At 66.2% G+C, this 89,250-nt stretch carries 83 protein-coding genes and 1 pseudogene (1 of these 84 only partly in view); 56 read left to right on the top strand and 28 right to left on the bottom strand.

Features of this window, described 5'->3' with window-relative positions:
• A pseudogene (locus A3K89_RS03075) lies at positions 1–212 on the bottom strand (methylmalonyl-CoA carboxyltransferase); the annotation flags it as partial.
• A gap of 125 nt (positions 213–337) precedes the next feature.
• Between A3K89_RS03075 and A3K89_RS03070 the strand changes: the two are divergent.
• Complete coding sequence (locus A3K89_RS03070) at positions 338–1,168, top strand: biotin--[acetyl-CoA-carboxylase] ligase (protein ID WP_068421575.1); 831 nt, start codon at positions 338–340, stop codon at positions 1,166–1,168.
• A 14-nt stretch (positions 1,169–1,182) separates the two neighbouring features.
• Here A3K89_RS03070 and A3K89_RS03065 read toward each other — a convergent pair whose 3' ends face one another.
• Entirely contained in the window at positions 1,183–1,614 is a 432-nt protein-coding gene (locus tag A3K89_RS03065) for a DUF7144 family membrane protein (protein ID WP_068421572.1), read from the bottom strand.
• A 171-nt stretch (positions 1,615–1,785) separates the two neighbouring features.
• Here A3K89_RS03065 and A3K89_RS03060 point away from each other — a divergent pair, with 171 nt between their 5' ends.
• From A3K89_RS03060 to A3K89_RS03045, 4 genes are all read left to right on the top strand, one after another.
• A complete protein-coding gene (locus A3K89_RS03060) occupies positions 1,786–2,937 on the top strand; it encodes an AI-2E family transporter (protein WP_068421567.1) in 1,152 nt (383 codons plus the stop codon).
• Between the two features lie 5 nt (positions 2,938–2,942).
• Positions 2,943–3,533, top strand: a complete 591-nt coding sequence (locus A3K89_RS03055) for a PH domain-containing protein (RefSeq protein WP_068421564.1) — start codon at positions 2,943–2,945, stop codon at positions 3,531–3,533.
• 62 nt (positions 3,534–3,595) lie between these two features.
• Positions 3,596–4,276, top strand: a complete 681-nt coding sequence (locus A3K89_RS03050; protein ID WP_068421561.1) for a response regulator transcription factor — start codon at positions 3,596–3,598, stop codon at positions 4,274–4,276.
• A gap of 9 nt (positions 4,277–4,285) precedes the next feature.
• A complete protein-coding gene (locus A3K89_RS03045) occupies positions 4,286–5,614 on the top strand; it encodes an ATP-binding protein (RefSeq protein ID WP_068421559.1) in 1,329 nt (442 codons plus the stop codon).
• 7 nt (positions 5,615–5,621) lie between these two features.
• On the opposite strand, the gene A3K89_RS03040 is transcribed toward A3K89_RS03045, so the two are convergent.
• Complete coding sequence (locus A3K89_RS03040) at positions 5,622–6,185, bottom strand: GtrA family protein (protein WP_068421556.1); 564 nt, start codon at positions 6,183–6,185, stop codon at positions 5,622–5,624.
• A gap of 126 nt (positions 6,186–6,311) precedes the next feature.
• Here A3K89_RS03040 and A3K89_RS03035 point away from each other — a divergent pair, with 126 nt between their 5' ends.
• Genes A3K89_RS03035 through A3K89_RS03025 form a run of 3 tightly spaced genes read left to right on the top strand, consistent with a single transcriptional unit; the run spans position 6,312 to position 8,499 of the window.
• Positions 6,312–7,568, top strand: a complete 1,257-nt coding sequence (locus A3K89_RS03035) for a 5-(carboxyamino)imidazole ribonucleotide synthase (RefSeq protein WP_068421554.1) — start codon at positions 6,312–6,314, stop codon at positions 7,566–7,568.
• Positions 7,561–8,073, top strand: coding sequence for a 5-(carboxyamino)imidazole ribonucleotide mutase (gene purE, locus A3K89_RS03030; protein ID WP_068421551.1), 513 nt, complete (start codon positions 7,561–7,563; stop codon positions 8,071–8,073). Before A3K89_RS03035 ends, purE begins: the two co-directional genes overlap by 8 nt.
• A gap of 45 nt (positions 8,074–8,118) precedes the next feature.
• Positions 8,119–8,499, top strand: a complete 381-nt coding sequence (locus tag A3K89_RS03025; RefSeq protein ID WP_068421548.1) for a hypothetical protein — start codon at positions 8,119–8,121, stop codon at positions 8,497–8,499.
• Here A3K89_RS03025 and A3K89_RS03020 read toward each other — a convergent pair.
• A complete protein-coding gene (locus A3K89_RS03020; protein WP_068421655.1) occupies positions 8,496–9,203 on the bottom strand; it encodes a TIGR03089 family protein in 708 nt (235 codons plus the stop codon). The genes A3K89_RS03025 and A3K89_RS03020 overlap by 4 nt on opposite strands.
• 33 nt (positions 9,204–9,236) lie before the next feature.
• Positions 9,237–10,832: an LCP family protein gene (locus tag A3K89_RS03015; protein WP_084423544.1), complete on the bottom strand. Its 1,596-nt coding sequence runs from the start codon at positions 10,830–10,832 to the stop codon at positions 9,237–9,239.
• A 211-nt stretch (positions 10,833–11,043) separates the two neighbouring features.
• Between A3K89_RS03015 and rfbD the strand changes: the two genes are divergently transcribed.
• From rfbD to A3K89_RS03000, 3 genes are read left to right on the top strand one after another with little or no spacing between them, the layout of a single operon-like run.
• Positions 11,044–11,907, top strand: a complete 864-nt coding sequence (rfbD, locus tag A3K89_RS03010; RefSeq protein ID WP_068421542.1) for a dTDP-4-dehydrorhamnose reductase — start codon at positions 11,044–11,046, stop codon at positions 11,905–11,907.
• A 26-nt stretch (positions 11,908–11,933) separates the two neighbouring features.
• Positions 11,934–12,830, top strand: a complete 897-nt coding sequence (locus A3K89_RS03005) for a glycosyltransferase family 2 protein (RefSeq protein WP_068421539.1) — start codon at positions 11,934–11,936, stop codon at positions 12,828–12,830.
• Positions 12,820–13,905 carry a sugar phosphate nucleotidyltransferase gene (locus A3K89_RS03000; protein WP_068421652.1) on the top strand — a complete coding sequence of 362 codons (1,086 nt, stop codon included), beginning with the start codon at positions 12,820–12,822 and terminating at the stop codon, positions 13,903–13,905. The genes A3K89_RS03005 and A3K89_RS03000 overlap by 11 nt, the downstream gene beginning before the upstream one ends.
• On the opposite strand, the gene A3K89_RS02995 is transcribed toward A3K89_RS03000, so the two are convergent.
• The 3 genes from A3K89_RS02995 to cofD all read right to left on the bottom strand — a co-directional run bounded on the left by A3K89_RS02995 (position 13,902) and on the right by cofD (position 16,784).
• Entirely contained in the window at positions 13,902–14,360 is a 459-nt protein-coding gene (locus A3K89_RS02995) for an NUDIX hydrolase (protein ID WP_084423551.1), read from the bottom strand. The two genes, A3K89_RS03000 and A3K89_RS02995, sit on opposite strands and share 4 nt — an antisense overlap.
• Before the next feature lie 103 nt (positions 14,361–14,463).
• The gene (locus tag A3K89_RS02990) at positions 14,464–15,819 is read right to left on the bottom strand and encodes a coenzyme F420-0:L-glutamate ligase (protein ID WP_068421533.1); all 1,356 of its coding nucleotides are present in this window, start codon (positions 15,817–15,819) and stop codon (positions 14,464–14,466) included.
• Positions 15,816–16,784, bottom strand: a complete 969-nt coding sequence (cofD, locus tag A3K89_RS02985; RefSeq protein WP_068421530.1) for a 2-phospho-L-lactate transferase — start codon at positions 16,782–16,784, stop codon at positions 15,816–15,818. Before cofD ends, A3K89_RS02990 begins: the two co-directional genes overlap by 4 nt.
• An 803-nt stretch (positions 16,785–17,587) precedes the next feature.
• On the opposite strand from cofD, the gene A3K89_RS02980 reads away from it, so the two are divergent.
• Positions 17,588–17,821 carry a WhiB family transcriptional regulator gene (locus tag A3K89_RS02980; protein ID WP_027498876.1) on the top strand — a complete coding sequence of 78 codons (234 nt, stop codon included), beginning with the start codon at positions 17,588–17,590 and terminating at the stop codon, positions 17,819–17,821.
• Positions 17,822–17,845: 24 nt separating this feature from the next.
• Here A3K89_RS02980 and A3K89_RS02975 read toward each other — a convergent pair whose 3' ends face one another.
• Positions 17,846–18,328, bottom strand: coding sequence for a metallopeptidase family protein (locus A3K89_RS02975; RefSeq protein WP_068421527.1), 483 nt, complete (start codon positions 18,326–18,328; stop codon positions 17,846–17,848).
• A 73-nt stretch (positions 18,329–18,401) separates the two neighbouring features.
• Here A3K89_RS02975 and A3K89_RS02970 point away from each other — a divergent pair, with 73 nt between their 5' ends.
• From A3K89_RS02970 to secA, 14 genes are all read left to right on the top strand, one after another.
• Entirely contained in the window at positions 18,402–18,818 is a 417-nt protein-coding gene (locus tag A3K89_RS02970; RefSeq protein ID WP_174551350.1) for a DUF3499 domain-containing protein, read from the top strand.
• Positions 18,819–19,021: 203 nt separating this feature from the next.
• A complete protein-coding gene (locus A3K89_RS02965; protein ID WP_068421524.1) occupies positions 19,022–20,389 on the top strand; it encodes a phosphomannomutase/phosphoglucomutase in 1,368 nt (455 codons plus the stop codon).
• Positions 20,390–20,467: 78 nt separating this feature from the next.
• The gene (locus A3K89_RS02960; RefSeq protein WP_068421521.1) at positions 20,468–21,622 is read left to right on the top strand and encodes a tobH protein; all 1,155 of its coding nucleotides are present in this window, start codon (positions 20,468–20,470) and stop codon (positions 21,620–21,622) included.
• A complete protein-coding gene (gene manA, locus A3K89_RS02955) occupies positions 21,622–22,845 on the top strand; it encodes a mannose-6-phosphate isomerase, class I (RefSeq protein WP_084423543.1) in 1,224 nt (407 codons plus the stop codon). The genes A3K89_RS02960 and manA overlap by 1 nt, the downstream gene beginning before the upstream one ends.
• 59 nt (positions 22,846–22,904) lie before the next feature.
• A complete protein-coding gene (locus tag A3K89_RS02950; RefSeq protein ID WP_068421642.1) occupies positions 22,905–24,428 on the top strand; it encodes an amino acid permease in 1,524 nt (507 codons plus the stop codon).
• Positions 24,429–24,652: 224 nt separating this feature from the next.
• Complete coding sequence (locus A3K89_RS02945; RefSeq protein ID WP_084423550.1) at positions 24,653–25,768, top strand: alkane 1-monooxygenase; 1,116 nt, start codon at positions 24,653–24,655, stop codon at positions 25,766–25,768.
• 83 nt (positions 25,769–25,851) lie between these two features.
• Complete coding sequence (gene ahcY / locus A3K89_RS02940; RefSeq protein WP_068421640.1) at positions 25,852–27,351, top strand: adenosylhomocysteinase; 1,500 nt, start codon at positions 25,852–25,854, stop codon at positions 27,349–27,351.
• A gap of 13 nt (positions 27,352–27,364) precedes the next feature.
• Positions 27,365–28,030, top strand: coding sequence for a dTMP kinase (locus tag A3K89_RS02935; RefSeq protein WP_068421515.1), 666 nt, complete (start codon positions 27,365–27,367; stop codon positions 28,028–28,030).
• A 4-nt stretch (positions 28,031–28,034) separates the two neighbouring features.
• Positions 28,035–28,712 carry an MtrAB system response regulator MtrA gene (gene mtrA / locus A3K89_RS02930; protein ID WP_068421513.1) on the top strand — a complete coding sequence of 226 codons (678 nt, stop codon included), beginning with the start codon at positions 28,035–28,037 and terminating at the stop codon, positions 28,710–28,712.
• On the top strand, positions 28,709–30,472 hold the full coding sequence (gene mtrB / locus A3K89_RS02925; RefSeq protein ID WP_068421510.1) for an MtrAB system histidine kinase MtrB: 1,764 nt from the start codon (positions 28,709–28,711) through the stop codon (positions 30,470–30,472). Before mtrA ends, mtrB begins: the two co-directional genes overlap by 4 nt.
• Before the next feature lie 23 nt (positions 30,473–30,495).
• On the top strand, positions 30,496–32,244 hold the full coding sequence (gene lpqB / locus A3K89_RS02920; protein ID WP_068421638.1) for an MtrAB system accessory lipoprotein LpqB: 1,749 nt from the start codon (positions 30,496–30,498) through the stop codon (positions 32,242–32,244).
• 38 nt (positions 32,245–32,282) lie between these two features.
• Complete coding sequence (locus A3K89_RS02915; RefSeq protein WP_068421507.1) at positions 32,283–32,963, top strand: ComF family protein; 681 nt, start codon at positions 32,283–32,285, stop codon at positions 32,961–32,963.
• Positions 32,964–33,190: 227 nt separating this feature from the next.
• Entirely contained in the window at positions 33,191–33,859 is a 669-nt protein-coding gene (gene hpf, locus A3K89_RS02910; RefSeq protein WP_068421504.1) for a ribosome hibernation-promoting factor, HPF/YfiA family, read from the top strand.
• A 270-nt stretch (positions 33,860–34,129) separates the two neighbouring features.
• A complete protein-coding gene (secA, locus tag A3K89_RS02905; RefSeq protein ID WP_206030617.1) occupies positions 34,130–37,024 on the top strand; it encodes a preprotein translocase subunit SecA in 2,895 nt (964 codons plus the stop codon).
• A gap of 3 nt (positions 37,025–37,027) precedes the next feature.
• Here the strand turns inward: secA and A3K89_RS02900 are convergent, their stop codons facing one another.
• The gene (locus tag A3K89_RS02900) at positions 37,028–37,594 is read right to left on the bottom strand and encodes an Rv3235 family protein (RefSeq protein ID WP_068421498.1); all 567 of its coding nucleotides are present in this window, start codon (positions 37,592–37,594) and stop codon (positions 37,028–37,030) included.
• 200 nt (positions 37,595–37,794) lie between these two features.
• Between A3K89_RS02900 and A3K89_RS02895 the strand changes: the two genes are divergently transcribed.
• From A3K89_RS02895 to A3K89_RS02875, 5 genes are all read left to right on the top strand, one after another.
• Entirely contained in the window at positions 37,795–39,267 is a 1,473-nt protein-coding gene (locus A3K89_RS02895) for a WS/DGAT/MGAT family O-acyltransferase (RefSeq protein ID WP_068421495.1), read from the top strand.
• A gap of 11 nt (positions 39,268–39,278) precedes the next feature.
• Positions 39,279–39,803 carry a DUF6912 family protein gene (locus A3K89_RS02890; RefSeq protein WP_068421637.1) on the top strand — a complete coding sequence of 175 codons (525 nt, stop codon included), beginning with the start codon at positions 39,279–39,281 and terminating at the stop codon, positions 39,801–39,803.
• A 121-nt stretch (positions 39,804–39,924) separates the two neighbouring features.
• Entirely contained in the window at positions 39,925–41,040 is a 1,116-nt protein-coding gene (locus A3K89_RS02885; RefSeq protein WP_068421492.1) for a ferredoxin reductase, read from the top strand.
• Between the two features lie 107 nt (positions 41,041–41,147).
• Positions 41,148–42,476: a fatty acid desaturase family protein gene (locus tag A3K89_RS02880; protein WP_068421489.1), complete on the top strand. Its 1,329-nt coding sequence runs from the start codon at positions 41,148–41,150 to the stop codon at positions 42,474–42,476.
• Between the two features lie 85 nt (positions 42,477–42,561).
• Positions 42,562–43,815: a fatty acid desaturase family protein gene (locus A3K89_RS02875; RefSeq protein ID WP_068421486.1), complete on the top strand. Its 1,254-nt coding sequence runs from the start codon at positions 42,562–42,564 to the stop codon at positions 43,813–43,815.
• Positions 43,816–43,876: 61 nt separating this feature from the next.
• On the opposite strand, the gene rsgA is transcribed toward A3K89_RS02875, so the two are convergent.
• The 3 genes from rsgA to ybaK are packed head-to-tail and all read right to left on the bottom strand — an operon-like array spanning position 43,877 to position 46,683.
• Positions 43,877–44,914 carry a ribosome small subunit-dependent GTPase A gene (gene rsgA / locus A3K89_RS02870; RefSeq protein WP_371828782.1) on the bottom strand — a complete coding sequence of 346 codons (1,038 nt, stop codon included), beginning with the start codon at positions 44,912–44,914 and terminating at the stop codon, positions 43,877–43,879.
• Positions 44,863–46,182: a 3-phosphoshikimate 1-carboxyvinyltransferase gene (gene aroA / locus A3K89_RS02865; RefSeq protein ID WP_068421483.1), complete on the bottom strand. Its 1,320-nt coding sequence runs from the start codon at positions 46,180–46,182 to the stop codon at positions 44,863–44,865. The genes rsgA and aroA overlap by 52 nt, the downstream gene beginning before the upstream one ends.
• 6 nt (positions 46,183–46,188) lie before the next feature.
• A complete protein-coding gene (gene ybaK / locus A3K89_RS02860; protein WP_068421480.1) occupies positions 46,189–46,683 on the bottom strand; it encodes a Cys-tRNA(Pro) deacylase in 495 nt (164 codons plus the stop codon).
• Between the two features lie 204 nt (positions 46,684–46,887).
• Here ybaK and A3K89_RS02855 point away from each other — a divergent pair, with 204 nt between their 5' ends.
• Entirely contained in the window at positions 46,888–47,547 is a 660-nt protein-coding gene (locus A3K89_RS02855) for a sigma-70 family RNA polymerase sigma factor (protein WP_068421633.1), read from the top strand.
• Positions 47,544–47,855 (top strand): mycothiol system anti-sigma-R factor, encoded by a 312-nt coding sequence (rsrA, locus tag A3K89_RS02850; RefSeq protein WP_068421478.1) that lies wholly within the window; start codon positions 47,544–47,546, stop codon positions 47,853–47,855. Before A3K89_RS02855 ends, rsrA begins: the two co-directional genes overlap by 4 nt.
• Before the next feature lie 69 nt (positions 47,856–47,924).
• On the opposite strand, the gene A3K89_RS26770 is transcribed toward rsrA, so the two are convergent.
• Positions 47,925–47,999 (bottom strand): 50S ribosomal protein bL37, encoded by a 75-nt coding sequence (locus A3K89_RS26770; RefSeq protein WP_110293457.1) that lies wholly within the window; start codon positions 47,997–47,999, stop codon positions 47,925–47,927.
• 95 nt (positions 48,000–48,094) lie between these two features.
• Between A3K89_RS26770 and A3K89_RS02845 the strand changes: the two genes are divergently transcribed.
• Positions 48,095–48,310 carry a biotin/lipoyl-binding carrier protein gene (locus A3K89_RS02845; protein WP_068421475.1) on the top strand — a complete coding sequence of 72 codons (216 nt, stop codon included), beginning with the start codon at positions 48,095–48,097 and terminating at the stop codon, positions 48,308–48,310.
• 19 nt (positions 48,311–48,329) lie between these two features.
• Positions 48,330–49,808: a sensor histidine kinase gene (locus tag A3K89_RS02840; RefSeq protein ID WP_068421630.1), complete on the top strand. Its 1,479-nt coding sequence runs from the start codon at positions 48,330–48,332 to the stop codon at positions 49,806–49,808.
• Positions 49,809–49,937: 129 nt separating this feature from the next.
• Here A3K89_RS02840 and A3K89_RS02835 read toward each other — a convergent pair whose 3' ends face one another.
• On the bottom strand, positions 49,938–50,192 hold the full coding sequence (locus A3K89_RS02835; RefSeq protein WP_026347946.1) for a WhiB family transcriptional regulator: 255 nt from the start codon (positions 50,190–50,192) through the stop codon (positions 49,938–49,940).
• Positions 50,193–50,479: 287 nt separating this feature from the next.
• A complete protein-coding gene (locus A3K89_RS02830; protein WP_068421472.1) occupies positions 50,480–51,436 on the bottom strand; it encodes a diacylglycerol/lipid kinase family protein in 957 nt (318 codons plus the stop codon).
• 183 nt (positions 51,437–51,619) lie between these two features.
• Here A3K89_RS02830 and A3K89_RS02825 point away from each other — a divergent pair, with 183 nt between their 5' ends.
• Positions 51,620–52,042, top strand: coding sequence for a hypothetical protein (locus A3K89_RS02825; RefSeq protein WP_068421469.1), 423 nt, complete (start codon positions 51,620–51,622; stop codon positions 52,040–52,042).
• On the opposite strand, the gene A3K89_RS02820 is transcribed toward A3K89_RS02825, so the two are convergent.
• The gene (locus A3K89_RS02820; RefSeq protein ID WP_068421629.1) at positions 52,039–52,665 is read right to left on the bottom strand and encodes an acid phosphatase; all 627 of its coding nucleotides are present in this window, start codon (positions 52,663–52,665) and stop codon (positions 52,039–52,041) included. The genes A3K89_RS02825 and A3K89_RS02820 overlap by 4 nt on opposite strands.
• A 328-nt stretch (positions 52,666–52,993) precedes the next feature.
• On the opposite strand from A3K89_RS02820, the gene A3K89_RS02815 reads away from it, so the two are divergent.
• Together A3K89_RS02815 and A3K89_RS02810 are read left to right on the top strand one after the other, a co-directional pair.
• The gene (locus tag A3K89_RS02815) at positions 52,994–54,475 is read left to right on the top strand and encodes a DHA2 family efflux MFS transporter permease subunit (protein WP_068421628.1); all 1,482 of its coding nucleotides are present in this window, start codon (positions 52,994–52,996) and stop codon (positions 54,473–54,475) included.
• 115 nt (positions 54,476–54,590) lie between these two features.
• Complete coding sequence (locus tag A3K89_RS02810) at positions 54,591–55,388, top strand: ParA family protein (RefSeq protein ID WP_068421465.1); 798 nt, start codon at positions 54,591–54,593, stop codon at positions 55,386–55,388.
• Here the strand turns inward: A3K89_RS02810 and A3K89_RS02805 are convergent.
• Together A3K89_RS02805 and A3K89_RS02800 are read right to left on the bottom strand one after the other, a co-directional pair.
• Positions 55,364–56,632 (bottom strand): Rv3212 family protein, encoded by a 1,269-nt coding sequence (locus tag A3K89_RS02805; protein WP_068421462.1) that lies wholly within the window; start codon positions 56,630–56,632, stop codon positions 55,364–55,366. The genes A3K89_RS02810 and A3K89_RS02805 overlap by 25 nt on opposite strands.
• Positions 56,633–56,643: 11 nt before the next feature.
• The gene (locus A3K89_RS02800) at positions 56,644–58,275 is read right to left on the bottom strand and encodes a DEAD/DEAH box helicase (protein WP_174551349.1); all 1,632 of its coding nucleotides are present in this window, start codon (positions 58,273–58,275) and stop codon (positions 56,644–56,646) included.
• A gap of 345 nt (positions 58,276–58,620) precedes the next feature.
• Here A3K89_RS02800 and A3K89_RS02795 point away from each other — a divergent pair, with 345 nt between their 5' ends.
• Positions 58,621–59,340, top strand: coding sequence for a ferritin-like fold-containing protein (locus A3K89_RS02795; RefSeq protein ID WP_068421460.1), 720 nt, complete (start codon positions 58,621–58,623; stop codon positions 59,338–59,340).
• Positions 59,341–59,466: 126 nt separating this feature from the next.
• The gene (locus tag A3K89_RS02790) at positions 59,467–59,691 is read left to right on the top strand and encodes a DUF3107 domain-containing protein (protein WP_068421457.1); all 225 of its coding nucleotides are present in this window, start codon (positions 59,467–59,469) and stop codon (positions 59,689–59,691) included.
• 79 nt (positions 59,692–59,770) lie between these two features.
• On the opposite strand, the gene A3K89_RS02785 is transcribed toward A3K89_RS02790, so the two are convergent.
• Positions 59,771–60,424 carry a TetR/AcrR family transcriptional regulator gene (locus tag A3K89_RS02785; RefSeq protein ID WP_068421454.1) on the bottom strand — a complete coding sequence of 218 codons (654 nt, stop codon included), beginning with the start codon at positions 60,422–60,424 and terminating at the stop codon, positions 59,771–59,773.
• 277 nt (positions 60,425–60,701) lie between these two features.
• Here A3K89_RS02785 and A3K89_RS02775 point away from each other — a divergent pair, with 277 nt between their 5' ends.
• The 3 genes from A3K89_RS02775 (at position 60,702) to A3K89_RS02765 (ending at position 64,021) form a co-directional block, all read left to right on the top strand.
• Positions 60,702–61,874, top strand: a complete 1,173-nt coding sequence (locus tag A3K89_RS02775) for a DUF3152 domain-containing protein (RefSeq protein ID WP_068421626.1) — start codon at positions 60,702–60,704, stop codon at positions 61,872–61,874.
• A 38-nt stretch (positions 61,875–61,912) separates the two neighbouring features.
• Positions 61,913–63,088, top strand: coding sequence for an adenylyltransferase/sulfurtransferase MoeZ (gene moeZ / locus A3K89_RS02770; protein ID WP_068421448.1), 1,176 nt, complete (start codon positions 61,913–61,915; stop codon positions 63,086–63,088).
• A 78-nt stretch (positions 63,089–63,166) separates the two neighbouring features.
• Complete coding sequence (locus tag A3K89_RS02765) at positions 63,167–64,021, top strand: TIGR02569 family protein (protein ID WP_068421623.1); 855 nt, start codon at positions 63,167–63,169, stop codon at positions 64,019–64,021.
• Positions 64,022–64,037: 16 nt separating this feature from the next.
• Here A3K89_RS02765 and A3K89_RS02760 read toward each other — a convergent pair whose 3' ends face one another.
• Positions 64,038–64,700 carry a FadR/GntR family transcriptional regulator gene (locus A3K89_RS02760; RefSeq protein WP_068421445.1) on the bottom strand — a complete coding sequence of 221 codons (663 nt, stop codon included), beginning with the start codon at positions 64,698–64,700 and terminating at the stop codon, positions 64,038–64,040.
• Positions 64,701–64,787: 87 nt separating this feature from the next.
• Here A3K89_RS02760 and A3K89_RS02755 point away from each other — a divergent pair, with 87 nt between their 5' ends.
• The 6 genes from A3K89_RS02755 to A3K89_RS02730 all read left to right on the top strand — a co-directional run bounded on the left by A3K89_RS02755 (position 64,788) and on the right by A3K89_RS02730 (position 72,621).
• Positions 64,788–66,050, top strand: a complete 1,263-nt coding sequence (locus A3K89_RS02755) for an MFS transporter (RefSeq protein ID WP_174551348.1) — start codon at positions 64,788–64,790, stop codon at positions 66,048–66,050.
• Positions 66,051–66,247: 197 nt separating this feature from the next.
• Positions 66,248–67,672 (top strand): nitrate/nitrite transporter, encoded by a 1,425-nt coding sequence (locus A3K89_RS02750; RefSeq protein ID WP_068421442.1) that lies wholly within the window; start codon positions 66,248–66,250, stop codon positions 67,670–67,672.
• Positions 67,673–67,704: 32 nt separating this feature from the next.
• Positions 67,705–70,200, top strand: coding sequence for a nitrite reductase large subunit NirB (gene nirB / locus A3K89_RS02745; protein WP_371828781.1), 2,496 nt, complete (start codon positions 67,705–67,707; stop codon positions 70,198–70,200).
• Positions 70,201–70,279: 79 nt separating this feature from the next.
• Positions 70,280–70,675 carry a nitrite reductase small subunit NirD gene (nirD, locus tag A3K89_RS02740; RefSeq protein WP_068421438.1) on the top strand — a complete coding sequence of 132 codons (396 nt, stop codon included), beginning with the start codon at positions 70,280–70,282 and terminating at the stop codon, positions 70,673–70,675.
• Positions 70,672–71,880, top strand: a complete 1,209-nt coding sequence (locus A3K89_RS02735; RefSeq protein WP_068421437.1) for a uroporphyrinogen-III synthase — start codon at positions 70,672–70,674, stop codon at positions 71,878–71,880. Before nirD ends, A3K89_RS02735 begins: the two co-directional genes overlap by 4 nt.
• Positions 71,881–72,621: a sirohydrochlorin chelatase gene (locus tag A3K89_RS02730; protein WP_084423541.1), complete on the top strand. Its 741-nt coding sequence runs from the start codon at positions 71,881–71,883 to the stop codon at positions 72,619–72,621.
• Here A3K89_RS02730 and A3K89_RS02725 read toward each other — a convergent pair.
• The 4 genes from A3K89_RS02725 to A3K89_RS02710 are packed head-to-tail and all read right to left on the bottom strand — an operon-like array spanning position 72,578 to position 75,899.
• Positions 72,578–74,317 carry an NTP transferase domain-containing protein gene (locus A3K89_RS02725; RefSeq protein WP_302050726.1) on the bottom strand — a complete coding sequence of 580 codons (1,740 nt, stop codon included), beginning with the start codon at positions 74,315–74,317 and terminating at the stop codon, positions 72,578–72,580. The two genes, A3K89_RS02730 and A3K89_RS02725, sit on opposite strands and share 44 nt — an antisense overlap.
• 56 nt (positions 74,318–74,373) lie before the next feature.
• Positions 74,374–74,808, bottom strand: a complete 435-nt coding sequence (locus A3K89_RS02720; protein ID WP_068421436.1) for a PaaI family thioesterase — start codon at positions 74,806–74,808, stop codon at positions 74,374–74,376.
• A gap of 11 nt (positions 74,809–74,819) precedes the next feature.
• Positions 74,820–75,122 carry an MGMT family protein gene (locus A3K89_RS02715; RefSeq protein ID WP_068421435.1) on the bottom strand — a complete coding sequence of 101 codons (303 nt, stop codon included), beginning with the start codon at positions 75,120–75,122 and terminating at the stop codon, positions 74,820–74,822.
• Positions 75,123–75,899: an alpha/beta fold hydrolase gene (locus tag A3K89_RS02710; RefSeq protein WP_068421432.1), complete on the bottom strand. Its 777-nt coding sequence runs from the start codon at positions 75,897–75,899 to the stop codon at positions 75,123–75,125.
• Positions 75,900–75,994: 95 nt separating this feature from the next.
• On the opposite strand from A3K89_RS02710, the gene A3K89_RS02705 reads away from it, so the two are divergent.
• Positions 75,995–79,369: an ATP-dependent helicase gene (locus A3K89_RS02705; RefSeq protein WP_068421429.1), complete on the top strand. Its 3,375-nt coding sequence runs from the start codon at positions 75,995–75,997 to the stop codon at positions 79,367–79,369.
• Positions 79,366–82,809 (top strand): ATP-dependent helicase, encoded by a 3,444-nt coding sequence (locus A3K89_RS02700; RefSeq protein ID WP_068421613.1) that lies wholly within the window; start codon positions 79,366–79,368, stop codon positions 82,807–82,809. The genes A3K89_RS02705 and A3K89_RS02700 overlap by 4 nt, the downstream gene beginning before the upstream one ends.
• Positions 82,810–82,813: 4 nt before the next feature.
• On the opposite strand, the gene A3K89_RS02695 is transcribed toward A3K89_RS02700, so the two are convergent.
• Positions 82,814–83,200 carry a DoxX family protein gene (locus A3K89_RS02695; RefSeq protein WP_068421426.1) on the bottom strand — a complete coding sequence of 129 codons (387 nt, stop codon included), beginning with the start codon at positions 83,198–83,200 and terminating at the stop codon, positions 82,814–82,816.
• Positions 83,201–83,328: 128 nt separating this feature from the next.
• On the opposite strand from A3K89_RS02695, the gene A3K89_RS02690 reads away from it, so the two are divergent.
• Together A3K89_RS02690 and nudC are read left to right on the top strand one after the other, a co-directional pair.
• Complete coding sequence (locus tag A3K89_RS02690; protein ID WP_068421423.1) at positions 83,329–84,396, top strand: potassium channel family protein; 1,068 nt, start codon at positions 83,329–83,331, stop codon at positions 84,394–84,396.
• 47 nt (positions 84,397–84,443) lie between these two features.
• The gene (nudC, locus tag A3K89_RS02685) at positions 84,444–85,346 is read left to right on the top strand and encodes an NAD(+) diphosphatase (protein WP_068421612.1); all 903 of its coding nucleotides are present in this window, start codon (positions 84,444–84,446) and stop codon (positions 85,344–85,346) included.
• A gap of 28 nt (positions 85,347–85,374) precedes the next feature.
• On the opposite strand, the gene A3K89_RS02680 is transcribed toward nudC, so the two are convergent.
• Positions 85,375–85,599, bottom strand: coding sequence for a mycoredoxin (locus A3K89_RS02680; RefSeq protein WP_068421610.1), 225 nt, complete (start codon positions 85,597–85,599; stop codon positions 85,375–85,377).
• A gap of 124 nt (positions 85,600–85,723) precedes the next feature.
• On the opposite strand from A3K89_RS02680, the gene A3K89_RS02675 reads away from it, so the two are divergent.
• The 3 genes from A3K89_RS02675 (at position 85,724) to A3K89_RS02665 (ending at position 88,770) form a co-directional block, all read left to right on the top strand.
• Positions 85,724–87,850 carry an ATP-dependent DNA helicase UvrD2 gene (locus A3K89_RS02675; RefSeq protein ID WP_068421420.1) on the top strand — a complete coding sequence of 709 codons (2,127 nt, stop codon included), beginning with the start codon at positions 85,724–85,726 and terminating at the stop codon, positions 87,848–87,850.
• A gap of 148 nt (positions 87,851–87,998) precedes the next feature.
• On the top strand, positions 87,999–88,247 hold the full coding sequence (locus tag A3K89_RS02670; RefSeq protein WP_068421417.1) for a hypothetical protein: 249 nt from the start codon (positions 87,999–88,001) through the stop codon (positions 88,245–88,247).
• Positions 88,248–88,488: 241 nt separating this feature from the next.
• Complete coding sequence (locus A3K89_RS02665) at positions 88,489–88,770, top strand: WhiB family transcriptional regulator (RefSeq protein WP_114331607.1); 282 nt, start codon at positions 88,489–88,491, stop codon at positions 88,768–88,770.
• Between the two features lie 47 nt (positions 88,771–88,817).
• Here A3K89_RS02665 and A3K89_RS02660 read toward each other — a convergent pair whose 3' ends face one another.
• A protein-coding gene (locus A3K89_RS02660) for an ABC1 kinase family protein (protein WP_068421411.1) crosses the window boundary here: on the bottom strand, positions 88,818–89,250 show its final stretch. The gene runs 884 nt beyond the window's last position; 433 of the gene's 1,317 nt are visible here — the last part of the coding sequence; its start codon lies off the right edge, out of view; it ends in the stop codon at positions 88,818–88,820.

Here is an 89,250-nt window from a genome sequence, read left to right as displayed (position 1 = left end):
ATTTCGACGAACGAGCCCTCGTCGAGCAGCGCGAGGATGCGCTCGCGGGCGGTCAGCTTGCCTTTGGCGTGCACCTTCTCGATCGCGGCTTCGCCGGACGGTGCCATCGCTGCTTCGCGGCGGCTACGCAGGTCGGCGAGCTTGCCCGCCGTCGTGTGAATGTCGGGCGTGGCGGCCGAACCCTGCGCAGTCGAATCCTGGACACTGGTCATGGGCAAACACTTTAACCACGGCTGTGATGTGCATCCCGACCGAGGGGCGCGTTCGTTGCACTTCCGGCAGGCTACCGGCGAGTACGAAAATCGACGGGTTCGACGGGGCAATATGCTCTTGAATCATGTGGACCAATCTCGATCGACCCCCACTCGACGTCTCGGCACTTCGGCGCGCTCTCGTCGACGGACCGCAAGCTTCCTGGTCGAGGCTCGATGTGGTGGATGAGACGGGGTCGACGAACGCCGATCTGATCGCGAATGCGGCCGGCCTCGCGGACCGGACGGCACTCGTCGCCGAGCATCAGGCGACCGGTCGCGGCAGGCACTCCAGGTCGTTCTCGGGTCCACCGCGTTCACAATTGTTGATGTCGGTTCTCGTGAAATTCCCAGGCATCGACCCGTCGATTCTCGGGTGGCTGCCGCTTCTGACCGGAGTTGCCGTCGTCGACGCGTTGCGTACTGTCGCGGCCGTCGACGCGGCGTTGAAATGGCCCAACGACGTTCTCGTAGGTGGCCGTAAGGTCGCGGGCATTCTGGCGGAGGTGGCCGTCCACGGGCAGACACCTGCCATCGTGGTCGGTATCGGTCTGAACGTTTCGATGACGCAGGAAGAGCTGCCGGTCCCGACCGCCACGTCCCTCGCCTTGGAGAACGCTGCCGTGACGGACCGCGACACCCTCCTGCGTGCGATTCTGCGGGGTATCGGCGCCGAGGTCGATTCGTGGAAGAACTCGGGCTGGAACACCGACCACCTCGCGAGCCGCTATCGCGAACGGTGCGACACCGTGGGCCGTCGCGTCCGCGTGGAACTTCCGGGTGACAAGCAGATACTCGGCGAGGCGGTCGACGTCGATCAGCAAGGGCGCATAGTCGTCCGCGACGACGAGACCGGCAAACCGGTACCCGTCGCCGCGGGCGACGTGACGCATCTCCGTGCCATCGAGTCCGACTGACGAAAGATCGACTCCTAGAGTGTCTGGGCTCGCGCCGGCTCCCAGGTGGCGACCGCCCAGATCACGACCAGGTCGATGGCGATGATGAGGATGGACCACAGCGGGTAGTACGGCAGCCACAGGAAGTTGGCGATGATCGACAGCGATGCGATCACGATCGCGGCGAACCGTGCCCACGTCGCACCGGACATCAATCCGATACCGGCCAGCAGAAGCAGGACGCCCACGACCAGGTGGATCCAGCCCCACGTCGAGATGTCGAACTCGTAGGTGTAGTTGTATCCGACGACCAGCAGGTCGTCCTTCGCGATGGCGGCTATGCCCTGGAAGATGGACAGAACTCCGACCGTCAGCAGAATGATGGCCGCCGCGATCGATCCCCCTGTTGCGGCAGCCTGGTGGTTGCCCCTGGGCCTGGCTCCTTCGGTCTTGATTTGTTCGCTCATGTGCTTCGCCCCTTTCGAAGTTGTCTCCCATTCTCGAGCAGCGGGCTAGAGCACACATCATCCGTACCGGATGATGTGTGCGGCGAGAGGGTGCGGCGACACTGAGTGCGGACCGGCCGCCTGGAGCAGCGTCTGTCGGTGCTGCGTTTCTCGAGTGCCCCGGGGGGAGTCATGGCACAGCCGCAATCGCCGACGTGGTCGATGCCGCGCGGAGTCATCGTGTTGCTCGGTATCGCGGCGCTCGTCGTCGCCGTCGCGGGAACTCGCGCGTTCGCGGGGGTCGTCGGGCCGACCTTCCTCGCCCTGATGCTCACCGTCGTCGTCCATCCGCTTCCCGAGTGGCTGCGTCGCACAGGGGTGCCGAACTGGATCGCGACCGTGCTGGCGATTCTCGTCGTGTACGCGATCCTCGGCATCCTCGTCCTGTCGTTGGTGTTCTCGACCGCGCGGCTCGCCACGTTGCTCCCGACCTACGCCGACGACTTCGACGGTCTGGTCGCGGACGTGCAGAAGTTGTTGTCGGACAACGGCATCGGTCAGGATCAGATTCACGACCTGCTGTCGAAGCTGGACGCGTCGACCATTTTCGGGTTGGTCGACGGCATTCTGACCGGGGCGTTGTCGATCTTCTCGAACCTGTTGTTCGTGCTCGTCCTTCTGCTGTTCATGGCGGTCGACGCCAGTTCGTACACTCCGCGGACAGCGATACTGCTGCGCACGCGTCCGGACATCGCCGACGCGTTCCGCAGGTTCTCGTCCGGAACCCGTACGTATCTCGTCGTGTCGACGGTCTTCGGACTCATCGTCGCCGTCATCGACACGGGCGCGCTGTGGGCGATGGGCATACCGCTCCCGGTTCTCTGGGGCCTGCTCGCGTTCATCACGAACTACATCCCGAACATCGGTTTCGTCATCGGACTCATCCCGCCCGCGCTGATCGGACTCCTGCAGGGCGGGCCGAAGCTGATGATCGCCGTCATCGTGGTCTACAGCGTCGTCAACGTCGTGATCCAGTCGATCATCCAACCGAAATTCGTCGGCGACGCCGTCGGGCTGTCGGTGACGTTGACGTTCTTGTCGTTGGTCTTCTGGTCGTGGGTGCTCGGACCCCTGGGCGCGATCCTCGCGATCCCGCTGACGCTGATGGCCAAAGCGTTGTTGGTCGACATCGACCCGGCCACCAGGTGGGTCGACGTCCTCGTCTCGAGCGGGCCGCCGCCCGAACCCGAGAAGTCGACCGCGTCGCCGCCTGCGCCGGAGACCGACGGGCCCGAACTCGTGGAAGGATCGCCTCACAAGGACGAGAAATCACCCGAGGAGTGAGAGCGATGGGCTACCCGCAGGATGCGCTGGCCGACGAGGAAGAATTGCTGCTGCATCACCACCCTCACTGGAAGATGCTGGTTCTGCCCGCTCTCACGTTCATCGCCGTCACCGCTGTTGCAGGGTTCGCGATCGGCGTCATCTCGGCACGTCTCGACGGAACCGCTGCGACCGTCGCATCGATCGTCACCGCGGTGATCTGGGTGATCGTCGTCGGCTGGAGATCCGTCGCTCCGCTGATCAGCTGGCAGTGCACGCACTTCATCGTCACCGATCGCCGAGTTCTGGTGCGGCAGGGCGTCATCACCCACTCGGGCATCGACATTCCGATGGGTCGCATCAGCAACGTGCAGTTCCGTCACGGGCTGGTCGACCGCATGCTCGGAACAGGCACCCTCATCATTGCCTCCGCGTCCGACGACCCACTGGAGTTCGACGACATCCCACAGGTGCAGCGTGTGCACTCCCTGCTCTACCAGCAGGTGTTCGACTCACTGGAGGTCCGGCGCGATGCCGTGTACGCCGACGAGCCGAACGACGGCGACGATGTCGACGGGGCTGTCAAGCGCGGGTGGCGTGCGGGGCGACGCCGATAGCCCCCTCGTCCCGTTCGCCGGAATACACCGTTCTCACAGAATCGAACCGTAGGCTTGCATTCGTGACCGATGTGCTCTTGGCAGAAGACGACGAAGCTATCGCGGCCCCGCTCTCGCGCGCCCTCACCCGTGAGGGCTACACGGTGACGGTCGAGCAGACCGGTCCTGCCGCGTTGCAACGAGCACTCGACGGCAACTACGACCTGTTGATCCTCGACCTCGGTCTGCCCGGCATGGACGGTCTGGAAGTGTGCCGTCAGGTGCGCGCGAACAAATCCGAACTCGCGGTGCTCATGCTCACCGCGCGTACGGACGAGGTCGACTTCGTCGTGGGGCTCGACGCGGGCGCCGACGATTACGTCGGAAAGCCTTTCCGGCTCGCGGAATTGATGGCCCGAGTCCGGGCACTGCTGCGCCGACGCGGCCCCGGCGAGGACTCGCCTGTCGAGGTCGGATCGATCAGGCTCGAGCCGGCTGCCCGACGCGTTCTCGTGGGCGGCACCGAAATCTCGCTCGCCAACAAGGAATACGAACTGCTGAAGGTTCTGCTCGACCATGCGGGTCAGGTCGTCTCCCGCGAGACCATCCTGCGCGAGGTGTGGGGCGACGCCGAACTGCGCGGCTCGAAGACTCTCGACATGCACATGTCGTGGCTACGCCGGAAGATCGGCGACGAAGGTCCCGTCGCCGAGCGTCGAATCGCCACGGTCCGTGGCGTCGGGTTCCGCATCAACAACGACTAGAAGAAGCACATGCGTCGCCGCATACTGCAGTCGATCCTGGCCGTCGTCATCATCACGGCCCTTCTGCTCGGTCTGCCCCTGATGTACACCGCGTGGCTGTGGGTCGAGGATTTCACTCGCGACGACCTGCAGCGCCGACTGGACAGGATGGCGTCGGAAATCCTGTCTCAGGAAGCAGACACCGGCATGGTCCAGGGTGAGCTCGACATCGGCTCGCTGCGTCTGGCCATCCCGCAGGGTGGCCGGCTCGTCGTCGTGTATCCGACGCCTCAGGACGCGGCGTCGCGCGTCGACATCGGTGAGTCGTTCGTTCCACGTCCGCTCGTCGAGTCGCTGTCGATGGGAACGTCCGGGTCATTGCGTCTCGAAGTGCCGTCGGACGACATGCGCACGCTGCAGAAGCAAGCCGTCGGCGCGGTCGGTCTTCTCGTGTTGGCCTCGATCCTGACCGGCACTGCCATCGCCGTGTTGACAGCGAAACGCTTGTCCGACCCGCTACGTGACGTCGCGGGCCGCGCGGCTCGCCTCGCCGAGGGCGACTTCCGTCCCGATTCGACGCGGCACGGCATCGCCGAACTCGATCGCGTGTCCGACGTGCTCGACGCGGCGACAGTCGAGATCGCGGGCAGGCTTCAGCGCGAGCATGCGCTCGTGGCCGACGTGTCCCATCAGCTGCGCAGTCGTCTGACGGCGGTGCGGCTGCGCCTCGACGAGCTGTCGACGCACCACGACCCCGACGTCGTCGGCGAGGCCGAGGAAGCGATGGCTCAGGTCGACCGGCTCACGTTGGCGATCGACGAACTGGTCCGTTCGTCCCGCAGCGACGGTGCGCCCGGCGCACAGGAGGTCCCCGTCATCGCGGAACTTTCCGGCGTGGTCGGGGAGTGGCAACCGAACTTCGACGACGTGGGTCGCACTCTGGTACTCAAGGGAGACGCAGATCTGACGGCGTCGGTGACCGGATCTCGTCTCCGCGAAGCGGTGTCGGTGCTCGTCGACAACGCGCTGTCCCACGGCGGCGGCACCTGCACGGTGGCGGTACGGCTCGTCCCGGCACTCGAGACTGCCGAACGCAGGCGCGAGCCGCTGGTGTGCGTCGAGGTGTCCGACGAAGGGGCAGGCGTCAGCGACGAACTCGCGCCGCACATCTTCGACCGTGGCTTCTCGGGTGCCGGTTCGACCGGCGTCGGATTGGCGTTGGCGCGTGCGCTCGTCGAAGCAGACGGAGGGCGACTCGAACTGCAGCGACGCAAGCCGGCGCTGTTCTCGGTGTTTCTCCCGGCGTTTCGCGAGTCGGTGATCCGCAGCGGACCGACTCAGGTGAGGGAGCCGCGGTAGCGGTGGTTCAGCTGTGGCCGAGTTGTTCCTCGGCTGCTTCCTCGGGCGTCGGGTCGTAGTCGGTGGACCCGGCGGCCGCGCCGCGAGCGTTCTCGTCCGGAAACGCGAACTTCCGCAGTGCCCAGAAGCGGAACGCCATCTGCAACAGGTTGCCGATGATGTAGTTCAGCACGAAGTCGAGAATGACCAGCATCGTCAGGCTGGTGTGACCTTCGCGAATGTCGAAGAGATTGTTGGCGATGAAGAGCGGTGCAGCGGCGAGGATCACACCGATACCGCTGATCGCGAAGAACAAAAGTGCCTCGTGATGGCGTTCGCGGCCGCCGCGATTCTTGAACGCCCACTCGCGGTTGAGGATGTAGCTGAGAATGGTCGCCATGACGCCGGAGATGACCTTGGCGACCACGGGTTTGGGCTCGAGGATCGTCAGACTGAGCGAGTAGAAGATCGCCAGGTCGAAGACCATGGTGGTACCGCCGACGATGGCGAACTTGATGAGTTCGCTGTGACGAATCGCGAGGTCCCGAACCGGTCCGGGCAGGCGATGAATCACATTGTCGATCAGAGGCACAACGAAGGAGTCTACGAAACGTAGTGCGATTCGAGCGAACCGGCGCGCAGATCATCAGCGATCTCTCAGAGAGTCGCGGGGGACTGGTGCCTGCCGGACACCGCTCGCATGACACGATAGGAAGCCGTGACTGGTCAATCTCCGCGCCCCACTCCTCCACGCTCGTCGACGACCGGTATGCCCGTCGTCACGATGATCGGCGGGGGACAGCTCGCGCGCATGACGCATCAGGCTGCGATCGAACTGGGCCAGACGCTGCGCGTTCTGTCGGCCGGTGCCGACGAGCCGGCGGCCCAGGTCAGCGCCGACGTCGTTCTCGGCCATCACGACGACTTGAACGCGTTGCGGTCGGCCGCGACCGGATCCAACGCGTTGACGTTCGACCACGAGCACGTTCCGACCGAGCACCTCGACGCGCTCGTCGCCGAGGGCGTCAACGTGCAGCCGCCGCCGACGGCGTTGATCTATGCGCAGGACAAGCTGAAGATGCGTCGCAAGCTCGGTGAGCTGACCGCCCCGATGCCCGCGTTCGCGGAGATCACGTGGGCCGGTGACGTGACTAAGTTCGGTGACGAACACGGCTGGCCCGTCGTCATCAAGTCGATCCGCGGCGGATACGACGGCCGCGGCGTCTGGATGCCGGCGGACTCGGACGAAGCCGAACAGATCGTGCAGCGGCAGCTCGACCTCGGCGTTCCGCTGATGGTCGAGGAGAAGGTCGATCTCGCCCGTGAGCTGTCGGCGATGGTCGGACGGTCGCCGTTCGGTCAAGGTGCCGCCTGGCCCGTCGTCGAGACGGTGCAGCGGGACGGGCAGTGCGCCGTCGTCATCGCGCCCGCGCCCGCGCTCGACGAGGACGTCGCACTCGACGCCGAACGGCTCGCGCTCGGGTTGGCCGCGGAACTCGGCGTCGTCGGCGCCATGGCGGTCGAGCTGTTCGAGACGAAGGACGGCAAGATCCTCGTCAACGAACTCGCGATGCGCCCCCACAACTCCGGGCACTGGAGCATGGACGGTTGCCGCACATCGCAGTTCGAGCAGCACCTGCGAGCCGTGCTCGACTACCCGCTCGGCGACACGACGCCGTTGGCCCCGGTCACCGTCATGGCCAACATTCTCGGCGCTCCCGAGGCGCCCGAGATGTCGATGGACGAACGCCTGCACCACCTGTTCGCACGCATGCCCGACGCCAAGGTGCACCTGTACGGCAAGGGCGAACGCAAGGACCGCAAGATCGGACACGTCAACGTGCTCGGAGCGGCGAAGGGCAGCCTGAGCGACGCCGAGTACGTTGCCGCAGTGCGCGAGAAAGCAGAGCGTGCGGCGCACTGGATGTCGCACGCCGTATGGACCGACGGATGGGATCCCCACAGCAATGACTGACGCAGGACAGGGCCCGCAGGTCGGCCTGATCATGGGCAGCGACTCCGACTGGCCGGTCATGGAGGCCGCCGCAGAAGCGTTGGCCGAGTTCGGTATTCGATTCGAGGTCGGCGTCGTGTCGGCGCACCGCACGCCCCAGCGCATGCACGACTACGCGACGAGCGCTGCCTCGCGTGGCCTGCAGGTCATCATCGCGGGCGCAGGCGGTGCTGCGCATCTTCCCGGCATGGTCGCGTCGGCGACGCCGTTGCCGGTCATCGGTGTTCCCGTTCCGTTGAAATACCTGGACGGGATGGATTCTCTGCTGTCGATCGTCCAGATGCCCGCGGGCATCCCGGTGGCGACGGTGTCGATCGGCGGTGCGCGCAACGCCGGACTGCTTGCCGCGCGCATCCTCGGCGCGAGCGATCCGGCGCTGCGCGCCCGCATCGAGCAGTTCCAGGCCGGTCTCGAACAGATGGTCCTGGAGAAGGACGAAGCGCTGCGCGCGAAGCTGCTGGGATAGCTGCGCTGCGCGCCTGTGCGTGAACAGTCGCAACGGAGGCCAACTATGAACGCACGGGTGCGGAGCGCATCACGCGGCAGCATCGGATCGCTCGTCGCGACCTACGTCGCGCTCGGTTACGCCCGCCTGTGGCGCGCGAAGATCGCGTTCGACAACGACCACCGCCTGTTCGTCGCGTCGGGCATGCGCGGTGGATTCGGCCGCGGCGGAACAACGATCGGCGGGGTCTATCTGACGCGCACCAACACCTCGCGCGTGGTGTTGCGTCACGAAAGTGTCCATGCCGACCAGTGGGCGCACTACGGGGTGCTGTTCGCAGTCCGATACCTCGTCGAAGAGGTCAGGCATTCCGGCGCGTCGAACAAGTACGAAATCGAAGCCGGGCTGGGTGACGGTGGGTACAAAGGCAGGCCCCCGAAGTTCTAGCCCAGAGTCTTCGTGACTTTCTCGGTGGCAGTGCGCCGTTCGAGCTTCGTCTCGTCCGGGTTCGAGACCTGCACCAGCGACGCCCCGACGACCAGCACCGACAGCAGACCGTCGATCAGCTCGTCGGGCGTGCCCCACGACAGCGACGACAGCACGCGGTCGCCTACCGCGAGCGAATGTGCCTCTGCCCGAGCACGAGCCGCGGCGAGGACCTCGTCGACCGGCCGGCCGTCCAGGGCCGGGCCGTCACCCGACGGACGGAACTGATCGCCGTGGACGCGTACCGACGTCGCATAGTCGGTGACGCCGACGGGCAGATCGGCGACCGGCTTGCCGAAAGCATCGAGGGACAGCGCGAGGATCTCCGGGATGTCGCCGGCGTCGTCGACCCGGTTGCCGTGTACGAGAGCAACTTCCGCGTCGGGATCGGCAGTGAGTACCACCTCGGCGCCTGCCCACCATGCACCGAGCAGCACGGCCGCAGTCTGCCAATGAGCAGGCAACAACACGCTGACCTTCGCACCCGGCTGCAGCCCGATCTCGTCACGAAGCAGATTGGCGGTCTTGGCCGCCCAGTTCGCCAGCGTGACCGCGGAGACCTCGATGCGCTCACCGGTCGCGTCGTCGTAGAACGTCACGCGCGGACCCGCGGGATCCGTGCGGAGAATCGGGTCGAGCAGTTTCTCGGTCAGAGTCGCAGCCACGAGTGCCACCCTATCGGAGACGTTGCGATCGGCTCAGTTCACGCAGGCGGGGCCGGTCGAGCCCGCATCGATCGGGGGAGCAGGCGATTCACCGCCCGACGCGGCGAGCTGGTCGGTAGTCGTGGTCGTCGTCGTGGATCCGCCCGCGCCGGGGCCCGAGTAGTCCGACGCGAGGACGACTCGGACGGTGTCGTCGGTCAGCGTGTCGTCGGAGGTGATGTCGATCCCGCCGAGCGCGGCCGACACCGCCTTCGCGGCGTCGCTGTCGGGGTCGGCGGCCTGAACCGTGCTGGTGGACACGGACGTTCCCTCGTAGTTGCCGACGGTTCCGTTGCCGTAGCCCAGCGATCCGAGCGAACTCGCGACGCCGTTGGCGAGTCCGTCTATGCCGCTGTCGTTGGCGACGTCGACGGTCACCGACGACGGATCGATCTGGGGCGCTTCGGGTTCCGTCGTCGACTCCGGCTCGTCCGCGGTGCCGTCGAGCAGTCCTTCGACGTACTTCTTCACGGCGGCGGGATCGACCTCGACGATGGACTCGCCGTACTCGGTCGAGCCGTTGATGTCGACGGCGGGGATGGTCTCGAACTTGACCTTGCCACCGGCGAGGTCCTGCAGCCGCGTCGCGAATTGCAGTATGTCCCAATCGGAGTCGAGGACGACCGACCGCTGCACCGCGGCGCTCAGCTGACCCAACTTGGACGGGTTGCTGAGCGTCTTCGCGCTCAGCACGCTGCGCACCAGCGAGGCCATGAACACCTGTTGCCGCACGATGCGATCGAGGTCGCCGCGGGGCAGACCGTGCCGCTGGCGGACGAAGCTCAGTGCATCGGAGCCGGACAGGGTCTGTTCTCCCGCAGGGAAATTCGCACCGGACATCGGTTCGTCGACGGGCGCGTTCAAACAGACGTCGACGCCGCCCACGGCATCGGTGAGAAGAACGAACCCGAGCAGACCGACCTCCGCGTAATGGTCGACGGTGATGCCGGTCAGGTCGGCCACCGACTCGATCAGTGCCTCGCGGCCGGCTTCGGTGGACTGGGTCTCCGCGTCGGAGTCGGACACGCCCTGATTCACCAGTTCCAGGCGCTTGTTCTCCTTCGTCGCACCGTACGCGGCGTTGATCTTCGACTTGCCGATACCGGGCACCTCGACGTAGGAGTCACGCGGTATCGAGATCGCCGTGGCCGACGAGCCGTCGTTGGGGACGCGGATCAGCACGATCGTGTCGGTGTTCGACGCCACCTCCTCGCCTGCACGCAAGGAGTCGAGCTCGCTCTGCGACAACGCGTTGCCGTGCGCGTCGGTGCGGCTGTCGGTGCCGACCATCAGAATGTCGACGGCGCCGTCCGCGCCGCCGCCGAGGCCGAGAGCGCCCGCGGACGCGATGTTCGATCGAAGGCTGTCGACGCTGCGCCACGCGAATCCGGTGACCACGAGGACCACGACCGACACGGCGGCGACGAGAACCTGTGGCGGTTTGAGCCTGCTCGCCCCTGTGGTCCCCGAGAGTGGGGCGGCGTCGCGCCGAGGCCTGCGTACCCGTTCGGCGCGTGAGTCGGGGCGTCCGGGCGCACCGGGCGCACCGGGCTCGCCTGCATCGCTGCGCCTGCGGGATTCACCGCGCACTCGAGATTCACCGCGTCCTCGAGATTCACCGCGTCCACGAGGCTCGCTGCGTCGCACACGGGAGCGTGGATCTCTCCCCGACGCATCTGACTCTCGTGACACCTGGTGACCTCTTTCGTTCGGCGTTTCCTCCGTCGTCCCGAGGAACCAGGCTACTTGTGAAATCTCACTGCTTCGCTCAGGCAGCGACGGCGTGCCACACTTTGCAACTGTGGTGAACATCCTTGTGACCGGTGCCGGGGGACAGTTGGGACGTCAGGTGGTGGCCCTCGCAGGCGATCGCAGTGATGTCGATCGCGTGATCGGGGTGACCAGCGGCGACCTGGACATCACCGACGCGACGTCAGTAGCCGACGCCGTCGAACCCGGGTTGGTGGTCGTCAACTGCGCGGCGTACACCGCCGTCGACGCCGCCGAGACGGACTTCGAGCGCGCACTCGCCGTCAACGCGCACGGGCCGAGAAATCTCGCGGAGGCCTGCGCGCGGGCATCGGCGACGCTGATTCACGTGTCCACCGATTACGTGTTCGACGGGAGCGCCGACGCCCCGTACGAGACCGACGCCGCCACCGGACCCCGCAGCGCCTACGGCCGAACGAAGCTCGCGGGGGAGCATGCCGTCCTGCGCGCGTTGCCGTCGGCGTCCGTCGTTCGTACCGCCTGGGTGTACACCGGCGACGGCGCGGACTTCGTGTCGACGATGCGACGTCTGGAACGCGAGCGCGAGACGGTGACCGTCGTAGACGATCAGACCGGATCACCCACCTACGCACGTGACCTGGCCGGCGGACTGCTCGAACTGGCGACGGCGCCGCGCCCGGCCGGGCCGATCCTCCATCTCACCAACTCGGGCACGGCGACGTGGTACGACCTGGCACGCGCGGTCTTCGCAGGCGTCGGAGCCGACCCCGACCGTGTGAGGCCGTGTTCGAGCGCCGAGTTCGTCCGTCCGGCTCCGCGGCCCAGCTACTCCGTGCTGTCCGGGGCGGAATGGGAGCGGGCAGGGCTGACACCGCTCCGCGACTGGCGTGACGCTCTGGACGACGCTCTCCGCGCGGTCGGCGCCCGGGCCTGACACGGAGCTACCGCTAGTCTTGCCGCGTGAGTTCCAAGCTGGCCGTCGTGACGGTGACCTATTCGCCCGGTAAATACCTGGACCAGTTCCTCGAGTCCCTGGACACGGCAACGGACGAGAAACCGCTGGTCATCATGGCCGACAACGGCTCGACCGACGGCAGTCCCGAAGCCGCTGCGGTCAAGTACCCGCACGCCAGGCTGTTCCGGACCGGCGCGAATCTGGGCTACGGCGGAGCGGTCAATCGTGCCGTCGCGGAGATCGACGACAGTGTCGAGTTCATCGCCGTCGTCAACCCGGACGTCAAGTGGCACCCCGGTGCGCTCGACGGTCTGCTCGAGGCCGCGGAGCGCTGGCCGCGGGCCGGTGCGCTCGGCCCGCTGATTCGCGAACCCGACGGCAGCCGCTACCCGTCCGCACGCGCGGTGCCGAACCTGACGTCGGGTGCGGGGCATGCGTTGCTCGGAAAGATCTGGGCCGGGAATCCGTGGACGCAGCAGTACCGACAGGACAACGAAGCTGTGACCGAGCGAACAGTGGGCTGGCTGTCCGGCTCGTGCCTTCTGCTCAGACGCGCCGCATTCGACTCCGTGAACGGGTTCGATTCCCGTTATTTCATGTATATGGAGGACGTCGACCTGGGCGACCGGCTCGGAACGGCCGGATGGCTGAATGTATATGTGCCGAGCGTGGAAGTCACCCATTCCAAAGGCCATGCAGCAGGCAGACATCCGGAGTTGATGCTCCCGGCGCACCACGCGAGCGCTTATCGATTTCAGGCAGATCGTCACCCGCATCTGTGGCAAGCTCCCCTACGATGGGCGCTACGCGCCGGATTGGCCGTGCGCTCGAAGGTGGTTGTGGCTGCGGCACTTCGACAGCGACAGATCGACGACAAGAGAGAGGCCGATGATGTCAGCTGAGGCGGGAAGTAACACTGACGCCGTTATCCTGGTAGGCGGCAAGGGGACTCGGCTTCGGCCGCTGACCCTGTCGGCTCCGAAGCCCATGCTTCCCACGGCAGGTCTGCCGTTCCTGCACCATCTGTTGGCTCGCATCAAAGATGCGGGTATCGACCACGTCGTGCTCGGCACGTCGTTCAAAGCCGAAGTCTTCGAAGAGCATTTCGGGGACGGCTCGTCGCTCGGCATGGAGATCGAGTACGTCACCGAAACGGAACCGATGGGAACCGGCGGTGGCATCAGGAACGTGCTGCCTCGCCTCCGTGCGGACAACGTCATGGTGTTCAACGGCGACGTCCTGGGCGGCACCGACCTCACCGCAGTGTTGGACACTCACCAGCGCACCGAAGCCGATGTGACGCTCCATCTCGTTCGCGTCGGTGATCCTCGTGCGTTCGGTTGCGTCCCGACGGACGAGGACGGCCGCGTCACGGCGTTCCTCGAGAAAACTCAGGATCCGCCGACCGATCAGATCAACGCCGGCTGCTACGTCTTCCGTCGCGAGATCATCGAGAAGATTCCGCACGACCGTCCCGTGTCGGTCGAGCGTGAGGTCTTCCCAGCACTGCTCGCCGAGGACAAGCGCGTCTACGGGCACGTCGACACCGCGTACTGGCGTGACATGGGAACGCCCGAGGACTTCGTCAAAGGCTCCTCGGATCTCGTGCGCGGCATCGCGCCGTCGCCCGCGCTCACCGGTACGCGCGGGGAATCGCTCGTGCACCCGAGCGCAGGCGTCGCACCCGGTGCGTTGCTGATCGGTGGCACGGTCGTCGGCCGCGGCGCGGAGGTCGGAGCGGGTGCCCGCCTGGACGGCGCGGTCGTCTTCGACGGCGCAGTGGTCGAAGCCGGTGCGGTCGTGGAGCGATCCATCATCGGTTTCGGTGCCCGCATCGGACCTCGCGCGCTCGTGCGAGACGGTGTCATCGGCGACGGTGCCGACATCGGCGCACGCTGCGAGCTACTGCGCGGCGCCAGGGTGTGGCCGGGCGTAAAGCTCCCCGACGGTGGAGTCAGGTTCTCCACCGACGTCTAACGTTTCTCCGCGAGTCCGACGAGATGGGCGATCGTGTCCGCCTCGGCGGACTCGGGGAGAGCGTCGACCGGCCACCACCGCAGATCGGTCGACTCCTCGCTGCGCACCGCCCGAGCACCTTCCGGCGCGCGCACCAGGAATCGCAGGTCGAGGTGACGCGTCGGCTTCCCCAGCGAGCACGTGATGGGATGTGTGTGCGCGGAGAGCAAGTGCGCGTCGATGTCCAGATCGCCGATACCGGACTCTTCGCGTGCCTCCCGTAGCGCCGCGTCGACGACGGAGCTGTCCGACTCCTCGCAGTGACCGCCGAGCTGGATCCACCGTCCGACTCGCGGATGCAGCGTCAGCAGAACGTTCTTTCCCGACGCGTCCAGCACCAACGACGAGGCGGTGATGTGTCCCGCCTCGTTGGCGCGCATGCACCCGTTCGGATTGCTGGCAAGGAACGCGAGCATCGTGTGACGGAGCGAATCCTCGTGCCACGCCTCGGTGTTCCATGCGTTCAGTACGTCGACTGCCGAATCGTGCAGTGCGAGAGCCTCATCGGTGACGGACACGTCAGATCTCCATCAGTTCGTTTCCGGGCGTGCGGGGGTCGCGCGGTGTCAGTTCCTCCTGTGGATGCCCGATCGCGATGGCGCCCATGGCTTTCCAGTCCGCCCGCAGACCCAGCTCGGTACGGACGAGGTCGGAGGCGAAGATGGTCGAGCCGACCCAGCAGCTTCCGAGGCCGCGGACCGCGAGCGAGACCAGAAGTCCCTGCACGGCCGCACCGACCGCGACCGTGAACATGGTGTCCTCGGCGCGGGTGCGGCGTTCGTCGGGATAGGAGTGCGCACCGTCCGGCACACAGAACGGAATGACCAATTCCGGAGCGTCGAACAGGATGTCTCCGCGGGAGGTGCGCGTCTCGATGCGCTCCTCGGACCACCCGTCGGCGCGTAGATCCTGCTTCCACTTCTCCTTCATCTCGCCGAGCAACCGGGCACGAAGCGCGGGCGTTCGCACCCACACGAAGCGAACGGGATGCGTGTGATGCGGTGCGGGTGCGGTCAACGCGTCGCCGACGGCATCTCTGATGTCGTCGGCGTTCACGGGCTCGTCGGTGAACGACCGGACCGAACGACGCAGCAGCAGTGCGTCGCGCCTGCCCTTGTCGATCGACTCGGCGGTACCGAGCCAGAACAGGTCCTCCTCGCCCGGTCTGACGAGGTCACGTGCGACGGAACCGTCGTCCATGGGTGCGAGACCGCGAACGACGGCGACCGGGACCGAACCGAGCTTGCCCTTGACGAGGTCTCCGGCTGCGGCGATCTCGTCGGCGACCGCCACTTCGGTGACGACGAGTTCGTTCCCTTGGCTGTCCTCGGCGCCCGCGTACGCGTGGACGACGGCGAGTCCGGCGGCTCCGATCGCGACGTCGGTCTGACCGATGCGCCACGCCCTACCCATCGTGTCGGTGACGACGACGGCGACGGTCACACCGAGCGAGCCGACGAGTGCGGATCTCAACGCTGCCGCACTCGCATCCGGATTCTCAGGCAGCAGAGCGAGTTCCGCGCGATCGACGTTCGATCCGTCGATTCCCGACGCCGCCTGCACGATCCCGAGTCGGTTCTCGGTGATGAGCGTGCGGCCCTTGCGTGCGACGACGCGTACTGCTTCCTGATCGACGAGGCGGCGTCGGGCGGCGTCCCTCTCGTCCGGATCGATCGGCGCGTCGACCAGTCGGCCCTCGACCTTGGAGAACACCTTGCTCGTCACGACGAGGACGTCGCCGTCGCGAAGCCAGGGGGCGCTACGGGCGATCGCGCCCGCGAGGTCGTCGCCCGGTCGGAACTCGGGAAGACCCGGTACCGGGACGACCTCGATGCGGCCGCCAGGTGAATGGTCCTGCGGCACAGAAGAATTCACAGGTCCACCCCCGCGCAATGCAATGCGGCTGCGGCCATCCGGGCGGTCGTCTCGGGATCGGTCATCAGCAGTGGAACACTGCGGACGTCGACGCCGGGAACCGTTGCCGTGTCGGTCGAGTGAATCAACCAGCCGTCGAGGATTCCCGTGTCCGACCGTGCACCGTAATACTTTCCGACGGCTTCCGCGGTGGTCTCGACGTCGATCACGGACAAGCATTCGTCGGCCATTCCGCGCAGCGGTTTGTCGTCGACGATGGGGGACAGGCCGACTACCTTCGCAGCCGTCGTGCGCAACGCGCTGCGGATGCCGGGCACCGCGAGTATTGCTCCGACGCTCACGACGGGATTCGACGGGGCGAGGATCACGGCATCCGCGTCGACGATCGCCTCGAGCACTCCCGGTGCGGGACTTGCCTGTTCGGCACCGATGTGCGCGAAACTGTGTGTCTCGATCTGTGCGCGATAACGAACCCACCACTCCTGGAAGTGAATTGCGCGCTGCGATTCACCGCTCGGATCCTCGGGATCGGTGACGACGACGTGCGTCTCGCTTCGGTCGTCGGTCACCGGCAGTAGACGCAACCCCGGCTTCCATCTGTTGCAGAGAGCTTCGGTGACGGCCGACAACGGGTATCCGGTGCGCAACATTCTGGATCTGATGAGATGCGTCGCGATGTCACGGTCGCCGAGGCCGAACCAATCCGGGTCGGCTCCATAGGCGGCGAGTTCGTCTCGTGCATGCCACGTTTCCGCGACGCGGCCCCATCCGCGCTCGGTGTCGATCCCGCCGCCGAGGGTGTACATGCACGTGTCCAGATCGGGGCAGATGCGCAACCCGTGCATCCACACGTCGTCACCGACATTGACGATCGCGGTGATCTCGTCGTCCTCCCCGAGAAGGGATTTCACACCCTGCAAGAACCGGGCTCCGCCCACGCCTCCGACCAAGACAGTAACTTTCACAAGGTCGAAGCCTAGGCCGTGCGCGTGAACCGTGGGTAGGCGAGTGCCTCGTGGATCGAGTCCGGCGCTCGCTCCACGCGCGAACACCTGCGACACGCTGACGACGCTCGCCGATTCGGGGAGGGTGCCGAATTCGAGCCGAAGATGGTATTGGAATATCGTCGATCAGCTTGACCGCAGCGGTGTCCGGCGTGTCTAATCACATGTATGTCATTCCACGATCGTTCGACGAATTTCGTTGGAGTGGCCCTGGATTCGAACACGCGTTCCCATGTGGCGGCATCGCGTCGGGACGTGTAGTAAAGGTCGAGGGTTCGATGGGTGGCAGCGAATACCGGCGCGGGGCAAGGTATTCGGAACCGACCGAATTTTCTGCGCTATTCGAAGGTGAGGAGGCGGAAGCGATGTACGACCAGCACGTGACACGTGAAACACGGGGCGAAACCGGTGCTCACCTCAGCGCAGTCAACCACGCGCCGCAGACCGATTCCGAAGCAGGCGCAGCATCACGCGGCTGCGACGACAACATGATCGACATCTCGATCGGCACGACCGCCGACGCAGGTGCGGACGCCACCTCGGTGTCCGTGGCTCCGTCGCCGGAGGTGACGCCGGTCGACGCGGGCGCCGCGTATCTCGCGGCCGCGGTGATCGACGAAAGCGATTCTGCGGCAATCGATTCGATCGACGATGACGGAGCCGAAGGCGGAGGCGACGATGACCTCGTCGACTTCGACGGTGACGAGATCTCGTCGCGCGCACCGGAGAAGCCGCTTCTGAGTCTGATCGCCGGCTTCGATCAGATGTTCGAGGAGATCGAGGATCAGTGGCAGGAGCGTGCACTGTGCGCTCAGACCGATCCCGAAGCGTTCTTCCCGGAGAAGGGTGGATCCACTCGCGAGGCGAAGCGCATCTGCCTCGGCTGTGAGGTCAAGGACGAGTGCCTCGAATACGCGCTGGCGAACGACGAGCGCTTCGGAATCTGGGGTGGACTGTCCGAGCGCGAGCGTAGACGGCTCAAGCGCGGCATCGTCTGAGCAGCCGCCGACCGTCGGCGGGGCCTACATGTCGTCGTCGAATTCCGGGTCGACGACCTCGGGTTCGACGCCGAGGTAGGTTGCGACCTGTTCGACCAACACCTCGTAGAGCAGATCCTCTAGATCCTCGGGGTGCTGGGCGCGACGTTCGAGTGGGCGTCGAAAAAGAACGATCCGGGCGCGTGTCGTCTCTCCGCGCCGGTCTATTCCTGCGGGCACCAGCCGCGACAGCGGAACCGGCCCCTCTGCCACCACCTCCGGTGGCCAATCGATCGAGTCCGGGTCGATCGCTCTGATCTTCGGGACCTCGTCGACCGCGATGTCGAGACGTTCGAGGCGTTCGTGCAGTCGGTGGTCGATGCGTGCGAACGCCTCGAGCACGGCACGATCGAAGCGGTCGGCGCGTGTGCGATGGCCCGGCAGATCGGGGGGGATAATCGGTCCGCGGATCCCGCGACCGCGTCGTTCGGCGGATCGTGATGTGTGTCCGGAACCCGTTCTGGCCATACCGTGAGGTTATCTTCGGTGATTCGCGGTGTGTCGAGGGGTCGGCCGGAGCGGGGGAGGTAGTCTCTCGCATGTGAGATCACTGCGTGGATGCTGCCGACCGGGGTGTAGTCGTTCGGCCGTTGCGACGCTCACGTATGTCTACTCCGATTCGACCGCGGTCGTCGGACCTCTCGCCACCGTGGACGAGCCGCATTCGTGGGACCTGTGTGAAGTGCATGCCTCGACCACGACGGCTCCGAAGGGCTGGGAGCTCGTCCGCTACGAGGGCGGTTACTCCTCCACCTCGCCCGACGAGGACGATCTGACCGCTCTCGCCGAGGCCGTCCGCGAGGCCGGCCGCGGCGATCGCCCGCGTACGGACGAGGTGAGCACACAGTCCGAGGGGCGCCATGCTCGTCGAGAGGACTCCGAGGATCGACCGACGCCGCCGCCCGCGCGCACGGGTCGCCGTGGACATCTGCGCGTACTGCCGGACCCGACGTCCTGACCTGACTTCGCTGCGTCTCTGCTCGCCGCCAGTTGTTCTGCGCGAGCGTGTTTCGCATACTTTCGATCACAACTCGGTGAGTTCGGCGCGCCCCGTTCGCCCGGTTGTGGAAGATTCGTGATCGAGTTCGATGTTTAGATCGAGTTCGATCGTCGCATCCAATTCTGGACCGTTCGCCCCACCCACATCACGAGGAGTCGTTCGTGGCACGAACTACCGAGTCCGTCAACGCGGTCATCAAGGCTTACGACGTGCGAGGGGTGGTGGGTGAGCAGATCGACGTCGAGTTCGTACGTGACGTCGGTGCAGCATTCGCCAGATTGGTGCGGGACGGCTCGACCGACCGCGTCGTCGTCGGCCACGACATGCGTCCTTCGTCTCCCGAATTGTCACGGGCGTTCGCCGAGGGCGTCACCGCGCAGGGGTTGGATGTCGTCCTGATCGGACTGGCGTCGACGGACCAGCTGTACTTCGCATCCGGTCTTCTCGAATGCCCCGGTGCGATGTTCACCGCCAGCCACAATCCCGCGCAGTACAACGGCATCAAGTTGTGCCGAGCCGGCGCGAAGCCCGTCGGTCAGGACAGCGGCCTGGACAAGATCAAAGCCGAACTGGTCGACGGCATCCCCGCCTACGAAGGTGAGCCGGGAACGATATCGGAGCGCGACGTTCTCGACGAGTACGCGGCGTTCGTGCGTGAACTGGTCGACCTGACGAAGGTGTCCGGCGTCAAGATCGCGGTCGACGCTGCCAACGGCATGGGCGGACACACGGTTCCAGCGGTTCTGGGGTCGCTGCCGGTCACCGTCGAACCGCTGTACTTCGAGCTCGACGGAACCTTCCCGAACCACGAAGCCAACCCGCTCGATCCCGAGAACTTGAAGGATCTGCAGAAGTTCGTCGTCGAGACGGGCGCCGACATCGGACTCGCGTTCGACGGTGACGCGGACCGGTGCTTCGTCGTCGACGAGAAGGGCGATCCGGTGTCTCCGTCCGCGGTGACGTCGCTCGTTGCCGAACGCGAGCTCGCCAAGGAGCCCGGCGCGACGGTCATCCACAACCTGATCACGTCGCGCGCTGTGCCGGAACTGGTCACCGAGCTCGGTGGCACGCCCGTACGCACCCGCGTCGGCCACTCGTTCATCAAGCAGCAGATGGCCGAAACCGGAGCGATCTTCGGTGGCGAGCACTCGGCGCACTACTATTTCCGCGACTTCTGGGGTGCGGATTCCGGCATGCTTGCCGCGCTGCACGTGCTGGCCGCGCTGGGCTCGCAGGACCGTCCGCTGTCGGAGCTGATGCAGTCCTACGAGACGTACGCGGCGTCGGGCGAGATCAACTCGACGGTCGCCGACGCAGCCGAACGAACCGCTGCTGTGCTCGACGCGTTCGCCGATCGCACCAGCGCAGTCGACCGCTTGGACGGCGTCACCGTCGACCTGAAAGACGGTGCCTGGTTCAATCTCCGTGCGTCCAACACCGAGCCACTGCTGCGGCTGAACGTCGAAGCCCGCACGAGCGAGGAGGTCGACGCATTGACCTCCGAGATACTCGGCGTGGTGCGAGCCTGACTGGAATAGTGAACGAGTAGATCGGACCGAAAGAGTGAACGAGCGAGTTCGACGAGGAGAGGACGGTGTCGACGGATCATGACTGCCGCGTCGCCCCTGTTCGATCTCGACGACTCCGACGCTCTGGTCGCCGCCGACGTCGACGGTGTTCTTCGTAGCGCAGCCCTGGCGGGAGCTCAGGCTCGGGCCACCTCGACCGCCGTCGTCGAATCGGTGTCCGATCGGCTGCGCGATCTGCGTCCCCGCAGCGTCGTGTTCGTCTGCGGCGACGGTAGAGCCGGACGGGCGGCATCCGTTCTCGTCGCCGCTCTCGGCTCGCGAATCGGAGTTCCGCTCGTGCACGCACCAGGGACACCGCCATGGGTGGGGCCCTTGGACGTCGTGCTCGTCAGCGGTGACGATGCGGGAGACCCGAGGCTCGCGGAGTCGACGGCGGCCGCGGTGCGACGCGGTGCCGAGACCGTGCTCGTGACGCCGGACGAAGGGCCGTTGCGGTCGGCGGCTGCAGGCCGAGCAGTGTTCGTTCCACCGAAAATCGCAGTGCGAGAACACAATACGATCATGCGTTATCTGGCTGCGGGTATCGCAGTCCTCGGCACTCTCGCCGACGGTGCCTACCGGCAGCTGCTGCCCGACCTCGACGTCGTGGCCGATCTCCTCGACGCAGAAGCGGCGCGGAATCACCCGACGCACGAGGTGTTCCACAACCCTGCGAAGTCCCTGGCGGCGCGAATTTCGGGGGCGCGGGTGGTACTGACCGGATCCAGTCCAGTGGCGGTCGAGATCGCCCGTCACGCCGGCGAGGTGTTGTTCCGAGCAGCGGGCGTCGTGAGCGCCACGGGAGAACTCGGCGACGTCGTGTTCGCCGCCGTCGCTGCCGGAAGGTCTGCCGCCACCGACAGTGGCGCGTCGTACGACCCGTTGTTCCACGACGAGCAACTGGACGGGCCGCGACCCCAGCCACCGGTACGGGTGGTGGTGTGCTCCCCGCCGGACGCGGTCGCGCTGACGGAACGGCGGACCGCAGCAGTCCCGGACGCGCTCGTGTTGTCCGCGGACACCACGATGTTCGATCCGCGGACGTCCGGGTACACCGAAGCCGGTCGGCGAGTGCCGGAGGACCGGACGCCCGACATCGAAGCCGTGAACCTGGGCGAACTGGGAGCTATGACGTTGTTGGCGACGCGGTTGGAAATGGCCGCCGCGTATCTACATGTGATGGGCGGTAGGTAGTGCATTTCCTGCACGGGGCAGTCAGGTCGTATGCGTGGGGGTCGCGGACGTCGCTCGCGGAGCTGCGCGGGCACACGGTGCCGTCGGAACATCCGGAAGCGGAGATCTGGCTCGGTGCCCATCCCGCCGATCCGGCACACGTCGGCGACGGTCCGTCGAAACAGTCGCTGCTGACGCGAATCGGCGAGGACCCGGTACGCGAGCTGGGCGCCGATACCGCGAAGACGTACGAGGGACGGCTGCCGTTCCTGCTCAAGCTGCTCGCGGCGGACGAGCCCCTGTCGCTGCAGGCCCACCCGAGCGCCGCGCAAGCGAAGGAAGGTTTCGCGCGCGAGGAAGAACTGCGCGTCCCGATCGATTCGCCGGTCCGCAACTATCGCGACGCCAGCCACAAGCCCGAGCTGATCGTGGCGTTGACCGAATTCCATGCGCTCGCAGGCTTCCGGTGCCCACGGCAGACCGTGGAGTTCATGGATGCGCTCGGTGTCGAGGCGCTGTCCGTCTACCGTTCGCTGCTCGCCGACCAGCCCGATCAAGCCGGACTGCGCACCGTGTTCACGTCGTGGATCACCCTGCCCGGCCCCGCGCTCGATGCGTTGCTGCCCCTCGTGGCCGACGGTCTGGTCCAGTACCTGTCGACGCGCGCGCAGGAGGATGGGGGCAAGTTCGTCGCCGAGGCCAGGACGTTGCTCGAGCTCGGTGAGTCCTATCCGGGCGACGCGGGTGTTCTCGCGGCGATGCTGTTGAACCGTGTCACCCTGAACCCGGGGCAGGGTCTTTTCCTCGCTGCGGGCAACCTGCACGCGTACCTGTCGGGTACCGGTGTGGAGATCATGGCCAACTCCGACAACGTACTTCGAGGCGGTCTGACGCCCAAACACGTCGACGTACCGGAATTGCTGCGCGTACTGGACTTCGAGCCGGCCGAGGTGACCGTGCTCGATCCGGCCTCCGACTCGGTCGAACTGCCCGTGCGCTACGACACTCCGGCCCCGGAGTTCGCCCTGTCCAGGTCGACTCTGGCCGACGGAAGCTCGGTGAAGCTGGACAGCGCAGGACCCCAGATAGTCTTGTGCACCGACGGTCGCGTCGCGCTCGACGACGGGAACACGGAGTTGATCCTCGAACGCGGCGCGTCGGTATGGGTACCGGCGGCGGATCCGGTGGTTGCGGTGCACGCCCGGTGGGGTGCGGCAGAAGTGTTCAGCGCCACAGTCGGCTAGCGTACGAGATGCACAACACATGAGTCTGCGCCAAGCAGAATTGTCGACAGGTGGAACACATGCATGAAGAGGGCGCCGGCAACTCGAAGCAGCCGGCACGCCGTTCCGGGATCTTCCGGACGAAGTCGGTCGAGCAGTCGATGCGCGACACCGACGAACCGGACACCAAGCTCCGGAAGGACCTCACGTCCTGGGACCTGACCGTGTTCGGTGTCGCGGTCGTCATCGGTGCGGGCATCTTCACCCTGACTGCGCGCACCGCGGGCAACGTCGCCGGTCCGTCGGTGTCTCTCGCATTCGTGCTGGCCGCTGTCGCGTGCGGTCTTGCTGCCTTGTGCTACGCCGAGTTCGCGTCGACGGTTCCCGTGGCGGGCAGCGCGTACACGTTCTCCTACGCCACATTCGGCGAGTTCATCGCGTGGATCATCGGATGGGACCTCATCCTCGAGTTCGCGCTGGCGTCCTCGGTCGTCGCGAAGGGCTGGTCGCTGTACCTCGGCGAGGTTCTCGGATCCGCGTCGCCGACGATCGAGATCGGGTCGCTGAACTTCGACTGGGGCGCACTGCTCATCGTGCTGATCATCACCGCGTTGCTGGCCACCGGTACCAAGCTCTCCTCGCGAGTGTCCTTCGTCATCACCGCCATCAAGGTCGCGGTCGTGCTTCTCGTGGTCGTCGTCGGTGCGTTCTACATCAAGACCGACAACTATTCGCCGTACATCCCGCCGTCCGAGCCCGGTTCGACGGGTGAGGGTATTCACCAGTCTCTGTTCTCGTTCGTCACCGGGGCCGGTGGAAGCACGTTCGGCTGGTACGGCTTGCTCGCCGCCGCCAGCCTCGTCTTCTTCGCGTTCATCGGTTTCGACGTCGTCGCCACCACCGCAGAGGAGACGAAGCAGCCGCAGAAGGCGCTCCCACGAGGCATCCTCGGATCGCTCGCGATCGTCACCGTTCTGTACGTCGCGGTCACCCTGGTCCTGACCGGCATGGTCAAGTACACCGAACTGGCGGGCGATTCCTCGACGCTGGCAACCGCATTCGAACTGAACGGCCTCACGTGGGCGAAGAACATCATCTCGTTCGGAGCGCTCGCCGGCCTGACGACCGTCGTCATGGTGCTCATGCTCGGACAGACGCGTGTGCTGTTCGCCATGTCGCGTGACGGTCTTGCTCCCCGTGGGCTCGCGCGGACCGGCCGACGCGGAACCCCCGTCCGTATCACCTTGCTGGTCGGGTTCGTCGTGGCCGTTCTCGCCGCGTTCTTCCCGATCGGCACGCTCGAAGAGATGGTCAACATCGGAACGCTCTTCGCATTCGTGCTCGTGTCCATCGGAGTGATCGTCCTGCGTCGAACCCGCCCGGATCTTCCGCGCGGATTCAAGGTTCCGTTGATGCCCGTCATTCCGATTCTCGCGGTCGTTGCATGCCTGTGGCTCATGATCAATCTGTCCGTCGAGACGTGGATCCGATTCCTCGTCTGGATGGCGATCGGCGTCGCGATCTACTTCCTGTACAGCAGGCGTAACGCCGAGAAGACGATTCGTGAGCGCGAGCAATCGATCGCTCAGGCGGCGCGCGAGTAGGTCGAGAACCGGATGACGGGACGGATCGTCGCGCTTCCAGCCGGTCGTACGGTTGTTATAAGCTTCCCGAACCAACCTTGAGTCGGATAACGAGGGGGTTCGCGTTGGGTGGGGTCGGCCAGGTGGGTGCATCCGTGGATGCACCCACCAGCAGCGTTTCAGTCGAACACGAGGTGCCGAGTGCATCGCTCCGTCGGCGCCGAGGCGTGAAACGGTATCTGTGGATGCTCGGCCTCCTCGCTCCCGCGTCGGCGCTTCTTCCGTCACAGCTCGTGATGTGGACGGGCATGCCGATCTTCTGGTGGAGCGGGGTGATGATCTTCTTCGTCGTCATTCCGATCATCGATGCCCTCGCAGGCGAGGACGGTCACAATCCGTCCGACGACGACATCGAGTCGATGGAACAGGACCGGTACTACCGCTGGTGCACCTACCTGTTCCTGCCGGTTCAGTTCGTCACGCTGCTCGTCGCCTGCTGGATGTGGGCGTTCGGCGGGCTGACCGTCGTCGACAAGGTCGGCCTGGCCGTCACCGTCGGTCTCGTCGCGGGCACCGGCATCAATGCAGCCCACGAGCTGGGCCACCGCATCGAGCAGCACGAGCGATGGCTGGCGAAGGTCGCGCTGACGCAGACGTTCTACGGACACTTCTTCGTCGAGCACAACCGGGGCCACCACGTGCGTGTCGCCACCCCCGAGGATCCGGCGACGGCGCGCTTCGGCGAGGACGTCTACACGTTTCTACCGCGCAGCGTGATCGGCGGCCTACGGTCGGGATGGTCGCTCGAGAAGCAACGGCTCGCCCGTCTCGGCCTGCGCACCTGGAGTATCCGCAACAATCTGGTTCATTCGTGGCTGATGTCCCTGGCCCTGTTCGCCGTCCTGGCGGTGGTATTCGGTCCGGGGATTCTGCCGTACCTGGCTCTGCAGGCCGTCGTCGGATTTCTGCTGCTGGAAGTCATCAACTACGTCGAGCACTACGGACTGCTGCGTGAGAAGAACGCCCGAGGACGCTACGTACGGACGTCCGCGCGCCACAGCTGGAACAGCGATCGACTGTGCACCAACATCTTTCTGTATCACCTGCAGCGACACAGCGACCACCACGCCAACCCCGCCAAGCGGTATCAGACGCTGCGTGCCTGTGACGAAGCGCCGCAGCTGCCTGCCGGGTATGCCACGATGGTGCTGCTCGCGCTCGTGCCGCCGCTGTGGCGTCGCGTGATGGACCCTCGGGTGCTGGCGCACTACGACGGCGACGTCACGCGCACGAACATCCTGCCTCGCCGACGCGAGAAGATCCTGGCGCAGCACGACATCGGGACGAATCGGGCAGCATAGACCGGCGGGCAGGTGGGACGACGCGCACCGAACCCGACCGGATAGCCTTGCCGATGGAACTTCACGCAACCAGGAGAGGCAAGATGACGACCTCAGTAACGCCGAACGAGGGTTCGGCAACAGGATCGGCACTCACCGCGGACGTCCTCGGTGGCATCGACTTCAAGGTCGCGGACCTGTCGCTCGCCGAATACGGCCGCAAGGAAATTCGCCTCGCCGAGCACGAGATGCCCGGTTTGATGGCGTTGCGTCGCGAATACGCCGACGTGCAGCCGTTGAAGGGCGCACGTATTTCGGGCTCGCTGCACATGACCATCCAGACTGCCGTGCTGATCGAGACGCTCGTCTCGCTCGGTGCCGAGGTGCGCTGGGCGTCGTGCAACATCTTCTCGACCCAGGATCACGCGGCCGCCGCCATCGTCGTCGGCCCGAACGGAACACCCGAATCTCCCTCCGGAGTCCCGGTTTTCGCCTGGAAGGGCGAGACGCTCGAAGAGTACTGGTGGGCAGCCGAGCAGATGCTGACCTGGCCCGACGCGCCTGCGAACATGATTCTCGACGACGGCGGCGACGCCACGATGCTGGTGCTGCGCGGTGCCCAGTTCGAGAAGGCAGGCGTCGTTCCTCCGATCGACGAGGACCACGACTCCGACGAGTACAAGGTCTTCCTCCGTCTGCTCGGCCGTTCGCTCGAGGCCTCGACGTCCAAGTGGACCGAGATCGCCGAGTCGGTCAAGGGCGTGACCGAGGAGACCACCACCGGTGTGCTCCGCCTGTACCAGTTCGCGGCGGCCCGTGAGCTCGCGTTCCCGGCGATCAACGTCAACGACTCGGTCACCAAGAGCAAGTTCGACAACAAGTACGGCACCCGCCACTCTCTCATCGACGGCATCAACCGCGGCACCGACGTGCTCATCGGTGGCAAGAAGGTTCTCATCGCGGGATACGGCGACGTCGGCAAGGGCTGCGCCGAGTCGCTTGCAGGCCAGGGAGCCCGCGTCCAGGTCACCGAAGTCGACCCGATCAACGCTCTCCAGGCGTTGATGGACGGCTTCGACGTCGTCACCGTCGAGCAGGGGATCGGCCAGGCGGACATCGTCATCACGTCCACCGGCAACAAGGACATCATCACCCTCGAGCACATGAAGGGGATGAAGGACCAGGCGATCCTGGGCAACATCGGCCACTTCGACAACGAGATCGACATGGCAGGCCTCGAACGCTCGGGTGCGACGCGCCTCAACATCAAGCCTCAGGTCGATCAATGGATCTTCGACAGCGGCAAGTCGATCATCGTGCTGTCCGAGGGCCGTCTGCTCAACCTCGGCAACGCGACCGGCCACCCCTCGTTCGTGATGAGCAACAGCTTCTCGAACCAGGTCATCGCGCAGATCGAGCTGTGGACCAAGCCCGACGAGTACGACAACGAGGTCTACCGGCTGCCCAAGCACCTCGACGAGAAGGTCGCGCGCATCCACGTCGAGGCTCTCGGTGGCACCCTCACCAAGCTGACCAAGGAGCAGGCGGAGTACATCGGCGTCGACGTCGAGGGTCCGTACAAGCCCGAGCACTACCGCTACTGACGTCGCTCGGCACATGGGAAAACTGATCGTCATCGAGGGAGTCGACGGCGCGGGCAAGAACACGCTCGCCCGTCGGCTCGTCTCGGCGTGGGCGCGCGACGACCTCGACGTGATCCGCATCGGGTTTCCGCGCTACGACTACTCCATCCACGCGGACCTGGCTGCGGAAGCGTTGCGGGGTCGGCACGGCGATACCGCACAGAGCGTGCATGCGATGGCCCTGCTGTTCGCTCTCGACCGGAAGTATGCAGCGAAGGATCTGCGAAAAGCGTTGTCACGCAACGATATCGTGCTGCTCGATCGGTACGTCGCGTCCAATGCCGCATACACGGCCGCGAGGTTGTCGGAGAGCGCCGACGGTGACGCGGTCGAGTGGATTCGTGCGCTCGAATTCGATCGCTTCGGCTTGCCGGTTCCCGACGTGCAGATTCTGCTCGACGTCCCCGTCGAGTTGGCGGCCGAACGTGCGGCGTCACGCGAGAGCGAGGACATCTCGCGCACGCGCGATGCCTACGAACGAGACGGATCTCTGCAGAGCCGGACGTCGGCGGTGTACGGCGGGCTCGCCGCATCGAACTGGGCGTCCCGGTGGGAGGTCGTCGGGCCCGACGTCGATCCGGATCGACTCGCCGCCGACGTGTTCAATGAGCCACCTGACAGCGGGAAAGTGACAACATAGGACCATGAAGCCTCGGATTCTTGTAGTCGACGACGATTCGGCTCTCGCCGAAATGCTGACCATCGTCCTTCGCGGCGAGGGTTTCGAACCGTTCGTGGTCGGTGACGGCACGCAAGCGCTGTCCGCAGTCCGGGAGAACCGGCCCGATCTGGTTCTGCTCGATCTGATGCTTCCCGGGATGAACGGGATCGACGTGTGCCGCGTGCTGCGCGCCGACTCGGGTGTACCGATCGTGATGCTGACGGCGAAGACCGACACCGTCGACGTCGTCCTCGGACTCGAATCGGGTGCCGACGACTACATCATGAAGCCGTTCAAGCCGAAGGAGCTCGTCGCTCGCGTTCGCGCACGCCTGCGTCGTACCGAGGACGAGCCTGCCGAGCTGCTGTCCATCGCGGACATCGTCATCGACGTCCCCGCGCACAAGGTGAGCCGTGGTGAAGAACTGGTGTCGCTGACACCGCTCGAGTTCGACCTCCTGGTGGCACTTGCGCGCAAGCCGCGCCAGGTGTTCACTCGCGAAGTGTTGCTCGAACAGGTGTGGGGTTACCGTCACGCAGCCGATACCCGGCTGGTCAACGTGCACGTTCAGCGTCTGCGCGCCAAGGTCGAGAAGGATCCGGAGAACCCCGAGGTTGTGCTGACCGTGAGAGGGGTCGGCTACAAGGCCGGACCGCCGTGATCTGGTTCTCTCACTCGCGGCGACGAATCAACGGAACGTTCTCGCCGCTCCTGCGTTGGTTTCGCTCGGTGAGCACCTCGCTCGGTCACGTCTGGCGCAGATCGCTGCAGCTACGTGTGGTCGTGTCGACACTGACGCTGTCCCTGGTCGTCATCACCATCCTCGGAATGGTGCTGACCAGCCAGATCACCGATCGTCTGCTGGAAGCCAAGATCACTGCGGCCACCGAGGAGCTCGATCGGAGCCGCATGACCGTCGAAGGATCGTTGGCGGGCGCCGACGACTCGACGGGTCTCGATCTGCGCCTCGAACGTGCGCGCGCTCAGCTGACGAGTAGAGACATCGATGCAGGTCAGGCGTCGGGATCGGCGGGAACGTTCGACCCGGTCCTCGTCGTCGAAGGCGACAGCGTGCGCGCCGACGCGTCCGTCGGACCCGCGGATCAGATTCCGCAGAGCCTGCGCAACTTCGTCACGAGCGGCCAGATCAGCTATCAGTTCGCGACGGTCACCGACCCCGAGCAGGGTGGATATTCCGGCCCGGCGCTCATCCTCGGGACTCCCACGGCGTCCGACATCTCCACACTGGAGCTCTACCTCGTGTTTCCACTCGGCAGCGAGGAACGCACGTTGTCGCTCGTGCGTGGCACGCTGCTGATCGGCGCCGTCGTTCTGTTGGTTCTGCTCGCCGCGATCGCGATGCTCGTCGCGCGGCAGGTGGTCATTCCCATTCGGTCGGCGTCGCGCATCGCAGTGCGCTTCGCGGACGGCAGGCTGAAGGAACGAATGCCGGTGCGCGGCGAGGACGACATGGCGCGGCTCGCGATGTCGTTCAACGAGATGGCGGAGAGTCTGTCCAAGCAGATCACCCAACTCGAAGAGTTCGGTAATCTGCAGCGCCGCTTCACATCCGACGTCAGTCACGAGCTGCGCACACCGCTGACGACGGTGCGCATGGCCGCCGACCTCATCCACGACGGCAGCGCCGACATGGATCCGGCGCTGAGGAGGTCGTCGGAACTTCTCGTCAACGAACTCGATCGGTTCGAGACACTGCTCGGCGACTTGCTCGAGATCAGCCGTCACGACGCCGGTGTCGCCGAGCTCGCCGCCGAACAACTCGACCTCAGGATGTGTGCGAGGGCCGCGGTGTCGACCGTTCGCCATCTGGCGAAGGAGAGCGGAACCGAGTTGATCGTCGACATGCCGGACGAGGCCGTCATCGCCGAGGTCGACCCGAGGCGTGTGGAGCGCATTTTGCGCAATCTGCTGGCGAACGCAGTGGACCACGGCGAGGGAAAGCCGGTTCTGTTGCGGCTGCGAGCCAATTCGGACGCTGCCGCATTCGTCGTTCGTGATCAGGGCATCGGGCTCAGGCCGGGCGAGGAGAAGCTGGTCTTCAACCGGTTCTGGCGTTCGGACCCGTCGCGCGTGCGTCGTTCGGGAGGCACCGGTCTCGGTCTCGCCATCAGTGTCGAGGACGCCCGGTTGCACGATGGCAAGCTGGAGGCATGGGGCGCGCTCGGCGAAGGAGCATGCTTCCGGCTGACCTTGCCGCTCGTCCGAGGACACAAGGTCATCGGGAGCCCGCTCCCGCTCAAACCGAGCACGAAGCCGTACAGCCAGGGACAGCCGCTGCCGCAGGAACAGATCACCCGCGCAGTGGCAGTCCCCAAGGTGGACAGTGCGACGAAAGCGTTGACCGTGCCCCGCGCGTCGGACTCCTCGCCCGATGCGCACGGCAACGAAGGAGATGCGTGAACCGTCGTGGAATAGCACCGGTCATGGTGCTGTGCAGCGTCCTTGCCCTCGTCGTCGGATGCGCGAGTCTTCCCGAATCGTCCACTCCGCAGGCGATCGGGTCGCTCAGCGCGGCCGGTGCCGAGACGACGACGCCACCGCCTCCTGCCGCAGGCCGGGAACCGGACCGTCTCGTACGTGACTTCATCGCTGCGAGTGCAAGTTCCGCGAACCGACATCAGGCGGCGCGCCAATTCCTGACCTCGAATGCGTCGAACGGTTGGGACGACGGCGCGAAAACCGTTGTCGCGGACAAGATCGACCTCCTCTACGGTCCTCGTACCGACGACGAAGCCGAGTACACGCTTCGGTCGAACACGGTCGGTCTGTTGGCTCCAGGCGGTGATTATCAAGCCGGCGCGGGGACGGTCGACTCGACGATCAAGATGGTCAAGGTCGACGGCGAGTGGCGCATCGACGAGCTGCCACCCGGTGTGCTCATCGACAGGTCCCAGTTCTTCAGTGCGTACCAACGGAAGTCGCTGTACTTCGTCGATCCGCTCGGCTCGGAGCTGGTTCCCGACGTGCGATGGCTGACCGGGTCGTCCGATCAGACGGCCAATCAGCTCGTGCAGCTGTTGATCGACGGGCCCAAGTCGACGCTGGAGCCTGCCGTGTCCAACGAGCTGGCCGACGAGGTCGGCGTGCGCGGCCCGATCACCAAGGCCGACGGTCGAACCGGCCAGGTCGGCGTCGGATCCGGCGGTGTGCGTATCGATTTCGGCGGTCTTCAGGCGATGGACGCGAAGAACCGCGAACTGCTTGCCGCACAGGTCATCTGGACTCTCGCCTCGGCCGAGATCTCCGGTCCGTACGTGCTGCTGGCGGACGGTCAGCCGCTCGACAATTCCAAGCCCGACGGGTGGACGACCCTCGACGTCGCCGATTTCGATCCGCTCGGTGCGCCCGAGGACGAGGTCGGACTGCACGCCGTCGTCGGTGGGCGACTGGTGTCGGTGGAAGACACCGGAACGACGCCCGTGCCAGGCTATTTCGGATCGGTGGTGAATCTGCGGACGGTCGCCTTGTCCACCGACGGGACGTTGGTCGCGGGTGTCGCCGACACCGGGCGCCCGGCGCCGGAGCCTTCGTCGGCCTTGATGATCGGTGGGTACGACAGTGGCGCGTTCCCCGTGGCGGAGGGGCAGTCGATCACACGACCGACGTGGGGTGCCGACAACAACGCCGTGTGGGCTGTCATCGACGGGACGAATGTCATTCGCGCAGCTCGTGATCCGGCCACCGGGCAGGTATCTGTCGTTCCGGTGGACGCGGGAGCGGTCACCGCGCTCGGCTCCCGCATCACGGATCTGAGACTGTCGCGTGACGGCGTCCGCGCCGCGATGATCGTCGACGGGTTGGTGTACGTCGCGACCGTCGTCCGGCAGGAGAACGGTCTGTACTCCCTGACGTCACCGCGCGCCGTGGCCAACGGTCTCGGCAGCGACGCACTCGCTCTCGACTGGAGCACCGGCGACGCGATCGTCATCGTGCGCATCGCGACGGACGTCCCCGTCGTGCAGGTGACGACCGACGGATCCAGACTCGACGCCCTGCCGAGCCGCAACCTCACGGCACCGGTGCTGTCGGTCGACGCGTCGCCGTCGAACGAGTTCGTCGCGGACTCTCGTGCGGTGTTCGAGCTGGACAACAACGACCCGGCGGGAGATCGGTACTGGCGTGAAGTCTCCGGTCTCGCCGGCGTGAAGGCGACGCCGATCCTTCCTGGCTGACCCGATCCTGTCGGACCCGGCGGTCATACTCCGCGGCCATGCGAACTCTTCTGGATCTGGTGTTGCCGAACGAGTGCGGAGGCTGTGACGTCGCTGGTGAGGCGTGGTGCGCTCGGTGTGAAGGCGCGGTGACGCGTCCGCCTGTCTCGGTACGGCCGCGTGTCGACGTCGGAGTGCCGTGCTGGGCGCTCGGCCCGTATGCGGGCCCGTTTCGCGGTGCCGTTCTGGCGTTGAAGGAACGCAATCGGCACGACCTCGCACAGCCACTGGGGCGGGCGACGGCACGCGCGGTGTCCCATCTGCGGATGCTAGGTGAGTTGGACCCGCCCGAGTTCGCGGCGCTTGCACTCGTGCCCGCCCCGTCGCGGTCGCGGGCCGCGCGAATGCGCGGCGGCGATCACGTCGAGCGGTTCGCACGAGTTGCCGCGACGATGCTGGAACCCGAGCCGGTGTCGGTTCCGCGTACGTTGCGGATGGGCAGGGGAGTGCGCGATTCGGTGGGGCTCGGTGCTGCCGAGAGGCAGGCCAACGTGGCGGGCCGAATCTTGATGGTGCCTCCAGCGTCGACGCGCCGGACGTTCGAGGCCGCGTCGCGTGACGTCACGGTCCTCGTCGTCGACGATGTCCTGACAACTGGTTCGACGGCCGCCGAATCGGTCTGTGTCCTACACGATTTCGGTGTCCGAGTCGACGGTGTGCTGGTGGTGGCCGCGGTGTGACACGGCGCGATAACGCGCGGTTTCGCGACACGCACCGCTACCCAAATTCGGTGAACAGTGGCACACGAGCGGATGACCGACTAGCGTCGTGGACACGCCCTTCGAAGGCGGATGCGACTTCTCTCGTGTGGAGGTGATGCGGCAGAAAATGGTGCCGGTTGGTTCCCCAGTCGGCATGAGCACTTGCCGCGTCGCACCGGCGGCGCGACCGATATCGGGAGGTACGCGTGACGACCCCTTCACAAGCTTCTGTGTTCTTCGACGAGGAGCCTTCGGACGAGTCCAGCACCAACAATGCCGACGTCGTGGTCAAAGGCCGCAACGTCGAGATCCCGGATCACTTCCGGGTCTACGTCTCCGAGAAACTCGCCCGGCTCGAACGCTTCGACCCCTCTATCTACCTGTTCGACGTCGAACTCCAGCACGAACGTAACCGCCGCCAACGTAAGGCCTGTCAGCGCGTGGAAATCACCGCGAAGGGCAAGGGGCCGGTAGTCCGTGCAGAAGCCTGTGCCGACAGTTTCTATGCCGCACTGGAATCGGTGACGTCCAAACTCGAAAGTCGCCTGCGCCGGACCAAGGACCGTCGCAAAGTTCACTACGGTGAGAAGACTCCGGTCTCGGTTGCCGAGGCCACCGCAGAACTCGCCGAGGACGACTCACTGGCGATCGATCCGAACATTCCCCTCGATTCGTTCGAGGACGAGCCGAGCGGTCCCGGTCAGATCGTCAGGACCAAGGTGCACTCCGCCGCCCCCATGTCCGTCGACGACGCTCTCTACGAAATGGAATTGGTGGGTCACGACTTCTTCCTGTTCCACGACAGTGCCACCGACCGACCGTCGGTCGTGTACCGCAGGCATGCGTTCGATTACGGATTGATCAGGCTGACCTGAGGTTCGTAACCACTGCTCACAACGGGTCCGACCTGGGAGAAATCCCAGGTCGGACCCGTTTCGTCCCGGTGGGTCTTCTACGCTCACCGCGGCAGCGCCTACCATGGACGCGTCGGGTCGCGGTCGACTCGCGCTGTCGGCGTGAGTACGGTCGTGCTCCCGACGCCTGTGACGCCCTGACAACCGATATCCGTTAACCGAGGATCGAGGACGAGAAAGCCCGTGCCTTCGCTGTCGTTTTCCAAGCTGCTCCGTGTTGGTGAAGGTCGCATGGTCAAGCGACTCAAGAACATCGCTGATCACGTGTCCACCCTGTCCCCGGACGTCGAGGGCTTGTCCGACGACGAACTGCGCGCCAAGACCGACGAGTTCAAGAAGCGGTACGCGGGCGGCGAGTCGCTCGACGAGCTGCTCCCCGAGGCCTTCGCCGTCGCGCGTGAGGCGTCGTGGCGCGTGCTGTCGCAGCGGCACTTCGACGTACAGGTCATGGGCGGTGCAGCGCTGCACTTCGGCAACGTCGCGGAAATGAAGACCGGTGAGGGAAAGACACTCACCTGTGTCCTGCCGGCCTACCTCAACGCACTCGCCGGTGACGGCGTACACGTCGTCACGGTCAACGACTACCTCGCCAAGCGTGACTCCGAGTGGATGGGACGCGTCCACCGGTTCCTCGGCCTGCAGACCGACGTGATTCTGTCCGGAATGACCCCGGCCGAGCGTCGCACCGCCTACGCCGCGGACATCACGTACGGAACGAACAACGAGTTCGGCTTCGACTACCTGCGCGACAACATGACGCACTCGCTCGACGACCTGGTGCAGCGCGGTCACAACTTCGCCATCGTCGACGAGGTCGACTCGATCCTCATCGACGAGGCGCGCACGCCGCTCATCATCTCGGGCCCGGCCGACGCGTCGTCGAAGTGGTACAGCGAGTTCGCGCGTATCGCGCCGCTGCTGAAGAAGGACGTCCACTACGAGGTGGACATCAAGAAGCGCACGGTCGGTGTGCACGAGTCGGGCGTGGAGCTCGTCGAGGACCAGCTCGGCATCGACAACCTCTACGAGGCCGCCAATTCTCCGCTCGTCAGCTACCTGAACAACGCCATCAAGGCGAAGGAGCTGTACACGAAGGACAAGGACTACATCGTCCGCGACGGCGAGGTCATCATCGTCGACGAGTTCACCGGTCGTATTCTCGTCGGTCGCCGCTACAACGAGGGCATGCACCAGGCCATCGAGGCCAAGGAGAAGGTGGAGATCAAGGCCGAGAACCAGACTCTCGCCACGATCACACTGCAGAACTACTTCCGTCTGTACGACAAGCTCTCGGGAATGACCGGTACGGCACAGACCGAAGCCGCCGAGCTGCACCAGACCTACGGACTGGGCGTCATCCCGATTCCGACCAACCGGCCCATGGTTCGTGTCGACAACGGTGACCTCATCTACAAGACCGAGGAAGCGAAGTTCGACGCGGTCGTGTCCGACGTCGTCGAGCGTCACGAGAAGGGCCAGCCGGTCCTGATCGGTACGACGAGCGTCGAGCGTTCGGAGTATCTGTCGAAGCAGTTCACCAAGCGCGGCGTCGTGCACAGCGTTCTGAACGCGAAGTTCCACGAGCAGGAAGCGACCATCGTCGCCGAGGCCGGTCGTCTCGGGGCAGTGACCGTGGCCACCAACATGGCAGGCCGCGGTACGGACGTCGTGCTCGGTGGAAACCCCGACATCATCACCGACATCCAACTGCGTAAGCAGGGCCTCGACCCGGTGGAGAACCCGGAGGAGTACCAGGCCGCGTGGGATGCCGCGCTGGAGAACGTGAAGACGCAGGTCAAGGAAGACGCCGAAACCGTTCGCGAGGCAGGCGGCCTCTACGTGCTCGGCACCGAGCGGCACGACTCGCGCCGCATCGACAATCAGCTCCGCGGTCGTTCCGGTCGTCAGGGAGACCCGGGCGAGTCCCGCTTCTACCTGTCGCTCGGCGACGAGTTGATGCGACGGTTCAACGGTGCTGCGCTCGAGTCGATCATGACGCGACTCAACCTGCCCGACGACGTCCCGATCGAGGCCAAGATGGTCTCCAAGGCCATCAAGAGCGCGCAGACCCAGGTCGAGCAGCAGAACTTCGAGATCCGCAAGAACGTCCTCAAGTACGACGAGGTCATGAACCAGCAGCGCACCGTCATCTACGACGAGCGCCGCCGCATCCTCGAAGGTGCGGACATGGAGGGCCAGGTCGAAGGCATGATCACCGACGTGATCACGGCCTACGTGAACGGCGCCACCGCCGAGGGGTACGTCGAGGACTGGGATCTCGAACAGCTGTGGACGGCGTTGAAGACGCTGTACCCGGTCGGCGTCGACCACAAGGAACTGACGCACGAGAACGAATTCGGCGAGAAGAGCGACCTGACTCGCGAGGAGCTGCTCGACGCGTTGCTCACCGACGCCCGCGCTGCGTACACCAAGCGTGAGGCCGAGATCGAGGAGATCGCGGGCGAGAACGGGATGCGCGAGCTCGAGCGCCGCGTCCTGCTGTCGGTCCTGGACCGTAAGTGGCGCGAGCACCTCTACGAGATGGATTACCTCAAGGAGGGCATCGGACTCCGCGCGATGGCTCAGCGCGATCCGCTCGTCGAGTACCAGCGCGAGGGCTACGACATGTTCCAGGGCATGTTGGAGGGACTGAAGGAGGAGTCGGTCGGCTTCCTGTTCAACCTGCAGGTGGAAGCCACTCCTGCCCCGGCGGGACCGCCCGCGAGCGCTGGGCTCGCAGTGGCGCCCGGCCTGGCGTCGCCGATCGGGTCCGGCGCGCAGCAACAGCCCACCGCCCAGCAGCCTGCCGTCACCACCCGTAAGGCGGAGGCGCCGAAGCCGTTGCCGACGCAGGAGCGGGCTGCGCAGCCTGCGGGCGCGCCCGCGCCGACCGCGCTACGTGCGAAGGGGCTGGAGGATCGGCCCTCGGGAGGGTTGACCTACACCGGTCCGGACGAGGGCGGCGGCACAGAGGTGCGTCGGTCGAGCGCGACGGACGGTAACGGGAGTGCTGCACGCGGCGGCAAGGCCGACGAGACGGCGCAAGGTACGCGTCGTGAGCGCCGTGAGGCTGCGCGCGCGCAGGCCAAGACGTCCAAGCCTGCTCGGTCGAAGAAGAAACGCTGACACCTAGCAGACCCGCAACGACGTCACCGTCGGTGTGTCTCCTCGCGGCCCGGATCGAACGTCGATCCGGGCCGCGAGCGCGAATACGCGAGGCCCACGCGCGTACGTCGCGAAGATCTCCACGGAGTTCTCGGACGCCGGACGGGAATGAACGGTCCGGAGCGATGCGATACCGAGACCGTGCCCGGGAGGCCCGTTCCTGACGATCGTTCTTATCGATTCGATGACGGCCGGCGCGAACAGACTGCGCAACTGGTCGGCGGTTCTGCGTCGATCGAGTACCTCCAACAGCAGTCGCAATGCATGATCGACACCTCGGCGGATGTCGTCGGGGACGTCGCGAGCGGGGTTGGGGGCTACCGTCGTGGGTGCGGCCGCGGGATGTGCTCCGAGGCTGCGGGGGAACGGGTGACGTCGCTTCACGGCCGAGCTCGACCGAATGGTGTTGCGCCGCAATTCGACTCGACACGGCGCGGCCGGCGTTGCCGTGCTGCGCTCGACGGCGGGCGGTTCGTACGGCTGCGCCGGGCGCACCAATCTGCTCTGTCGCCTGGCTTCGGTCGCCTCCATACGCCACGTCCTTCGCTCCTACGGTCTTGCCCGTCGAAGATGTATGACGAAACCGATACACGCTCGGTTCCCCACGCCTCACGCGTCGCGCGCATGAATGGCTGTAGCGTTCTGCTTCATCTAAGTTCGAGGGGACGGATCGCAGGCTCGGATCGAGTCGCGTGACGGAGCGAGCAGGAACGGGGAGACCGGGGTACGCGATGGCGACAAGGCTGACCACGCAGGATGCGTCGTTCTATTTTCTCGAAGCGAGCAGTACCCCGATGCATCTCGGATCGCTGGCGGTGTTCCGAACGCCGCGTTCGGGGTTCAGTTACGAGAGCTTGCTGTCGCTCGTCGAGCAGCGGTTGATTCTGGTGCCGCGCTACCGACAGAAGGTGCGCGAAGTGGCATTCGGACTCGCGCGCCCGGTGTGGGTGGACGATCCGGATTTCGACATCACCTATCACATCCGCCGCTCTGCACTGCCCAAACCGGGATCCGACGAACAGCTTCACGACCTGGTCGCACGGCTGACGTCGCGCCCGTTGGATCGGACACGGCCGCTGTGGGAGATGTATCTGGTCGAAGGGTTGTCGAAGAATCGGTTCGCCATCTTCACGAAGTCGCATTCGGCTCTCGTCGACGGCGAGAAGGCGCTCGAGATCGGGCAGGTCATTCTCGACGCGAGCAAGAGTCCGCCCCCGATGGCCGAGGAGCTGTGGATGCCCGCGAGCGAGCCGAAGGAATCGGCGCTCGTGTTGGACGCGATCACCGAGATGATCGTGCGGCCCAGCGAAGGCATCGAGATGATCAAGGGTGTCGCGCGTGGGTTCGCAGGCGTCGCGAGCGAGGCTGTCCAGGCGACGGGCAAGGTCCTGTCGGCCGTGCGTACCGCGGCGCAGGTCGCACCGTCGAGTCCACTGAACGCGCCCATCTCGCGCAACCGTCGCTTCGCCGTCGCCAAGACGGAACTGTCGGACTACCGCAAGATCCACACGAGGTTCGACTGCTCCATCAACGACGTGGTGCTCGCCGTCGTGACCGGCGCATTGCGTAACTGGCTGCTCTCGCGCGGGGAACCGGTCACCGCGTCGTCGACGGTGCGTGCCATGGTCCCGATGTCGGTGTACGTGTCGGCTGCGCGGGCAGCGTACGACGAGTACACCGACGGACCGACCGGTGAACACGAGTCGGACGCCGTGCTGTCCGCTGTGGAATCGCAGCGCAGCGAGGTGTCGTCGTTCCTGGTGGATCTGCCGGTGGGGGAGCCCAACGCCGTCGTCCGGCTGTCGCACATCGCGCATGCGACGGAAGCTCACGAGAAGCAGTCGCCCGGCGTCACGGCTCACACCCTGATGCGCATTTCCGGCTTCGCTCCGGCCAGTCTGCACGCGATGGGTGCACGCGCGGGCAGCAGGTTGTCGCAGCGCTTGTTCAACCTGATCATTACCAATGCGCCGGGACCGCAGTTCCCGCTGTACGTCGGCGGCGCGCGGATGCTCGAAATGTTCCCGGTGTCACCGCTGTTCGAGAATCAGGCGCTGAGCATCGGGCTGACGTCCTACGACGGCAACGTCTTCTACGGGCTGAACGCCGACCGCGGGGCGATGCCCGACGTCGACGTCGTGACGGCTCTGATTCTGGAGTCGCTCGAAGAGTTGATCGATGCAAGCAACGAGTCGAGAGTGTGAGGAAAGAACGCGTGAGGGTGTATGTACCGGCGACGGTCTCGATGTTGAGGACGCTCGTCGCCGACGAGGAGTTCCATCCGGTGAGCCGAACGGCGTTCGCGGTGACTCCGACACTGCGCGAGGCGTATTCGTCGGGTGACGACGAGGAACTGGCCGAGGTCGCCATGAACGAGGCGGCACGGGCGTCGCTGCGCTTGATCGCCGCGTCGCGCGACGACGAGGCCGAGGATGGCGTCGTCGACGGGGGTGTCGTGCACCGCCGAGCCGTCATCGCTGCCGACGTGGACGATCCCACGCTGCGCCCCGATCTGGACGACGCCGTCGTGCGCTTGAAAGAGCCGCTGCGGCTGAACCAGGTCGCGTCGGTGCACATGGATCTCGAGGCCGCAGAGCCCGCCGTCGAGAAGGCAGTCGGAGTGATCGATGCTGCCGACATGGGTGATCCCGACGCGGAGTTCGTGCTCGGAGACGCCGAGGACCACAGCCTGGCGTGGTACGCGACCCAGGAGTTGCCGTTCCTGCTCGAACTGCTGTGACCTCGAACAGCTGTGACACAGTCGTCTACCTCCAGGTAACCTACGGTAGCGTAACCTGTACGACGGCAGGGCGGCGTGCGCGATCTGCCGCATCGTCGCGATCGAGGAGATGAACCCCCGGATGAACCTCAAGAAGTGGCTGGAAGCTCCGGCTGCGGACGTGTCCGCACCGAAGCGGCCGAAGCTGAACATGCTGCGTGGCGCGTTCACCAGGATCACCACCCCGTTGCTTCCCGACGACTACCTGCATTTGGCGAACCCGCTGTGGTCGGCCCGCGAGTTGCGCGGACGCGTCGTCGAGGTCAAGCAGGAAACCGCGACCGCGGTGACGCTCGTGATCCAGCCCGGATGGGGCTTCAACTTCGACTACCAGCCGGGGCAGTACATCGGCATCGGCCTGCATCTCGACGGACGGTGGCACTGGCGTTCGTATTCGCTGACGTCGCCTCCCAACTGGGAAGAGAAGCTGATCTCGATCACGGTCAAGGCGATGCCCGAGGGCTTTCTGTCGAGCCATCTCGTCGGCGGGGTACCGCAGGGGACGATCGTTCGATTGGCCGCTCCCAAGGGCAATTTCGCGCTCCCGACGCCGCCGCCCGAGAAGATCCTGTTTCTCACCGCAGGTAGCGGAATCACCCCGATCATGTCGATGCTGCGGTCGATGGACCGGCACGGCGACATGCCGGACACCGTCCACATCCATTCCGCGCCCACCGAGGACGAGGTCATGTTCGCGAGCGAACTCGCGAGCATCGCCGACGGTCACCCACAGTTCGTCTCGCACGTGCAGTTGACCCGGTCGGACGGCAAGTTCGCCCTGGCGTCGCTCGACGAGTTGTACCCGGATTGGCGTTCGCGCGAGACGTGGGCGTGTGGCCCGTCGGCGCTGCTGGAGGAGATCGAGCGCGTCTGGAAGCAGGAGGGGATCGAGGACAAGCTGCACCTGGAGCGGTTCGAGATCGCCCGCGCCGACACCTCGGGCAAGGGTGGAACCGTCACGTTCTCCAAGTCCGATCGTTCGGCCGAGGTCGACGGTGCCACCACCCTGCTGGAGGCAGGCGAGAAGCTCGGCGTCCAGATGCCGTTCGGCTGCCGCATGGGCATCTGCCAGACCTGTGTGGTTCCGCTGGTCGAGGGACACGTCATCGATCTACGGTCCGGCAAGGAACACGGTGAAGGCGACCGGATCCAGACGTGCATCTCGGCTGCGGCGGGGGACTGCACGCTCGAGCTCTAGCGTGTGACTTCACACACCGACTTCTCAGCATCGTCGGTTAGGCTTGCGGTCGGCGCTTGTCGCGAATCTGTACTTCGGGCACCGCCCATGACTTTCGGAGGACCACGATGGCCATCACGGACATCAAGGAATTCGCCCACCTGACCGAGGAAGATCTCGAAGCCTTCGGTCGCGAACTCGACGCGGTACGCCGTGACATCGAGGACAGCCGGGGTGAGCGGGACGCGTCGTACATTCGGCGGACCATCAAACTGCAGCGCTGCCTCGAGCTCGGCGGGCGAATCGTGTTGTTGGGCAGCAAGTATCGGCCGGCGTGGCTCGTCGGCACGGCGATGCTCAGCGTCGCGAAGATCGTCGAGAACATGGAACTCGGCCACAACGTGATGCACGGGCAGTGGGACTGGATGAACGACCCGGAGATTCATTCGGTGTCGTGGGAGTGGGATCAGACCGGTCCGTCCGAACAGTGGAAGCGTGCGCACAACTACTCGCACCACACGTACACCAACATCGTCGGAATGGACGACGACATCGGCTTCGGCATCCTGCGCATGACGCGCGACGAGGCCTGGCGGCCGATCAACCTTCTGCAGCCGTTCGCCAACATCGTGCTGGCAGCCACCTTCGAGTGGGGCATCGCCATCCACGACTGCAGGCAGCAGAAGGAGATGGACGGCGAAATGGCGCTGCCGTACTGGCAGTCGCCGTCGAACCGAGCGTTCTGGGCGAAGATCATTCGTCAGGTCGGCAAGGATTTCGTGCTGTTTCCCGCTCTGTCGGGGCCCGCGTGGAAGAGCACGCTGACGGCCAACACCACCGCCAACCTCGTGCGCAACCTGTGGGCGTACGCGGTCATCTTCTGCGGTCACTTTCCCGACGGCGCCGAGAAGTTCACGATGGGTCAGTTCGAGTCCGAGACACGCGCCGAGTTCTATCTGCGTCAGATGCTCGGCAGCGCCAACTTCGACGCGGGCAAGATCATGGCGTTCATGAGTGGCAACCTCTGCTACCAGATCGAGCACCACATGTTCCCCGACCTGCCGAGCAATCGCTACGCAGAGATCGCCGAGAAGGTGCACGCGCTGTGCGAGAAGTACGACCTTCCGTACACGACGGGGTCGCTGGGCAAGCAGTACCTTCTCGCGTTGCGCACCATCCACAAGCTGTCGTTGCCGGACTCCTGGCTGCGGGCGACGTCGGACAATGCGCCCGAGACGAGCTCGGAACGGCGCTTCCGCACCGGTGATACTCCTGTCGTCCACGCGCTGACGATCGATCCGCTGACAGGGAAGCGGCGTGGCCTGCGGTCGGCGATCGCCGAGGCGCGTGTGCAGCTGCGGCACGCGAAGAAGGAAGCGAAGCGACAGGCACGCGCTTTGCGTCGTGCGTCCAAGGGTGGGCGGCCGGTGAGCTCACTCACACCTACGGACTCGTAACCTACGGAGCCGTAAGTTACGGTACGGTAGTCGAAAGAAACGTGCACGACGTGCACCCCGACGACTGCCAGGAGGGCCGTAACCCGTGGCGATTTCGGATATCAAGGAATACGCCCATCTGACCGATGCCGACGTCGAAGCTCTCGGCGTCGAGCTCGACGCTATCCGGCGTGACATCGAGGCATCGCGCGGCGAGAAGGATGCGCGGTACATCCGCAACACCATTCGTCTGCAGCGGACGCTCGAAATCGGCGGTCGCGCTGTGCTTTTCGCCAGCCGTAAGCGTCCCGCCTGGTTGCTGGGCACGGGCATGCTCGGGGTCGCGAAGATCATCGAGAACATGGAACTCGGCCACAACGTGATGCACGGGCAGTGGGACTGGATGAACGATCCGGAGATCCACTCGACCTCGTGGGAGTGGGACAACACCGGTCCGTCCGCGCACTGGAAGCAGACGCACAACTACATCCACCACAAGTACACGAACGTTCTCGGCATGGACGACGACGTGGGCTACGGTCTGCTGCGCGTCACCCGGGACCAGCGGTGGAAGCCGTTCAACCTGGGCAACCCGGTGTACAACCTGCTGCTGCAGCTGTTCTTCGAGTACGGCGTCGCCGCTCAGCACCTCGAACTCGGGAAGGTCGCCAAGGGGCGCGTTCCCCGCGAGGAGTTCGAGCGGAAGCGTAGCGAGGTGCTGGCGAAGATCGGTCGCCAGATCGCCAAGGATTACGTCATCTACCCGGCAGTGACAGGCCCGGCCTGGAAGAGCACGCTGACGGCCAACATCGTCGCGAACATGATTCGCAACGTGTGGACCAACACCGTCATCTTCTGCGGGCATTTCCCCGACGGTGCCGAGAAGTTCACCAAGAAGGACATGGAGAACGAAACGCAGGGGCAGTGGTACCTGCGTCAGATGCTCGGCAGCGCCAACTTCGAAGCAGGGCCCGTCATGGAGTTCATGAGCGGAAACCTCTGCTATCAGATCGAGCACCACCTGTTCCCCGACCTGCCGAGCAACCGGCTGCGCGAGATCAAGTTCCGTGTTCTCGAACTGGCCGAGAAGTACGACTTGCCGTACACCACAGGGTCTCTCGGTAAGCAGTACCTGCTGTCGTGGCGCACCATCGCGAAGCTCTCGCTGCCGAACAAGTACCTCAAGGCGACGGCCGACGACGCACCGGAAACCGCGTCGGAGAAGAAGTTCGCGGGCGCGACCGGCGGTCTGCTGACCGTCGATCCCGAGACCGGCAAGCGTCGCGGACTGCGTACCGCGATCCAGGAATCGAAGAAGAACAAGGGGATTCGCGGTCTGATCGCGAAACTCTCGAAGTAGGCGCCTTCGGCGCACGTGCGCGCGAATGTACAGCCCGCTGCACATTCGCGCGCACGTGCGTCTACCAGGCGTCGTTGGTCCGGACGGCTTCGAGCAGCGATCGGACGGCGCGGACGCGTCGGGCAGCGTCGCCGGTCAATGTGTCGAGCGCGCACTCGGGATCCGCGGGCGGGCCGAGATGAGTGCATCCGCGTGGGCAGTCGTCGATGGTCTCCGCGAGGTCGGAGAACGCCGCCACGACGTCCTCCGGCGCGATGTGAGCAAGGCCGAAGGACCGGATACCGGGCGTGTCGATGACCCAGCCGCCACCGGGTAGTGGCAATGCGACCGACTGCGTCGACGTGTGACGGCCCTTGCCGACGCCGGACACGACACCGGTGGCGCGATGCGCGTCGGGCACGAGCCTGTTGACCATCGTCGATTTGCCGACGCCGGAGTGCCCGATCAACGCCGTGACCGTGCCGGCGAGAACGCCGGTCAGTTCGCCGAGGTCTTCGCTCTGGCCGGCCAGTACCACCGGGACGTCGAGATCGGCGAACGCCGCCGCGAACTCGGTCGGATCGGCCAGATCGCTCTTGGTCAGGCAGAGGATCGGATTCAGTCCGCCGACGTAGGCGGCCACGAGCGCCCGTTCGACGAACCCCGTGCGCGGGGGCGGATCGGCCAGCGCCGAGACGATGAGCAGCTGTTCGGCGTTCGCGACGACCACGCGCTCGTACGGGTCGGTGTCGTCGGCGGTGCGGCGCAACACCGTTCGCCGTTCGGACACCCGCACGATGCGTGCCAAGGTGTCGACCTTGCCGGACAGATCTCCGACGATGTCGACGTCGTCGCCGACGACAATAGGAGTGCGGCCCAGTTCACGCGCCCGCATCGTCACGACGGGCCTGTCCGGATCGCCGCCGAGTACGCAGCCCCATCGGCCACGGTCGACCGAGACCACCATCGCCGATTCCGCGTCGGCGTGCTCGGGTCGCGTCTTCGTCCTGGGCCGTGAACTCTTGCCAGGACGAATCCGCACATCCGACTCGTCGTACCGACGGCGACTCAGGACGACGACCCAACGCGTCCGGGCGTGCCCGCGAGCATCTCGTCCCACAGGAGTGCGAAGCCGGGGAGCGTCTTCGACGTCGTATCGATGTCGTCCACCTCGACACCGTCGACCACGAGGCCGAGAATGGCTCCCGCCGTTGCCATTCGGTGATCGGCGTAGGCGCGCCACACTCCCTGGTGCAGCGGCGCGGGGGTGATCTCCAGGCCGTCGTCGGTCTCGACTGCAGTGCCGCCGAGACGATTGATCTCCGTCACCAGGGCGGCGAGACGATCGGTCTCGTGGCCGCGCAGGTGCGCGATTCCGCGCAGCGTGGAGCGGCCGTCCGCGAGTGCGGCCAGCGCGGCGACGGTCGGGGTCAATTCGCCGACGTCGTGCAGATCGACGTCGATCCCGCGCACCGTCTGTGGTCCACGAACCACCAGGGTGCCGTCGTCCAGTGTGACCTCGGCGCCCATCGACGTGAGAATGTCGCGGATCGCATCACCCGGCTGGGTCGTCGACGACGGCCAATGCGGCACGCGCACTTCGCCTCCCGTCACGGCGGCTGCGGCGAGGAACGGGGTGGCGTTCGACAGATCGGGTTCGACAACCCAGTCGACCGCTCGAATCGGTCCCGGATGCACTCGCCAGGTGTCGGCGTCGCCGCTGTCGGCGGGAGTGTCCACCCGGACACCCGCGCGCTGCAGCATCTCGACGGTCATATCGATGTGCGGCATCGACGGAACCGGCTTGCCGACGTGATTGATGGTGACGCCGTCGTCGAACGCGGCAGCGGACAGCATCAGGCCCGAGACGAACTGCGAGGAGCCCGACGCGTCGATCTCGACGGGACCGCCTGCGAGGCGTCCGTTGCCCGTCACGGTGAAGGGAAGCGCGTTGCCGTCCACCTGGGCGCCCAGTGTCTGCAATGCGCCCAGGATCGTGTCCAGGGGCCTGGAACGGGCCTGCTCGTCACCGTCGAACGCGACGGTGCCCGTGGCGAGCGCGGCGAGCGGCGGAACGAAGCGCATGACCGTACCTGCGAGGCCGCAGTCGATGGTCGCGGCGTGCAGGGGAGCGGGCGTGACCGTCAGCGATGTCGGGTCGTCGGCATCGATGTCGATGCCGACCCCGAGGTCGCGCAACGCGGCGATCATCAGGTCGGTGTCGCGGCTGCGCAGCGTGCCCGTCACCGACGAGGAACCCTCGGCCAGAGCCGAGATGATCAATGCGCGGTTGGTGATGGACTTGGATCCGGGCAGGGTGACGGTCGCGTGGACTGGGGTGGTCGCGGTCGGCGCTGTCCAATTGCTCACCTGCCCATCTTTGCGCATCGAGCTTCAGCTCGCCCCGATGGGCGCCGTCACGGCGTGGGTGAGTCGCACCAGGTCGTGCGGATCGAGCTCGATCTCGAGTCCACGACGCCCGCCGCTGCAGAGCACCCGGTCCCATCCGAGCGCGGACTCGTCGACGACGGTCGCCAGCGCTCGCTTCTGGCCGAGGGGCGAGATTCCACCGAACACGTAGCCGGTGGAACGCTCTGCTTCGGCGCGTTCGGCCATCGCGGCCTTGCGTGCGCCGAGAGCGGCGGCGGCGGCTTTCAGGGAAAGAGTCGTCGTGACGGGGAGGACGGCGACAGCCAGGGCTCCGTCGTGCTTTCTGATCACCAGGGTCTTGAAGATCTGGGACTTGTCGACGCCCAGCCGGGCGCCGAGGACGTCGGCGGCCTCGGTTCCGTACGACTCCGATCGAGGGTCGTGATCGTAGGTGTGCACCTCGTGGTCGACCCTCTGCTTGCGAAGGACGGCGATCGCTGGTGTGGACGCTGCGGCCATGGCGTCACTGTATCGACGGGTCCTCGTTCGACGGAGCAGGGAACAGGTGGGGCTCTCGCGGTGTTCTTGTGGGTCGAGTACCGAACGAGCAGGAAGGGAGACGCTGTGGCTGTATCGACGACCGAGCGCCCCGTCCGCGCTGCCACCGACGGCAGCGCGATCTACGTGAAGGACCTGACATCGCCCGCGGTAGCCTGGAAGGACATGGCTACCGAAGGGATCAGCGTGGAGGAAGTCGAGCGCACAGCTCAGGCGGCGGCTGAATCGGAGACCGAACTGACGGAACGCTTCGAACGTGATGCGCTCCCGATGCTGGACCAGTTGTACGGTGCCGCACTGCGGATGACGAGAAATCCGGCCGACGCGGAGGACCTGGTCCAAGAGACCTACATCAAGGCCTATTCCGCTTTCCGGTCGTTCCGCGAGGGCACGAACCTCAAGGCCTGGCTGTACCGCATTCTGACCAACACCTACATCAACTCGTACCGGAAGAAGCAGCGGCAACCTGCGCAGTATCCGACGGACGAGATCACCGATTGGCAGTTGGCCGCGACCGCCGAGCATTCGTCGACCGGACTGCGTTCGGCCGAGGTCGAGGCGCTCGACTCGTTGCCCGACGACGACATCAAGGAAGCGCTGCAGTCGCTTCCCGAGGAGTTCCGGATGGCGGTGTACTACGCCGACGTCGAAGGATTCCCGTACAAGGAGATCGCCGAGATCATGGGCACGCCCATCGGAACGGTGATGTCGCGGTTGCACAGAGGCCGCAAGCAACTCAGAGGCCTGCTCGCAGGCGTGGCCCGTGAGCGTGGATTCAATCGAGGCGGAGCGGTGGACGTGCACGAGCAGGAGGTTTCGCGGTGACATCGGATGCGGACAGGACACCGGATGCCGACGCGGCGAACAGCGAGTTCGAGAAGCTGGACTGCTCCGCAGTCATCGCAGACGTGTGGCTCATGCTGGACAACGAGTGCGACGAAGGCACCAAGCACCGGCTGAAGCGTCATCTCGACGAGTGCGGGTCGTGCTTGGCCGCGTACGGGATCGAGGAGAAGGTCAAGAGCCTCATCGGGCGTAAGTGCGGCGGTGAGCAGGCGCCGTCCGGGCTCCGGGAACGCCTGAGCATCGAGATCCGTCGGACCGTGCTGATCAAGCGGTCCGAGAGCGAGTAGACGACCGACGAACACGAGAAAGGCCGGGAAGCCATGTGCTTCCCGGCCTTTCGTGTCTCGGCGCTCGCGTCAGCTGTTGGGACGCTTGCCGTGGTTTGCTGCGTTGCCCTTGCGGCTGCGCTTCTTACGTCCACGCTTACCCATGTGTAGCTCCTCTCGTAGATTCACTACAGTCTTTCACGTGTGATCGGGTGTGCGTCCACGGGTGCCGTGGAGCGCGACGAACGAGAGGGAGAGTCATGGCCGAGGACGTGCGCGCGGAGATGGTGTCGACCGTCTTTCAGATCGTCGTAGCCGAGGGCGACACGGTCGCGGTCGGGGACACCCTCGTCGTCCTCGAATCGATGAAGATGGAGATTCCGGTGCTGGCCGAGACGTCGGGAACCGTCACGACGATCGGCGTCGAGGTCGGTGACGTCATCCAGCAGGGTGACCTCATCGCCGTCGTGGCCTGACACATCCGAAGTCGACACCGTGTCCACGCTGAGCGATCTGCTGGCCGAGCACACCGACCTGCCGGGTGAGGCCGTCGACCATCTGCAGCGGGTGGTCGGGGAGTGGCAACTGCTCGCCGACCTGTCCTTCGCCGACCTGTTGCTGTGGGTCGGCACCGACGACGTCGAGGGCGCGCCCGGCGCCAAGGTGCTGTGTGTGGCACAGTGCAGGCCGACCACCGCCCCGACGGCGTTCACCGAGGACATGGTCGGGGCCGTCGTATCCGAATCCCAGCATCCGACGGTCATCGACTCCCTCGTGAGCCGCGAGATCGTCCGCGGCGAGGTCGGGGGGTCGGACAGCGTGCCCGTTCGCTGCGGCGAACACGTGATCGCCGTGCTGACCCGCGATGTGAACCCCACGCAGCAGCGTCCACCCAGCGCGCTAGAGATCGCCTACCGCGACAGCGCGGACGATCTGTGCCGCATGATCGGCGACGGCACGTTTCCGACGCCGGTCGAGCGCACGGACGTCAATTCGTCGCCTCGTGCAGGTGACGGCTTCATCCGCCTCGACACCGAGGGACGCGTCGTCTACGCGAGCCCGAACGCGCTGTCCGCTTATCACCGAATGGGCTTGTCGACGGAACTGTCGGGCCGTGACCTGGCGTCGGTGACGCGTTCGCTGATCACCGACCCGTTCGACTCGCAGGAAGCCGCCGACCATATCCGGGCGACTCTGACGGCAAGCGTCGGCCACCGTATGGAGGTCGACGCGCGCGGTGCCACGGTGTTGATCAGAACGCTGTCGCTGCGACCTCACGACCGTTCGGTCGGAGCGATCGTCCTCGTGCGCGACGTCACCGAGGTGAAGCGTCGGGACCGGGCGCTGCTCAGCAAGGACGCGACCATCCGGGAGATCCATCACCGGGTGAAGAACAACCTGCAGACCGTTGCCGCGCTGCTGCGGCTGCAGTCGCGTCGCACCGAGAACGAGGAGGCTCGGGTCGCATTGAGCGAGTCGGTCCGACGCGTCACGTCGATCGCCGTCGTCCACGAGATGCTGTCCATGTCGGTGGACGAAGAGGTCGATCTCGACGAGATCGTCGACCGCCTCGTCCCGATCATGCTCGACGTGGGAACCGTCGATCCGCGAGTTCGGGTGAAGCGCACAGGCAAGCTGGGCGTCTTCTCCGCCGAGCGTGCGACGCCGTTGGTGATGGTGTTGACCGAACTCGTGCAGAACGCGATGGAGCACGGTTTCGAGGCAGGTACCGCAGGAACCGTGCTGATCACCGCCGACCGGTCGGCCCGGTGGCTCGACGTCGTCATCCACGACGACGGCCAGGGATTGCCCACCGGCTTCTCGCTCGAGCGGTCCGAAGGGCTCGGTCTTCAGATCGTCCGAACGTTGGTGTCCGTCGAACTGAACGGCTCTCTCGGCCTTCATCCCGCGCAGGGCGGGGGAACCGATGCGTCCCTTCGTGTTCCGCTCGGTCGCCGTCCCCGCACGCCCTGACGCGCCCGCCACGCGGGCATCCGGCCGGCCCGACGGACACGACCCCCCGAACGCAGAAGAACCCGGCTCCCCCTGAGCCGGGTTCTTTCTCCGAATCAGCTCGTCCGAAGCGAGCGTCGGGATCCGTTGCTAGACGGAGCTGCGTGCACGCGTACGTGCATTACGCCGCTTCAGTGCGCGACGCTCGTCCTCGCTCATTCCACCCCACACGCCTGCGTCCTGGCCGGACTCGAGTGCCCACGAGAGGCACTCTGCGGTGACTGGGCAACGCGTGCAGACGACCTTGGCATCAGCGATCTGCGCGAGAGCCGGGCCGCTGTTTCCCACGGGGAAAAAGAGTTCCGGGTCTTCGTCGCGACAAATGGCCTTGTGGCGCCAGTCCATCCTCTGCTCCTTACCGGGCGCCGTAGCGCCATAGTTTCTCTGTAGTTCACGAGTGCGTATCGAATGTTTCCGCACTGTTGCTTGTGAATGCTTTCACGAACTTAGGGGAAGTCAAGAGATAGCCGTGTGTCCGTGGTCAAGCTCACTCTGTTAGGCTCGCTTAAGCCTCCTGCGCTCCTTTGTACCCCGATGGAGGTGATTCTGCTGAGATTTCCCCAGCAAAACCGGCCTCGGGCGTTGTGGCGAGCCCTGCCTTACGGGTACGTAACTACCCGATCGGGCAGGTGTCACTGGGGTCTCGGAGCCACCACTTCCAACGCCGACGGTGTGGAGAAGAATTCCGCTTCCGTGCGCTCGCCGAGATAGTCACCGTCCATCTGCAGTCCGATCGGTTCCGACGACGTGATGCGGACGCGAGGAACGTCGTCGTGTCGAAACAGCTTGCGGGACTTGGGTTCCGACGTGGCCGACAGCAGCTGTCGCGACACGTTCAAGCTGGGGAACACCTTGGTCGTCCGCATCGCGAACAGGCCGAGTCCGGTCTCGAACGACGTGCCGGGATTGGTGTGCACTGGCCGTTCGCTCAGGTAAGTCCACGGGCTCGAGTTGGAAACGAAAGCGTAATGAACTCCTGTTACCGAATCGTGACCCGGGATGTCGACAGTCAGCGTCGGTTCGTGATTTTTCTTACGAAAGAACTCGCGCACCGACGCCCGGACGTACCGGCTCGGCGACACCGGTCTGCCGTTCTTGCGGCTCGCGTCGATGGCACGGCAGACGTCTGCGTCGAGGCCGAGTCCGGCGTTGAACGTGAACCAGCGGTTGTCGCAATGTCCGAGTCCGATGGTGCGCCTCGAGCGTTCCGACAGCAGGTCGATCAACTGGTTCGTGGCCGCCACCGGATCCGACGGAATGCCGAGCGAGCGGGCGAACACGTTCGCGCTGCCGCCTGGGACGACGGCGAGCGGCGGTATCGCACCGATGGTGACCGATTTCATCGACGCCGGGAGGGGAACTCCGAGCATGCCGTTGACCACTTCGTTGACGGTTCCGTCGCCGCCGTGGACGATCACCAGACCCATTCCGTCGTCACGGGCCTGGGATGCCAGTTCGGCTGCGTGGTTGCGATGCGTCGTATGGGCGACGGTGACGCGAACACGACTCGACAGGGCGTGTGCCAAGAGGTCGCGAGCCGCGGGGGTGGTCGAGGTCGCATTGGGATTGACGATCAGGAGCGCGCGCACGGGAACCGAGCCTATCGGCACCGGTTGGGGGGACAGGAGTGGAGCCTGCAGGAACGACCGGATGAGAGGCAGGAGTGGAGCCTGCAGGAACGACCGGAAAGGGGCCAGCAGTGGAGCCTGCAGGAACGACCGGAAAGGGGCCAGCAGTGGAGCCTGCAGGAACGAGCCGATTATCCTGGCCGAGTGTCGACGCCTTCGCTGCCTCAGGTGCCCCCCGTGACGTTTCGATCCGCGGGAGTGCTCGTCGCCGTGGAGGGAATCGTCGCGCTCGTCGCCGCGGTCGTGTACGTGGTTCGTGCCGTCGAGGGGTCGGACCGGACCACGGCGAACGGGTACGGAACTGCCGGGTGGTTCGCGGTCGTCGGCGCTGCGGTGCTCGCGGCCGGCGTCGCGCTGATCGCGGGCAAGCGGTGGGGGCGTGCCATCGCGCTCGTCGTTCAGTTGCTGCTGCTGCCCGTCGTGTGGGCGCTGTTGACGGATTCACACCAGCCGCTGTACGGGGCGCTGCTCGGTGCAGGTGTGCTGTCGATTCTCGTGCTGCTGTTCAGTCCGCCGTCGTCGAGATGGATGGCGGCCGAGTACGGCCAGGACGACGACGAGAGCTAGCTCGCACGCCTGCCGGTCCGGACGGACGGGTGAATGTTGTGGACGGCGATCTGCCGGTACGAGTGCTCGAATCCGAGAACCGAGTACGCGGCGGGGGACATGGCGAATCGTTTGCCCTCGGACACGGGTAGTTCGGTCCATCGGGTGAGCAGTGCTCGGGAGAAGTGACCGTGCCCGACGAGGACGACGTCACGTTCCGGCAGAGCCGACAGGGCCACCGACAGAACGAGGTCTGCGCGGGTGCCGATTTCGTCCATCGTCTCGCCGTTCGGGCACGGATGGGTCCAGACCGTCCAGTGCGGCACGTTCTGTCGGATCTCCGGCGTGGTCATGCCCTCGTAGTCGCCGTAGTCCCACTCGGCCAGTGCATCCCACGGTCGATCGATGTCGAGGCCTGCCAGCTGCGCGGTTCGCCGAGCACGCTCGCGTGGGCTGCTCAGCACGAGCGGATCGCGTAGGTCGAGTTCGCCGAGCAACGTGCCCGCCGCGACCGCCTGTTCCTCGCCGACGGCCGTGAGCGGGACGTCCGTCGTGCCGGTGTGACGCCCGGTCGTCGCCCATTCGGTCTCGCCGTGCCGGAGCAGAACGACACGTCCGTGGTCACCGCTGGCTGTTGCGCTCATGCTCATATAGTGCCGTGCGGCACTGTGGCTTTCGCGTCCGGCTCGACCGAATCGGACGAACGGGACGTCGTGTCCGGTCTCACAGCCGTCCGGCCCGATCCGGTCGCTAAATGAATTGAGTGGTCGGCTCGATAACGCGATACTGTCTCCCGTCGGCCGGAACGCGTGCACTCTCGCCCGTTCCACGCGGGTGAGGACGTCTCGAACCCCGTCAACGCAGCCGACGGTTCGACCGATCGTCTCGTCGCCCGATGCTCGATGTCGCGGCGCGCGAATCACAGTGGACGCGTGCACGGCGTGCTCGCGAAGAAAAGAAGGACGGATGCCCATGACGCAGCCAGGATCATCGCCACCGGGTGCAGCCGAGCCGGAGAAGCTCGACTCGGCCGTGTTGAAGGTCGCGGGCGTCGTCGTGCTCGGCGCGATCATGTCGATTCTCGACGTCACCGTCGTCAGTGTCGCGGTGCCGACGTTCATGGACGTGTTCGACGCGACGTACGCGACCGTCGCGTGGACCATGACGGGCTACACGCTCGCCCTCGCAACGGTCATTCCGTTGACCGGATGGGCTGCGGACAGGTTCGGAACGAAGCGTCTCTACATCACTGCGCTCGTGTTGTTCGTGCTCGGGTCCGTCCTGTGCAGTTTCGCGTGGGACATCACGTCGCTGATCGTGTTCCGCGTGCTCCAGGGTCTCGGTGGCGGCATGCTGATGCCGCTCGGTATGACGATCATGACGCGTGCAGCGGGCCCGGAGCGCATCGGCCGTGTCATGGCCGTCCTCGGCGTGCCGATGCTGCTCGGCCCGATCAGTGGTCCGATCCTGGGTGGTTGGCTTCTCGAGGCGGCCAGCTGGCATTGGATCTTCCTGATCAACGTGCCGATCGGCATCGTCGCGCTCATCGCCGCCGTCGTGATTCTGCCGCAGGACGCACCGACACCGTCGGAGTCGTTCGACTTCCTGGGCATGCTGATGCTGTCGCCGGGTCTCGCCCTGTTCCTGTTCGGTGTGTCGTCGATCCCCGAGACCGAGACGGTGTTCGCGACGCGAGTTCTCGTCCCGGCCATCGTCGGTGCAGTGCTCATCGTGCTGTTCGTCTTCCATGCTCTGCGCACCGAGCACCCGTTGATCGATCTGCGACTGTTCCGAAACCGTGCGCTCACCATCGCAGTCGTCACGACGCTGTTCTTCATCACCGCGTTCATGGGCGCCGGCCTGTTGTTCCCCAGCTACTTCCTGCAGATTCGCGGCGAGACCACGTTGGCAGCAGGTCTGCTCCTTGCGCCGCAGGGCCTCGGCGCGATGCTGACCATGCCGATCGCGGGCACGCTTGCGGACCGCATCGGCCCGGGAAAGATCGTGCTCGTCGGACTGGTCTTCGTGACCGCGGGTATGGCCGTGTTCACACAGGTCGGGCCGGACACGTCCTACGTCCTGCTGCTCGGCGGGCTGTTCGTGATGGGCATGGGCCTCGGCTCGACGATGATGCCGATCATGACAGCGGCGCTGCAGACGCTCACCGACCACAGCGTGGCTCGCGGATCGACGCTGATGAACATCGTCCAGCAGACGTGCGGTTCCATCGGTACGGCCGTCATGTCCGTCGTGTTGACCAACCAGCTCAAGGGCGTCGAGTCGGCGACATCGCCGGTCGAGGCGCTGAGCATCTCGGCGGACGGTTTCGCGACGACGTTCACCGTGGCACTCGTGCTGGTCGTTCTGACGTTCGTCCCCGCGTTCTTCCTGCCGCGTAAGAAGGTCACCCCGTCCGAGGGCAAAGACTCGGCAGCACCGGTGATCATGCACTGACACGTCGTGAATCTGCACTGTGGGCGCGTCGACCATCCGGACTCGAAGGGTGTGCGACGCGCCCACGGTCGTCTTGTCTGGCCACCAGCGCCGATGTAAGCGAGGATCTAACGCTGTGACGACTGTACTGGCGGTTGCGAATCAGAAGGGTGGCGTCGCGAAGACCACGACAGTGGCATCACTTGCGGCGGCACTGCACGCGCTCGATCAGCGGGTCTTGGTGATCGACCTCGATCCCCAAGGCTGTCTCACCTTCTCGTTGGGGCACAACCCGGACAAGCTCGAGACGTCGGTGCACGACGTCCTCACCGGTGACACGCCGCTGTCCGACGCGGTCGTCGAGACCGACGAGGGCATCGTCCTGCTGCCGGCCACCATCGACCTCGCGGGCGCAGAGGCGCTGTTGTTGATGCGAGCCGGGAGGGAGTACGCGCTGAAGCGGGCGTTGGCGTCGGTGCAGGACGATTTCGACGTCGTCGTGATCGACTGCCCGCCGTCGCTCGGGGTGCTCACTCTGAACGGCCTGACGGCCGCGCATTCGGTTCTGGTGCCGCTGCAATGCGAGACGCTCGCCCATCGCGGTGTCGGCCAGCTGTTGCGGACCGTGTCGGACGTCCAGCAGATCACCAATCCCGATCTCGCTCTGCTCGGCGCTCTACCCACTCTGTTCGACGCTCGCACCACGCACAGCCGCGACATTCTCGGTGACGTGTCCGATCGGTACTCGCTGCCTGTCCTGGCGCCGCCGATTCCGAGGACGGTCCGTTTCGCCGAAGCCACGGCTTCGGGCGCGACCGTTCTGTCGGGACGGAAGAGCAAGGGCGCGCAGGCGTATCGCGAACTCGCGGCGAATCTGCTGGCCTACTGGAACGGGTCGGAACTCGAGACCTATTCGCCGGCCGCGGGCGACTGAGGGGCGCTCAGCGCGACGACGGTCTCTCCGCGTTGTTCGACGACGACGTCGCCGACGACCGCGATACCGACCATTCCCGTGTAGCCGGCCCGATCCACCGGAATGGTGCTGCCCGGCGAACCGGTGCCGGGGTCCAGTACTGCGATGCCGTCGGGAACGGGCACGAGAAGCTTGCCTGCCATGACCGCTCCCGGGCCGAGCGCGGACGGCAGCGACCAGACGGGTGACAGGTCGCCGAGTCCCAGCGCGACCGTGGCGGTTCCGGTCCACCACGCGAACACCGATGCTGCCTTGACGACGGTGTCGTCGTTCGGAAACGGACCCGCGCCCGCGACGGCGTCGGGTAGGTCGAATTCCGACAGTTGTTGCGCGGTGCCGTCGAAGATCGCGACCCGCGCGGGCTCGCCTGGCGACGCCGGAATGGCAAGTGCAACACGGTCTCCCGACGCGACCAACACGGTGGCGCCGTCGATCTCGCCCTCGGGGCCGGTGAGCGCTGCGACGACGGACGAGCCGTATACCTCCGGCTGCTGCGCGTCCTTCGGCGCCGGGTTCAGCATCGTCAGACGTGCGGCGTCCTCGCCGGGGCACCGTTCGAGCACTGCGACGCGCGAGGAGTTCGACGCCGACGACAGCAATGTGCAACCGGTGCGCGGTTGGGAGTTCGGATTGACCGGAGCATCGACGCGGCCGTACTCGAGTGTGCGCACGAGATCCGACCGCCACAGTTCCATGCGGGTGTCACCTCGCGAGGTCAGATACGTGCCGTCGTCGGTGGTCCGAACTGCGGCGTCGGCATCGGAGGTGCGCTGTGCCTTCCGCATGCCGGTCGCACCGTCGAGCTCGGTGACCTGTGAGCAGCCGCGATCGTCGGAGTAGATCGCGACCGCCGTGTTCCAGGCGTCGGTCACGTCGCACAACGCTCGGTCCCGCTCGTAGGACCACGCGACGTCACCCGTGGTGGGGTCGTGTCCCTCCACGGTGCCACCGTCCCCGGTGACGACGGCGGCACCGGTGACGATCGGTGATCGGGTGACGGGACTCCGGGCGCGCCAGAGCTCGGTCAACGCCGTCGGCACCGCTGTCGCGGTGTCGGTCTGGGGGAGCGGCGACGTCGCGACGGTGTCCGTCGTTCCGTGTGCGTCGCTCCTGAGCCAGACGACGGCAAGTCCGAGCACCACGACGACGAGGATCACCGCCGCCGCGACGAGATCCGATCGCCGTCGACGTTCCGGTGCCAGCACGAAGAGAGAGACTACTCCGACGCGGTCTGCGCGGGTGCGGCCGACGCGGGGGAGCGGCGACGACGACGGCGTCGTCGCGGGGCAGCCTCGGTGCCGGCGTCGGCGGGAGCGCTCTCCGAGCCGTTGTCGGCGGTCTCGCCTGCGTCCGCGCGGCGAGCAGTGGGCTTGCCTGCCCTCGTGCGCGTCCGGTTGCGGGTACGACGCGGCTTCGATCGGGCCGCGTCGGCGTCGGCGTCGGCTGCGTCGTCGTTCTCGGCGGTGCCTGCGTCGGATGCCCCGACCTTCGGTTCCGGCGTCTTCTTGATCGAACCGGTGACGTCCGTGGGGATGTCGAGGTCGTCGAAGAGGTGAGGCGAGCTCGAGTACGTCTCGATCGGGTCGGGCGTGCCGAGGTCGAGCGCCTTGTCGATGGCCTGCCAGCGGGGGATGTCGTCCCAGTCGACGAGGGTCACCGCGATGCCGGTGCGTCCGGCGCGGCCGGTGCGACCGATGCGGTGGACGTAGGTCTTCTCGTCCTCGGGGCACTGGTAGTTGATGACGTGGGTGACGTCGTCGATGTCGATACCGCGCGCGGCGACGTCGGTGGCGACGAGCACGTCGATGCTGCCGCTCCGGAACTTCTTCAGTGCCTTCTCGCGCTGGATCTGGCCGAGGTCTCCGTGGACGGCGCCGACGGCGAAGCCACGCTCGAGCAACTCGTCGGCGACCTTCTGCGCGGTGCGCTTGGTGCGGACGAAGATCATCGTCGCGCCGCGGCCGTTCGCCTGCAGGACTTTGGACACCATCTCGACCTTGTCGAGAGCGTGGGCGCGGTAGATGTGCTGGGTGGTGCGGTCGTGCACGGCGGACGACTCGGCCTCTTCGGCGCGGATGTGCGTCGGCTGCGTCAGGAACGTGCGTGCCAGGGTGATGATCGGGCCGGGCATCGTGGCGGAGAACAGCATCGTCTGACGGCCCGCGTGGGTCGACCCCGCCGACGGTCCGTCGGGGACCATGCCGAGAATGCGTTCGATGTCGGGTAGGAAACCGAGGTCCAGCATCTCGTCGGCCTCGTCGAGTACGAGGACTCCGATCTTGCCGAGAATCAGGTGGCCCTGCTTCGCGAGGTCGAGGAGTCGTCCCGGCGTGCCGACGACGACGTCGACGCCCTTCTGCAGCGCGCTGATCTGCGTCTCGTACGGCTTGCCGCCGTAGATCGACAGGATCTTCACCGGCCCGTTCGACGACTTCAGGTGCTTCGACGCGTTGGCGAGGTCGGCGCTGACCTGGATGCACAGCTCGCGCGTCGGCACGATGACCAGAGCTCGGGGGGTGCCGTCCAGCGGCGTCGTACCGGAGTCGGTGGTCGCGACGCGATGCAGCAACGGCACGCCGAATCCGAACGTCTTGCCCATGCCGGTGCGTGCCTGGCCGATGAGGTCGTCGCCTGCGAGCGCGAGCGGGAGCGTCAACTCCTGGATCGCGAAGGTGCGCTCGATGCCGATCTCTTTCAAGGAGCGGACGATGTCGTCGCGAACTCCCAGTTCGGCGAATGTGGGCGGAACGTGTGTGTCGTCGAGTTGTGCGGACAACGTGGTGTCGCCGGTCTCGGTTTCCTGGTCGACGATGATCTTGCTCAGGGTTCTGGCCTTCCTCGTGGTCACACGTACGCACGAAGAAGGGCACAGGCCTATTGCCGGCCGAAGTCGATGCCCTCGTCCCGATGTGATGTCGCAGCGAGCCTCAGCCGTGTCGGAAATAGACACACGATCGGCGAAGCAGTCGGAGCGACCCGGGGCGGGTGCGCACACATTGTCGTGAATCTTCGCGGTGAAAATCGGTCCGTGTCTTCGGTCCGCGCGTCGATCCGAGGACCATGGTAACTTGCCGAGCCCGCGAAGCGGGTATCGAGGCGTCCGACCACCGCGTCGACGTGGCAGGACGGTGTGAGCTTTCGCATGCCCGAACGACACATGTGACGGGCGCGTCCGAGCCTTAAGATTGCCGTCATGGGAGCCCACTCGCCAGACGCCGTGACCACCGACCCGTCGACAACGGTCGGGAGCGATACCGACGAACCTCGGATCGCGTACGACCATCCCGGTGTCGCCGAGCTGCTGGCTGTGCTGGCGTACGGCGAGATCTCGGCGTTCTACCGTCTGGCAGAGGACGCACGCATGGCACCCACGATGCAGGGACGCGTCGCACTCGCGAGCATGGCCGCCGCCGAGATGAACCACTTCGAGACCCTCGTGCAGGCGCTGTCCGATCGCGGCATCGACGTCTACACCGCCATGGACCCGTACGTTCGCGCGCTCGACGAATATCACGCCTCGACGAACCCGTCGACCTGGATGGAAACGCTGGTCAAGGCGCACGTCGGCGACGGGTTGGCCGCCGACTTCTACCGCGAGATCGCGCACACCCTCGATCCGGCCGTCGCTACCACGGTCCGCGAGGTGCTCGCCGAGACCGGCCACTCGGAGTTCGTCGTCCACGAGGTCTCGACGCGAGTGAAAGCCAGCTCGCAGGACAAGGCGCGACTGATGCTGTGGGGCAGGCGGTTGCTGGGTGAAGCGATCACCCAGGCGCAGTACGTGCTGGCCCAGCGCGAGGAACTGACCGATCTCGTCATCACGGCGTCGGGAGATCTGAACGGCGTGGCTGCGCTGTTCGACCGCATGCAGGAGCAGCACGCCGAACGCATGAAGGTCCTCGGCCTCGTCTGAGTTCTCTCGTCGTGCGGCCGTGCGCGTGTTCGCTGACAGCACGTGCCAGTCGCGCGCGTGGGTCGGTCCGGCTGCACTAGCCTGGGCGAAGCAGCTGAAGTTTCTCTAGGAGTTCGGAGGTTGGCCGTGGAGGTCAAGATCGGTGTGTCGGAAAGCTCTCGCGAGCTCGTGGTGAACAGCGCTCAGTCGCCCGACGAGGTCGAAGCGCTCGTCGCCACGGCGCTCGAGGGCAAGGACGGCGTGCTGTCGCTCGTCGACGAGAAGGGCCGCAAGTTTTTGATCCACACCTCGAAGGTCGCCTACGTCGAGATCGGCCCCGCCGACGCTCGCAAGGTCGGATTCGCCACCTAGACGTCGTGGACGAACGCGAGGCCCCGTATCGAATCGATACGGGGCCTCGGTCGTCTGCGGGTACTCGGGCGGAGTCGAACTACGGAGACTGCAACGGCACGTGCGACAGACCACCCCACGCCAGCGAGACCGTGGTGTCCACTGCGTCTTCCTTCGAGATGGGCCGGTCCGCTTCGAGCCAGTAGCGCGCCGTGAACTGGCTTGCGCCGACGAGGCCGACCGCCAGTACGCGTGCTCGGTACGGATCGAGGCCGGAGTCGTGGGCGACGAGGTCGAAGACCGCGTCCACGCACGCCTCGGTTGCCTGTTCGACGCGTGCGCTGACCTGAGGTTCGCCCATGAGGTCCGACTCGAAGACGAGACGGAAGCCCTGGGAGTCCGTGTCCACGAAGTCGTAATAGGCGAGTACGGCCGCCCGGACGCGCTTGCGGTTGTCCGTCGTCGAGCGCAGCGCTTGACGGACCCCGGAGATCAGCGTGTCGACGTAGCTCTGCAGGACTGCGAGGTAGAGCTCGAGTTTGCCGGGGAAATGCTGGTAGAGGACGGGCTTGCTGACGCCCGCGCACTCGGCGATCTCGTCCATTCCCGACGCGTGATAGCCGCGGGTCACGAATATTTCGCTCGCTGCCGCCAGGAGTTGTGCGCGTCGCGCATCGCGGGGCAGCCGCGCGCTGCGACGGCCGGCCGTGGGGGCCGGACGGTCCGTGGACGTCCGATCCGCGATTTCAGTCATAGTGCTCGATCCCATCCGCATTCGTCTCTGCACCCGTTGTGGGGGACCCTGGGCCGAGATGGTGTCGTCTCGAATTCGGGTAGTGCAGATCGTGGCAACGATACCTCCCGGCAACGGTACGTCCGATACGACCGCCCGCGGGTCGTCCGCCGACGCCCGGATCTTCGGTTGCCGACGCCGCGACCTGCCGGTCGGTTTGGAGACCGGCCGGTTGTTCCGTGTCACTGATTTCGGCGCGGCGAACAGAGGATGTCGACGACTGTGAGATTCTGGCGTGGTGACTGACCGAGGTGGGCCGCGGCGCAGCGGAAGGAACAGATCGAGCGCCGACGACTCCCGTGACACCGAACGAGACCGGCAGTACTCGACTGTCGGTGGCCGAGCGCGCCGCGCCGAGCGCGACATGCGCCGTGAGTTCGACGACGGTGACCCGGACGATTTTCCGCGCGACGTGGGTTCGCGTGGTTCCCATCAGCCGTTGCGTGCGCAATGGGATCCCACGACGCGTACCGAGCCGCGCAAGCCCCGCACACGGTCGCCGCGCCCGGAACGTCAGGCGAAGAAGCAGAGCAAGCTCGGCAAGTTCGCGTCGGTGTACGGCTGGCGTGCGTACGCCATTCCGATTCTTCTGGTCGTGACGGCCTTGGTCGTGTTCGATGCCGTTCGTACCGGTGATCCGGCGACGACCACGGCGGGTGGTACGAATCAGTCCGCCGATCCCGGGTTCGGCGCGCTGAGCACCGACACGACCGGTTCGACCGACGTCATCGGTGTTCCGCCGGCCGCGGACGGCAACTTCGCGGACTCGATTCCGTCGGGAGATCTGCCCGACGGCGGCCCGTTCGCCGTGCAGGGCGCGGGCACGTGGCACACCGTTGCGGGAACGACGCCGCAGGTCGGTCAAGGTACCGAGCGCGTGTTCACCTACACGGTCGAGGTGGAGGACGGGGTCGACACCGTCGGTTTCGGAGGCGACGAGTCGTTCGGCCGTCTCGTCGATCAGACGCTCGCCAACCCGAAGAGCTGGACCAACGATCCGAGATTCGCCTTCCGTCGTGTGGATTCGGGTGAACCGGACTTCCGCATCTCGCTGACATCGCAGATGAGCATCCGGCAGGCGTGTGGGTACGACATCCAGCTCGAGGTCTCCTGCTACAACCCCGGGATCGGACGTGTCGTGCTGAACGAGCCGCGTTGGGTGCGCGGTGCCATCGCGTTCCAGGGCGACATCGGCTCGTATCGTCAGTATCAGATCAATCACGAGGTCGGCCACGCCATCGGCTATCAGCAGCACCAACCGTGCGAGACCGAGGGAGGCTTGGCGCCGGTGATGATGCAGCAGACCTTCGGGACCGCCAACGACGACATCGCCCGGCTCGATCCGGAAGGCGTCGTGCCGATGGACGGCAAGACCTGCCGGTTCAATCCCTGGCCCTACCCGCGTAGCTGACCTGGTCGACGCCCGCGCTGAAAGAGAGAACGAACGACATGGTCCAGCTGCCCCCGCTGGTGGAACCGTCGGCGCCGCTGTCCCACGAGGACGTCGCGCGCTACAGCAGGCACCTCATCATTCCCGACGTCGGCACTCTCGGTCAGCGTCGACTCCGTAACGCCCGTGTGCTGGTCATCGGTGCGGGTGGCCTCGGCTCGCCCGCACTCCTCTATCTGGCCGCGGCAGGCGTCGGCACGCTGGGCATCGTCGACGACGACGTCGTCGAGATGTCCAACCTTCAGCGTCAGGTCATCCACGGTCGGTCCGACGTGGGCCGATCGAAGGCGCAGAGCGCGGCCGAGTCGATACGCGAGATCAACGACGGCGTCGACGTCCGGCTGCACGAGTTCCGACTCGATCGAACCAACGCCGTGGCGTTGTTCGAACAGTACGACCTGATTCTGGACGGCACGGACAACTTCGCGACCCGGTACCTCGTCAACGACGCGGCCGTACTCGCGCACAAGCCGTACGTGTGGGGCTCGATCTACCGGTTCGAAGGTCAGGTGTCGGTGTTCTGGGAGGACGCACCCGGTGGCGTCGGCCTGAACTACCGGGATCTGTATCCCGAGGCGCCGCCGCCCGGCATGGTGCCGTCCTGCGCCGAGGGCGGTGTTCTCGGCGTGCTGTGCGCGTCGGTCGGCTCGGTCATGGTGACCGAAGCGATCAAACTCGTCACCGGCATCGGCGAGACGCTGCTCGGTCGGTTGATGATCTACGACGCCCTGTCGATGAACTACCGGACGTTGCGGGTGCAACGCGATCCGGACCGAACACCGATCACCGAACTGGTCGATTACGACGCGTTCTGCGGGGTCGTGTCCGACGAGGCCGCGGCTGCCGCGGACGGGTCGACGATCACCCCGGCGGAATTGGCCGCGCTGATGAAGGGCTCCGACGACGTCGCGCTCATCGACGTACGCGAGCCGGTCGAATGGGACATTGCGCATATCGACGGCGCAACACTCGTGCCCAAGGGCCGGATTCTGTCGGGTGAGGCACTGGCCGAGCTGCCGCAGAACCGTCGGATCGTGCTGCACTGCAAGACCGGTATCCGCTCGGCCGAGGCACTCGCGGTGCTGCACGAGGCGGGTTTCGGCGACGCCGTCCACCTCCAGGGTGGAATTGTCGCGTGGGCAGCACAGGTGGATCCGAGCCTGCCGCAGTACTGAGTGGGGTCGATTACTCGTGAGGTTCGTGCGTCGCGCGCCTGCGCCGGGGTGCGGGCGGTCGACGGTAGCGTGACAGACGTGAGCTCTGTGGAACCCCCTCAGCACGTGATCTCCACGTTCGGGCTGCGCGACGTGCCTCCCATCCCGCTCGGGGCCGATTGGGACGGTGGTTGGAGGCTCGGCGACGTCGTGCTGTCGCCCGTTGCCGACCACGCCCGTGCGGCGTGGTCGGCCAAGGTGCGCGAGAACTTGGTGGTCGACGGGGTTCGACTCGCTCGGCCGGTGCGATCCACCGACGGGCGTTACGTCGTCAGCAGTTGGCGCGCGGACACGTTCATCGAGGGTTCACCCGAGCCGCGGCACGACGAGGTCGTCTCGATGTCGGTTCGCCTGCACGCCGCGACGGCTCAGCTGGACAGGCCGCGGTTCCTGTCGCAGCTCCCGGTCGCGCCGTGGGCCGACGTCGACGTCTTCGCGGTCGCCGACCGTGCCGCGTGGGAGGCGGTTCCACTGCGTGCCGCGCGCGGCGCTGGTGCGCCCGAAGTGACCTCCGACGACGGCAAACAGAGTCTGGAGCTGATCAAGCAGCTCGCGAGCCTGCGCAAACCCGTCGAATCGCCGGATCAGCTGGTCCACGGCGACCTGTTCGGCACCGTTCTGTTCGAGGGCAGCGACGCCCCCGGCATCACCGACATCACTCCGTACTGGCGACCGGCGGCGTGGGCGGCGGCGGTATCCGTCGTCGACGCGATCTCGTGGGGCGGTGCGGACGATGCTCTGGTCGGTCGCTGGGAGGACTTGCCCGAGTGGCCGCAGATGCTGCTCCGTGCGTTGATCTTCCGCTTCGCGGTGCACGCACTGCACGCGCGGTCGACGCCCGAGGCGTTTCCCGGTCTGGCGCGCAGCGCCGATCTCGTTCGGCTGTTGCTCTAGGTTCGCCGGCGGGCGTTCAGGCCTCGCGGACCAGTTCGTCGAACAGCACCTGGGCGGCCTGACCTGCCCGATCGGCATCGCCGTCGACGATCGCGTCGACCAGGGCGATGTGTTCGGCGTCGTAATTCAGGTCGTGTGCGACGAGGTGATGCAGCATGGCCTGCTGGATGACCGGAAGCAGAGAGTCGTAGAACTCCAGATAGACGGCATTGTGGCTGGCCGCGACGATGGCACGGTGAAACAGCGCGTCGACGGCGATCGCCTCGACGGTGACGCCGCCGCTCATCGATTCGTTCCGGTTCGCGAGCGCTTCTGTCAACGCGCGGATGTCCTCGTCGTCGCGGCGTTCGGCGGCGAGCATCGCCGCGGTGACCTCGAGAGCGCGTCGGAGCTCGGTGACGTCGCGGTCGAGAGCGTCGGCGAAGTACTTTCCGAGAGTGCCGCCGAGGTCCGAGGTGGCCAGGACGAACGTCCCCGATCCCTGCCTACGCTCAACCATCCCTGCGTGCACGAGCGCCTGAACGGCTTCGCGGACCGTGTTGCGCCCCGTTCCGGTCATCTCGCACAGCTCGGGCTCGGTCGGTATCCGTGACCCGACAGGCCATCGCTTCGAGACGATCTCGTCACGGAGCTGCGCCGTCACCTGAGAGATCAGGCTGGAACGCTGTACCTGCTGCACGTTGGACTCCCCGTCGGTCTTCGCGCCCCGGGTTCTGCGCGATCGGCCGCTAGTTTAACGCTTTGCGGCCGATGATCCGGTCATCCTATGATTCAACGCGTGGGTACCAGCGCCGTCGTCACCGAGACCTCCGAACACTCCGAATCGACCCGACTCCTTCGTGGCCGAATTCTGGTGTTCGCGGCGATCATCGTCTCGGCGCTGACGCTGCGCGCGGCCGTCACGAGTATCAGCCCGTTGTTCGGTCGTATCGGTGACGATCTGCACTTCGGGTCCGGAGTCATCGGTCTCGTGGGAATGTTGCCGCCGGCGATGTTCGCCGTGTTCGGTCTGCTCACTCCCGTGATCGCGAAGCGCACCGGACTCGAGCGCGCTGCACTGATCGCGATGACGATGACGACGGTGGGCATGGCCGTGCGCGCGTTCGCGCCGGGGACCGTGTCGTTGTTGGTTCTGTCCGCTCTCGCGTTGGCGGGCATGGGAATCGGCAACGTCGTCATCCCGCCGCTCGTCAAGCGCTACTTCTCCGACCGGCTCGCCGTCGTCAGCACGATGTACATCTGCGCGATGCAGATCAGCACGCTGGCTCCTCCGTTGCTCGCCGTTCCGGTCGCGAATGCGCACGGCTGGCGCATCTCGATCGGAGTCTGGGCCGTCGTCGGGCTCGCGGCGGCCGTGCCGTGGCTGGGAGTCGTTCTCGCGCGTCGGGGCAGGGACGTGGCGGACGTGTCGGGGGAAGAAGGGTCGGCTGCGGTCCACGAGGAGTCGACGGGACGCATCTGGCGTTCGTCGCTCGCCTGGGGAATGGTCGGCATGTTCGCGATGACCTCGTTCATCACCTACGCAATGCTCACCTGGCTCCCGACGCTGCTGACCGACGCCGGAATCGGCGAGGCTGCGGCAGGCGCATCCGTCGCCGCGTTCGGTGCCATGGGTCTCGTCACGTCGCTCGGTGCGCCGTCGCTGTGCGCGCGTCTGCGCAACCCGTACGGACTCGTCGTCGTGGCTGCCGTGTTCTACCTCGTCGGATTCGCCGGTCTGCACTGGTCGCCGGCGTCGGGCACCGTCGTCTGGGTCTGTCTGCTCGGTCTCGGCACCTTGACGTTCCCGATGTCGTTGACGCTGATGAACCTGCGCACCCGCACCCCGGCAGGCTCGTCGGGACTGTCCGGCTTCACACAGGGCCTCGGTTACGTCGTCTCGTCGATGGGCCCGCTGTCGTTCGGTCTGCTGCATTCTCTGTCCGGGGGATGGGGCGTGCCCGTCCTCGTGCTGACCGTCTGTGTCGCCGTGCTGCTCGTCGCCGGTTACTTCTGCTGCAGGCCTCGGATGCTCGAGGACACCTGGTGACGGAAAGTCGCGGTCTATCTCACGTTCGGCTTCTGTCGAACGTGAGACCAAGTTAATCGCGAGGTCATCGCGGGCAGCGCCCGCGCAACATGGCTTTCCTAGATTCGGTGCACACACCCGATCAGGAGGCCTACGTGACAAGCACCCCCGAGGCATTGCCAACCGGTACTGTCCCCGCCGACGCTGTTTCGTCTGCAGTGCCGAAACCGGGCACGGTTCCGGTGTCGAAGAATCATCGCATCAGCTACTGGAACTCCGAGGACATCGAGGCGTGGGAGGCCGGCGGCAAGGACATCGCGAAGCGGAATCTGATCTGGTCGGTCGTCGCCGAGCACGTCGGCTTCTCGATCTGGTCCATCTGGTCGGTCATGGTGCTGTTCATGCCGGTGTCGGTGTACGGCATCGACGCGGCGGGCAAGTTCTTCCTGGTCGCAGTCCCGACGCTCGTCGGCGGCATTCTGCGCATTCCCTACACGTTCGCGACGGCCAAGTTCGGCGGACGTAACTGGACGATCTTCAGCGCTCTCGTGCTCCTCGTCCCGACGGTGCTGACGATGTACTTCATGCTGAATCCGGCGTCGTACACCACGTACATGATCGTCGCCGCGTTCGCAGGACTCGGTGGCGGCAACTTCGCATCCTCGATGACCAACATCAACGCGTTCTACCCGCAGCGTGAGAAGGGATGGGCGCTCGGCCTCAACGCGGGCGGTGGCAACATCGGCGTACCCGTCATCCAGTTGATCGGTCTGCTCGTCATCGCAACCGTCGGCAACACCGCGCCCGAGATCGTCTGTGCCGTTTATCTCGTGTTCATCGCGATCGCCGCGGTCGGCGCGGCTCTGTTCATGGACAACCTGGAGAACCAGAAGACCAACGGGCGCTCCATGATCGACGTGCTGCGCTTCTCCGACTCGTGGTGGATCGCGTTCCTCTACATCGGCACGTTCGGATCGTTCATCGGCTTCAGCTTCGCGTTCGGTCAGGTTCTGCAGATCAACTTCCTGGCTGGGCTGACCGACGGCGCACCCGCGACGGCCGCGCAGCAGGCACAGGCGTCGCTGCACGCAGCCCAGATCGCGTTTCTCGGGCCGCTTCTCGGATCGATCTCGCGTCCGTTCGGTGGCAAACTTGCCGACAAGATCGGCGGCGGGAAGATTACGCTGTACACGTTCGTCGCCATGGTCTTCTCGACCGGCATCCTCGTCGCCGCGAGTACGTGGGACGACAACACCGCGGGCGCTGCGAGCGGAACGATGATGGCGCTGTTCGTCGTCGGATTCATCCTGCTGTTCCTGCTGTCCGGCCTCGGAAACGGCTCGGTCTACAAGATGATCCCCGCCATCTTCGCTGCGAAGTCGGTCGAACTGCAGGGGACGACGATCGAGGAGCAGCAGCACTGGTCCCGCAGGATGTCCGGTGCGCTCATCGGAATCGCCGGTGCCATCGGCGCTCTGGGCGGTGTCGGTATCAATCTCGTTCTCCGCGCGTCGTACTCGGGTGAGGCGAAATCGGCGACGACCGCCTTCTGGGTCTTCCTGGCCTTCTACGTCCTTTGCTGCGGCGTCACCTGGGCGGTCTACCTGCGCAAGCGCCCCGCGAATTCGGCTGCAGCGGTATGACTCTCGAACTCGACACATCGAAAGGACCTCTCGTGAAGAACGCGGTGGTTGTTGGACACGGAATGGTCGGTCACCGGTTCGTCGAAGCGCTGCGTGCGCGTGACGAGGCCGCCGACTGGAAGATCACCGTTCTGTGCGAGGAGGCGTTGCCGGCCTACGACCGTGTCGGTCTGTCGTCCTACGTCGGTAGCTGGGACCACAAGGAGCTTGCACTCGCGGGCAACGACTATCTCGGTGACACGGCCGTAGAGATGCGGCTCGGAGTGCGCGCCGACAGTATCGACCGTGCGGCGAAGACCGTGACGACGTCGCTCGGCGACACCGTCGACTACGACGCCCTGGTCTTCGCGACGGGGTCCTACCCGTTCGTACCGCCGATCTCCGGCCACGACCTGGACGGGTGCTTCGTCTACCGCACGCTCGACGACCTCGACCGCATTCGCGCTCGCGCCGACGCTGCCGGGCCGGGAGCCGTCGGCATCGTCGTGGGCGGCGGCCTCCTGGGGCTCGAAGCCGCGAATGCACTGAAGAAGATGGGCATGACGCCGCACGTCGTCGAATTCGCACCACGGCTCATGCCGCTGCAGGTCGACGAGGGTGGCGGCGCACTGCTGGCGCGTCTCGTCACCGATCTCGGACTGCACGTGCACACGGGAGTCGGTACGTCGTCCATCGCCGAGAACGACAGCGCCGGACTGTCGGTGGAGTTGTCCGACGGCACGGTCATCGACGCCGCCCTCGTGGTGTTCTCGGCAGGTGTGCGGCCTCAGGATCAGCTGGCACGCGATTGTGGTCTCGAGGTCGGCGCACGTGGCGGCATCATGGTCGACACCGGTTGCCGCACAGCGGATCCCGACGTCTACGCGATCGGTGAGTGCGCTGCCGTCGAGGGTCGATGCTACGGTCTCGTCGCACCCGGATACTCGACGGCCGAGGTCGTCGCCGACCGGTTGCTCGGGGGCGCAGCCGAATTCCCGGGTGCCGACATGTCCACCAAGCTCAAGCTCATGGGCGTCGACGTCGCCAGCTTCGGTGACGCGATGGCCGCGACGCCCGGTGCGCTCGAAGTCGTGTTCAGCGACGCACCGAAGGGTACGTACGCGAAACTCGTCGTGTCCGACGACGCCAAGACGCTGCTCGGCGGCATCCTCGTCGGCGATGCGACGGCATATTCACTTCTGAGACCGCTTGTCGGACGCGAACTCCCGGGCGATCCCGGGTCGCTGATCTCGCCCGCGGCCGAGTCCGTTGGCATCGGTGCACTGCCCGACGACGCCGAGATCTGCTCGTGCAACGGGGTGACGAAGGGTGCGATCTGCGGTGCTATCGAGGGCGGCGCCTGCGACCTCGCCTCGGTCAAGAGTTGCACGACGGCAGGCACGACGTGCGGCGGCTGCCTCCCGTCGATCAAGCAGCTGCTCGCGGCGTCGGGCGTCGTGTTGTCGAAGTCGATGTGCGAGCACTTCTCTCAGTCGCGCGCCGAGCTGTTCGAGATCGTCCGTGCCACGAACACGCGAACCTTCTCCTCTCTCGTCGCGAAGTACGGGACGGGAACCGGCTGCGACATCTGCAAGCCCGTCGTCGCATCGATTCTCGCGTCGACGTCGTCGGACCACATTCTCGACGGGGAGCAGGCGTCGCTGCAGGACACCAACGACCACTTCCTCGCCAACATTCAGAAGAACGGGACCTACTCGGTGGTGCCGCGCATGCCCGGTGGCGAGTGCACGCCCGAACAGCTCATCGTCATCGGCGAGGTCGCCCGCGATTTCGGTCTGTACACGAAGGTCACCGGTGGTCAGCGGATCGACCTGTTCGGCGCACGCGTCGAACAGCTTCCGGCGATCTGGAAACGACTCGTCGACGCGGGGATGGAATCCGGCCAGGCGTACGGCAAGTCGCTGCGGACGGTGAAGAGTTGCGTCGGGTCGAGCTGGTGCCGCTACGGCGTGCAGGACTCGGTCGGCATGGCCGTCGACCTGGAAAATCGTTACCGCGGACTGCGTTCCCCGCACAAGATCAAGTTCGGTGTGTCCGGCTGCGCACGCGAATGTGCCGAGGCGCGGGGCAAGGACGTCGGCGTCATCGCGACCGAGGGCGGCTGGAACCTGTACGTCGGTGGCAACGGTGGACAGTCGCCCAAGCACGCGCAGCTGTTGGCGTCGAACCTCGACGACGCGACGCTCGTCAGCTACATCGATCGGTACCTCATGTTCTACGTGCGCACCGCGGACCGACTGCAGCGCACCGCCCCGTGGCTCGAATCCCTCGACGGTGGCCTCGACCATCTGAAGGCGGTCGTCGTCGAGGACAGCCTCGGAATCGGCGCCGAGTTGGAGGCCGACATGGAACGCCACGTCGCGGGATACAAGGACGAGTGGGCGGGTGTCCTCGAGGACGAGGAGAAGCTGAGCCGGTTCGTCTCGTTCGTCAACGCACCCGACGAGGCGGACCAGACCATTTCGTTCGACGACAGTGGTCAGCGCAAGGTTCCCGTGTTGATGGGAATGCCCCGAGTCGGCGCGTGACGCATGTGCACACCGCAGTAATGGCTGCTTAACGACGAAGAAACATCGGCAACGTGCAATAGCACCAGGAGGTACTCGAATGACTGTCATCGATACTCGAACCAGCACGGACCGGGCCGTCTCGGCCGGCACGCACGCCGCTCGCGAATGGACGGCAGCGGCCGCGATCGACACCCTGGTTCCCGGCCGAGGCGTGGCGGTGCTGCTGCGAGGAGGCGTGCAGGCTGCACTGTTCGTTCTCCCCGGAGGTGACGTGTACGCCGTCGGGAACATCGATCCGTTCGGCCGCGCCGCGGTCATGTCCCGTGGCCTGGTCGGTGACCGCGCAGGGGAGCCGACCGTGGCGTCGCCGCTGCTCAAGCAGGTGTTCTCGCTCGTCGACGGCCGTTGCCTCGACGACGAGTCGGTCGGCCTCGGCTCGTTCGAGACAAAGGTGGTCGACGGTGTGATCTTCGTGCGGGGCGCGACGACATGAGCCAAGCCGCCGAGGCTGCTACGCCTCTGGCAGGGTTTGCCGTCGGGGTCACCGCGTCGCGTCGTGCCGAGGAGTTCGCGACGTTGCTGGAGCGCCGAGGCGCATCGGTGATGCACGCTCCGGCGATCCGCATCATCCCGCTCGCCGACGACGCAGAACTCGAACGCGTCACCGACAGCATCATCGCCGAGCCACCGGACATCACCGTCGCCACGACCGGAATCGGATTTCGTGGATGGGTCGAGGCCGCCGACGGATGGGGTAGGGCAGAAAGCCTGGGGCGGGCACTCGCGTCGTCGAGACTGTTGGCTCGCGGACCGAAGGCCAAGGGTGCCATCCGTGCGGCCGACCTCCGCGAGGAATGGTCGCCCGCATCGGAGTCGTCGGCGGAGGTGCTCGAACACCTTCTCGACGAAGGAGTCGCGGGTAAACGTGTCGCCGTTCAATTGCACGGTGCGACAACCGAATGGGAACCGGTGCCGGACTTCTGCGAGGCGCTGCGCGACGCAGGCGCGGACGTCGTGCCCGTGCCGGTGTATCGGTGGACCGCCCCCGACGACGGCACGCCGATGGACCGGATGATCGAGGCGGTGCTCGTCGGCGATCTCGACGCCGTCAGCTTCACGAGTGCACCTGCCGTGGCGTCGCTGCTGATGCGCGCGGACGTCAGCGGTGTGCTCGAACCACTGCTGCACTCGCTGCGCACCCGGGTTCTGCCCGTGTGCGTGGGTCCGGTGACGGCGGCGCCGCTCGAACATCTGAAGGTGGCGACGACGCAGCCGGCGCGCGCTCGCCTGGGTGCACTGGCCAGACATATCGCCGAGGAACTCCCGCGGCGTGCGCGGCCGATGCAGGCGGGCGGTCATTCGATCAGCATCCGGGGTCGATGCGTCGTCGTCGACGGCGTCGTGCGTTCGATCTCACCCGCCGGGATGGCCCTGGTGAAGACACTGGCCCGTAGGCCGGGGCAGGTCGTGTCCCGCGACGAACTGCTGGCGTCGCTGCCCGGCGGTGGCGACGACACCCACGCCGTCGAGACCGCGATGACACGGCTCCGGTCGTCACTGGGCGCACCGAAGACCATTCAAACCGTGGTCAAGAGGGGATATCGCCTCGCGATCGATCCCGCCGACGTCGCCGTCGACGACCGGTCGCACATCCCCTCCGCACCACCGATTCGAGTTCCCGAGGGGAGCAAGTACTAGATGAACGTGAAGAACCCGACGCTCGTGCTGGTCGCGCACGGAACCCGCAATCCCCGCGGCGTCGAGATGGTCGCCGAACTGGCCGACGCGGTCGGCCGCGAGGTCGGCGAGACGCGCGTCGCGTTCGTCGACGTGCTCGGTCCGTCTCCGTCCGAAGTGCTGAGAGGTCTCACGGCTCCCGCTGTCGTGGTACCTGCGTTCCTGGCCTCCGGCTATCACGTGCACACCGACGTTCCCCGCGAGGTTGCCGACAGCGAGCACTCGCGGGTGACGGTCACGCGTGCACTCGGTCCCGATCCGGTGTTCGCGCAGGTCATGCTCGAGCGGCTGCGCGCAGTGGGCTGGAACGACGGCGACGCCATCGTGTTCGCCGCGGCGGGATCGTCCGACCAGCGAGCACTACGGGACCACCGTCGTGCGGCGGCGATGCTGGCCGACCTCGCGCAGGTGCCGGTGCGTATCGGGTACGTCGCAACCGCACAGCCCGCGGTGCCCGACGTAGTCGCCGAGCTCCGTCGAGACGGCCACAGGAGAGTCTTCGTGGCGTCGTACCTGCTGGCACGCGGGCTGTTCCACTCCAGGCTCGTCGACGCGGGCAGCGACGGCGTCGCCGATCCGCTCGGCGTCCACGCTGGGATCGTCGATCTCGTCGTCGACCGATTCCGTGCCGGTGCAGCGGTTCTCCACGATTCGATTCCTACCGAAACAGCGGAAGTAGCTCCACGGGGTCGTCGGGGCTGACATGCGGCGGGACGACCGCCAACGCGTCGTGACCCACGAGGTGAAGCAGGTGTGCGGTGCGCACGGCGGTGTCCGCGCGCCATCCCACCCCATCGCGCGAGACGGGAACGATGCGCGCACTGTCGGACGCGACGTCGGCAGCGTTGGTGAGGAAGCCGAGCCACGGCGTGGTGGGTATCCTGCCGGTCAACGCGTCGACGATCGCGGGTGCCGTCATCATCAGGGTGCTGACGGCCGCCAATGGATTGCCGGGCAGCCCGAGCACGACGACCCCGTTCGGCAGGACCGCCGTGATCTGAGATCCGCCGGGGCGGATGGGGACCCGGCTCACGATGGTCTCCGCTGACGCCCGGTTCAACGCAGACCTGAGTTGATCCGCCGCGCCGCCGCCTGTCGCGCCGACGACGACCAGCAGGTCCACGTCCGACGCGTCGGCGAGTAGTTCGTCGAACGCGGCAGGTGTGTCGTGGAGGTGCACGGAGTCCGCCGTGTCGACGCAGCACGAACGAAGGTAGCGCGGAAGGACCGGGCCGATGCTGTCACGGGTCTGACCGGGGTCGAGTGGACCCTCGGCGCGGATCTCGTTCCCGCTGAACACGGTTCGGGCACGAACCGGCCCGCGAACCGGCAGGTTGCCCACCTCGGCGCTGAGAGCGACCGATACCACGGCGGCCGAGACGGTCGTTCCCGCAGAGACCAGTTCGGTCCCCGGTCGCCAGTCCTCACCGCGTCGGCGTGCGTCGTTCCGCACCGGTGCGTCGGGACGTCGACGCAGGAGCCCGTCGTCGCCGACGACGACGTGCTCGTCCCGCACGACGGCGGTGGCGCCGTCGGGAACCCGCGCTCCGGTTGCGATGCGAACGGCGTCGCCGTCGTGCATGTCTTCGAGATCCGACGTTCCCGCGAAGGCAACCTCGCCTCGCACCGTCCACGGCTCGTGGCCTGCCACCGCGTAGCCGTCCATCGCGGACGTGTCGACGTGGGGGAGCGCACCGGCAGCGACGAGGGCGTCGGCGAGGACACCTCCCTCGGCCTCCACCGGAGGTACGTGGCGTACCGCAATGGGCGACAACCGTTCTCGAATCCTCGCCCGTGATGCCTCGATGCCCGACGCGTGGAGGGCGGTGCGTTCCCGTGCTCGGCGCACGTCGTCCGGTGTATCGCAGTCGTCGGTACCGGGGACGGCGACGGTGCGGTAATCGTCCGGGAGGAGGGAGCGAACAGGCTGTCCTGCAACGTCTTCGAGTGCGTTCATCTTGTGGGTCAGTGTCGAACGTGCCCACGCGCCGAAGAGATACTGTGTCCTTCCGGCGTCGTCCGTCGCGAACACGACGGGTGAATCACCCACGGCTGCAACAAGAGTGGTGATGGCGCGGGTGTCGACGAACGGAAGGTCGGCCGCGATGACCACGACGATGTCGGCCGTGGACCGCGACAGTGCTTGCAGCCCCGCGGCGATGGCTGCGACGGGTCCGGAGCGGACAGGCTCCTCGCGTGTCTGGAGGACGTCGTCGGCGAGATCGTCGCGGTGAGGACCCACGACGACGATCCGTCGTGCGTCTCCGACGGCCTCGACGGCCCTGTGCACGAGGGGCATCCCGCCGACACGGAGACCGGGTTTGTCGATGCCTCCCATGCGCCGAGCCGACCCGCCGGCGAGTACGACGGCGTCGAAATCGGGGAGTGGAGCCTGCAGGAACGAGCCGGTATCCGGGAGTTGCGCCTGCCGGGACGACCCGACCGGGTGTGAGGTCACGTCGGAAGCGGCACGTTCTGCAGTCGAACCTGACCGCGCGCGATGGTCTTGCCGCTGTCCGAAGCCGTGACGGTCACCAGCCACAACTGTTGAACGCGGCCCTGCTGCAACGGTTCCGCGACGACGTCGACGCGTCCGCCCTTGCTGGCGCGCAGGAAATCGGTTCCGTTGTGCACGCCGACGGCGAACTCGCCTCGTTCCTTCACGGCCTCGCTCGCACCGATGCTGGCGGCGCTCTCGACGGCCGTCGTGTAGACGCCGCCGTGCACGACGCCCCAGGGGGTGAAGTGCTCCTCGGACAGCTCGATGTGGCCGACGACGCGTGTACCCGACACCTCGTCGACGACCAGACCGGCAGCGGCGACGAACGGACTTGCCTTCTTCAGGGCGTACTTCGCGGTCGACCGCGGGTCGAACTGTCCGAGATCCATACCTGACGAGGTTAGTCGGTGAACGGGAAGCGGATTGCTTTCAGGTCCACTCGACCGTCCCGAGCCAGGATGCCCTCGGCGCGCAATTGTTCGAGCTGCCGCGTGGCCAGGTGCGCGGCCGGCTTTCCGCTGGCCGACAGCACTCGATGCCACGGAAGGTCCGCAGAGTCCGTTCGCATGATCCAGCCCACGATGCGCGGGCTGGACAGCCCGGCGGCCGCGCAGATGTCCCCGTACGTCGCGACGTGGCCCGGGGGAATGGATGCGACCAGCGATCGCACGGTCTCGACCTGCTCGTCCGTGATGCGCGCCATCTACAACAGCTCACGCACCAGATCGGCGACGTCGGCGGGCTTGGCCTGAGGAACCATGTGATCGCAGTCGAGTTCGACGATCGTCAGGTCGTCACCCAGCTGTGCATCGAGCGCCTTCTTGAACTGGTCGGTCACGTACGGTGGCTGTACGCGCATCGCCTGCACGACGACGGTCCTCGTACCCGCCGGGGGCACGACGAGCGGCCGCGCGAGCTCACCCCACGACGCGACGATCGCCGCCGTCGACATGCGCCACTTGACGCGGCCGTTGTCGGCCCGTTCGAGATGCTCCTCGATCTCGCGATCCAGAAGTTCGACGGGAACGTCCGCCCACGCGCCGTTGATCTTCTCCGACTTCGCCTCGTCGGCATCGGTGTAGTCGGGATACTTGGCGGTGAGCTCGGCGACCTCGAGCAGGTCGTTCGGGTCGATCTCGATCGCCGGGTCGAGAAGAACGAGCCCTCGCACGAGCTCGGGATGCGTCGCCGCCAGATGCACGGCCAGCGCGCCGCCGTACGAATGGCCGACGACCAGGACCGGTCCACGCGCGTGGTTCTCGACGAGCGTTCGCAGTGCACCGATCTGCGCGGCGATGTCCCACGGCGGAGTCGACGGCGATCGGCCGTGGCCGATCAGGTCCGGGGCGAGGAATCGGGCCTCGGGCAGATGATTCTCGGCGAGGTCACGCCAGCGGGCGCCGTGTCCGGTCATGCCGTGCACGGCAAGGATCTCGGGCCCGTCGACCGGCCCGTACGTGTGAAGGTTCAGCTGGGGCACCGGTTCAGTCTGCCGCATCGATGCGATCGCAGGGCGCCGGGTCGGACGGTCACGGGATGCGAGTGTGTCGGTGGGGCGTGATCCAATCTTCTTCCATGGACGGACGCGGCGGTGACAGGCAGGGCGGTGACAGGCAGGGCGGGGCGACGCTCGTGCGGGCGCCTCGCGTCGCGCAGGCTCGTCGCACGTGGTCGGGCGACGCCCAGCGGTTGTTGACCAGTTTCTCGGATGCCGCCGAAGCCGCAGCCGACGGAGGTGCGGCGTGGCGTCCGTGGCAGGTGCTCGGCGGTCCCGGCACCGGCAAGACCTCGTTGATGGCCGATTACGCGGTGTCCCGCATCGCGGACGGCGACCCGGAATCGGTGCTCGTGCTGACGCAGTCGAAACGGGCTTCGGTCCGGATGCGCGAGCAGATCACCGCGGGACTGTTCGCCGGCGAACTTCCAATGCGAGCGACGCGTGAACCGTTGGTGCGCACCGTCCACTCGTACGCGTTCGCCGTCCTGCGTCTGCAGGCGGCCATCTACGGCAACCCACCTCCTCGGCTCCTCACCGGCGCCGAGCAGGACGCCGTGGTCCGCGAGATGCTGCGAGGAGACATCGACGACGGTGCTGCCGACTGGCCGGAGAGGTTGCGCCCTGCACTCGGCATGTCGGGTTTCGCCACGGCGGTCCGCGATCTGATGCTGCGCTCGGCCGAACGGGGTATCGGCCCGGAGGACCTCGTCAAACTCGGCCGAAAGCACGGACGCGAGGAATGGGTCGCCGTCGGCAAGTTCGCGGCGCGCTACGAGCAGGCCATGTTGCTGCGCGGTGCCGTCGGAATGGAGGCAGCAGGGGCGTCGGCGCCCGGGCTCGACGCCGCGGAGCTCATCGGCAGCGCGCTGATGGCCTTCGCGACCGACCCGGAGCTGTTGCAATCCGAGCGCGCCCGCATCAGGCACCTCGTCGTCGACGACGCGCAGCATCTCGATCCACAAGCGGCGCACTTGATTCGGGCCATCGGCAGCAACACCGACTCCACCGTCGTCGCGGGCGACCCCGACCAATCGGTCTTCACGTTCCGCGGTGCCGACCCGTCGTTCGTCGCGGATCTGGCCGAGCCGGGGGATGCTCGCCGAGTGGTGCTGACGCACAACTTTCGTAGCGATCCCGTCGTTGCGAAGATCGCTCACTCCATCGCGGGCCGACTTCCGGGTCTCGCGCGTCATCGAGGTGCGGAGGCAGTCGGCGCACCGCGTTTCGGCGAGGCCAAGGCGCTCGTTCGGGTGCACGCGTCGGCGGCCAAGGAGGCCACTGCCATCGCCGACGTCATGCGGCGCGCCCATCTGGTCGACGGCATGCCGTGGTCGGAGATGGCCGTCGTCGTGCGGTCGGTTCCCAGGGTCGTCGCACCGCTGCGACGAGCACTGCAGGCGGCGGGTGTTCCCGTCGTGACCCCGGCGTCGGAACTGCCGCTGCATCGGCAGCACGGTGCCGTGGGTCTGCTGTTGGTGCTGCGGTCCATGGTCGACGACTCGTTCGACGGTGAGGACGCGCTCGCGTTGCTGTCCGGTCCGATCGGCGGCGCCGATCCTGTTGCGCTGCGTCGGCTGCGCCGTGGCGTCCGGCGAATCGAGTTGGCCGCGGGCGGCGAACGCGACTCGTCGGAACTCCTGCGGGCGGTCATCGTCGACGCCGGGTCCCGGCGCTCGGAAGGCGATGCGCCACAGTCGGATTCGGCGTGGGTGTCCGAGCTCTCGGACGTCGAGTCGGCGCCGCTGCGTCGAGTCCTGTCGGTGGTACGGAAGGCCGCTGCCGTCGCTCGACGTGGGCGCGGCGTCGAGGACGTGCTGTGGGCGGCATGGCAGGGCACCGGTCTGGAACGGCGGTGGGCATCGGTGTCGGCGTGGGGCGGCTCTGCGGGTGCGCAGGCGGATCGGGATCTCGACGCCGTCGTCGCACTGTTCGACGCCGCTGCGTCCTACGTCGACCGGTTGCCCCAGGCGCGGCTCGCCGGATTCGTCGACTACATCACCCAGCAGCAGATCCCGGGCACCCGCATCTCGGCGGCGGCCGCAACCGACGCCGTCACCGTCCTCAGTGCGCACTCGGCCGCGGGACGGGAATGGGAACTCGTCGCGGTCCCCGGAGTGCAGGAGGGGCTGTGGCCCGGGCTGCGGGCCCGAGGCAGTCTCCTCGGTACCGAGTCGCTCGTCGACCTCACGTCGGGAATCGCCGACGCCGCCTCGTTGATCGACGGCAGCCTGTCTCGTACGGCACCGTTGCTCGCGGAGGAACGCAAGCTGTTCATGGTGGCGTGCAGCCGCGCTCGATCCATCCTGATCGTCTCGGCGGTCGATTCGAGCACCGGCGACGCGGATCTCGTCCGATCCCGGTTCGTCGACGAGCTCGTGGCGGGCGACGCCGACGAGCAGGGCTCCCAGGACGCCGACGACTGGTCGACGCACGCACAGGACAAGGAGTCGAACGAGCGGGTGCTCGCGCTGCCCATGTTGGTGGCCGAACTGCGCAGCGTCGTGTGTGATTCCGTTGTCGCAGAACAGGATTCCGCGAAATGGCATCGCGCCGCGGCGCAACTGGCGCGCCTCGCCGACGCGGGGGTCAAGGGAGCTCACCCCGACGAGTGGTTCGGGCTTGCGGATGTCAGCACCGATGCACCGCTGTGGACCGTCGACGACGGCCCGGTTCCGCTGTCGCCGTCGACGGTCGAGCAGCTGACGACGTGCCCGCTGCGGTGGATGCTCGATCGTCACGGAGGCAACGACGGTGCCAACACCCATGCCGTGACGGGAACGCTCGTGCACACGCTCGTGCAGGCAGTCGCCGGCAACATGCCCCCCGATCAGGTCCGACGTGCCCTCGAAACAGCATGGGATGCCGTGGATCTCGGGTCGCAGTGGTTCTCGCGGCGGGAGCTCGATCGAACCGCAACGATGCTCGAGACGTTCGAAGCATGGCTACGCGGCACCAGGGGAGAACTGACCGAAGCCGGCGTCGAAGTGACGGTGCAGGGAGTGCTGCCTGCACGGACGGACGACGAACCGGCGGTGGCGTTGCGTGGCCGTATCGACCGTCTCGAGCACGACGCCGACGGCAGGCCGGTGATCATCGACGTCAAGACGGCCAAGAGTGCTCTGTCGAAAGAAGATGCGCGGAGCCACAATCAGCTCGCGACCTACCAGGTCGCGGCTGCGGCCGGTGCTATCGAGGGGGAGCCCGCAGCACAACCGGGAGGCGCACGCCTCGTCTATGTGGCCAAGCCGCACAACAAGGACGGCGCGACACAGCGGATGCAGGAACCGCCGAGTCCCGAGACGCTGGAGGAATGGCGTGACATCGTGCACGCCGCGGCCGCCGCGACGAAGGGCCCCACGTTCAGGGCCTTCGTCAACGACGGGTGCAGGCACTGCCCGGTCAAGTCGAGCTGTCCCGCGCACGAGACCGGAAGGCAGGTGACCGACAGTTGACCACCCGATCCGCGCCGAAGAAGCGGCAGGAACGACCGGAACCCCGCATCGATCCGATCGAGCTGGCCCGTGCGCTCGGTCAGAAACATCCCCCGACCGCCGAGCAAGCCGCGGTCATCTCCGCGCCCTCGGGTCCGACCCTCGTCGTCGCCGGAGCGGGCGCCGGCAAGACCGAGACGATGGCTGCACGCGTCGTGTGGATGGTGGCCAACGAGTTCGTCGACCCCGACAGCGTGCTCGGCCTGACGTTCACCCGAAAGGCCGCACAGCAGTTGACCACTCGTATTCGTGCGCGGCTGAACCGCCTTGCCGGATCGGATGTCGTCCGTGCCCTCGATCCGAGTCTGCACCTGCGTGAGCGCATTCTGACCGGTGAGCCGGAGGTCAGCACCTACCACTCGTACGCGGGCCGACTCCTGACCGAACACGGCCTGCTGCTGCCGATCGAACCGTCGGCCACACTGCTGTCCGAGACCGAGCTGTGGCAGCTGGCCCATCGTGTCGTCAGCACGTGGGACGGTGACCTCGACACCGATCGCAACCCGACGTCGATCACCGAAGCCGTACTGGCTCTGTCCGGTCAGCTCGCCGAACACCTCGTCGATCCCGACGATCTTCGCGAGGCGCACACCGACCTGGACAAACTCGTGCACGGTCTGCCCGCGGGCCCCAAGCAGCGCGGTGGCCCGTCGAAGGCGCTGCTCGACATCCTTGCCGCGCAACACGATCGGATCGCGTTGCTCCCACTGGTCGAGCGGCTCGCGCAGACACTCAGGCGCGAGGGCGCGCTGGACTTCGGCAGCCAGATGTCGCTCGCCGCGCGTGTGGCCGCCGACCACGCCCCGGTCGGCCGCGCCGAACGCGAACGGTTCCGACTCGTTCTGCTCGACGAATACCAGGACACCGGGCACGCTCAACGCGTGCTGCTGTCGTCGCTGTTCGGCGGCGGATCGGATCCGACGCTCGCGTTGACGGCCGTCGGCGATCCCATGCAGTCGATCTACGGATGGCGTGGTGCGTCGGCAGCCAATCTGCCGCGTTTCGCGACCGACTTCCCACTCGCCGACGGAACGCCTGCGCCGCGGCTCGAGCTGCTCACGAGCTGGCGTAACCCGCCCGAGGCGCTCGAACTGGCCAATCACATCACCGAACCGCTGAAGCGCACGGGAGTTCCGGTTCCGACGCTGCGAGCGCGTCCGGGCGCTACACCGGGTGACGTCCGCCTCGCCGTCACCGACACCGTGCTGACCGAACGTGAATGGGTCGCCGATCGGATCGCCGACGAGTACCGACGTGCGCGTGACGAGGACCGACCTCCGCCCACTGCGGCCGTCCTCGTTCGACGCAACGCCGACGCCGAGCCGATCGCGGAGGTGCTGCGGTCCCGTGGCCTCCCCGTCGAGGTCGTCGGACTCGGTGGGCTACTGCACATACCCGAGATCGCCGACGTCACCGCGATGCTTCGACTGGTCGCCGATCCGATGGCGGGCAGCGCAGCGATGCGTGTCCTCACCGGGTCGCGCTGGCGGATCGGTGCGGCCGACCTACGCCAGTTGGCGCGGCGGGCGAAGCGACTGTCCATCGCAGGTGGCTTCGGCGCGTCGGGACGCGTCGACGATCGGGCCGCACTCGACGCCGCCCTCGAAAGTTCGCTTCCCGGTGAACAATCCGAGGAAGCCGGTCTCGCCGACGCGATCGCGGACCCCGGGCCGGCAGAGCATTATTCGGAGGTCGGGTACCGCAGGATCACAGCGCTGGCCGCCGAGGTGCATTCGCTGCGCGAACGTATCGGCCAGCCGCTCACCGAACTGGTGGCCGACATCGAGCGAGCCATGGGCATCGGTGTCGAAGCGCAGGCGCGTACCGCGGCGGGCGTGGTCGGCGGGGTCGGGCGCGAACACCTCGACGAGTTCGCCGGCGTCGTGGCCGACTACGCCGACAATCCGACGGCTACCGTCACCGGGTTCCTGTCCTTCCTCGGTGCTGCCGAGACGGTCGAGGACGGGTTGGCGCCGGGCGAGGTCGAGGTGGCGCCGCATCGTGTCCAGGTGCTGACGGTGCACTCGGCCAAGGGCCTCGAGTGGGAGGTGGTGGCCGTTCCGCACGTCGCAACCGGAGTGTTCCCGTCGACGACGGCGTCGGCGACCTGGCTCGGCGCGCTCGCCGAACTTCCCCCGTCGCTACGCGGTGACAGGTCCGTCGCCCAGGAGGACGGCCGAATGTCCGAAGGTGTCCCCGTCCTGGAGCTGGAGGACCTGCACAACCGCAAGGACCTGCAGGACGCCGTCGACCGCCACAAGGAGGCGCTCGCGCGACGCCGGCTCGCCGAGGACAGACGTCTGTTCTACGTCGCGCTCACGCGCACCGAGCGTGCACTGTTCGTGTCGGCGCATCACTGGGACGAGAGCGCCACCAAACCGCGCGGACCGTCGCCCTTCCTGATCGAGCTGAAAGAGTTGATCGACGAGCGAGCGCACACCGAGTCGGCTCCGGTGGCGGTCGTCGACCGGTGGGCCGACGCGCCCGACGACGGAGTGAACAATCCGCTTGCCGCCGAACCGCATTCGGCGTCATGGCCGCGCGATCCACTCGGAGCGCGACGGGCAGCGGTGGAGAACGGCGCCCGGGCCGTACTCGCGGCGTTGCGCGGTCGTGCCGACGGGACGAGCGAGCAGCAGGACGACGACCAGCAGGACGACGAGCCGCAGAATGACAACGACGCCGATCCCGAGCAGTGGGCGGCGGACGTGGACGCCCTGCTGGCCGAACGAGCGGAACGAGCCGGATCCACTGTGACCGTTGCGCTGCCGGAGAACCTGTCGGTCAGTCAGTTGGTCGATCTCGCGGCCGATCCCGATGCCTTGGCGTCGCGCTTGCGTCGTCCGTTGCCGTTCCCGCCGAATCCGTTGGCGCGCAGAGGTACGGCGTTCCACGCGTGGATCGAGCGGAGATTCGGCGCGACGCGGCTCCTCGACCTGGACGAACTGCCCGGATCAGCGGACACGGGTGCTGCGACGGACGTCGATCTCGAGACGCTGCAGCAGGCCTTCCTCGACTCGGACTGGTCTCTGCGCAGTCCCGTCGAAGTCGAGGTGCCCTTCGAGACCTCGGTCGCCGGAACGGTTCTGCGGGGCCGGATCGACGCCGTGTTCGCCGATTCCGACGGCGGTTGGACCGTCGTCGACTGGAAGACGGGCGCCGAGCCGACTCCGAAGGAGGAGAAGTCGGTGGTGATGCAGCTCGCGGCGTACCGCATCGCCTGGGCCGAACTGATGTCTGCGGTGTCCGCCGAACCGGTTCCGCTCGAGAAAGTGCGCGCCGCGTTCCACTACGTGCGCAGCGGCCGCACCGTGGCGCCGGCAGAGCTGCCCGACGCCGACGCGTTGGCGGCGCTCATCGAGGGACGGACCGATGTCCGGTTCGATTCGGACGCCCCATGATTCGCTACGAAGCGCGACGCCTCACCTTAAACGCCTCGGTCACCAACGGAATCTGCAGAGGAAGCCGCGCGAGCAGTGCAGCTTTGACAGCGGGGGACGTGGTACGGCTGAGCACGTGGCGACGGGCGAGGTCGAGATTGGCCGGGAACACGGCGACGAACAGTGCGGCCGCGAGCGTGCCGCCGACACGACGCGTACGCGGGACCGCCAGTGCCGCAGCGACACCGAGTTCCGCGACGCCGGACACGTAGGTGTACGTGCGAGCCTCACCGGGCAGGAAGGACGGTACCTGCATGTCGAAGAACGACGGCGTCGCGAAATGAAGTACCCCGGCTCCGCCCAGCAGCACCGCGAGACGCACGGCAGGTGCCCTGCTCTTGTCCTGTGTCATGGGGTACACCGTGCCACATCGTCATGGTCCACGAAGTCCGCGACGGTGTTTCGTCGCGCCTGGCGTCGCGGTACGGCAGAAGAGGGCTACGCTGCCAGCCGTGGACAGTCTCGTACTAGGTAGGCGACGTGGCAGGTAGATTGCGTGCTCGCTTGAGCGCCGGTGACACCTTGACGGAGCGGCCGGATTTCGCGCTCGTCGGTGTTCTTCGGGTTCCCGAACTGCAGAGCAGCCCGTGGCGCGCCATCTATCGCCGCATCCTGATCGCGCTCGCCGCGCTGCTCGTCGCCGCGCTGATCGTGTATCTCGACCGTGACGGATACCGTGACGCGCAGGACAACGAGCTGTCGTTCCTCGACGCGCTGTACTACGCGACGGTGTCGTTGTCGACCACCGGCTACGGCGACATCACCCCGATCGCGCCGTCGGCGCGTCTGGTGAACATCCTGGTCATCACCCCGCTTCGAATCTTCTTCCTCATCTTGTTGGTCGGCACGACGCTCGCAGTTCTGACCGAGCGGTCTCGACAGGCATTCAAAATTCAGCGATGGAGGCGCACCGTGCGCAATCACACCGTGGTCATCGGTTTCGGAACCAAGGGCCGCACCGCCGTCGACGCGATGCTCGGCGACGGCGTCGCCGCGTCGGACATCGTCGTCGTCGACACCGATCAGGCGGTCCTGGACTCCGCGTCGAACATGGGTCTTGTGACCGTGCACGGTTCCGCGACCAAATCGGATGTGTTGCGGCTCACCGGCGCACAACATGCGGCGGCCATCATCGTGGCCACCAACCGCGACGACACCGCGGTGCTCGTGACGTTGACCGCGCGTGAGATCGCGCCGAAAGCGAAGATCGTCGTCGCGATTCGTGAAGCCGAGAACACGCACCTGCTGCGGCAGTCCGGCGCCGACTCGGTCGTCATCTCGTCGGAGACAGCAGGTCGACTGCTGGGTATCGCAACGTCGACGCCGAGCGTCGTCGAGATGATCGAGGATCTGCTGACGCCCGAGGCAGGCTTCGCCATCGCCGAGCGCGAGGTCGAGCGCGACGAGGTCGGGGGCTCACCTCGACATCTCACCGACATCGTGCTGGGAGTGGTCCGCGGCGGCAAACTGTTCCGCGTCGGATCACCGGAAGTCGACGCGGTCGAAGCCACGGACCGGTTGCTGTACATCCGACGTGTGGGGGAGTGACGACGCACGAATCCGGCACGTCGCCCGTCCGCGATAGTGTCTTCACCGTGCCACGTTTCGAGCTTTCCCAGCCTCCGCTGCTGTCGCGTTCTCCGTTGCACAGAGCGGAAGAACTACGTAGAGACACCGCGGCGCTGCGTGCAGGCTGGCCGACCGCGCGCGTCATCGAACTCGATCACCGAGGTCAGCTGCGCGTCGACGAGTCCGGCATCGTCTACACGCCGGCCACCGATATCTCGGCGGAACCTGCACTCGACGCGGTGTTCCTCGGCATTCACGAGGATCGCCATCTGTGGGCCAAGCGCGTCGGCGTTCTCACCGGCAAGCTGGCAGACTTGCGTAGCTTCGCGGAGTACCTCGACGCGACCGAACTGTCGATTCTGACGAGCGCGCTCGCGATCCTGAATTGGCACGCGGGGGCGAGTTTCAGCGCTCTCGACGGCGCCGCCACGACGCCGTCGGCCGCGGGATGGTCACGCACGAGCACGTCGAACGGACACGAGGAGTTTCCTCGCACCGACCCGGCGGTCATCTGTCTGGTGCACGACGGCGCGGACCGGGTCCTGCTCGCCCGCGCGCCCGCATGGCCCGAGCGTCGTTTCTCGGTGTTGGCGGGTTTCGTCGAGGCGGGCGAGTCTCTGGAAACCTGCGTTGCGCGCGAGATCAAGGAAGAGGTCGGAATCACGGTGTCCGACATCACGTACCTCGGCAGTCAGCCCTGGCCGTTCCCACGATCGATCATGGTGGGTTTCTCCGCGATCGGCGATCCCGACGAGCCTCTCGAGTTCGTCGACGGCGAGATCGCCGAGGCGTTCTGGTTCGACCGTGCAGAGGTCCAGGCCGCACTGAAACTCGGAGACTGGGCCGCCGACGCGGACTCCCGACTGCTGCTGCCCGGCTCGATCTCGATCGCCCGAGGAATGCTCGAAGCCTGGGCCGCCGCCGCGTAGGCGGGCGACGACGGCGTTCACGCAGTAATCAGAGAGACAGCGCCTGCTTGACGGCGGCCAACGACGGGTTGGTGGCCGTCGAACCGTCGGCGAACCTGACGGTCGGGACGACATGGTTCCCGCCGTTGACGCTGCCGACGAACTCCGCGGCCGCGGGGTCCTGCTCGATGTCGATCTCGTCGTAGGCAATTCCTGTTTCGTCGAGTTGCGTCTTCAATCTGCGGCAGTATCCGCACCACGTGGTGGAGTACATGGTCAGTGCTGCGGCGTTCTCGGTAGTAGTCACGCCACCAGTCAACACGTCGACCGTGGTGGTTGTTCCGTCGCGGTCGACGCCGCTCGACCGGTCGCGGGTGTTGTCGGCACCCCCTGACATGATGGTCGGCATGCCAGTGGACTCGATGCTCGCCGGGTTGGATCCCGAACAGTCCGCTGCGGTCTCGGCACCGCGTGGGCCCGTGTGCGTACTTGCAGGCGCCGGAACAGGCAAGACGCGCACCATCACGAGGCGCATCGCGCATCTGGTGTCCGCGGGCCACGTTTCCGCAGGCCAGGTACTGGCGGTGACGTTCACTGCCCGTGCTGCAGGAGAGATGCGTGGGCGTCTGCGTGAGCTCGGTGTCGGCGGAGAAGGACCGCCGGTTCAGGCCCGCACGTTCCACGCGGCAGCGCTTCGGCAACTGAAATACTTCTGGCCTCAGGTCGTCGGAGACACGGGATGGCAGCTGCTCGATCGGAAATTCGCGCTGGTCTCCCAGGCCGCGCACCGCGCGGGCGTGTCGACGTCGACGGACGCGGTGCGTGACCTGGCGGGCGAAATCGAGTGGGCCAAAGGCTCGCTCGTCGCGCCGGAGGACTACGCGGCCATCGCGGCCCGCGTACGACGTGAAGTTCCCATGGACGCGGGCAAGGTCGCGTCGGTGTATGCGGGGTACGAGGACCTGAAGACGCGCGGTGACGACGGCTTCCTGCTCGACTTCGACGACCTACTGCTCCACACCGCTGCCGCACTGGAAGAGCACTCCGCGGTCGCCGACGAGTTCCGCGAGCGCTACCGGTGCTTCGTGGTCGACGAATACCAGGACGTGACGCCGTTGCAGCAGCGTGTCCTCGACGCGTGGTTGGGGGAGCGTGACGACCTGACCGTCGTCGGAGACGCCAATCAGACCATCTACTCGTTCACGGGTGCGACGCCGCGCTACCTCCTCGACTTCTCGCGTCGCTTCCCGGATGCGACGGTCGTACGCCTCGAACGTGACTATCGTTCGACGCCGGAAGTCGTATCGCTGGCCAACCGGGTCATCGGTGCCGCGCGGGGACGTATCGCCGGAACGCGACTGCAATTGATCGGTCAGCGGCCCCCGGGTCCGGAGCCGGAGTTCACCGAGTACGACGACGAACCCGCCGAAGCAGACGGCGTCGCCCGGGCGATCAAGCGCTTGATCGCCAAAGGCGTCGAACCCGCCGAGATCGCCGTGCTGTATCGCATCAACGCGCAATCCGAGGTGCACGAGCAGGCGTTGACCGACGCGGGTATTCCGTACCAGGTTCGCGGCGGGGAAGGCTTCTTCAACAGACCCGAAGTACGCCAAGGTATTTCGGCATTGCGCACTGCGTCCGGCCGCGACGACCTACCCGAGGAATCGAAGTCGGGTGCAGGCCTGCCGTCGCTGGTGCGTGCCGTGCTCGCGCCGCTCGGGTTGACGGCCACGGAGCCGACCGGTGCCCAAGCGCGGGAGAAGTGGGCGTCACTCGGCGGTCTCGTGCAGGTCACCGAGGAGTTGATCGGTCAGGACCCCGAGCTCGATCTCGGTCGTCTGCTGCACGAGCTCGCCGCTCGTGCCGAGGCGCGTCACCCACCCGTCGTGCAGGGCGTGACGTTGGCATCGCTCCACGCGGCCAAGGGCCTCGAATGGGACGCGGTGTTCCTCGTCGGGCTCGCGGACGGCACGCTGCCCATCACGCACGCGCTCGGCAACGACCCCAGCGCCGACAACGAGGCGGCCGTCGAGGAAGAGCGTCGACTCCTCTATGTCGGCGTCACCCGCGCTCGTGAGCACCTGCAGCTGTCGTGGGCACTGGCACGCAACCAGGGTGGCCGCAAGTCGAGGCGCAGGTCGCGGTTCCTCAACGGGTTGATTCCGGACGACTCGCCCGCGTCGCGCATCGCAGCGCCTGCAGCCAAGAAGTCCGGCCCCAAGTGCCGCCTGTGCGGTAAGCCGTTGATCGGAACGGGCGCCACCATGCTCGGGCGGTGCGAGTCACACCCGTCCGACGTCGACATCGCGCTTCTCGACGCGTTGAAGTCGTGGCGTCTCGACAAATCGCGCGAGATGAAGGTCCCGGCGTACGTCGTCTTCAGCGATACGACGCTCACGGCCATCGCGGAGCAGCAGCCGCAGGACGACCGTGGGCTCGTCGCCATTCCGGGTATCGGTGCCAAGAAGTTGGAGCGGTTCGGAGAGGACGTTCTCGCCGTCGTCCGGGAATCGTCGACCAGGTAGTCGAAGTGGTGCCTCGATGACACGAAACCGCAGGTAGAAAATAACTTGTGCGGTGTCGATCACGGGGTTTAGTCTGTTTTCACCGCTCACGGGAAGCCGCGAGCATGCAGTGTGTCCGTGTCGAGTCGAGATGAGGAGGTGGAGAATCGTGAAGAATTCGATCGTTGCCCAGTACGCAGGCGTTGTCGCTGCTGACCTGTCCACGTGGATGGTTCAGGATTCCGCTCACCTCCTCGCGTCCGGTCGCGTCGCACCCGCAGCAGCCAGCACGGCTGTCGTAGGCACCGCCGCGTTCGCCGGCACCGCAGCAGCAGCGAAAAGCGCAATTCCAGCTACACGTCTCCGCCGCGCATACAGCGCGTCCGTGATCGACAGATATCGAGAGCATTCTCGGTAGACCACGTCGATTCAGCCACCACAGGCCACGGACCCGCAGACGCGGACCGTGGCCTTTTTCGTTCGATGAGTCCCCTCGGATTCGAACGTTCGGCCTCCGGGTTCGCACCAGTTTCAGAAACCGTGAATACGCCGCACGAAAAGTAGAGGAGACCGACGTGTCAACCGCCACGATCCGGACGACATGCCGATTCGAGACCGAGAACACCACCGCGACAACGGTTTCGATCACGTCGCTGACCATGGGCGCGCAGCGCGGAACACGCCCCGCCGACGAGATGGCCGTTCCGTGCCGAGCGGCGGATCCCGACCTGTGGTTCGCCGAAACCCCGGGGGAACTCGAGCAGGCCAAGGCACTGTGTGCCGACTGCCCGATCCGCCGGACCTGTTTGAGCGCGGCCCTCGATCGGGCCGAGCCGTGGGGCGTGTGGGGAGGCGAGATCCTCGATCAGGGTGTCGTCATCGCACGCAAACGCCCGCGTGGCCGCCCCCGTAAGAACAGGGCCGATCAGCAGGTTGCGTGATGCGAGTCCACTTGTGATGCCCGGCTTTTCGACGACGATCGGGAAGATCAGACGTCGTCGGTGAAGCCGGGCATCCATTCCGTCAGGATGGCCATGTAGGGGGCGTACGCGTCGAGCTGCGCACAGATGCCGACGAGACCTCCGAGTACCCGGAAGATCATGATGTGTTCGGCGGGCATGTTCAGAGCTCGCGCCGTTCGGAACTGCGCGCTGTCGAAGTCGGCTGCTGTTCCCGCCGCTTTCTGTAGCCACGACCGAGTGAAGTGGAAGGAATCCGTGCGGATCGGGTCCGTGAACGGGCGCAGATAGTCCGCGATCTCCTTCGCGGTGACCGTCCGGCCGGGAATGACGAATCCGCTCTCCACGCACAGTGCGACCAATTCGTCGAACCGTTCCTCGCGTGCGAGTCGCACCATCCTGCCCAGAACGGGAGGTAGCCCGTTCGGCATCGGCGCCGTAGCTCCGAAGTCGATGACGCCG

It is taken from the genome of Rhodococcoides kyotonense, from assembly GCF_001645385.1.
GTDB classification, from domain to species: Bacteria; Actinomycetota; Actinomycetes; order Mycobacteriales; family Mycobacteriaceae; genus Rhodococcoides; species Rhodococcoides kyotonensis_B.
This window is presented reverse-complemented; position numbering and strand designations above follow the sequence as displayed.

Coding starts and splice junctions, on each gene's coding strand:
- A3K89_RS03070 (WP_068421575.1), top strand. CDS start 338: ATGTGGACCAATCTCGATCGACCCCCACTCGACGTCTCGGCACTTCGG.
- A3K89_RS03065 (WP_068421572.1), bottom strand. CDS start 1,614: ATGAGCGAACAAATCAAGACCGAAGGAGCCAGGCCCAGGGGCAACCAC.
- A3K89_RS03060 (WP_068421567.1), top strand. CDS start 1,786: ATGGCACAGCCGCAATCGCCGACGTGGTCGATGCCGCGCGGAGTCATC.
- A3K89_RS03055 (WP_068421564.1), top strand. CDS start 2,943: ATGGGCTACCCGCAGGATGCGCTGGCCGACGAGGAAGAATTGCTGCTG.
- A3K89_RS03045 (WP_068421559.1), top strand. CDS start 4,286: ATGCGTCGCCGCATACTGCAGTCGATCCTGGCCGTCGTCATCATCACG.
- purE (WP_068421551.1), top strand. CDS start 7,561: ATGACTGACGCAGGACAGGGCCCGCAGGTCGGCCTGATCATGGGCAGC.
- A3K89_RS03025 (WP_068421548.1), top strand. CDS start 8,119: ATGAACGCACGGGTGCGGAGCGCATCACGCGGCAGCATCGGATCGCTC.
- A3K89_RS03000 (WP_068421652.1), top strand. CDS start 12,820: ATGTCAGCTGAGGCGGGAAGTAACACTGACGCCGTTATCCTGGTAGGC.
- A3K89_RS02995 (WP_084423551.1), bottom strand. CDS start 14,360: ATGCTCGCGTTCCTTGCCAGCAATCCGAACGGGTGCATGCGCGCCAAC.
- A3K89_RS02980 (WP_027498876.1), top strand. CDS start 17,588: ATGTTCGAGGAGATCGAGGATCAGTGGCAGGAGCGTGCACTGTGCGCT.
- A3K89_RS02975 (WP_068421527.1), bottom strand. CDS start 18,328: ATGGCCAGAACGGGTTCCGGACACACATCACGATCCGCCGAACGACGC.
- A3K89_RS02960 (WP_068421521.1), top strand. CDS start 20,468: ATGACTGCCGCGTCGCCCCTGTTCGATCTCGACGACTCCGACGCTCTG.
- A3K89_RS02950 (WP_068421642.1), top strand. CDS start 22,905: ATGCATGAAGAGGGCGCCGGCAACTCGAAGCAGCCGGCACGCCGTTCC.
- A3K89_RS02945 (WP_084423550.1), top strand. CDS start 24,653: ATGCTCGGCCTCCTCGCTCCCGCGTCGGCGCTTCTTCCGTCACAGCTC.
- ahcY (WP_068421640.1), top strand. CDS start 25,852: ATGACGACCTCAGTAACGCCGAACGAGGGTTCGGCAACAGGATCGGCA.
- A3K89_RS02935 (WP_068421515.1), top strand. CDS start 27,365: ATGGGAAAACTGATCGTCATCGAGGGAGTCGACGGCGCGGGCAAGAAC.
- mtrA (WP_068421513.1), top strand. CDS start 28,035: ATGAAGCCTCGGATTCTTGTAGTCGACGACGATTCGGCTCTCGCCGAA.
- lpqB (WP_068421638.1), top strand. CDS start 30,496: ATGGTGCTGTGCAGCGTCCTTGCCCTCGTCGTCGGATGCGCGAGTCTT.
- A3K89_RS02915 (WP_068421507.1), top strand. CDS start 32,283: ATGCGAACTCTTCTGGATCTGGTGTTGCCGAACGAGTGCGGAGGCTGT.
- secA (WP_206030617.1), top strand. CDS start 34,130: ATGGTCAAGCGACTCAAGAACATCGCTGATCACGTGTCCACCCTGTCC.
- A3K89_RS02900 (WP_068421498.1), bottom strand. CDS start 37,594: ATGGAGGCGACCGAAGCCAGGCGACAGAGCAGATTGGTGCGCCCGGCG.
- A3K89_RS02895 (WP_068421495.1), top strand. CDS start 37,795: ATGGCGACAAGGCTGACCACGCAGGATGCGTCGTTCTATTTTCTCGAA.
- A3K89_RS02885 (WP_068421492.1), top strand. CDS start 39,925: ATGAACCTCAAGAAGTGGCTGGAAGCTCCGGCTGCGGACGTGTCCGCA.
- A3K89_RS02880 (WP_068421489.1), top strand. CDS start 41,148: ATGGCCATCACGGACATCAAGGAATTCGCCCACCTGACCGAGGAAGAT.
- aroA (WP_068421483.1), bottom strand. CDS start 46,182: ATGCGCAAAGATGGGCAGGTGAGCAATTGGACAGCGCCGACCGCGACC.
- ybaK (WP_068421480.1), bottom strand. CDS start 46,683: ATGGCCGCAGCGTCCACACCAGCGATCGCCGTCCTTCGCAAGCAGAGG.
- A3K89_RS02855 (WP_068421633.1), top strand. CDS start 46,888: ATGGCTACCGAAGGGATCAGCGTGGAGGAAGTCGAGCGCACAGCTCAG.
- A3K89_RS02845 (WP_068421475.1), top strand. CDS start 48,095: ATGGCCGAGGACGTGCGCGCGGAGATGGTGTCGACCGTCTTTCAGATC.
- A3K89_RS02835 (WP_026347946.1), bottom strand. CDS start 50,192: ATGGACTGGCGCCACAAGGCCATTTGTCGCGACGAAGACCCGGAACTC.
- A3K89_RS02820 (WP_068421629.1), bottom strand. CDS start 52,665: ATGAGCGCAACAGCCAGCGGTGACCACGGACGTGTCGTTCTGCTCCGG.
- A3K89_RS02815 (WP_068421628.1), top strand. CDS start 52,994: ATGACGCAGCCAGGATCATCGCCACCGGGTGCAGCCGAGCCGGAGAAG.
- A3K89_RS02795 (WP_068421460.1), top strand. CDS start 58,621: ATGGGAGCCCACTCGCCAGACGCCGTGACCACCGACCCGTCGACAACG.
- A3K89_RS02785 (WP_068421454.1), bottom strand. CDS start 60,424: ATGACTGAAATCGCGGATCGGACGTCCACGGACCGTCCGGCCCCCACG.
- moeZ (WP_068421448.1), top strand. CDS start 61,913: ATGGTCCAGCTGCCCCCGCTGGTGGAACCGTCGGCGCCGCTGTCCCAC.
- A3K89_RS02755 (WP_174551348.1), top strand. CDS start 64,788: ATGATTCAACGCGTGGGTACCAGCGCCGTCGTCACCGAGACCTCCGAA.
- nirD (WP_068421438.1), top strand. CDS start 70,280: ATGACTGTCATCGATACTCGAACCAGCACGGACCGGGCCGTCTCGGCC.
- A3K89_RS02735 (WP_068421437.1), top strand. CDS start 70,672: ATGAGCCAAGCCGCCGAGGCTGCTACGCCTCTGGCAGGGTTTGCCGTC.
- A3K89_RS02730 (WP_084423541.1), top strand. CDS start 71,881: ATGAACGTGAAGAACCCGACGCTCGTGCTGGTCGCGCACGGAACCCGC.
- A3K89_RS02720 (WP_068421436.1), bottom strand. CDS start 74,808: ATGGATCTCGGACAGTTCGACCCGCGGTCGACCGCGAAGTACGCCCTG.
- A3K89_RS02715 (WP_068421435.1), bottom strand. CDS start 75,122: ATGGCGCGCATCACGGACGAGCAGGTCGAGACCGTGCGATCGCTGGTC.
- A3K89_RS02705 (WP_068421429.1), top strand. CDS start 75,995: ATGGACGGACGCGGCGGTGACAGGCAGGGCGGTGACAGGCAGGGCGGG.
- A3K89_RS02695 (WP_068421426.1), bottom strand. CDS start 83,200: ATGACACAGGACAAGAGCAGGGCACCTGCCGTGCGTCTCGCGGTGCTG.
- A3K89_RS02680 (WP_068421610.1), bottom strand. CDS start 85,599: ATGTACTCCACCACGTGGTGCGGATACTGCCGCAGATTGAAGACGCAA.
- A3K89_RS02675 (WP_068421420.1), top strand. CDS start 85,724: ATGGTCGGCATGCCAGTGGACTCGATGCTCGCCGGGTTGGATCCCGAA.
- A3K89_RS02665 (WP_114331607.1), top strand. CDS start 88,489: ATGGGCGCGCAGCGCGGAACACGCCCCGCCGACGAGATGGCCGTTCCG.